Genomic DNA, 115,343 nt, shown 5'->3' with positions numbered 1-115,343 from the left:
CTCTCTTGCTCTATAGTCACCACCTTTAATGGTATCGTAGAATAATCTGTAGGTAGAGTCACCATCTCCCTGGTAATTCTTAGCTGCGTTGATCCCTCCCTGAGCTGCAATAGAGTGCGCTCTTCTTGGTGAATCCTGGTAGCAGAATGCTTTTACGTTGTATCCTTGCTCAGCTAAAGTAGCTGCAGCAGAACCTCCTGCCAAACCTGTACCTACAACAATAATATCAATCTTATCTCTGTTGTTTGGTGCAACAAGGTTCATATGATCTTTATGATTTTTCCACTTGTCTTTAAGAGGACCCGCTGGAATTCTTGAATCTAATTTACTCATACTAGTATATTGATATTATTGAGTTATATAATGAAAAACTGCTACAATGATAAATCCTGCCGGAATAAGGATAGAATACCATGTTCCGAAAGCCTTAATCACAGGCGTGTATTTTGGATGTCTTGCTCCAATAGATTGGAATGAAGACTGGAATCCATGAGCTAAGTGTAGCCCCAATAGTACAAAAGAGATCACATATAAAGCGACTCTCCAAAGGTCAGCAAACTTCTCATGAAGCTCTGGCCAAAAACGTTCTGAATCAGGAGCTATTCCATCTACATACTTATAAGTGATTTCATGTAACCAGAAATCATATAAGTGAAGCGCCAAGAAAGCCAACACAACTGCTCCGGAAATAATCATATTTCTGGACATCCATGAAGAATTTACAGCTGCATTATTTGATGCATACTTTACTGGACGCGCTTTATTATTCTTGATCTCCAATACAAATCCCATCGCAAAATGGAAAATTACTGCAAAGCCAAGAATAGGCTGCATTAAGAACTGCACAAAAGGATTATAGCCCATAAAGTCAGATGCTGTATTGAAAGCATCCCTGTTCAGGACTGATAACAAATTGGTTGTCAAATGCAGTATAAGAAAAATCAGCAAAAACATAGCTGATAATGCCATAGCGTATTTTCTACCTATCGTAGAACTCGTTAAACCTGCCATATAAGTTTAAATTTGAATTTCCCACAAAATTAAGAAATGTTAACAATATCGAAAAGTGAGAAATCTCACAATTAGACAGTTTGTAATCTTTCTAAATAAGAGCCCTACACGTTATAAATAAAGGAAAGTGAAAAAATCAAAAAACTTTATTTCATATCATAAACATGATCTCCAAAAACTATTTTTTTAGTTGAAAAAGGAATCTGCTTTATTTCAAATTGGTCTATTCTTCTGGAAGAACAATAAGGTTCAATGATATATTGTAAAACCTTTTCTCTGCCTACCCTATCAGGAATCCAAAAACAGACTTTATTTCCTTTCTTTATAGAGATTATTTTACTCTTACTAAAAGAGTGTAAAAGCACTTCTTCTTTCTGATTTCCAACAATATTGCATCCAATCCTTGTCATCAAAAACGCCAAAACAGCAATTACGAAATTCATTGAATTCTTAAAGTTTATTTTTAAAATCAATGCTCTTAAAAAATATATCGCTATTGATATGGATATTACTTCAATCAGATTCATCGGAATGCTTTTAAATAATACCATATCTGCTTCCGCAAACCAGTGAATAACCTTCAGAAGTATTTGTATAATTCCATCATACAATTTATCCATAAAACTGAAATTCAAGCCAAAGGCAATAAGAAAAGTCATCAGAAATGAAAACACAATAATCACTTCAGAAAAAGGGACAATAAAAACATTGGCAACAATCGAAACAAATGAAAATTGATGAAAGTAATAGAGGACCAACGGAAGTGTTGCCAATTGGGCTGACAAGGATATGGTAATGGTATTAAAAATCAGTTTTTTAAAATAATTATCTGCTCTTGGAAAATATTTTAACAGTGGTTGATTCAGCCAAAAGATTCCTAATACTGCTAAAAAACTAAGTTGAAATCCCACATCAAAAAGCTGCTGAGTATCAAGGATCAGAATAATAAATGCTGACAATGCTAATGAGTGCAGCAAATCCGGCTTTCTCTGCAATAAAACAAAAATAAAATATACGTTCAACATGATGCATGACCTCAGCACCGAGTTTCCAAATCCGATAAATAAAGCAAACAACCAAATAAACATCAAGCTTAAAACAATCGAATATTTATTGAATTTCAGAGGAATACAACGCACCATTACAAAATAAAAAAGTCCAAAAATAATCACAATATGAGTTCCGGAAATGGCTAACAAGTGAACCAGGCCAGATCTGTTGAAATCCTGCACAGTACCCATATCCATTTCTGTTCGGTCTGCCAGAATAATTCCTTTCAAAAATGCTTTGGTAGGTCCGGACATAACTGTTTTATCTATTTTCTTCAGAACATTGAACCTATATTGACGAATTTGCTCAGTAAAACTTAAATCATTCCGTTCTACAATAGAAAAATCTTTCGAAATATAAATTTGATAGTCAATATTCTTTCGCTTCAGATATTGTGCATAATTGAACTGAAAATCGTATTGGGGCTTCTGTGGTTTTGTAATATAAGCTTCAGTTTTATAATAATTCTTATAATCTAATTCATCATGACTTTTCGGAATATAAATAATTGAATTAAAGCTATTTTTCCCTAACTGAGCTATTCCTTCATACTTTTTATACTTTTCTGTTGAATTTAATTTCTGGGAAATTTTTAAAATAATAGTTTCATTTTTATTCACAGAAATATCGCCTTTTGGAGAAGAGGAATTAAAGAAATGAAGAAGTAAACCAATGCCAAAAAAAAGTATTCCAAGCAAAATAGCCCTGGTTTTATATAAAAAATAGGTATTGAAGAATATAGAAATTAAAATCCCCATATTAATGCTAGCCACGCCATAGATCAATCTTTTTCCCAATAAGAAATAGTCCTGAAAAAAAATTCCGAGGATAAAGCATACAGCTAAGATCAATAGAGGTTCTTTATTCAATTTCAATCAATTATATCTCCAAGATAGGAAATTGAATATTCGGTTGTTATCACTGTAATTACTAAATAAAACACCCTGTCATCCACAAAGAGATTAACAGGGCGCTTATTTTTTTGCTATGAAATTACGTTTACATAAAAAGTTTTACTTTTCTTTTAAAAACTTATCCGTTAAACGTTTTGTTTCTTTGATGTACATCCACGGATCTTTCCCATAGTTTTCGTAGATAAAATCTCCAGCTTTTTTAGGAATTGCAGGTTCTATCTGAGTTCCTTCATGCCATTCGTTAAATGAAGTAATTCCAATAAATTCAGGATTAATTTTAATGGCTGCATCAAACATCCTTTCATAATATTTTCCATCTTCTCTACTCTTAAAATTAGTTTCATTCCAAGGTCTGATTCTCGTATCTGAATAGCCTGGGCCTACGCATGGGATAAAAATAAGATGATGATCTTTTGCATACTGAGCCATATACTCCCAATTAGCAGTTGTGCTTCCAAAAACGAAACCTTCACTGGCAAAATAAGTGTAAAAACCATCAAAACCCGAAGTATCGAAAAAAACAGAATCATTTTTTTCCACCCATAGTCCAATGTAATAGCCATCCAGTTCTGTATTACGTATTGTTTTCTCTCCACTTTTGGAAAGCAGCTTCGACCATTCTTCAGGAGCTATTTTATAACTGTCATATACATAATACAAAGGTTTCCCATCTTTTTTGTAAAAGGCATGATGATGAGCATATGTTTTCACAAGATAAGAAAGCTGATCTCTAAGTTCTGTAACGGATTTATAGAACGGTTCTATATGAAAGGCTATTTTTAAATTGAAACGGTCTGCAATATCAAGATACTGCATTACACTTTTATCAGTAAAAGAATCTTTTCCCAGCCAACTTACCACTACAACACCTACACCAGCCTCTTTCATCATCTTCATGTGTTTTTCTATGACCGTTCTATCATTGGAACTGTAATTACCCAATGCCGGATAAAAATTGGCCCCAATATCATCCCCTCCTTTATAATTTCCGAGATTATTCCATTTAGGATTGCTCCAATGAGGAATAATTTCATGATTCCAATGCTGTAGGCTGCCGTCAGTTTTCTGGTTTCCATACCAGCCATAGTAGAATATCTGTGCTTTATCTCTCAATACAGCTTCTTTCTGAGCAAAACTTATTGAAAAAATTGTACAGGCAATTAATAATAGAAAACTCTTTAGATGTTTCATAGTAATGAATGAATTATATTTCCGGAGATTTGTCTCAGACTTTTAAAATCACCTCAGCAGCATGATCGCTGGCCCCCTTTCCTCCAAGCTTTTCTCGCAAAAGGCTATAATCATTCAGGACCTGTTCTCTTTTTCCTCCTTCTAAAATTTTATTGAGTTCACCTACCAGATTCTTAGTATTCAAATCACTTTGGATAAGTTCTTTCACCACTTCCCTATCCATGATAAGGTTTACTAATGAAATATAGTTGATATTTTTAACCAGTCTTTTGGCAATGGCATAAGAAACAGCACTTCCGCGATAACATACCACTTCAGGGATATTCAGCAGAGCCGTTTCTAGGGTAGCCGTTCCGGAAGTTACCAGAGCTGCTTTGGAGCATCTCAACAGATCATACGTTCTATTCGAAACAAAGTGTACATTATCATCCACATATTTCTCATAAAAGTCCTTGGGAAGGCTTGGGGCTCCCGCAATTACAAACTGATAGCCTTTAAAGTGCGGTCTTACGGAAAGCATAATTTCAAGCATTTTCTCAACCTCCTGTTTTCTGGAGCCCGGTAAAAGTGCAATAATTTCCTTTTCATTCAGTCCATTTTCTTTTTTAAAACCATCAATATTAATTTCCTTTAAATCAGAGATTGCATCCAGCAAAGGATGGCCTACAAAGTGTGAATGAACACCATGTTTTTTGTAAAAGTCTTCCTCAAACGGAAGAATGACCATCATTTCATCCACATATTTTTTGATAATCTCTACTCTGCCTTCTTTCCAGGCCCAGAGTTGCGGTGAAATATAGTAAACAACCTTAATGCCCAATTCTTTGGCAAATCTGGCTATTCTTAGATTAAAGCCGGGATAATCTACAAGAATTAAAACATCAGGTCTGTTGTTCAGAATATCTTCTTTGCAGAATTTAATATTATTTAAAATCGTTCTCAGATTCATGACTACTTCCAGAAATCCCATGAATGCTAAATCACGATAGTGTTTTACCAGTGTTCCGCCTTGAACTTTCATCAAGTCGCCACCCCAGAACCTGAATTCCGCATTCGGGTCCTTTTGTTTGAGGGATTTCATCAAATTGCTTCCATGAAGATCACCGGAAGCTTCTCCTGCAATAATGTAATATTTCATTTCTTTCGAAATCTTTATTTGTTTTAATAACCATCAGAAACAACCTATATTTTGAATCATGGGCGGCTTCTATGGTAGGAATAGAGAACAAATTAAAATGTATATTGATCTTAATTCGTAAATTTGTTCAAAGATAATGATAAAAATGTCAGAAGAATTTGAAATCCGAAATAAAGTTGCTGAAAGCGGCCTTGTGAATTTTGACCTTACCACTTTGCTTCCAAAAGGGGAAAGAAAGGGTATTGATCTTAAAGATTTTCTTTTCCAGGAAATGATCCTGAAAGAAAAAGATTTCCGTGAAAAAGTAGAAGCTATCAACGTTGAAGAATATAAAGATGCTTACATCTATATATACAATTCTGTAGATACTATTATTCCACTTTGGGCTTATTTCGTATTAACAGCCAAGCTTACCGATGTATCCAAAAAAATTGTGTTTGGAAACCGTGAGGACCTTGAAGTTATTCTGATGCACAATGCTATTCAAACTTATGATTTCGGGGATATGAGAGGCAAAAGAGTTCTTGTAAAAGGATGTTCAGATAAGGAAATTCCTGAAAACGCTTATATTGAGCTGGTAGAACAGCTAAAACCTATCGTAAAATCGCTGATGTTCGGAGAAGCATGTTCTAATGTCCCAATTATAAAGAACTAGGAATGAAGCAATATCTATCTGCAATAGCTCTATTCTTTATTTTTTCAGCCATTTATTATCTCGGGAGTTTTACTAAAATACCTTTTGCTGATTGTGTAGGTTTTGTTCTGTCAGTAGAAAAGGGTGAGTTTGAAACGGCAGCTACTGCTACCTCTCATTTTTTATATACCAATACAGGGATTTTAATTAAAAACCTAACCGGCCTTCATGCTATTGAGGCTAGCCGATTTCTTGTAGTAGTTTCTGGTGCAGCAACAGTTGCCTTCATATATCTGATTGTAAAAACCATTACGAAAACACAATGGGCAGCTATTACTGCTGCATTTGTGTTTGGCTTTAGTTTTTCTTTCTGGAGAAATGCTGAAATTGTGGAAGTATATACGTACAACTGTTTATGGGTAAGCCTTTTTTTCCTTTCGATGGTAAAAGCCTTTATTGAAAAGAAAAATATTCATATTATACTCAGTAGTTTATTCTTAGGAATTTCTCTATGGGTACATATTCAAAATATTTTATTGATTCCAGCACTTCTTCTTTTCCTGTTTTATTTCAGAAAGGAAAAGCACTACGCTTATTCTTCATTTATTCTTTTTGCATTGCTTTTTTCTTCTCTCTCTATCCTAAATATGTCTCAAGGATTACCATTTAAAGCCTTCTATTCTTCCGATCAGGGAACATGGGTTGAAGATTCATTACAACAAACCCCAACGCAACTGGTAAAAGATTTTTTCCAGTCATTTGTATACCTCATCTACAACTTCAATATTTTTATATTCTTTGGAATAGCAGGAATGGGCTTATTGTATAAGACCAACCGAAAAATGTTTACTGTTTTTTTTATAGCGGCACTATTAGTTTATGGGTTCTCAACATTCTATGTAGTTTCTGATAATTATGTATTTTTCCTTCCCTTCAATATTATTTTTGCACTCTCAATCGGATATGGACTTTCTTCTGTAAAATATACTTCCTTTAAAAAATTCTCATGGGTTTGCTTACTCATTCCTTTAGGATATGTTTTTGCATATCATACTGTTTTACTCACAGAAAAAGGTAAAGAAGCTGATGCATTCAAAAAATACAAGGGTGGAATGAACTACTATCTACTTCCATGGATGAATAACAATGTGGGAATTCTGGAATTTACAGTAGATAATAAAGTTGCTCCTGAACCAATCAATTGGATGACAGCAAGTGCCCAGCAATATATACAGCTATTAAAAAGCAAAGGCTACACTGAGGATGAGATCAGAAAACTTTAACAATAATTATGAATCCGAAATATTTTGTGAGGCATATTTTTTGATAACTTTGAATCAATTAATACTTTAATAAACACAAAAAATGAGCTTAATAGACCTACTTACAGGGAACACTAGCAACCAGGTTGCTGAACAGGCTGAAAACAAATTCGGAATCAACAGAAACCAGGTAATTGCTTTATTAGCAGTAGCTACACCTCTCATCATTTCTTATCTTAGAAATAAATCCCAGGATGCCAAAGAAGCTGAAGCATTGAACAGCGCTTTAGATAAAGACCATAACGGAAGTATCTTAAATGATCCTTCACAAGTTGAAGCCAGACAAGCTGAGGGCGGATCTATCCTTGACCATATTTTTGGCGGACAAAAGAGTACTGTAGAAAATCAGTTATCACAAAATACTGGAATTTCAATAGATAAGATAGGCCCCATTCTTGCAATGCTGGCACCCGTTGTTATGGGATACATTGGTCAACAAAAACAACAAAGCAATGTTGGAGCAGGAGGTTTAGGTGATCTTTTAGGAGGAATCTTAGGAAATGCTTCTAATCAGGCTCAAACTCAACAATCCAGCCCATTAAATGATATCTTGGGAAGTGTTTTGGGTAATGGACAAGCCCAATCATCAGGAAATCCTCTGAATGATATCTTAGGAAGTGTACTTGGCGGTGGTGGAAACCAACAGCAACAAGGTGGCGGACTAGGAAGTATTCTTGGAAATATTTTTGGAAAATAATTAATTTAATTTGTCATAGAAAAAGACCGGAGAAGTTTTCTTCGGTCTTTTTTATTGTCATTACTTTTTAGATTTTTCCTCTGGTGCTCCAAAAGGTTTCGATGCTTTTCTAGGTCTTCTTTTTCCATAGTTCCCGGAATGAATTTTCCCTTTTCTTGATTTTTTGTCTCCCTTTCCCATAGTAATAAGTATTTGTTGTTATTACGAATTTAGGAAATACACTATTAAAATACAAATACTTAAGTCATTAAAAATGGATAAGGAAAAAGGAAGGTGGAAACTGGAAGTTTATAAATACATATCCAATTAACGACTGGCAGAGCCCTACTACTATACTTTAATTGTCTTCCATTTTCCTTTTCTAAACAAAATAAAAGCAACAATAGTGATCAGAGTTTCTGCTGCAGGAATGGAGATAAATACTCCTTTCGGTCCCATTTCCAGATATTTGGAAAGAAAATAAGCTAAAGGAATCTGAAACAGCCAGAATCCAAAAAGGTTCACCCATGTTGGTGTCCAGGTGTCTCCTGCTCCGTTGAATGCATTAATCATCACCATTCCGATTCCATAGAAAACAAACCCTATACTCATGATGTGAAGTGCATTTTTTGCAAAGTTTTTGATCTCTGCCTCCTGAGTAAAGAAACTTACTAGAAAGTTACCGAAAAGAACAAATATTAAACTGACAATAAGCATAAAAATCACATTATACTTCACTGTTTTCATTACGGATTGTTCTGCTCTCAGCATTTCATTTGCCCCCATATTCTGTCCCACTAAAGTAGATGCAGCATTACTTAATCCCCAAGCTGGGAGTATGAAAAACATCATTAACCTCAACGCAGTTTGATACCCGGCTGAGGCATTTTCACCACCCGTAGTTGCCACCAGTTCTGCAAGAAAGATCCAGCTGCATGAGGCAATCACAAACTGAAAAATTCCGGGAGTGGCAATTTTTATGATAGATCTGATTAAACTATAATCTGGCTTAAAATAAGAAAGCTTAATACGAATTTGGGTATCTGCTACCAACAGATGATACAGCTGATAGATTACCCCAATACTTCGCCCAATTGTAGTTGCCAATGCTGCACCAGTAAGCCCCATTGCTGGGATCGGGCCTAAGCCTTTTATCAAAATAGGGCAGAGAATAATGTTGGCAATATTGGCAATCCATAAACTTTTCATTGCAATCATCGCATTTCCTGCTCCCCTAAAGATCCCATTGATCAAAAACAAAAGCATAATGATTGTGCCGCTTCCCATCATAATTCTTGTAAAGTCTTTTCCATAGGCTGCTGCTTCTGGTTTTGATCCCATCAGAATAAGAATCTCTTCTGCATACACTACTCCAAATAAACTTAAAACCAGAGTAATCCCAAATGAGACCAGCAATACCTGCGCAGCACTTCTGGAAGCCTGCTCTGGATTTTTCTCACCAATCCTTCTCGCCACCATTGCTGTTGCAGCCATACTCATTCCAATCGCAATGGAATACATCACAGAAAGTACAGACTCCGTAAGCCCAACAGTCTGAATCGCAAAACCGCTTTCTTTCAGATGTCCTACAAAATATAAATCTACCAATGCAAAGACAGATTCCATAGCCATTTCCAACATCATCGGAATGGCCAGAAGCACCACTGCACTTCTGATATTTATCTTCGTAAAATCGGTTTCCTCACCACTAAAGGCTTTTTTAAAAAAGTCAATATATTTAGTCATTGTTCAGGTTATAATTTATATATCCTCAAAAATACAAATCTGCTTTGTAGTATACCTTAGCAATTGGCAATAAAATTAATCAGAAGTTTTTTTATTTATAAAACCTGCAAAAATCTTATCTTTGCCAACGAAAAATTCAAGGTTCAAAACAGAGCCTTAAACATTGAACTTTAAACAAATAATTTATGTTTCGATCACACACCAACGGAGAGCTATCTCTGAAAAATCTGAATGAAGAAGTTACACTATCTGGATGGGTACAGACTATCCGTGATAAAGGATTTATGATTTGGGTAGATCTTCGAGATCGTTACGGAATTACCCAGCTGGTATTTGACCAGGAGCGTTCTTCTGCACAACTAATGGAAGAAGCTAAAAAATTAGGCCGTGAATTTGTTATTCAGGCTACCGGAAAAGTTATTGAGAGAGTAAGTAAGAATCCCAATATTCCTACAGGAGAAATTGAACTTTTAGTTGAAAAACTAACCATCCTGAATGATTCTCAGCTTCCTCCTTTCACTATTGAAGATGAAACGGACGGTGGAGAGGAATTAAGAATGAAATACCGTTATCTGGATATCAGAAGAAATCCGGTAAAAGATAAATTGATCTTCCGTCACAAAATGGCTCAGAAAGTAAGAAATTACTTATCTGATGAAGGTTTCATTGAAGTGGAAACTCCTGTTTTAATTAAATCTACTCCGGAAGGAGCAAGAGATTTCGTGGTTCCAAGCAGAATGAACCCGGGGCAGTTTTATGCATTACCACAGTCTCCACAAACCTTCAAGCAGCTTTTGATGGTAGGTGGAATGGATAAATATTTCCAGATCGTAAAATGTTTCCGTGATGAGGATTTAAGAGCAGACAGACAGCCGGAATTTACACAGATCGATTGTGAGATGGCTTTTGTAGAACAAGAAGACGTAATGAACGTTTTTGAAGGAATGACTAAAACTCTTATCAAAGATATTACAGGTCAGGAATTCGGAGATTTTCCAAGAATGACTTTCGCTGATGCAATGAAAAAGTACGGAAATGACAAACCGGACATCCGTTTCGGAATGGAATTCGTAGAACTTAATGAGCTTGTAAAAGGAAAAGACTTTAAAATATTTGATGAAGCAGAATTGGTTGTCGGAATCAATGTAGAAGGATGTGCAGACTATACAAGAAAGCAGATTGATGAGCTTGTGGATTGGGTAAAACGTCCACAGATCGGAGCTTCAGGGATGGTTTGGGCTAAATTCCAGAATGATGGTGTGAAAACCTCATCGGTAAATAAATTCTATAACGAAGAAGATTTAGCAAAGATCATTGAAAAATTCGGGGCTAAGGAAGGAGACTTAATGTTGATTCTTTCCGGAAACGAAAACAAAGTAAGAGCACAGCTTTCTGCATTGAGAATGGAGCTTGGAAACCGTTTAGGATTAAGAAAAGGAAATGTATTTGCACCACTTTGGGTTGTTGACTTCCCTCTATTGGAATGGGATGAAGACTCTGAAAGATTCCACGCTATGCACCACCCTTTCACTTCTCCAAAACCTGAAGATATTCACTTATTAGAAACAGATCCAGGTAAAGCAAGAGCTAACGCTTACGATATGGTTCTTAACGGAAACGAAATCGGAGGAGGATCTATCAGAATTTTTGACAGAGATCTTCAATCTAAAATGTTTGACCTGCTAGGATTCTCAAAAGAAGAAGCAGAAGCTCAGTTTGGATTCTTAATGAATGCATTCAAATTCGGAGCACCACCACACGGTGGATTAGCATTCGGGTTTGACCGTTTAGTTGCTATTTTGGATGGAAATGAAGTAATCAGGGATTATATTGCATTCCCTAAGAACAACTCCGGGCGTGATGTCATGATTGATGCACCGGCTTCCATTGCTGATGCACAACTCGATGAACTAGAGTTAAAATTAAATTTAAAAGCATAAATTGAAAGCGGGGTATTGGCCCCGCTTTTTTTATAATAAAAGCAACTGTGAATATGGATTTCAATAAATTAACTCCAGAATTACTTGTAAGCAATCTCGATCGGTCTAAATTATTTTATGTAATACAACTTGGATTTACAGTAGAGTTTGAAAGAAAAGAAGACCGGTTTATATTCATTTCACATGAGGGATCTCAATTGATGCTTGAGGAAGATCATCCTGATGCATGGATAACGGGTAGCCTTTCATTTCCAAGAGGGAGGGGAATTAATTTCCAAATTGAAGTAAGCGACTTGAATACTATTATCGCAAAAATCACAGAACACAATCTTTCTTACTTTAGAGAACCGAAAGAAGAATGGTACAGAATAAATGATCAGGAAGAAGGGGTAAGAGAATTACTAATTCAGGATCCTGACGGCTACCTCTTAAGATTTCAACAATATCTAGGCGAACGGGAATACAGAGATCATTCACAGTCATAAAAATAAAAAACGGGAAGTAAATATTTCCCGTTTTTCTATTCTCTATTTCATTTTCAAAATCTGCTCTCTCCCTGGACCGGTAGAAAGATATCCTATAGGAATTTCCAATTCTGTCTCCAAAAATACAAGAAAATCCTTTAGTTCTTTTGGAAGTTCAGAAGGGGCTTTAATTACTGAAAAATCAGCATCCCAGCCATCTAACCATTTGAATATTGGTTTTGCATTTTCAGGAAGTGTTCCGGCATTGGTTTCAATAGTTCCATCTTCCAGCTCATAGTGAGTACAAACTGCTACTGATTTTAATCCGCTTAGAACATCAGCTTTAGTGAGAACCAATTGTGTAACTCCATTAATCATCACAGCATATCGTAAAGCCGGAAGATCTAGCCAGCCCGTTCTTCTTGGGCGCCCTGTATTGGAACCAAACTCATTTCCCTTCGTTCTGATCTCCTCACCCATTTCATCAAAAAGTTCCGTAGGAAATATTCCGTTTCCTACTCTTGTACAGTACGCTTTCGCAATTCCGTAGATCTCACCAATCTTTTTAGGAGAAATTCCTAATCCGCTACAAGCCCCTGAGGCAGTGGTAGAAGAAGAAGTTACATAAGGATAGGTTCCGTGATCTATATCTAGTAATGCAGCCTGAGATCCTTCAGCTAAAATTGTTTTTCCCTCAGATAGTGCTTTATTCAGATGTAACTCAGTTTCTGTACAATTAAATTGCTTTAAAAATTCAACCGCTTCAAAAAACTCTTGACGAATTGAATCCAAAGATGGCAGTTCCATACCTCCATCAGCTAAAAATTTAAAGTCTCGGTCTAAAATATGATTTACACGTTCTTGAAAATCCGGTAAATACATATCCCCAATTCTTACGTTCTGTCTTAAGATCTTATTTGAGTATGCCTGAGCAATTCCATTCTTTGTTGTTCCTATGGTTGTATACGCCGGACTTTCTTCCATGAAAACATCCAGAAGCTTATAAGTAGGCAATACAAAATGAGCTTTCTTAGAAATAATCAGATTCTTTTCTGGCTCGAGAGTTTCATCAAACTTTTTTAGATTCAGAATCTCGTTTTTAAAACTTACCGGATCAAGAACAGTTCCTGTCCCGATAACATTCTGTACTCCCTGCATAAAAATCCCTGAAGGAATCATTTTAAGCGTGATTCTCTTCCCATTTCTTTCAATACTGTGTCCAGCATTCGAGCCACCGTTAAAACGGGCTGCAATATCATAATTTTCACTGATAAGATCAATAAACTTTCCCTTTCCTTCATCTCCCCACTGAAGTCCTAATACAATATCCATATCATTATTTTTCATGAGACAAAGCTATGGCAGTTTGAAAAAGAGGCCATTGCCATTTGACAAAAACGTGTTGGTATGAGTGTAGTAAAGAATTATTTACAAGTATGAGACGAGAGTTTTGTTCTAATATAAGCCGTATTGACTAGGTTTTGGCTAAAGCCAATGAAAGGTTTTTAAAATGACAGAACTGGCTAAAGCCCGTCCCTATTGAATATTTACAATTCTTAGATAATTTATTTTGTTGGAACCGCATTACTCATTACTCATTAACAGTCCTCCTAATCCTGCTCAATGACGAAGGAGTCACGCCAAGATAGGAAGCCAGCATAGACTGTGGAACTCTATTGGCAAGTCCAGGATAATGATTTAGAAAGTGGATATATCTGGATTTTGCATCCTGATTGAGCATAATGCTTGCCACTTTAAGCTTATTTTCAGCAACAAACCCATGAATTCTGGCAAATAAAACAGGCCAGATCGTAATTTTTTCCTCTAATATTTTAAAATGGCTGAGGTCAATAACAAGTAAAACAGCATCTGTAATGGCTTCTATATATTCATGGGCAGGAAGTTGATCTGTAAACCCCTGAAAATCTCCAATAAAACGACCTTCATAGATAAAATAACGGGTAAAATCATCTCCTTCTTTGTTATAATACAAAGAACGAAATACTCCTTTCTTCACAAATGCAATCTTTTGGCTTACTTTCCCAGCTTCTACAAAAATTTGACCTTTCTTCACAGAAATTTCCTGGATACCTTCTTCAATTAGAAGTTCATCCTGTGCATTCAGTAATCCAAATTTTTTGATGTAATTAAAAAGTTCTTCCATGTTATTTTATCCACAGATTGTGGAAAGATAAAGGTATAAAAGTAGAATGTAAAAACAATTGCCATTTGGTAAAAAACGCATTGGCTGCTCAATAATACTCCGAACAATATGAAAAACGATCAGTTTAAAAGTGCTCTAGGACAGGAAATTTATATATTTTTGCACAAAATTACAATCATGGAAGAAACATTAATTGTTCATATTAATTTTAGTGAGAATGTTGTCCGTAAACAATTATGGCATCATTTCTATCACTCATGGAAAAAGAAGTTACCTACTCTTTTCCGAAACTTCTTGTATGCTCTTTTTATCATCTTTGTCTTTGATAGTCTCATCGGCAAGAAAACCAGATATGATTTTTTCCAGTTTGCCTTAATTTTTTTAGGTCTTACCTGTATTATTTATCTTATCAACTTTTATTATCAGAAGATCAATTTTTCCAGTAAGCTGAATAAACATATTGATGAGCTAAAGGGATATCATCCTGTAACAGAATTGTACTTTGATGAGAAAAGTTTTCAGATCAATAATGAACAGTATGATATAAGAAGTCTTTGGAAAAAAATAACTTATGAAGTTTCCGGTACAAATATTTTAGTTCATATTGATTTAAACACCAGCTTCACCTATCTTATCAGCAAGGAAGAGACTAATCAATACACAGAAATCCTTAACTTTCTGAAAAATAAAGCAAAAGCAAAAAATAAATAAAAAAATCCTGCATTATTCTGAATGCAGGATTTTTTATGATTATTTAAAACTATTTTACACAATTATTTATTGTAAACATGTATATCTCTCTGAGGAAAAGGAATCCCGATTCCGGCCTCATCTAAGGCTTCTTTACAATCAATAATAAGATCTTCATTCATTTTCCAGAAGTTTTCCGTAGTAGCACTCACTCTCACTGATAAATTAATTGCGCTATCACCAAGTGCTGTTACCACTACCTGAGGTGCCGGCTCAGAAAGAGCATATTGATTTTTTTGAATTACTCTCATCAGAACTTCTTTCGTCTGTTTAAGGTCAGCATCATAAGCAACCCCGATATCCAATGCTGTTCTTCTTGTTCCTAACTGTGTAAAATTGGTAATGCTGTTATTGGAAACCACCCCGTTAGGAATAATGATTAATTGGTTTTGTGGAGTAATCAGTTTTGTATGGAAAATATCAATGGCCTGTACTGTTCCAGAAACTCCGGAATTCGTGGAAATAAAATCTCCTATCTTAAAGGGTTTCAGTAACAGAATAAGGATTCCACCCGCAAAGTTTGTCAAAGAACCCTGCAAAGCCAAACCTACAGCTAAACCTGCAGCACCAATCATGGCTACAAAGGCCGACGTCTGCACTCCTAGTTGAGTCACCACTACAATGAAAAGAAGAATATTAAGTCCCCAATTGATAATATTAAGAAGGAAGTGCTGTAAAGAAGCTTCCATATTACGTTTTCTGAAACCTTTCGCAACAAGTTTCTTAATCATTCTTATCATCCATGACCCGATCAGATAAATCAATAGTGCAGAAATAACTGCAGTAAAGATTCTCGGTGCCCATGAAATGGCTGAAGTTATTAAGGTATCCCAATGCTTTTGAATGTTGTTCAATTGTAAATCGTCCATTTTTTATACTACTTATTTTTATATACCATTACAGATACTCTTTCCTTTAGGGCAAAATCTTAAAATGAATCTGAACAGAAAACATTTTTTTTCAAAAAAAGAATCAACCTTAACTCTTTGGAAGTTAAAATCAATAATTATATGCATTACAATAGATTGACAGCAGAACAGATTTTTTCTGCTTACTCAATGATTATTTTAGAAATTGAATCTTGCCAGGAAGAATAATTCGAGGCTATTATTACAAAAAAAATACCGAAGTCTCTTTTCTGAAAATAAATCTTTTCTGAAAATAAATTTTGAACCGCAAAAATTAAAGAATTATGGCAATTTTGCTGCTAAGCTTTCTGGTAAAAGCCTCAGGATATGATAAATAATTTTCCATTTAAAATTAGGAACAATCGTAAAGGAGTTTCCAGCATTTACAATGTATTTTGCTACATAATCCGGCTCCATAATTAAGGACTCATTAAGTTCCAGCCCTTCATTAATCTTTGTTCGGATATACCCTATCACTAAAGCATTCACTTCTATTTTTCGGGAAGCAAGTTCCTGTCTTAATCCCGCCAAATATTGTGTAAATGCGGCCTTGGTACTTCCATACACAAAATTACTTTTTCTCCCTCTTACTCCGGATAATGAAGATAGTCCGATGATTCTTTCCAAATTTTTATTGCTTTCATCCATAGCAATAATATTCAAAATAGAAACTCCACCCATATAATTAACCTCCATCATTTGTTTTGCTCCTTTAAAATCACTCAAAGCCTTTTGATTATCCACAAGGAAACCTGCCGAATATACTACGATATGAGGCTTCACAGCAAGCTCATTATAAAACTGTTGATGAGAGTCAAAATCTGCAGCATCAAAATACAGTACTCTTACTTTATTCTGATCCAGGTTATTAGACACCATAAAATCTTCCAGTGATTTTGTATTTCTGGAGGCTGCCATTACAGAAAATCCTTTTTCAAGGTATTGAATAATGCATTGTTTTGCTACGTCTGAATTGGCTCCTAAAATGAGAACAGTTTTGCTTGTGTTTTGAATCATGAGGCAAAGATAATTTTTTATTGAATATTAATTTTACTGATGAGCACAAATGAATTTATACATTATTATGTTTTGATAATAAAAAACGTTTTCATTAGATTCTTCATTACGCCATGCTTCATTCAGAATGACAGCATTGATATTGAATACTCATTAATAAACACTCAAATCCAATTAACAATAAGTGTATTTAAAATAGAACTATAAAAAAGCTGCGGCGGGTGAACAAAGTTCACCCGCCGCAGCTAAATATTTTCAGACTGAATTAAATTATTTTTTTTCTTCAGTTTCTGTCTCTTTTTTATCCGCTGATTTATCAGCAGTTTTTGCTTTATCTCCGAAACGAGTTTCTGTCATTTCTCTGGAAACAGCTGCTTTTTCAAACTTCAGTTTTCCAGATAGTGTTTCAATAACAAAACCGTCATCCTGAACCTGAGCAATTCTTCCGTGAAGACCAGAAGTAAGGACTACTCTAGTTCCTACTTTAAGGGTTTCCTGAAAGCTTTTTTCCTGCTTTTGCTTCTTCATTTGAGGTCTGATCATCAGGAAATAAAAACCTACAAACATCACACCCATCATAATCAGCATCATAGATGAAGAACCTTGTGGCTGTGCCTGTAAAAAAAATGTCAACATATTTTTAAAATTATGGTTGAATGTTCGCAGTGAACGTTAATTTGATTGGAGACTTTTCTACGTTTGCAAAAACATCTGCATACTTCTGAACGTTTCCATCAAAGCTTGAAGAGTCAAAATGCAATGTAATTTTTCCTTTTTTACCAGGCATAATAGGCTCTTTTGTAAAATCAGGAGCAGTACATCCACATCCAGGCTTTACTTCAGAAATCACCAATGGATTTTTTCCTGTATTGGTAACTTCATAAACGTGCTCTACTTTGTCTCCTTTTTTAATTTTTCCAAAATCGAAGTTGCTTTCAGATAAAGCGATAGAAGTAGATGGTTCGTTAGAAACCGGTGCAGCAGGAGCTTCTCCTGTTACAGATGTAGCAGCAGAGTCAGCTGTTACTGGGGTTCCTGCAGCTGCAGAATCAGTAGCTACAGCTTCAGGGCTTTGAGTTTCTTTGTTTTCTTTTTTACATGAAACTAATCCAAAGCCTATAATTGACAAGGCGATAATTGATAACGTCTTTTTCATTTTATATTCTATTTTGATCTTTACAATATTTATCTAAAATACCATTAATGAAGATATTCGAACGGTCTGTAGCAAACACTTTTGCAATCTCAATATATTCATTAATAATTACTCTTGAAGGGGTGAAGGCGAAGTTATCAAGCTCTGAAATAGCAGTTGACAAAATCACTTTGTCCATCAGGGAAATTCTTTCAAGATCCCAGTTTTCCAATCTTTCTTCCAGCTTTTTCTCATTGTTTTCCCAGTTGTTAAGGGTATCTTTCAATAATTTAGCGGCGAAAGTCTTGTCTTCTTCATCTTTAATCATTTTGATTAAAGTTCTGCTTTCTTCATCTTCTCTTAGGAATCCGATTGTTTTCTGTACCATGGAATTGGCAATATGAATGTCATCATACCATGAAAGTTCTTTATCTCCAAGATAATCGTGGAAATCTTCATTTTCAGCAATATATCTTAAAAATAATTTTCCGATAAACTTCTGATCTTCTTCAAAAGAATATCCTTCTTCTTTCATGAAATCCTGATAACGTTTTCCAGCAGTAATTCTTTGGAAAGTCTTTACCAATAAATCATCATGCATATCCCATTTCAACTGCTTGTGCTGACCTGTGAAGAACAATCTTTCTGGATTTTCCTCTAGCTTAAGCAATACCTGGTTGTTGATGAATTTTTGGTTAGGATTGATGTCTGCATCGGTTTTAAGATACTTGTTCTTCCCGATTTCAATCTGATGTTCTGCTAAATCTTTAAGTCCTACTAAAAAATTAAGCTGATAGATATAGAGATAATAGATTTTCTCTATTCCAGAGAACATGTTTTTCTCTAAAACATCAAATTTTACAGGGTTCTGGTAGTATGAATACACCGCCTGTACTACTTTTTCACGAATTTGTCGTCTTCCTAACATTCAAAGAGCTTTTTAATGAGTGCAAAGATACAAAATTTAAAATTGATGGAATTCGTAGTCTGATGACATTTTTGTAATTTTGTAAAACTATATGAAAGCTCTAAAAACCTTAAACCCCTATTTTTGGAAACACAAAATACTTTTGTTTTGGGGGGTATTATTTATCATTGCCAGTAATTTTTTCAATATATATAAAGTTCAGTTTGTAGGAAAATCTGTGGATGAACTTACCAAAAGTGGAAACCTGGGTTTCAATCACCAGGTACTTATTTATGTTGGAATCATTGTAGGCTGTTCACTTTTAACCGGATTCTTCACTTTTATGATGCGACAGACGATTATTGTTGCCTCCAGAAGAATTGAGTATGAATTAAAGAATAGGATTTACAGACATTATCAGGATTTATCTTTAACAGACTATAAACAGACAACCATCGGAGACTTAATGAACAGATTAAGTGAAGATGTGGTGGCGGTAAGAATGTATCTTGGGCCAGGCGTAATGTATGTGGCCAACCTTATTGTTCTTGTCCTAATTACAGCTATTTATATGGTGAAAACGGATGCTTCCATGACTTTATGGACCTTGTTGCCACTTCCTATCCTATCTTTTGCTATTTATAAAGTAAGCTCAATCATCAATAAAAAGTCGAAAATTATGCAGAAAAGCCAGTCTGCGATTTCAACTTTTGTACAGGACAGTTTTTCGGGAATCCGTGTGGTAAAATTTTTCGCGAGAGAAAAATATATTGAAAAAAACTACGGAATTAAAGTAACCGATTACCAGAATAAAGCATTAGATCTAGCCAAAACAGAAGCTTATTTCTTTACCATTATCTTGTTTGTTATCGGCTTATTGAATGTTGCCGTTATCTGGATTGGAGGAACAAAATATATTGCTGGAGAACTAAGCATTGGGAAAATTGCTGATTTCTTTATGTATATCAATACTCTAATTTTCCCATTCTCTATGGTAGGTTGGGTAACTTCCGTGAATCAGAGAGCTGAAGCTTCTATGCAAAGGATTAATGAATTTATGGATAAAAAATCTGAGATTGTTAATACCAACTTTGAAACCTATCCTATTAAAGGAGATATAGAATTCAGAAATGTATCTTATGTGTATCCCAATACAGGTATCAGAGCACTGGATAATTTAAGCTTTACAATTAAAGCTGGAGAATCCCTTGCTATTATGGGGAAAACAGGAAGTGGAAAATCTACCATTGCCCTTCTTTTATGCAGGTTGATAGATCCTACGGAAGGAGAAATTCTGATTGATGGAAAAAATCTGAAAGAGCATAATCTAACGAACTACAGAAATTTCATCGGATATATTCCTCAGGAAAGCTATTTATTCTCGGATTCCATTGAAAACAACATTGGATTTGCCATAGATGACCCATCACACGAAAAAGTAATTGAGTATGCTCAGATTGCAGATGTTCACAAAAATATTGTGGAGTTTAAGGAGGAATATAAAACACTTGTTGGTGAACGTGGGGTGATGCTTTCGGGGGGACAAAAACAAAGAATTTGCATTGCCCGAGCTCTGATTAAGGACCCAAATATCATTATTTTTGACGATTCCCTGTCTGCTTTAGACACCGAAACAGAGCAGAATATCCTTGAAAATATTGATCAAAAAATTGGTAATGCAACATCCATAATTATCACACACAGAGAGTCTAGCGCTCAAAAAGCCCACCAGATTATCAACCTTACCGAAATTGCCAATTCTGTAACCGCATAGCTGTTTCATTCCTAATTGTTAAATAAATCATAAAAAAAATTTTGTGATTAAAAGAATTCTTTTATATTTGTTCTTAACAAGATTAAAAAATATCTAACAATGAGTGAATACAAGGAACGCCATGAAAATGAGATTTTCACTAAGGTGTTAAAAGCAGGGAGAAGAACTTATTTCTTTGATGTGCGCGAGACGAAAGCGGGAGATTACTATCTTACAATCACTGAGAGTAAGAAGAATTTCGGAGAGAATGGGGAAGCTACATTCGAGAAGCATAAAATTTACCTTTACAAGGAAGATTTTAAGAGTTTTCAGGAGATGTTTAATGAGTCCACAGATTTCATCATTAACGAAAAAGGTGAGGATGTAATTTCAGAAAAACATGACAAAGATTTCAAAAGCAGATCTTACACGATAGATTCTGACGACGAAGTTTAAAAAGAATATCTAAAAACACAAGCATCTGAAAAAGATGCTTTTTTTATGTCTTTAAGATTAGAAATTTTCATTCAGCTAACAATAATTATTTATTCACTCTATATATAAAAAACGGTACGCTTTTAAAGCATACCGTTTTCTTTTTAATTTATACATACTCCCGCTTTATCTGCGATAATATGGTTGGATCCTGTATCTCATGATCCTTAGCTAATAATAATACCTTAGATAATACTTCTGCTGATTTTGGATCATCATCTGCAAAAGGCAGGAATAGCCTTCCTCTGTGTTGGGAATGTACCGGAAGAATAGATAAATATTTTCCAGGGGTCTGATGAACCACCGCACTTCCTAAATGTACACTGTATTCTGCCATCTGACCTTTTACCAGCACATGTGAGCCTTCAATTTTCACATTATCCAACTTGAACAGACGAGCCGTTTCTTTCATTAATACTGTCCTCATTTCAATAGATGAATGGCTGGCTTCAGGATCTACATTTCCTACATGCGCAACAGAAACTACCAGATCCACATCCCGCATTACCTCGGAGAATAACCTTGGATTAATTTCCTCAAAAGGAATATTCTTGTAGTCCTTTAATGAATGAAATTCTATCGTTTCCAGGGTTGGGCTTTCTATATCTGCAGGCGAAAACCAATCTGCCATCGCATATAACTTCACCTGGAAGCCTTCTTTATGATAAACTTTCTGTAATCCTTCCTCATAATCTACCTTCCAGCCTCTTGTTTTAAGCAATGCCAATGTCTGTTTTGGCTGAATCTGATGTCCAGCATACCTACGGGAAATAGACTTTTCCTTTAATTCATCGGGTGTAGGAACATAGAGTTCTCTAAAAATCTGCTTAAACGGCTGGATTAGTTTTTCTTTAAAACAATAATGCTGATAATCGCTCCATACAGAATGTTCATGTAAGTCTACACAATGTACAATACGTAAAGTATTATCTTCATTCAGTTCCTGAATTTCTCCATGAGCATTCACAAGGCCTCCATCATGGTAAAAACCTATTTTATGATCGTTGGAAATAAACACCAGCTTTTCTAAATGCTTAACAATAACAGGATGTTCAAAAAGGATTTTCATTTCTTTTAAGAAAAATTCATCACCTCTTATCATGGCTTCTTCCAATCCTTTTCTGGAACGAACCCATTGTTCCCGCATAATTTTGCGGTTATTGGTTAATTCTACAATGGCTTTCTCCTTCTTAATTTTTGGTGGAATAGATTTTAGCTGTTTATCATCTCTAAAAACTACCAGTTCTGCTTTTCCGTTATCTTCTATAATTAAGCCCACAGTTACTCCATCAATGGTCACTTGGGTTTCTTTTGATAAAAGAGTTTGAATTTGCTTGGTCTCCATGGCCCAAGTAAGTCTTACCGGATCAGGATACCCAGCATTTCTTGCCAGATTCTCAAGGGCTACACGAATTGCCAGCGCTTCACTTGCTTGTTTCATAGAGCCAAACTCCCTGCTTTCTTTTTTAAACTGCTGAATGTACTCGTATCTGCTCAATACATCTTTCTCCGGATTGGCTTTGCTTAAAGGAACAAGCCCATACACACGCAGATAATCCTGGTCCCGCTTATCTTTTACTTTAGCCGTAACTTCTTTGATCTTTAAACTTCCGGACAAGGTATCGGAATACAATCTTGCTCTTCGGTGACCGTTCCCATCCGATATATATTTTGCAGATTCATATAACATTTCCCAACGGGCTTTCCCAAGTTCTTTATAGGCTTTTGTAAACCAATCTTTATCCACAGCCCCATCTTTAAACTCCTGGATATCTACAGATGAATATTTTGCCACCTCACTTTCCAGCTTGGCGTTCTGCTCTTCATAAGCCCCGGTTTTAGTATGCGCATGCATCCACCAAATTGCTGAATCCAGTCCTTTCCAACCTAAATAACCACTGATAAGTGATTGCCATTGCGGCGCATATACTGCTGCCTGAATTAAACGAAGCTCAGAAATTTTTTCCTTCTTCATGATTTCATTGAATACCTTCTGGGTATCACTTTCCAAAGGATAACAATCTGAAATCAATTTAGAGAAGAGCTTTTGTTTGGTCATATTTTCATTCCTGTAAGCATAAATATAGTTGGCATACAATCCTGATTTACCCAAACCTTTCAGAAGCTGAACCAAACGTTGTGTTCCAAATATAGTCTGAAACTCCTGTACAAAGTGAGAAACCGCAGTATTGGCATCACCCCGGATAAGCTCTACATCAAGGAATTTATCCTGTATTTCCTGAATCATAGGTTTCACAAAAGGGAATTCATCCAAAAGATTCTCACTACTATTGATTAGCTTACCTCTTGTAAGATCTCCAATTGCAGAATCTGCAGTAAGGATTCCTTCACAAAGTTCTTGTTGGGTAATAAGTTTCAATTCATAGGCTTTACAGAATAAATAAAAGTTAGGAACAGATTTGCTGATATTTTCTTTCAAGCCATTATACTGCATCCAGCGGTATAAATTCCATTGCTTGATATACTGTTCATTGGTAAGACCTTTTCCAGGAACCGTCCATAAGAAAGGCATAAAAAAATCAAGCTTCTGCCAGCCATTTCCCTGATCCTGATAATAATAGTCATTACTATCCTTTCCTTTATAACTGATAATACTTTCAGGAAGATTGGAAAAGAGTGTACTGGCTGCATCTATTGCAAAATCTACACGTTCTTCAAATACAAACTTATCTTTTAATGACTGAAGAATCATAATAATCGGATTTTCCCAGGCATATCTTCCTTTTAATGGATTTACTAAAAGATCTTTATAGTAAAAAACATAATTCTCCATGAACTCCCTGAAGACTTTCCTATCACAGTTTTCAGCCAATGTTAATAAATACAGATCTCTCGACTGTAAACCTGAATCCAGATACCATTGCTCCCAAACTTCATGCAGAGGATAGTTGGCTGCTAATTGCTCTTGGGAGAACCCTTCTGTATTTCTTTTGATTTGACGGAAAGTATTTCCCATCAACAAAGTCGTCACAGAACCATCCCATTCATCAGATTCATATTCATAATCTTTGTGCTTCAAGAATAGATCATTAAGCTTCTTTATTTCAGCTTTTATATCATCCATAGGTTTTGTAAACCCGTATTTATCATTTTTAGTAGCTTGTGCATATACTGAATCAGCTTCTACCTTAGGCAAAGCAAATTTTGATACGATATTAGGATCATAAAAACCATATCCGTTATCTTCAGAAAGAACTGTATTATCTCCAGATGGATTAATCTGATCTAATAAAACCTGTTCTCTTTCCGTTATTTTTGATCTTTCAGCATATTGTTTTATCCAGCTCGTAATCTGCGCAGAAACTCTTTTTTCCTTCTGCAACTGAAGCATCACATCCAATGAGGCTGCACGCTGTTCCAGGTCACCTTTATTCATTAATTCATCCACCAATGGAGTAACAACATTATCTTCCTGAGCAATAACAAGCTCTATAAGCTTTTTACGAAGTACACCTCCTTTTCTTTTAAAGAGATCAAAGAAGGTTATGATTTCTTCCTTGGTTAAAGGATCTTGTAATAATACATTGATACCAGAAGCTATCAATGCTTCTCCTCTGTCTTTTAAAATTTTAAAAGCAAACTCTTTTTGAAAAGCCGTTACTTTCAATTTCTTTTTCCCTACTGCATAGGACAGGGAATAACAGTAAAATTCGCGTAATAGATTTCTTGCTAACAATTCACGTAATGAAAGATCAAACTGATCAAAATAAGAAAGAACCATATCCAGTTTATGACTATCCTCTCCTACCAGATAAAACATAGAAGCATACAGATCACTTTTTTTGAAAGTAGCATTTAACCACGAGAATATTTTGCCTTCAAATTTTTTCTCTTTTATTTCTGTCTTCAGCGTTAGTTCGTGCAGCTTTTCAAAAAAGTCCGGATAATCTGGATTATTGATAAAGAATTTGGAATCTGTATTGTTACTTAACAGCATAGACATTGGATAGCCAGCAAAAGCTAACACCTCAATATTTCCATCTAAGACCGCTTTATAATACAATGGCATCTGAATATAAGGATCTGCCGTTTCTATAGCAAACTTAATCGCCAGACATTTCTTTTCTACATCACCTTTATCAAATAGTTGATGCAGATAAGGAACCGTTTTTTCAACATCCCATACTCCTTGTACCCAAAGAGCCATATACACTTCATTATTATTCTTGCTCTTCACCGCTTCCGGAATTTCCTCCGGATTCTTAAAGTAATGATCTGCTAATGACAGGATATTCTTTACTACAGATTCTTTTTCTGCCTCCCAACCTAAGCCTGTCCAGGTATCTATAGCTCTTACAACGGATGAGAAACGAGTGAGCTTTTGGTCAATAATCACATCAATCATGTACTCCAATGCGCCAACGCTTGTTTCATCCAAAGCCTCTAGTATGGTTTGACGTAAGCCTTCCTGTCTTTGTGCTGCCAGTAAAAGTTTTTCTACGAGTTCCCAGCATTTTTTCTGTTCGCTATTGAGTAAAGCTTTAATAATATTCAAGGAAATCTTTCCTTCAGGATGTTTATTGAAAATAATATCTTCAATCAATTGATAAATGGCAGTATTTCCTGTATCTATCGCAGCAGACCAAACATAAAAATGGCTTGCGTTATGAACGAATTCATTATCATAAATAATTTGTTCTTCTAAAGACAGATCAAAATTCTGATCGCCATTATAAGAATAAATACAAGGAAATATCATTAATGACCTGATGAAATTGATCTGATTGAGTAATATATAATCTTCACGATGTGGAGCACGGAATGAACGTCTGGAATAATTATTCTGATACATTTTGTATTGCATTTTATTCCATGCATATTTTACCAGTTCCGCATTTTCTCCAAAAAGATAAATTAATAAATTATAATAATCCTGATCTTCCCAGATATCAGGTTTGATAGATTCTTTGAGTTTTTCAGCTTCTTTTGATCCTAAATTTACTCTTTCAAAATAATTAGGTTTACCTTTCAGTAATCTGCCTAATTCTGCTACTTCTTTTGTAAGGATTGGCCTATCCGGAAAAAGTGAAGAAGGAACTCCCTGCTCCGAATGTTCCAACAGATCTTTCCGCTGCTTTTCATAAAAGTTTTTGATTAATTTTTTCGATTCTAATTTTTTTGTGATTTCCATGTATTTTATGTATTAGTAGGATTTGATTACCAGTAGCTTCCTGCAAGAAAGGTAAGCCTGATGAAGGTAAATGTATGTTGTAAATTCAAATCTATAGTTTGATTAAGACTTTCAAGCTGTTCGTTATTATAAAATACAGCGAACAATCCATCTTCAAATGCCTGAATAGCATTATCCTGAGCTTTTTGTACGTCTGCTTTTTTAAGATTATAGATACTTCCAAAACCTACCTTACCGGTATCTGTAAGAATATTCAGATAATTATCTGTTGGAATCTTGGTATAGTCTTCGTCTTCAAATTCAAATGACTTCGCATTAAATTCTTCTACCTGCTGCTGAACGATTAGCTTTAATAAATTTTCTAAAGAGATCATTGAATCTTCGTAAGCGATTTCAATGTTTTGTTCCGAAAGAACAGGATGCTTCCTGCCCAACTGTTTTACAGTGACTTTTATATTCATATTTGAACTTAGTGTGTTTAAATATAGTGAAATTTAATCCTGCTATTGTATCAAATTGAGATTTCATGACGAATATCAAGAAAAGCAGTGAAAATTTTTAATCTGATTTTTTTAGCTAAAGCCTTTTAAAGATTTATTATATTAAAAAAACGGGCAAAAGCCCGTTCCGATTGATATTATTATATATTTTATACTTCCATTGATAATGAATCATGGCTTCAGGAAGCTAAATAACTGACTTGAAAGGTCATCCTGACAAGGATCTGAATTTTTATTTTCTCTACTACTATTATTCACATTATTTACAACCTTTGCTGCAGAGAACATTACAATCCCTCCGTCTTTTCTAAGAGTAACCAATTCTTCATTCTTGGAGCTTGAATCAAACTTCCCCAAACACATAATATTGTCCTCAATCTGCGCAATAGAAAAGTTTTCAGCACCATCATTAGATAAACCATTTCCATTTAACTGAAAAACCCTATAGAACCCATCAAAATTCCTCTGAGCAACAATTTCTCCCACACCATCACCATCAAGATCTCCTACAGCTAGTCCCTTCCAATCTGAATCCGGACCCCATTCCGTAGATTTGGCAATTTCTGTCAATACACCATTATCATCTACATCATAAACATGTATACCATTATACAAAGAATCAGCAGCTCCAGCATCAACAAGCAATACAATCTCATCTTTTGCATCACTATCAAGATTACCGGATGCTATTGCTTTGATTTTAGAGTTCGCCGGCAAATTGAGGGGATTATGGTGAACTAATTGAGGGGTTGTTCCATTAAACTGGTAGACAAAAACTTCTTTATCAAAGTTCCTAACCGCAACAAAATCATCTTTACCTCCACTGATAAAATTTCCGGCGGTAATACCTGCCCATTTCGATTGAGCTCCATATCCTGTATATCTGGCCTGCTCGATAAGGTTGTTATTTTCAATTTTTAAAACATAAAAACCATTTTCATTAGCATCCGCATGATCATTTAATGCAATAATCTCACTTTTACTGTCTCCAAAAAAGTCACCTGCAGCCAGCCCTTTCCAATTATTGGAACCACTGTATATTTTATTGTTGGTAACCGGGCGAAAACCTTTATTATAAGGTTCCAAAGTTTCCATCAATCCATCAATATTTCTGATGACCACAAATTCCTCATCATTATCTCCATCAAAATTGCCCTTTGCAACACCTCTCCAATCAGAATTCCTGCCATATTTATGGTCGGTATTGACAGGTACAATTAAATTTTCAAAATTTGACATCAATGCCAATGTTATAGAAGATTCATCTACCGTTATACTGTCATAATAATGTTTAGCAGCCTGCAGATCAGCAACTGTTTGATATAATGTTTCATCATCATATTTTGATAAATAAAGCCACATATAAGCAGGATAGGTTCCGTATCTGGGACGAGTAGGTGGATTTGGCGGTACTATTTTATCATCCTTTATATCCCAGTTTTCAGCATTATAGTTAACTCCGTTTTTTATAACTAAAGGAGATATATAGATATCTTTTGTAAACGTTTTATAATATGCTTCCATATCGGAAGTGCTATAGACAGGTATCCCATTTTTTTTAATATCATACTTATGACATTCGTAAGGGAAACTTGCCGTCAGATTAGCATGGGATACATCTTCCCGTAAATCATCAAACTTCCAATAAGTCCAGATATTTGACCCAAGAAGAGGATTAAACTGTGTATTAGATTTTATAAAATTGGCAATTTGATTAAGCTGCGTCACATAAGTACTATCCTTTGTTGCTATAAACATATGTACTAGCACTCTTCCGGCAGAGCTTTGCATATTAAAGGGTAAAATGACATTCGGATATTTTAATTCATCGGGTGCATTTCGCTCCTTATAATAGCCCATACTATCACTAGAATTAGGAATAGGTTCTGTATGCCATTGATCTTTGTGATAAAAAAGTGTTTCTTTTATCCTTTGTATAAGATCATCAGCAATAGCATCATACTTCATTCCAGAATACCGACTACCTGTAACAATATCTGCTTTTAAACCTTGAAGTGTTGAGTCATTCTTAATTATTCCGGCAAATTTAGCCATAGGATACATGATATTAGTGCTATGAACCAAGTGGGAATAAGCTTTTCCTGAATCTGCCTTTTTATTATAATGATTATTTGACCAAGCAGGACCTAGGTTTCCCTGATGATCGTAGATTGGAGCCAGATTAATCTGATGTCTAAGATCATTCCTTCTACTGATAGTATTTCCCATACATCTTATTAGTGTTTCAGCATACGGCTTTTCTTTAGTTTTTTCATACATCAATACCAACGCTTCCATATGGGCAGGCACAGCCCATGCAAACTCAAGTTGGTCTGAACTGTCTGAACTACTTAACCATATATTAAACCCCTTAGCATCAAACATGCGTTTATAATAGGACTGGGAATTCGACTGAGAATAAAATTTCATTGCCAATAAGACAATAATGATTGTAAAAAGTTTTTTCATGATAATTAGTTTTTATTGTGTATTTGAAATAGTTTCAAATTTCTTTTACAAAGGTCTTTATTTTCCTCCTTTTACCAGTATTCCCCCTTTCAATTGCCGATTATGAAATGATTCCGATTTCAAAAAACTAAACAATTCAGCGGGTAATTCATTCTGGCAAGGATCTGTATTTTTCTTATCTGTGTTATTTCTACTATTTTTGCTTTCGGTAACCATTGTAGAAGAAAACATAACAATTCCTCCATCTTTTCTAAGGGTAACCAATTCTTCATTTTGAGTACCTGGGTTAAAATTCCCGAAACACATCACGTTACCTTCTACCTGTACAGCGGGAAATTTTTCAGTAGCAGGATCAGATAAATAATTTCCATATGATTTAAATACTTTATAGTCTCCATCGAAATTTCTGTGAGCAATAATTTCATCAACTCCTTCCCCATCAAGGTTTCCTACAGCCAATCCCTTCCAATCTGATGCAGAACCAAATCCTATCGATTTAGTAATCAAAGTTAGCACCCCATTATCATCCACATCATAAACGTATACTCCGTTTTGCATATGGTCATCAGCATCTACAAGTAATACGATTTCATCTTTGGTATCCTGATCCAGATTGCCAGCTGCCACTGCTTTAATTTTAGAATTTACTGGAAGGTTGAGTGTGTTACCATGAATCAATTGAGGGACTGCCCCATTAAATTTATACACCAAAACTTCATTATTATTATTCCTAACTGCAACAAAATCATCTTTACCACCACTGATAAAGTTTCCGGCAGCAACCCCTACCCATTTTGAATCTCCACCAAATCCTGTAAATTGTGTACTTTCAACAATCTGGTTATTTTCAATTTTATAAATATAAAACCCGTTTTTGTTAAAATCGGAATGATCACTCAATGCAATGATTTCACTTTTACCATCATCAAAAAAATCTCCTGCTGCCAGGCCTTTCCAATTGTAAATACCTCCACCGCACACCCTGCTGTTGGTAACAGAGGCAAATCCTTTATTGTCAGGCTTCATCGTTCCCATCATTCCGTCAAAATTCCTTAAAACAACAAATTGATCATTCTCTCCTCCATCAAAATTCCCCTTCGCCACTCCTCTCCAGTCAGAGTCCTTTCCATATCTATGTTCTGTATTGACCGGGACAATTAAATTCTCATTACTCGCTAAAAGCGCCAAGGCTAAAGAAGAGTCAGTGAGTACATGAGTATAATAATTTTCAGCTGCCTGTACATCTGCAATCATCTGGTATAAAGGGCTATCTTTTTTTGAAAGATACAACCACATATAGCTCACATAATCGTCATATGCTGAACCTGCTGTAGGACTCTCTTTAATATTCCAGATTATATCTTGCCCCAGTTTACCACTGATCTGTAATGGTGCTCTATAAATATCTTTGGTAAGAGTATTAGTATATGCTTCAATATCAGACACTCCATAGATAAGGCTCCCATTCTGTGAGATACCATATTTGTAACATTCATAAGGAAAGCTCATAGTAAGGCCACCGTGAGAAATATCTTCCTTTAAAACAGTAAAATTCCAATATGGCCATACATTAGAACCACGATTCGGATCAAGCTGAGTATTTAACTTTATAAAATTAGATAGTTGACGTACCTTGTTAAGATAAACAGTATCATTTGTAGCTCTATACATTTGTACAAAGACTCTTCCCACGGCACTTTGCATATTAAAGGGAGAAATTACTCCTGCATAATCTATTGGGGAAATATAGCCCTGGGCATCAACACTATCTCTTTCTTTATAATATCCTATATTACCTGGCCCTGTATGCCATTGGCCTTCATGATATTCAAGTGTTTCTTTCACCTTTTCTATAAGATCATAAGCAATAACACTATAAGTTTGGCCAGAATAGCGACCTGATGAGGGATATGTTAAACCTTGGAGCATTGGATTGTCTTTTACCATTGCTGCAAACTTGGCCATAGGGTATGTGATATTAGCACTGTGAACAACATGAGCATAAGGTCCACCTTGGTTTTTAATTTTATTATAATAACGGGTTGACCAAGCTGCTCCCGAAATATTTCTATAGTCAAATATTTGACTTATGCCATTTTGTGGCGGATTGAGCAGATCTCTAAGATCATCCCTTCTGTCAATGGTATTTCCTATACACCTTATTAGCGTGTTAGCATACATTGTATCTTTTGTTTTTTCATACATCAATGACAATGCTTCCATATGTGCAGGGACTCCCCAGGAAAACTCCTGCTGATCCGAGCTGGTTGAATTACCATTCCATTTAGCAAAGCCTTTGTTATCAAATACACGTTTGTAGTAGGATTGGGGATTCGACTGTGAATACGATTCTATTGCAAGCAATACAATAACAATCGTAAAAAGTTTTTTCATAATAATTAGTTTTTGATTCAAAGTAGTTTAAAAAGATTTGACCTCATGATTAGCCAACCAAATATAAAAGTTTTGATGACGATATCCAGAATCTGTTTAAAGAATTGTAAAAAAACCATTTTCTACCTATGACCTTAAGAATATAAGCGAAGCAAGGGAAAAAGTTATTATGAAAAAAGGGAAAAAAAAGAAATATTTTTTACTCAAACTGGTATAAAATAAAAAAGTACACTTTCAAAAAGTGTACTTTCTTTGGGTGAATGAGGGGTCTCGAACCCCCGACCTTCGGAACCACAATCCGACGCTCTAACCAACTGAGCTACAATCACCGTTTTCTGAGTGCAAATATAGGACAATTTCCTCAACTACCAAACAATTCCATCAAAATTTTTCAAAGAAATTAATCTTTCTGACGTAAAGCCCTCAGCATAAGTAACTCCCGACAATCGCCCTAAATCCTGAGCGCGGTAAGTTAAACTCTCAAAAAAGTCTTTTGTGGTAATTGGAGTCTCAGGTTCCTTAGAAGTTGGGTCATAAAACTGAGTTTTATACGCCATGCATGAAGCAATCTTCTTATCCAGGAATTCTGAAATGTCTATAACGAACTCCGGTTTGATATCTTTCCACTGGATATAGTGAAAAACATGCTTGGGCCTCCACACTTCCTGAGCTTCCCCATCTACAACGGTTTCAATTTTTCTCAGTCCGGACAAAAAGCACGCATCCGATACTAATTTCGCTCCTTTTGCATGGTCTGGATGTCTATCATCAATTGCATTAGCTAAGACGATTTCTGGCCTGTATTTGCGGATCATTTTTACAATCCTCATTTGATATTCTTCAGAATTTACCAAAAAGCCATCTTTCATTCCCAGATTCTCTCTTGCGGAGAGTCCAAGGATTTTTGCAGCATCTGCCGCTTCTGCTTTTCTTGTTTCATCTGTACCTCTTGTTCCGAGTTCTCCTCTGGTAAGATCTACCACAACACATTTTTTTCCTTCAGCAACCATTTTGGCAATTGTTCCTCCGCACCCCAACTCTACATCATCAGGATGGGCACCAAAAGCAAGTATATCTGTTTTCATAGTATCAAAGATAAGCTTTAAAATAAAAACTTCCCAAACATTACGAATGGGAAGTTTTAATATCTATAATTTAAATTTTAAATTACTTGTTGATTTCTGCGTTCAATTTTACAGCATCTTGATACGTTGGATCTAACTGTAAAGATTTAGCAACATAATCTTTTGCTTTTGCTGCATCAGAATCTTTACTCATATAAGCTACTGCAAAGTAAGCATAAGCAAGAGTCTGCTTGTTAGCTTCCTGTTCAGCAGGTTTTACAGTACTGATGAACTTTTCATAAGCTAATTTAGCAGCATCATTATTTCCTGCCTGTTGGTAAGAATACCCCTGGCTGTAATAAGCAGGTGCCCAATCAGGAAGAAGTGCTGACATTTTCTGCCATGTAAGGATTGCTCCGTTCCAGTTTTTAACATCCTGATAAGCTGTTGCTAATTTGAATAGGGCATCAGAATCCTGGTTGTTAGCTGCTACTTGTTTCTTCAATGCTTCGATAGCAGGGTTAGTAGGTCCTTTATCAGCTTCAGCCTGAGAAGCACCACCACCTCCAGCGATGTTTGCCAATTCTAAATCCCACTTCATTGTTTCGTCTTTTGCAGCTTTAGCAATAGCGATTTTTTGCTGAGATTCTGTTGTTAAAGCAGATTTTTTAGCAGCATCTTTTTCGTCTTTTGCTAATCCTGCAGCGATAAGCCCCTGTAAACCTTGGTCAGCAGGTAACACTCTTGATTTGTCAGCCTGAGAAACGAAAGTATCCATATTCTGCTTTGCATCTGCATAATTTCCATCTGCATAAGCTTGGTAAGCTCTTAATTTGAACTTAATTGGATCGTCAATTTTATCAAAAATCTTATCTAGTACCGCTTTAGAGTTTGCATAATCTTCGTTAGTGAAGTATAATTTTGCAATTTCTAATTGAGTATATGGATCTTCGTCAGCATATTTTGTATAGTTGATAAGGTCTTGTGTAGCCTTAGCATTTTGTTGGTATCTGATATCATATCCAGCCAATGCTTTGTATGCAGGTGCATAAGTAGGATCTACAGCGATTGCTTTATCTACGCTTTCTTTAGCTTTCTGCCATATCTGAGCAGCCATCCATAATGTAGCCATTCTTGTATAAACAGAAGCTTTATTTTTAGCTAATGGTAATGCTTTGTCATAAGCACTCATAGCATCACCTGGAGATCTTTTCAATCTGTAAGCATCTCCTAATGTATAATAGTAATGTGCAGGAACTCCTTTTTTCTCAGCTTTTTCAATTGCTTTAGTCAGGAATTGGATCGCAAGATCCGGAGAACTGTTTTTTTCAAATAAAGTTAAAGCTTCTGCTGCTCTAAATAATACTTCAGCATCTTTCTCTTTAGAATCGGTTACGATTTTTTGAATTTCAGCAACAGCACTTTTATCACCTTTTCCAAGCTTTACAGTAGCTAAACCAATTTTGTTAACAAAGCTTTTAGCATCTGCAGCTAATCCTTTGTTAAAATATTCAGTAGCTTTTGCATAATCTGGTTCTCCTTGCTTTAAGAAAGTATTTCCTAAATAGAAATAGTTTTCAGCTGTTGGCTCTTTAGCGATCATATCAGTGAAGTTCGTTTTTGCCTGAGCAAATTTATCACTGTCTATACTGTTAATACCATCCTGCAATGTCTGTGCAGAGGCAAAACCGGTAAAAAATACCACGGCTGCTCCAAAAGCAATCTTCTTTACATTCATATTCATTATATCTTTCATTTTATATTTTCTAATAATTGAGTTATATTCTACACAATTTTCAGACCAAAATATTCTATTTAAGGGTAAATTGTGAATTTAATAATTTTTAACGCATCTGCACCTCTCTTTTGTACAGGTTGTAAGGCTGTAAACCTTCTTTTTGAACAATTTTCTGTCCTAAATGGGTACATGAAAATCTAATAAATCCGTTGGCAATATTAAAATTACCCTCATTTTCCAGGAAATAAAGAACTCTTGTAAACGGATATTCCATAGAACGAAGTCCCTCAAAATCTGCAGTGTATGCTTTTCCTTTATTTACCACCGGAAGAACTTTAACCATTTCTCGCAGCTTCTCAGAAGTCTTATCATAAGGACGGCTAAAAGTATTAAGCCCAATAACCCCTATTTTATTAGGATACTTTCCTAATTCTTCAATAATCTTTTGATTTCCGGGGATAATGGAATATTTAAGATCTTTAGGCTGTTTTTTTAATTTCTCAGCTACAAAGTTCAGATTACTGGAGTTGGTTCCGTCGAAAATAAATTCTTTATTATCGGAAAGAAGTCCGCTATTGATCTCATCTATAGAAATACTTTCTTTTGGTGAGTCTTTTGGAACTACAAAAACTACGGCATCTGCTGCAAATTTAGCAGGAAGAAACTTCAGATCTGTTCTTTCTTCGTACGTTTTTATTTCTTCAGGATTAAGGTTTCTAGACATTACAATCACCTTCGCATTGCCATGCAAAAGCTCTAGAAAGCCTAAATCTTCTTTTTTTGTTTCTACTTTGATACGCGTTTCAGGATAATTAATCATATAACCATCCGCTAATGCTTCTGTAACGCTTTGAAAAGATTCATCTGTAAAAATCGTAAGATCACCTTTATTATAGGAAGGAGATTTCTCCTCTTTTTTGCAGCCTGTCATCATAATACCTATTACAAAAACAAGTGCAATTTTAAAACTATTCTTCATCTTTCGATTTTTTGATTTTAGAAACGGCTCTATAGATTCTGAATATACCATATATAACAAGCACTGCTCCTAAAGCATAAGCAATGGCAGGCTCCAAAATAGTAAAAAAGAATTTATAGATAATAACTACAATTCCTAAAACGATATAAAACAATCCCGTAACCAGGGATAACCAATTGAACATCATGTAACAAAAATACCAAAAAAAATAAAAAGAGAAGCATATGCTTCTCTTTTTATTTATATTCTGAATAAATAAGTCTAATTATTCAAAGTTCATAGTAAATGGTACGCTATAGTAAGATCTAACGCTTTCCCCGTTTCTCTTAGCAGGAGTCCACTTTTTAAGTTTCTTAACTACACGAATTGCTTCATTGTTGAAGTCGCTATTTGGAGATTTCTCTTCAATAGTAACTGCAGAAACAGTTCCATCTTTTTCTACAACGAACTTAAGCTTAGCTTTAAGGGTACCTTCACCTCCTTCCATTAATGAAGTATCGAAGTTTTCTCCTAAGAATTTTCTTAATGCACCCATACCTCCAGGATATTCTGCAGACTGGTCTACATCTTTGTAGATTTCATTAGGGTTATTCGCTTTCACTTCTACTGTACTAGCTTTAGTACCTGTAGATGGTGGTGGTGGCGGTGGTGTATAAGCCGGAGCTTTAACTCCCTCCTGATTATTCAAACCAGTTGTAGTTTCCAACTGCTTAGAAATTGGCGGTGGTGGAGTTTCAATCTTCGGAGCTTTTACTGGCTCAGGAACAACATTCTGAATCACCTCAATTTTAGGCTCCTCTTTTGGAGGTGGCGGTGGTGGAGGTGGTTCTTCTTCTTTAGGCTGCTCGATAATCGGTTCTTCTTCAAGAATATCTACTAAATCTGCCTTTACTTCTTGCTTAGGCGGAGCTGTAAGATTCTTGATCGTAAGATAGATGAACGGAGACAAAGCTGCCAAAAGGAATAAAGCTGTTCCGATAATAAATGACTTTGTTAAAAGTCTCGGATACTGATGTCTAAGATCATAGGCACCATATTCCTTGTTTCTATTTTCAAATACGATTTCGTCTAGCGTAAGATTCTGACCGTATACATTTTCATCTGCCATAGATTAGATATACAATTTTATGGTTAAATTACTTTGTAGCAGCCGGCGCAGCAGCACCACCTACTTTCTTATCATAAACAGCTTTTTCCCAAGCTTTCACATCGGTAACACCGTATTGCTCGCTCTTAGTAATTGCCATTTCGTCAAGAATGTCAACAAAGTTCTTATATACAGCATCGTCCGTTGGCTTAATGATCACGGTAAATTTCGTTTGATCTGCAGCTCTAGATTTTGCCTGCTGAATTATTTTTCTAATTCCATCTCTATCAAGAGTAGTTTCCATAAGAGTTTGGTCATTCAAAGATGTAGCATCTTGTTGGTGCCAGAAAACTCTATTGTTTTTCCCTAATAAGATAGAAATTGAGTTAGAAAGTTTAATTTCTGTTGGTGGAGGTTTAGGAGCATCTGGCTTTGGTTTAGCCGGAAGACCTAAGTCCATAACATTCGGTTTACTGAATGTAGTTGTGAACATAAAGAAGGTAATCAATAGGAAACCTAAGTCCACCATCGGAGTCATGTCGACTCTGGTACTCTGCTTCTTGGAACGAACCTTGCCGCCCTTGCCGCCTTTTTCTTGTACTTGTACTTCTGCCATTTCTAATGATATATTATGGTTTACCTTCTTGTGATGTAATCAACCAAAATTTAAGAAAATCAATATCTCTTAAACCCTCAAACAGGCCTTTAACTTTAGGGTATTGAGTTGTAACGTCACCTTTAATGGCTAACTTGTAGTCAGGGTTAACGCTTAAACTTTCTTTTACCCAGTCAATTAACTGCTTATTTGTACTGTCCATAGGAATACCTGTAGGACTCTTATAATTTTTCTGCTCATCTCCAGACATATCCAAATACCCTTTTAGTTGGTTCATTGGAACTCCAATTGCCTGAACTTTCTGGAATGCAGCTTTTTGGTTGTTGTCAAAAGTAATACCATACTTTTTTCCCATTTTATCCAAAAGAGCAACTCTTTCTGATGCGTTTTCTACTGGCTGGAAATAGAATTTTCCGTCCGGAGTAGCGTTGATAGTCATTAAACTAGCATCAGGAAGCAATTTTTCCGAAATTGAAGATGGCGGTTTGATCTGCTCCACGTCAGGTTTTTTAAACTGAGTGGTCAAGATAAAGAACGTAAGAAGTAGGAACGCAACGTCACACATTGCGGTCATGTCCGTCACTACTCCATGTCTTTTAGGTTTGACTCTCGCCATTATTATAAAATATTTTTAATTAAACTTCTTTTAATTGCTAATGCAAATATCTTGCAAATTCTTAGTTGAATTCAGCGAAAGACTGCTGGATGCTCATAGAGATCTCATCGATCTTATAAGTTAATCCATCAATTTTAGATGTAAAGAAGTTATAAAGGATAATAGCGATTGCTGAAGTACCAATACCTAACGCAGTGTTAATCAATGCTTCAGAGATACCTGTAGATAGAGCAGCAGCATCTGGAGTACCACCTCCTGAACCTAATGCAAAGAACGCCTTGATCATCCCGATTACCGTTCCTAGTAGTGCTACTAACGTTGCAACTGTACCTAAAGTAGAAAGGATCATCATGTTTTTCTCAAGCATTGGCATCTCAAGAGTTGTAGCTTCTTCGATAGCTTTGTTAAGCGCTACCATTTTCTGCTCCTTATTTAATGTGTTATCGTGAGATAGAGCTTTGTAAGTAGTAAGACCTTCTTTTACTACATTTCCAACAGAACCTTGTTGTCTGTCACACTCTTCGATAGCTTCGTCAATTTTGTTTTGGTTTAGTAAGCTTCTTACTTGTACTACGAAGTTGTCTAAGTTTCCTTTTCCAGCAGCTTTACCAAGAACGAAATATCTTTCAAAAGAGAAAACAATTACTGTAATCATGAAAGTAATCAAGATTGGTACAATAATCCCTCCTTTGTAGATAATACCTAAAAACGACTCTGGGTGAATGTCTTTTCCTTCAATACTTGAAAAAGCTACAGATCCACTTCCTAGTTTGTCTGCGTCTTTAAAGTTTCCTGGGCTACCAAGAACGAATAAATAAATACATACTCCTATAGCAAATAGAATAGGAATAATAACAGCTGGATTTAAACCTCCTGCCTTTCTAGCAACTACTTGCTCATCATTTTTTGAAACATTCATTTCCATATTTAACTAAATTATATTGTTTTAAAATTTTACAGGGTGTAAATTAAAGGCAAAATTAATTAAAATGCAAGAGTCTTAATTAAACATTTTGCTTTTTTTTGATAAAGAAAATTTAATACGATTTCGATATAATAATTATTCTTAAATATTTTATTTATTTTCCCCAAATTTAACATTTGAGTTAAAAAATCAAAAAAATAAAACACCCATTTTTTTTAATTTCCCAATGTTAATTTTTTTTTAAATTACGATATTCACAATACGGTGAGGGACTACAATGATTTTTTTAGGGGTTTTACCCTCCAAAATTTGTTGCATTTTCTCATTTGAAATCACCAAATCTTCTACCTCCTTAGCAGATAATTGTGCTGAAAGAGAAATTTTGAACTTCATTTTGCCATTTACGCTTACCGGATATTCAATTTCATCCTCAATCAGATAATCTTCGTTTAACGCTGGAAACTTCTCGAATTCGATAGATTCACCATTTCCTAATAAACTCCACAACTCTTCACAGATGTGCGGTGCATATGGAGAGATGATAACGGCTAATGGTTCTAAAATATTGCGTTTGTTACATTTTAATTTCTGAAGTTCGTTTACAGCAATCATAAATGATGATACTGAAGTATTGAAAGAGAAGTTTTCAATATCGTAAACAACTTTCTTTATTAAGGTATGTAAAACTTTATATTCTGCTTTTGTAGGTTCTTCTTCAGAAACTTCAAATACATCTCCGTTGAAATAAAGGTTCCAGAATTTTTTAAGGAAACCGTATACTCCACTTAGTCCTTGTGTATTCCAAGGCTTGGATTGCTCCAATGGTCCTAAGAACATTTCATATAGTCTTAATCCGTCTGCTCCATATTCTTCACAGATATCATCTGGGTTTACTACATTATATTTAGACTTGGACATTTTTTCTACTTCACGGTCTGTGATGTATTTTCCATCTTCTAAAATGAACTCTGCATCTGCATAATCTGGTCTCCATGCTTTAAATGCCTCAGTATCCAATTCATCAGATGTTCCTTTTAATAAGGATACATCAACGTGGATCTGCTGAGTTTGATATTCGCTAGCTAAATTTTTAGATACATATTTATTAGTTCCCTCAATTCTGTACACGAAAGCACTCATCCCCAAGATCATCCCCTGGTTGATTAATTTCTGGAAAGGCTCATCATGGTTGATATATCCTCTGTCTTTTAAGAACATATTCCAGAAACGGGAATATAATAAGTGACCGGTTGCGTGCTCGCTACCTCCTATATATAAGTCTACCTGTCCCCAATAATCAGAAAGATTCTTTGCAGAGAACTCTCCATCATTTTGTGGATCCATATATCTAAGGAAATACCATGAGCTTCCAGCCCAACCCGGCATTGTAGATAATTCTAATGGGAAAATAGTTTTGTCATCAATTAAATCTGTAGAAACCACTTTCTGGTTCGCCTCATCCCAAGCAAATGTTTTAGCGTTTCCTAATGGTGGATCTCCATCTTCAGTTGGTAAATATTTTTCAACTTCAGGAAGTTCCAATGGTAAAGCAGAAACTGGCAACGTGTATGGCATTCCATCCTTATAATATATAGGAACCGGTTCTCCCCAATAACGCTGTCTTGAGAAAATAGCATCACGCTGTCTATAGTTCGTAGTTCCGTGACCGATTCCTTTCGTTTCAATTTCTGAAATTATTTTTGACTTGGCATCGTTATAACTTAGTCCGTTTAAGAAATCTGAATTTACACAAACAGAGTCTTTAGAGTCAAAAGAGTTTTCTAGAACATCTTCTTCCGTTGCTACAACTTTTTTAATTTCTAAATTAAATTTCTTTGCAAATCTGTGGTCACGCTCATCATGTGCAGGAACAGCCATTACAGCTCCTGTTCCATAGCCCATCAATACATAGTCTGAAATATAGATTGGCATTTTTTCTCCGCTGAACGGATTGATGGCATAACTTCCTGTGAAAGCTCCGCTTACGTTTTTCACGTCAGACATTCTGTCTCTCTCGGTTTTCTTGGAAGTTTCTTCTATATAAGTATCTACCTCTACTTTTTGAGCAGCTGTAGTAATAGTATCTACTAAAGGATTTTCCGGTGCCAACACCATAAAGGTTGCTCCAAAAATGGTATCAGGTCTTGTAGTGAAAACTTCAACAACCTCATCATGACCTTCTACCTGGAACTGAACCTGCGCTCCCTGAGATTTCCCAATCCAGTATTCCTGCGAATCTTTCAAAGGTTGTGGCCAGTCTAATCTAGAAAGACCTTGTAATAATCTTTCAGAATATGCAGAGATTCTCATGCTCCACTGCATCATTTTCTTTTGGAATACAGGAAATCCTCCTCTTTCAGATTTACCGTCTTTTATTTCATCGTTCGCTAAAACTGTTCCTAATGCAGGACACCAGTTTACAGTAGTTTCTGCTCTGTAAGCAAGACGATAGTTTAATAAGATATCTTCTTTATCAATATCAGAAGCATTAGCCCATTCTTCAGCAGTGAAATTTAATTCATCGTTTTGATTGGCATTTAATCCGTCAGTCCCTTTTTCTTCAAAATGTTTGATTAGGGTGTCAATAGCTTCTGCTTTATCTGTATTTTTATTATACCAAGAATGATACAGTTCAATAAAGATCCACTGTGTCCATTTATAATAAGATGCATCAGAGGTTCTTACTTCTCTGCTCCAATCGAATGAGAATCCGATTTTTCTCAACTGTTCTTCGTATCTGTTGATATTCTGTTCTGTGGTGATAGCCGGATGCTGCCCTGTCTGAATTGCATATTGCTCAGCAGGAAGCCCGAAGCTGTCATAACCTACCGGGTGAAGTACGTTAAATCCCTGGTGTCTTTTATATCTCGCATAAATATCTGACGCAATATATCCCAATGGATGTCCTACGTGAAGTCCTGCTCCGGATGGGTACGGAAACATATCGAGTACATAAAATTTAGGTTTATCGGTATTATTGGAGGTTTTATAGGTTTGATTGTCCTCCCAGTATTTCTGCCACTTTTTTTCTATCTGCTTATGATCGTAAAACACTTTATATATATGTTATATGTTAGACTTTAATATTGAATTGTTTTTTTTGGAAACAAGATTCACAAAAATAATGATTTTAAAGGAAATAGAAATTTAATTTATGATGAATTGCAATTCCCTTGTAAACAGAAAGGTCCCACCCGAAGATGAGACCTTTATTTATTATATCTTGAAGTATACTATTAAGGTTTAGGGCTTACCCTTTTAAAAGTAATAGTTCTTGTTTTGTATATTGTAGGATCTTCGGTTTCTACTCTTATTGATAAATTGAGCGTAGTGGCATCCAGCGTAACAACTTTTGTGTTTTCTGGTGCTACTACTCCCTGATATTTCATCTGGAGAGCCTTACTGCTCTTATCATAAGAATAGGTAAAGTTTTTATCAGGTAAGATATTACAAGCCGTTCCTGTAATAGGATCCTCCACATCTATTCTTTTCCCGGTTATCTCTGTACTGAACCACCATCTGGATTGTTTCTGACAGTCTGTGTATGTAATCACATCTGAAATTGGTTGCTCACCTACCTCAACAGTAGTAACCACCTCTTTTTGCGGTTGCCAGAATCCAATAATCGGTTCTTCTATAACAATTTCGTTGCTATTATTACATCCGGTGGTTACCAATAATGATAAACCAAAAAATAGTAGTGCTAATTTCTTCATAGATCAATTTTTTCAAGGGCTAAAATTATAATTTTTTTGATTTATATTACTATTTTTTGTGAAAAATTATTTTATTGGCTTTTATTTATACATATTTTAAAACTGCAAGAGGTCATATTCCCTTTATTTAACAAATATTGAACATTCTAAAACACCTCTGTTTTATTAAAAAAGTTATTTTTGTAGGAAAGAAAAAAAATGCAAGATATAACGAAAAACAATTTTGACTTCATCCGTGTTCTCCTCGCTTTTATTGTCTTCGTGGGACATTTGGGTGCTCTAAGTGCTTCAGAAAAGCTTTCTTTTTTAAAACATAGCCCTGTTGAAGTTGCTGTTTTCTCGTTTTTCATTGTTAGTGGATTCCTAATTGCAAGAAGCTACGAAAGGTCTTCCAGCCTAAAAAGCTATGCAAAAAAAAGATTCAATAGGATTGTTCCCGCTTATTTACTTGTTGTATTTCTTTGTGCTACACTTCTGAGCTTAGTAAGCACCTTACCTATCTCTGAATATTTTGGGAATACTCAGGTTTATAAATATCTTTTCTGGAATTCAATATTTCTCAACTTTAAAGCTCCATGGCTTCCGGGCGTATTTGGAAACCAGGCTGTAAACGGAGCTTTATGGACTCTTAAGATCGAAATGTGTTTCTATATAGCAGTCCCATTGATGTTTTTACTGTTTGGAAAAAACAATAAATACCGGACCATTAGCCTTATCGTACTGTATTTTCTTTCACTGATTTATCTGAATTATTTCGAGATGAACGGAAAAGCAGCCCTTTCAAGACAGCTTCCGGGCTCATTATGTTATTTTATCGGTGGAATGCTTCTGTATTTTCACTTTGACAAGTTTATTCAATATAAAAATATTCTTTTCATTATTGCTATCGTTACGGTTTGGATTGATCTTATTTTTGAAATAAAACTATTCTCTCCTATAATGATTAGTATTATCGTTATGTATATTGCTTATTCCTTTAAGTTCCTGAATAATTTCGGAAAATACGGGGATTTCACCTACGGAATTTATATCTTCCACTTCCCTATCATCAGAGTATTTGCCACTTTGGGCCTTTTTTCCAATTATAACCCTTATATCATGAGTGTTGTATGTATGTTTGTAGTTATTGGAGTAGGAATCGCTTCATGGCACCTTTATGAAAAAAGATTTTTATAATTTTACATAATATTTTACCATTCGAATGAAAGACCTGGTCTCCATTATCACTCCCTGCTACAATTCTGCTGATTTTATAGAGGAAACGATACAGTCTGTTCTTAACCAAACCTATGAAAACTGGGAATGGCTGATTACTGATGATCTTTCTAAAGACAATACTGTTGAAATTATCAGAAAATACAATGATCCGAGAATCAAACTTCAGGTTCTGGAGAAAAATGGTGGTGCAGGAAACGCAAGAAACAATAGCCTTGAAAGGGCTCAGGGACGCTATATTGCCTTTCTGGATTCTGATGACTTCTGGTATCCTGAATACCTTGAGACCATGACAAATTATATGCAGGAACACCATGCAGAACTTGTATACTGCAATTATTCAAGGTGCGATGAGCAGCTTCAACCTATATTAAAAGATTTTCTTGCGGATAAAATCGTTACATTCTCTAATCTATTGAAGACCTGCCGACTGGCTCCGGTTTCTACGATGTATGATACTAAAAGAGTTGGAAAGTTCCTTTTCCCGGTAAAAAGTAAACGTGAAGATCACGTCATGTGGTTAAATCTCTTGAAAGTAATTCCGGAAGGGATGCCTATCAACAAGACAATGGCAAAATATAGGATGCGCGAGAACAGTGTTTCCAGAAAGAAAAAAAACATTATTAAAGATCAATATCTGGTATATAAAGATTTTATGGGATTTTCCACTTTAAAATCTTTGTATTATACAGCAAACTGGGCTGTTAACGGATTCATGAAATATTCAAAAATATTCAATTAATGGAGTATTCAAAAGAGTTTAAAGCAGCGTTGAGTGCTTTTTCAAGCACAGAGAAGGATAAACTAATTTTCAGACTCCTGAGAAAGGATAAATTATTATCTAAAAAATTATATTTCGAACTTATTGATCCGGAAACTACCGACGATAAGAGGAATGCCATGGAAGAAAATGTAGAGGAGAAAATCATTTTAGCCTCGAAATACATTGGTAATACTAAATATTTTCTGACCATTATCCGTAAAATCAGTGCAGAAGTCACTGAACATATCAAAATAACAACAGACAAATTCGGAGAAGTTTCACTGAATCTGCTTATGGTTGATAAGATCTTAGATTACAATAACGACCTCAGCAGACAAAGGTTTGATAATGTTTATAAACTTTACATTTATATCATCAATAAGCTATTCAAATCTCTAATCTTAATAAAAAAGCTGGATGAAGATTACTGGATGGAGTTTGACGACCTTTTAAGAACCATACAGCAAAAAATATCTGAAAACCATTATCTGCAAAAGTTATGTATTAATAATGGCCTTGACCTCAACTGGTTTGAGTCTGACAGCATTCCTGAGAACATAGAACAAACTATGAAGGAGATAAAAAGCCAGGGATTTTTAAGATAGGATCTTTTGAAGGATCATTTCTGTAGAATTAGGTTTCTCATCAACGAAATTCCTTGCGTTTTCAGACATTTCTGCGAGTTCTTCTTCATTATCTTCATTAGCTAGGAATAAAACGAATTCTGCAGCGGTATATTCGTCTGCAAAAGACCTTCCACCGTTCTTGTTGATAAGATCGTCTGCTTCAGGATTCTTTTTATAATGATTTCCAAAGATAACCGGAACTCCAAATGTGGCAGCTTCCAGAATATTATGAAGTCCAGCATCGTGAAACCCTCCTCCCACAACAGCTACATCAGCATAGGAATACAACTTTGACAACAACCCTATACTGTCTATAATTAAGATTTGAGAGTTAGAATGTAAGGATTGAGAATCTTTGATTTTGCTATACAGTAAAGCATCCGGAAACATATTTTTCAGATGCTCTACTCTCTTCAGATCATGAGGTGCAATGATTATTTTTACCGTATTATTTTTTCGGGAAATCATTTCTGCAATTTTCTCTTCTGCCTGCCAGGAACTTCCAAAAACAATGGCTTTACGACCACCTACAAAATCTATAATATGATCTACATGATTATCACGGTTTCGAAGTTGTTTCACTCTGTCAAACCTCGTATCTCCTGTTACAGAAGATTTCACTAAACCTACACTTTTAGCCAAAGCAAGCGAGAATTGAGTCTGATGAAAGAACCAATCTACATTCTCCTTAAGTTGCTTCACAAACCACTTTCCGTAAGAGGTAAAAAATGATTGCCTTTCGTAGAACAATGCAGAAATCACATAGATCTTTGCATTATTCTCTTTAAGTACAGTAAACAGATTATACCAATAATCATACTTAACCGTAAAAAATAGTTTAACATCAAACTGGGATATAAATTCTCTTACAACATCCTGTTTATCAAACGGCAGATAGCAAATCACATCTGCAATATGTTTCTTTTTAATTACATTTTCATATCCTGAAGGAGAAAAGAACGTTATCAGAATTTTATGATCTGAGAATTGACCTTTAAGCCTTTCCAATACAGGCAACCCTTGTTCATACTCTCCTAAACTGGCAGCATGCATCCAGATTACTTTATCTGTTTTTGAAAAAGCAGATTTCACTTTATCTAAAGATTGCTTTCTCCCATCAACGCCTTTTTTAGTTTTATCATTACATAATGAGAAAACTTTCATTCCAAAAATAAGAAGGCTGATAAATATGTTATAAAGTAAATTCAATTTTGATAGATCTAGTCGTTTGATTTTGTTCTACTATCCCGAAGTGATTTTATGAGCCCTACCCCAATTACAACAAACAATAATCCCAAAATAAAGAAAACAGCATCACTAAGCTCTGTCTGTTTTCCTTCCGCAACACGGATGCTTTCAACAATAATATCAAGAAATAGTATCATTACAGGAAGTTCCAGAGAAAACAGATATAATTTCAGAGTTCCTTCATTGCGAAAACTTTTAGGAACATTCAAAAGCGGTGAATTCGGATCTTTTATTCCAATAAAAAGAAGATGAATAAAAGCAGCAATGCATAGCAAAAACCATATTGTGGCTTTTCCTGATTCTCCATCTACATTCCCATGGACATCAAAATGCGTAGGAATAACTTCAGGTAACCCAGTATATTTGATTCCTGTAAAAACCCAGATTACAACTAGTAAAAGAGTATTCACAATTAATAATATACCGGAAGTTTTCATATTTTAAATAACGCTTTTAAGGACTCTCAGTTTATGAGTATGTTTGTTCATTTCCTCATTAAAGATTCCGGTAGAATCCAGCGTATCAATTCTCACCTTCCCTGAAGCATGAATAATCTTCTGATTTTCGAGCATAATCCCCACATGAATAATCTTCCCTTCAGCATTTTCAAAGAAGGCTAAATCTCCGGGATTTGTTTCTTCTATAAAAGTAAGGTCCTCTCCTACTTCTGCCTGTTGCGAAGCATCTCTTGGAATTTTAATTCCATGAACTTTGTAAACCAATTGAGTGAATCCTGAACAGTCTACTGCAAAAAAGCTTTTCCCCCCCCATAGATAAGGAACATTAAGGAATTCTTTAGCTGTAAGGGCAATACTTTCTCTCACATCATGACTTCTTCTTGAGGCTACCACAGGAAAATCTACTTCAGATCCTATAGATAATAAAGTTTTACCGTCTTTCATTAACACGGAAGAAAAATCTTCCGTAACCACAGTCACTTTTCTATTAGCCAATTCTTCATCTGTTACCGTTTTTAGCTGCTTGGTATCTATCCATCCTTCATAGCCATCATAGTGCATTTTTATTTTAGTCCAGTTTTTATTCACTTCTAAAATATCTACACTTTCTCCAAACAATATTTCCGTAACAATCTCTGCCTTGTCAGAACCTTCCGCTCTCACTGGTGCTACTGTTACGATACAAATTCCTTTATTCATTTTATTCATTTAGAAATTAGGAAAACTAAGAGATTTAGAAACTACATTATTGGTTCATTTCTAAATCTCTTACTCTTTTCTTTTAATTACTTCCTGCGAAGGAAGTTGACTCCATCCCGCAAAGGTAAAATAAGATTTTCAAAATCTTCGTCTTTTGCTGCCAAATCATTCAACTCCTGAATAGACTGTGTAGATTTCAGCTTTGGATTTTCTTCCAGTACTTTTCCATACCATAAAACATTATCAAACATCACTACTGATCCTGACTTGGTGTGAGGTTTTATCAGTCTGAAATATTCTGCGTAGTTCTCTTTATCGGCATCTACAAAAATCAAGTCAAAAAACTGATCTGTTTCTTTTAAAAATTCTTTGGCGTCCTGAAGCTTAAAATCAATCTGAGCTGCATATTCACTGGATTCAAAATATTTTTTTGGCAGATAAGCCAGATCTTCATTCACATCCAATGTAGTAATTTTACCATCTTTTGCCAATCCTGAAGCCAGGCACAAAGTAGCATAACCGGTAAATGTACCAATTTCAAGAATACTTTTAGGCTGCACCATTTGAGAGATGATCGTTAGCAATCTTCCTTGCTGATAGCCCGAAATCATATGAGGCTGGGTAGTTTTCTGATAAGTTTCTCTTCTCAGCTTTTTTAGAATTTCGGATTCTGAGGAAGCGTGGGCTTCCAGATATCTATCCATTTCAGGATTTTTTTCTTCAAAAAAACTCATACCATTTTAATTTAAACAAATTTACGGATTTTAAACTTCTTTTTAAACAAACCACCTCTGTTCAGTATAAGATACAAAAAAGGAGGAATTAATTCCTCCCTTTTCTTAGGTATATCTAACTTTTATGTAAAAAAATCATTATATGGCTATACAATATTGTCTTATCCCAGCACACACCCATCCTGGGCAACACTTTGTCTGTGGGCTAGTACAAAATATCTGTGGATTACACCCTCTAATAGCACCTTGTACAGTTTTCATTTCTCCTCTTGAAAGTTTTTTTGAATTTTTCATAATTATTTTGTTTAGTATTAATTTCCTACTCTTTAAGATTTTCGGACACCTCTATATTTATTTCCTTTTACAGGGACTTAAATATACGCATTCTTTTATTATTCAGATAATTATATGTAAAACAAATTATTTAAGAGAATTTAATAATCTAACATTCGGGAAAAATCCCATACAAAATACCGGGAAAATACGGATGTTTTTTCTGTAGTATTAATTCTAAGTTTGCAAAGAGAACGAAGGGGTAAAAACACTAGAAAACAAAATGATTGCAGAAGATCAACCACAAACTAACCATGAGAATCAAAAAAATGTTCCCCAAAAAGGGAATACACAATCTTCTGCAAAAAAAAACAAGACTGAAATATCCAATCATTTTTTACGACGAATTATTTCCCTTTTGAAAAAAGAAGAATTAATTTGATTAAAAAAAATCCCGAATTTCTTCGGGATTTTTTTTTGAAAGGTTTCAAAGTATGAAAGCCTGCCAACTTTATTTATATTCTTCTATAACTTGTTTCAATGCTGCGACCTGTTTGTTAATACTTTCTTTGTTTTGTAGATTGTTTTTTAAAGCTTCATTCTTTTTAAGCAATCCGGCCTCCAACATATTATAAATTGCTTTTTTAGTCTCAACATTTTTTACCATTTGAGATTTTGCCTGATTTAAAATCTTCACAATTCCTTCTGTAGCAGCAATATTATCAGTTTCCATAATCCTGTTGAATCCTTCTTCTGCAACCTTACCCAATTCTGGATTATTAGGTTTCACTAATGGATAAAAAGCCACAATGGGAACAATATACTGCATTTGGGAATCTATTTTATTTTCAACCACAATAGGAAGCATTTTAATAATCACATCCTTAGAAGCTTGTGAGAGATCTACCTTACTAATCAAAGTTTTGGTTTTTGAAGGATCTGTAGCCCAGATGGCAATTAATGAATTTACTTTAACTGCGTTGGACACTTCATTCATTCCTTTTTCGAATAGTGGTAGGTATTTTTTATTTTTGGTCTTTGCCAGAGCAGAGATAGCCGCAGCCTGCACCAATGTTCTTGGATCATGAGTGGCTAATTTCTCAACATCAGCTGCCAGGTTTTTATTTTGATTCGAATTGGTAAGATCTAATATCTCCAGTGCTTTGATTCTGACTCTGAAAAAAGGATCCTTTAATGCAGCAGATAATAGTTTAACCGACGCAGGATTGTTTACATCATCCTTAATTCCGGCCAATGCTTTATACCGGCTTAAAAATTCTTTGGAATGGGTAAATTGTATAAGATTTTGTTCCGGTGTTTTTTTATCTGTAATTTCAGAAAGTAATATTCCATCGGCATTGATATTAACCAGATCAGGCTTGCCCGAAGCATTAAAGCTGAAAGTATTTTTTGCCTGAGCTTTTACCCATACATTATACCGTTTTGGCTTTCCATTATCATACACATCAATTGCTAAAGGAAACTCAAAAGGAAGATCCTGTGTTTGGTTCACGATTATTTCTACTTGCTTTTTTGCAGGCTCAAAAGTGTATGAATAGTTCAACTTAGGGTTTCCGCTTCCATAATACCATTGATTAAAAAACCAATTCAAATCTTTTCCTGATACTTTTTCAAAAGATAATCTTAACTGCTGAGCCTCTGCATTTTTATATTCGTAGGTTTTTAAGAAATCACTTATTCCTGCAAAAAAAGCATCATCACCCAAATAATTCCTCAGCATATGAAGAATACCACCCCCTTTCTCATAAGATACCACATCAAAAGTATCTTCTGGAACATCATAGCTAAACCTTACAAGATCTTTTTTAAAATCCGAAGGGCTGTTGAAGTATTTATTGAGATTAGACATTAAATGATAATCTGCCTGATCTTTTCCATACTTGTATTCATTCCAGAGATATTGGGAATAATTTGCAAACGATTCGTTTATTGTAAGATTACTCCAGCTTTCTGCGGTTACCAAATCTCCAAACCAGTGGTGAAACAATTCATGAGCAATATATTCTTCCCATTTATTTTCATCAATCAACTGTCCCGGTTTCTGTAATACGGCTGTATTATGAAGAGTAGCTGTGGTATTTTCCATTGCAACGCTTGGATAATCCCTCCCGGAAATTTGTGAATATTTTGCCCATGGATAATCATAGTTTAATTTCTTTGAGAAAAACTCCATCATTTCAGGAGTATTTCCGTAGATCTGTCTGGCATAAGGTTCATATTCTTTTTCTACATAATAATCTATCGGAACATCTCTCCATTTATCTTTTACAACACTATATTCTCCCACTCCCATAAAGAAAAGGTAAACTGAATGCCTTTGATTCATCACCCAATGATCTGTTCTCATATTTCCGGACTCTTTCTGGGATTCTTTTAAAACTCCGTTAGAAAGGGTTAGGTATTTATCAGGGACGGTCATATAAATTTCCTGAGTGGTCTTTTGATTAGGCTTATCTATCGTAGGAAACCATACTGATGAAAATTCAGATTCACCATCTGTCCAGATCTGAGTAGGTTTATCAGGATCTTTCCCACTCGAATTGATGAAATACAATCCCTTAGCCGGGCTTCCCTGCGCTTCTACTACATTAGGTCTGGAAGTATATTTGATATAAACAGTATAATCCTGATTCCGGTTATAAATCTTATCGAGATTGATTGTAAGAACATTGTCACCGTAATGGTACTTTAATGGAGTTCTGTTCCCTCCTCTATCCATTGCCACCTCGTGAATCAGCATTCCTTTAGCATCTAATACCAATGAGTCTGACGGATAAAAATAAGGCGATGCCGTGAGCCATTCTTCTCCGTTCATTTGCTCATTCTGATAATCAAAATTTACTTTCAGCTTGGTATGCTTCAGTTCTGTGCTTTTTGTATGGGTTGCTTTATATACTTTTTCTTTTCCGGAGGTTTCTGTTTGTGCAAAAGCTGTTCCGGATAAAAAGAAGCCCAATAAGCTTACTGATAAAATAATTATTTTCATGTGATTATTATTTTTTATTGGTAATTCCTGATAAGCGGTGGCAAACAGCATTTTCAAAATCAACACATCTCATTGGTTTCCAAAGGCTATATCTAATTTATTTTAAATAAGTAGTCCTGCTTATTTAAAAGTTACATCCAAAATAAATAATTCATACCACAAAAAAAAGATCCCGAAAATCGGAATCTTTTTTAACTGTATCATTCAGTAATTATTTTTTGGGAGCAATATCCATTAGCTTCATGAACTCATCCAGCTTAGGCATAATGATAATTTCCGTTCTTCTGTTTTCAGATCTTCCGGAAACGCTCATATTAGTAGCTTTCGGGTTGTATTCAGAACGACCACCTGCTGTAATTCTTGCCGGGTCTACCCCAAACTGAGTTTGAAGTACCTTAGCAACAGAAGTACCTCTTAGTGCAGAAAGATCCCAGTTGTCTCTTGGCAGATTTACAGAATTTAATGAAGCATTATCTGTATTTCCTTCAATCAATACTGAATATTTATCATAATCATTGATTACTTTTGCTACTTTCCCTAACACTTCCTGAGCAGCGGGCAAGATATTATAATCTCCTGTTTTGTATAACATTTTATCTGAAAGGGAAATCATTACCACCCCTTTCAATACTTTCACCTGTACATCTTCATCCGATACATTATCTAAAGATCTCTTAAGTTTGTTAGACAAAGCAAGATTTAAACTATCGTTTTTAGCATTGCTAGAAATCAACTGCTTGATATATGTATTGGAAGCATTAATTTCTCCCACAAGTTTGTCAATGTTAGCAGAACTTTTTCCTGTATTGGAAAGACATGCATCCAATGATGACTTTAAAGCATCATGCTGACTTTTTAATAAATTATTTTCACCTGTCAATGCAGAGTTTTGAGATTTCAAATCCTGAATTTCTCTCTGTCTTTCTCCAATATTTTCAATACACTGCTTATAGTTTGTGCTTAAGGCATCATACTGCTTCTTGCTCACACAAGAAGTCATTCCCAGTGCCATTGCAGAAACTGCTACAATTTTTAAAATCTTCATAAATAATCTTTTTAGATCAATCAAAGTTAGGAAAATTCAATTGAATTATATGGATTATCTTTGTATAAAAGAAATTCTCAACACCTATGTTGAAAAAATCAAGCTTCAGAAAACAATTAGGAAATCTTATTCACCCATCTGAAAACCACAGCTATCTTTTAGCAGTGAGTGGAGGTGCTGACTCTATGGTTCTAGCCTCTCTATTCAAGGATTTGAGAGATGAAAAACAGCACTCAGAATGTTCATTTCAAGTGGCCCATATTAATTATAGGCTTCGTGGAGAAGATTCGGATAAGGATCAAAAAGTAGTACAGGATTTTTGTGAGAAAAATCATATAAAGTTCCACCTGTATGAAGTTTCGGAAAAAGATAAAAAACCGGAAAATTCTATTCAGCTTTGGGCAAGAGAACTTCGGTATGCTTTTTTTAAGGAAATTCAGGAAAAGGAAAAACTGGAGTTTCTGGTTACCGCTCATCACCTGAACGATCAGCTGGAAACATTTATCATTAATCTTTCCAAAGCTGCAGGAATTAATGGTTTGAGTGGAATCCCCGCTAATGACAATCATATTCTTCGCCCGCTTTTACAATTCTCTAAACAGGAAATTTATCAGTTTGCAGAAGAGAAGAGAATTGAGTTTCGTGAAGATCTTTCCAATAAAAAAAGTGATTATCTGAGAAATAAGATCAGAAATGAAATTGTCCCGAAATTACAGGAGACCAACGATCATTTCCTGGAAAACTTCAAAAAAAGTTCTTCATACCTGAACCAGACCAGAGATTTTGTTCAAAAGCAGGTTCAGGAGATAGAAAATAAGCTTACTGTATTTAACCAAGACCATAAAATCTTATCAAAGGAAAAGCTGGATCAGGAAAGCGATTTTGTAAAGTTTGAGATCTTAAAAAAATATGGGTTTAATCAGGAAGAGGAAATCCCTAAAATTTTTAAGGCAGAAAACAACAGTTCTTTTTTTTCAAAAGAATATCAGTTGATTGTCAACAGAGATGAATTAATCTTTATTGAAATAAACAAAAAAACTGAAAACACACACGAAATCACCCTGATTGATCGTTTTGATTTCTCAGAAAACCGGATTACCATCAACCTTAATGATTCTATTGAAGACATTGATGGAATCAATAAAAATATGGAATGGGATTTTGATGCTGAAAAAATTCAGTTTCCACTGTGTTTAAGAAAACAGCAGGATGGCGATGAGTTTTACCCGACCGGTTTTTCGGGGAAAAAGAAAGTTTCTAAATTTTTTAGGGACGAAAAATTATCTATTTTAGCGAGGCAAAAAATTTGGATATTGTCTGATGGTAAGAATTCCGTACTTGGAGTCATCCCTTTCAGACAGGATAGAAGATATGCAAAGGATGAGAAAACAGAACGTATTCTCAAAATTTTTAATGAAACGAAAAATGAAATTTAGAAATTGGTTTTTATTAATCCTACTCTTTTTAGCAACAGGAATTAATGCACAAATTAAAAATCCTGTAAAGTTTAAATTTACCATCAACGATCTGGGCAATAACCAGTATGAAGCGGTTTTGAATGCCACCATGGAAAAAGGATGGCATATTTACTCCAAAGACCTTCCTGAAGATACAGGAATTCCTACTGAGTATAAGGTTTCAGGAAAGAATATTGAACTTATCGGAAAGTTTACGGAAGTAGGCAAGAAACATGAGGAATTCTCTGAAGCTTTCGGGGGAACTATTGTTTTTTACTCCAATAGTGCTGGTTTCAAACAGAAATTTAAGCTAAAGGATCCTGCAAAACCGGCTGATGTAACGTCTGAAATCACTTATCAGACTTGTGATGACAGAGTTTGTCTGGCTCCGAACACTTTAGAGTTTAATCAAAAAGTGACTCCAAAAGGGGCTACAGAAACAACCACTACTGAAGAAACTACAGAGCCTGCAAAAGATTCTGTAAAAACCGTTGAAACAGTTACTGAAAATCCAACTAAAACGGAGGTTACCATTGCAGAAACCTCAACATTAGATCCTAAACAATTGAAAATTGAAACACTGGATTTCAAAAAACCATTAACAGATTGTGGAACAGCTTCTACAAAGGTAGATGAGAACTATTGGACTTATTTATTCTTAGGTTTCATTGGAGGGTTAATTGCCTTATTAACACCATGTGTCTTCCCGATGATTCCTTTAACAGTTTCATTCTTCACCAAAGGAAGTAAGGATAAAGCAAAAGGGAAAAGAGACGCTCTGATCTATGGATTCTTTATTCTTCTTATTTTCGTTTTATTGAGTATTCCTTTCCACATTATTGATGGAATTGCAGGAAATATCTTCAACGAGATCTCCACAAGTGTATGGCTGAACATTGCCTTCTTTATCATATTTATATTCTTTGCCGGAAGCTTCTTCGGGTATTATGATATTACGTTACCTAGCTCTATTGCCAATAAATCTTCAAAAGCTGAGGAAGCTGGTGGCATCATCGGTATTTTCTTTATGGCATTAACCCTGGTAATTGTTTCTTTCTCTTGTACAGGACCTATCTTAGGGAGTTTACTGGGAAGTGCCGTAACCGGTTCTTCGAATGTACCAATGCTACTAACTTTTGCTTTGGCGGGATTCGGTTTAGCGTGGGCTATCATTTTTGGACTATTGGCTTTATTCCCGCAAGCATTACAAAGTCTGCCAAAATCTGGAGGATGGATGAACACGGTAAAAGTGGTTTTAGGTTTCGTAGAATTAGCTTTAGCTTTAAAATTCTTATCAAAAGCAGACCTTGTTTCAAAAACATTCTTCTTAAAAAGAGAACTCTTCATTGCTATCTGGATCATTGTTGCTCTAGGTTTGGCTTTATATTTATTCGGATTAATCAAGTTTCCGCATGATGATAAAAAACCTAAAATTTCAATCACAAGAAAAATATTAGGGGTATTAGGATTCGGTTTTGTGATCTATCTGATCCAAGGGTTAATTCCATCTGAGCGTCCAAAACTTCAGTTATTAAGCGGAATTTTGCCTCCATTGAATGTAAGCTATTTCCACGATGAAAAAGATGGAATTCTAGGAATGCATCCGGAACATGATTTCTTTAAAGCGATTGAAGTTGCTAAAAAAGAAAACAAGCCGATCTTAATTGACTTCACGGGTTACGGTTGTGAAAACTGTAGAAAAATGGAAGAGTTTGTATGGAGCGAACCGGATATTTTACCTATCCTTCAGAATGATGTGGTCTTAGCTTCTCTGTATGTAGATGACAAAGAAGAGCTTCCTGAAGATCAAAAAACAAAGATTGATCTTGGGGAAGGACAAATCAAAAAGGTGAAAACAATTGGGGACAGATGGAGTTTATTCCAACAGGTTAACTTCAACAACAACTCTCAGCCTCACTACGTTTTAATTACTCCTGACGGGAAAGTTATTAACACTCCTGTTTCCGGATATATGCCGAAGGAAGATTTCAAGACGTTCCTGGAATGTGGAGTTAATTACTTCAAGAAAAGTAAATAAATAATTTATTAATATAAATGATAAACTCACACTTACATAGTGTGAGTTTTTTTATTTCCAGAATTCAAACAGATTATTCATTTTCAATATATCTAGCAATTGTTTTTAACATCATTTAAGTACAATCATTTATTAAAAATGAAAATTTATTACACATTTTAAATTTTAGGCATCAACTTTGTATCAACTTTTCAAAATCACGATCGGATTTTCAAAGTTTTCATCAAATACCGTTTAACAATTTAAAATATTAATTATGGCAGAAGTAATTGCGCAAGAAAAGCAAGGTGGCAAGCAAAAGAAAAAATTAATCCGAGTAGACATGACTCCCATGGTAGACCTGGGATTCCTGCTGATCACTTTCTTTATGTTCACCACCAATTTTACAAAACCCAACGTGATGGATCTGGGACTTCCCGCAAAAGACCCCGAAAACAAAATTATTGATAAAGTAATTGGAGACAAAAATCAGGTCACATTTATTCTGGGAAAAGATAATCGTGTTTTTTACCATCAAAGCAATGCAACAGATTTAAATATAAGCAACCTAAAAGAAACAGATTTTAGTGGAATAAAAGTTTCAAAAATCATTTCCGAAGCTTATAAGAATGCTCCTAAGCCGGAAAATTTCACAGTAATTATCAAACCTACTGATGAAGCCAATTACAAAAACTTTGTAGACATGCTGGACAACCTGGCGATTGCTAAAAAAGAACGTTATGGCGTAACAGATATCAAACCTTGGGAAACAAAGGTTTATAAAGAATTAACTCAATAAAAAAGAAAGAGCATTTTTAAAATGCTCTTTTTTGTTTACATTTGAATGGTTAACCCCTAAAATTTTGGAATCATGCTGAACTTTGAAAGAAAAGGAAATGGAAAAGAAACTTTAGTACTCCTCCACGGTTTTATGGAAAACCTCTCTATTTGGAGTGATATGGAGCCTCATCTTTCCAAAGATTTTTCCCTTTTAAAAATTGATCTTCCCGGACACGGACAATCTGAGGTCCTGGGAGAAATTCACACCATGGAACTCATGGCTGACGAAGTAAAAAAAGTGTTAGATGACCAGAATGTAGAGAAAATACATTTATTAGGACACTCTATGGGTGGATATACTTCCTTGGCTTTTGCAGAAAAGTATCCCGAATTCCTAAAAAGTTTAACTCTTTTCTTCTCCACTTATTTCGCAGACGATGAAGAAAAAAAACAACAGCGTATCAAAAGCTACAGGATTATTAAAGATGCTTTTGCCCATTATGCCAGAGCAGGAATCCCAAATCTATTCAATCCCAATGAAAGAGATATCCTGGAAGGGAAAATTGAAATAGCCCTGGAAACTGCACTTTCTACAAACAATATGGGAGCTCTTGCCTGTGTAAAAGGGATGGTGGAAAGAACAGATAAAAAACATATTATGCAAAATCTGGAAGCTAAAATTCTGGTTCTGGCGGGTAAACATGACAATGCTGTTAAAACAGATATTACGATCAAAAATCTTCCGGACAGAACGAATATCAAATCCTATGTATTGGATTGTGGCCATAACGGACACTGGGAAAAGCCTGGTATCTGTGCAGAAATCATTAACACCGAACTCCTTCACAATCTTCCTAAAAAATTAGTATTGTAAAACATGAGAATTGCTATCACTACCTTTATTCTGCTTTCATTTTTAAGCTGTAAAAAAGATACCCAACCAGCTAATGACCCTGCATCTACAGACACCGCTCAGATATCTCCTCCCAAAACTGACACTGCTGCAGCCATTCAGCCAAAGCAGGAAATATTCAACTTCGGAACGGAACTTTGTGATAATAAAGGTTATTTCGATAGTAATAAATATTCCAGAAAAGAGCTTGAGGACACTTATAAACTTTGGTTTGAATTGAGTGGATCTCTACTAGATACCCCTTTCGTCAATACTCTTAAAGACCTTAATGAAATAAGGGATAATAAAGACCAGATTCTTGCAAAACTGGATAAAGATTTTGCGCAAAAGAAAGCTCAGATTATGAATCTGAAAGTGATCAATACTCCCTATTGGCAAAGCATCAAACAAAAGAGTTATGAAGAACTTGTTCAATCTTATGAAATAGAGAAAATTCAAATCATAGCTTACTCTGATCCTTCAATACTTCTTAAAAATAACAGATGTTCTAACTTTTCCAAAGCATTAAACTCAACTGATGAACAGATGTTTGGAGAATGGAAGAAACTCAGAGAGGGTATGAGCAAAAACAATAGCGATCCACAGCGTATTATTAATCAATTCAATGAACAGCTTAACTCATCAGACAAAAGAGATTATGCCCTTATTGATCTGATTACTTTTGGATGGGGAAACTGTGCCAATGATAAAATACAGAGAGTTTCCCGTGATGAAAAAATGAATAATGAATTCAATGCACTTTTCATTAAGGTTGATTCTGAATGTGATGAACCATAAACATTGAGAAAAATCCTGTATATTAGTAAGGTATAATTTTCTCAATGGGAATATTCTCGTTCAAAAAAAAGACACCACCGAAACCTCCGGTTATCGGACTTACACTTTCAGGCGGAGGAATGCGTGGAATTGCACATATTGCTGTTTTAAAAGCACTGGAAGAATACCATCTTAAACCCCATATCATTTCAGGAACCAGTGCAGGTTCTATCATTGCAGCTTTTTATTCGTTTGGGAAAACTCCGGACGAAATGATGGAAATCGTAAAGCAAACTTCTTTTTTTTCACGGTCTGCCTTGAAATTATCAAAGAATGGAATTTTCAGCTCTAATTTTATTTTGAAACTCTTTAGAGACTATTTCCCTGAAGATAATTTTAATATCCTGAAAATCCCTGTTTATATTGCCACAACAGAAATGACTCACGGCATTGTTGATTTTTTCTCTGAAGGCGAGCTTTTCACACCACTTTTGGCTTCATCAAGTGTTCCTTTTATCCTCCCACCCGTAAGAATGGGAGATAAAATATATGTAGATGGTGGTGTTCTTGATAATCTTCCCATTGAACCCATTATAGATAAATGTGATTTCCTGATTGCCTCCCATGTGAATTCAATAAGCTATGATGAACTTAATAAGATGAGCCTGATGAAAGAATTTGACCGGATTCTCCATTTAGCCATTGCAAAATCAGTCTATTCTAAGGTGAAATACTGCAATATATTTTTAGATCCGCCAAAAATGACGAAATACAGTCTTTTCAACAAGAAATACATGGACGAAATGTTTCAGCAGGTATATGAATATACTTGTATGGAGCTGGAAGAAAAAGGATATAGTAAGGGTTGAGAGTTTAAGCGTGGAAGGGTTGGAGAGTATAATAAAATTGTTTTATAATCTCCTTCTTAAGCTATTTCTCTTTTCTTACAAATCTTCTTCGATTAGTCTTGCTTTGAAAATTTCAATAGTTCCTGGCAAAGAATCATTAGATTTACCCCCTGCAGCATTAATATGTCCGCCACCATTAAAATATTTTCTGGAGAATTGGTTTACATCCACATCATCTTTGCTTCTGAATGAAATCTTGATAAAATCTTCGTAAAGATCTTCCATAAAAAAGGCAGACATTTTCACTCCTGCAATACTTAACCCGTAATTTACGAAACCTTCCGTATCTCCTTTCTGGAAACCAAATTCTTTAAGCTCATTTCTGGTAAGACTTAAAATAGCCACACGGCCATCATTCACAACTTCTATTCTTCCTAAAACTAAAGCAAGCAAATGAAGACGCGAAACCGTATTGGTATCCCAGGTATTGGAAGTAATCATCGCAGGATCTGCTCCTTTTTCAATTAAGTTAGCAATAATTCTATGCGTTGTAGCACTGGTTGAACGAAAACGAAACCCTCCTGTATCAGTCATAATTCCCGTATACATACATTCTGCCATGTCCTGATTCACCAGTTTTTCATCATCCATTGCTTCAATGAAGTGATAAATCATCTGTGAAGTAGCAGGAATTACAGTATCTGAATACACAAAATCAAACGGCTCCGGTTGTTGGTGGTGATCAATAAGAATTTTCTTTCCCTGAGCCTTTACCAGCCAGTCACCTAATAATCCAATTCTTGAAGGAGAATTAAAATCGAGGCAGAAAATAACATCTGCAGCGGCAACCATATCAGCAGCCAGCTTTCTTTTATATTCTGCAATAATCACTTTTTTAGATTCCGGCATCCATTTCAGAAATTTCGGAAAATCATTAGGTACAATAACTTCTGCCTGAATTCCTTTTGCCCTTAAATAATGTTTCAATCCCAGGCTGGAACCAATAGCATCACCATCCGGATTATAGTGGGTAAGAATAACTATTTTGTTTTCAGGTGTTAGTAATGTATTGATCTCTAAAAGTTCTGCTGGTGTAAACATCTTGTGTTTATTTTCGTTAAAATTTAAGTTTTCAAAGATAGAGCTTTTATATAAATCATTTAAATATTATTTTTGCATCTGGAATTTGGTTTCTAATCAAGCTTTGTAAGTATTTGATTAAAAAACATTCCAAATATTTTCAAAAAAAGATTATTAAAGTTTGTATCTTATAAAAATTTCTATATCTTTGCAACCTGAAAATTAATAGATTAATTACGATTTAAACATATAGTAATGAGTAAAAGAACATTCCAGCCATCAGAAAGAAAAAAGAGAAACAAACACGGTTTCAGAGAAAGAATGTCTACGCCAAATGGAAGAAGAGTTTTGGCTGCGAGAAGAGCTAAAGGCAGAAAGAGTTTAACTGTAAGTGCTGCACGCGCTAAGAGATAATCTTTTTATTATCATATACAAAACATGCTTGGAAAGTTTCTTTTCAGGCATTTTTTGTTGTTAAAATTTATTAAAATTAGAGTCAAATAGACTTCTTTTTTCTATTTTTAAAGATTGAAAAATTTTTGTTAGAAATAGCCTTTAAAATTAAATTATGCCACATACAAATATCTCCGGAGACAATATTATAAGTTTACAGCATGCAAAAATTGCCCAAAAAAACTTTACTGTTCTTTCTGATGTAAATCTTAATATTAAAAAAGGTAGATTCTGCTACCTTATTGGAAAAACAGGTTCCGGAAAAAGCTCCCTTCTGAAAACGCTTTATGGACATATTCCATTGGCTTCAGGACATGGATCTGTGGTAGGATTTGAGCTGGCAAAACTAAAACCATCTGACATTCCTAACCTAAGAAGAAAATTAGGTATTGTATTCCAGGATTTCCAACTTCTTTCCGACAGAACTGTTGAAAAGAATTTGAAATTTGTTTTGGAAGCTACAGGATGGAATGATAAAGTAAAAATGGAAGACCGTATTAATGAGGTATTAGGAAGCGTGAACATGAAAAGCAAAAAGCACAAAATGCCACACGAACTTTCCGGAGGTGAACAGCAGCGTATCGCTATTGCAAGAGCCCTTCTTAATCACCCTGACCTTATTCTTGCGGATGAGCCAACAGGAAACCTTGACCCGGAAACTTCTAACGAAATCATGACCCTATTAAAGCAAGTTGCCCTTGAAAACGGAGCAGCTGTAGTAATGGCAACTCACGATTACCATATGATTCAAAACTTCCCTGGTGAAGCTATCAGATGTGAAGATGGAAAAGTTTCAGTATTGGATACTGCAGAACTATTTGAATAAATACAAAAGGATTTAGAAATTACAGAACTCCTTCTTCTTTTCTAAATTCCAGCCTCTTTAAAGACATGAAACTCCTTAGTGAGTTCAAGATATTGGTCCGAGTATTTTCTCGGACTTTTTTCTATAATAAATTCAGATTCCAGAAGATTTTTTTTCGTTAAAGAAAACTCCAAGACCAATCTTTTTGTTTTGGAATTTTCAATGCCTTTAACATTAATTCTTCTGTTCAGAAACAGATTATTTTCTTCAGCAATTAAAATAAAGACTTCTCCCGCCTCTACCGGAATAATTACTGAAAGAAGTCCGTGTTCAGATAAAAACCTAGTGGATTGAGCGATAAGCTGCCTGAAATTCAATTCTACCGTCTGACGGGCGATTTTATCTTTATCAGATCCTGATTCTTCAAAATAAGGCGGATTTGAAACAATCAGATCAAACCTGTCTTCCGTCTCAAAAGTTTTAAAATCCTGATGATTATTTTTCAATCTCTTATAGAAAGGAGCATTTTCAAAATTAAGTTTTGTAAGAGCAGCAGCATCTTCATTAATATCCAATCCTAAAAAATCTGCCTGCAGATTTCTTTGAGCTAACATCAATGAGATTAATCCCGTTCCTGTACCTACTTCCAAAACATGAGAAGCAGACTCAACATCCGCTAAGGCACCAAGCAAAACCCCGTCTGTTCCTACCCGGAAGACGTCTTTGGATTGCTGGATTTCAAACTGCTTAAATGTAAAAGGCTTCACTATAAATTGGTAGGCAATGTAATAATAAATGTAGACCCCTTCCCTACTTCAGATTTCACGGAGATCTCCCCTTTATAGTCTTCAATCATTTTTCTTACCATTGATAATCCAAGTCCCATTCCGCTGGTTTTGGAAGTGAAGTTAGGTTCAAAAATTCTCTCATACATACTTTCAGGAATCCCGACCCCGTTATCCTGAACAGAGACAATCACTCTTCGCTGATGTTGTTCTACATCTACATTGATAATTAATTTCCTTTCATCGCTCTCTGCCTGCTTGGCATTGGTCACAAGGTTGGTAATAATTCTGGACAGGTAAATTCTATCCATATTAATCATAATATTACTCTTGTTGGCATGCATAAAGATACTGTCATCATTGAATACACGAAGAATATCTTCTACTTCTGTATTCAGGTTGATGACTTCATTATTTTTTTCAGGAAGTTTGGCAAATTCAGAGAATGCAGAAGCTACAGTGGCAATCAAATCAATCTGATCCACCATCGTTTTACTCATCTGTTTTACTCTTTCTTTGATATTCGGATCTTCAGGATCAAATTTTCTTTCAAAATTCTGAATGGTAAGCTTCATAGGAGTAAGCGGGTTTTTCACTTCATGAGCAACCTGTTTCGCCATCTCCCTCCACGCTTCTTCTGAAGCTTTAAACCTTAGCCTTTCCTTTTGATCCTGAATCTGTAGAATCATTCTGTTATAGGCTCTTGCCAAGGCATTCAATTCATCGTTTTTATAATATCTGATAGGACGCATTTCATTTTCAAATAATGTAATACGTGTAATCATATCAGAGAACTTCGTGATCGTTTTCGCCAGACTGTTAGAAGTCACCCAGCTTATCCAGATACTGAACAGGATAAGAAATATATCTACCAAAAGAATATATTTTACATACTGATGTAATACTTCCAGATAGGCAGATTCGTTGTGATATAAAGGAATATAAACGACACCAATGGGTTCCAGTTCGTTATTTTTCAATAAAAGATATGAAGAGGTAAGTTTAGCATCTTTGGAAGCATCATATCTGGTCATATCAACTCTTGCATCCGTAGACAGGATTTTGTTGATAATTTCTATAGAAAGTGTTTTCTGATCTATCAAGCTTTCATCTTTATTAGAAAGCACATAATTTCCTTTCAGATCATAAATAACAATATCATGCTGGTTAATATCTGCGATCTCAAAGATCTTATTCCCTAAAACCTTCGGCAGATCTTTTGTTTCTACCAATGTACGGCTTACGGCATAATCCAGATATCTCATTACTGCATTGGTTTTCTCCTGCATATCTATATTACTCTGCTGCAGGGAATTATTTCTCAATACAAAATAAGGAACCAGTGATGTGGCCACAACACTTAAAAAGCATACCAATAAGAACCCGAAAAAAACACGGTTCCTTAAACTATATCCTTTATATTTATTTAACGACATCCTACTTTTTAATTAACCTAGCAATATACTTACCAATAATGTCAAATTCCAGGTTTACTTTATCACCAATTTTCAGGTGGTTCATATTGGTAAATTCCCATGTGTAAGGAATAATGGCTACCGAGAACTGAGCATCTTCACTTTTTGCTACGGTTAAACTGATTCCATTTACGGTAATAGAACCTTGAGGCACGGTTACAAAGTTTCCGTCAGCTTCATATTTCATCGTAATAAAATAGCTTCCATCTTTGTTTTCAATTCCTACTACCTCACCTGTTTTATCAACATGTCCCTGAACGATGTGACCATCCAGTCTTCCGTCCATTTTCATGCAACGCTCAAGATTCACAACACTTCCTACTTCCCATTTTCCAAGGTTGGTTTTTTCAAGTGTTTCGTTAATGGCTGTTACTACATATTGGTTCTCCTTAATTTCAACCACAGTAAGGCAACATCCGTTGTGAGCAAGACTTTGATCAATTTTAAGTTCGTTTGTAAAAGGGCATGTCAGGGTGAAATCTATGTTGCTTCCTTTCTCTTCAATCTTTTCAATAACACCAACTGCTTCAATAATTCCTGTGAACATATTATTTTTTGCTAAATTTGTAAATTATAATCTTCAAAGATAATCAAAATGAGCCCAAAAAACCATAAAGTACGAGTAGGAATTTCAATCGGTGATTTCAACGGCATCGGTCCGGAGATCATTATGAAGTCTCTGAAAGACAAAACCATTACAGATTTTTTCACACCTGTAATTTTTGGTTCGGGGAAATTATTCACTTATCAGAAAAACATTTTCAAGCTGAATCTTAATTTCAACTATGTAAATGAAGCTTCTCAGGCACAGGCTGGCAAGCTGAATATGGTAAATCTAACCAAGGAAAACGTGAATGTTGAGTTGGGAGTTCCTACTGAGGAATCTACCCAAATGGCTATTGATTCTTTGGAAGCAGCAACTGAAGCTTTAATGAAAGGAGACATTGATGTTCTAGTAACAGCTCCTATCAACAAGGATGAAATGGTAAAAATGGGCTTTAAGCATGCCGGACACACTGGGTATTTTGAAGAAAAATTCAGTAAAAAAGGACTGATGTTCCTGGTAACTGAAGATCTTAAAGTAGCCGTGTCTACCCATCACATTCCTATTGCAAAAGTTGCAGAGAATATTTCCAAAGAGAACATCAAAAAACAAATCAGGGTATTGAATCAGACACTTATTGAAGATTTCTGCATTCAGAAACCGAAGATTGCCGTATTGGGATTGAATCCACATGCGGGAGATGGAGGAGTTATCGGAACTGAAGAAATAGAAATCATCAGCCCGGCCATTCAGGAACTTTCAGATAATGGAATTCTGGCATTCGGCCCTTTCCCGGCAGATAGTTTCTTCCAACCGAACAAATACAGAAACTTTGATGGGGTTTTAGCCATGTATCACGATCAGGGATTAGCTCCGTTCAAGACACTAGCTTATGAAGAAGGTGTAAATTATACAGCAGGACTTCCTTTTATCAGAACTTCTCCAGATCATGGAGTTGCCTATGATATTGCGGGAAAAAATATTGCCGATGAACAGAGTTTTATGGAAGCTATCTTCACTGCTATTAAGGTTTTCAACAACAGAAGTGAATATAGTGAATTGATGAATACCCGTCTTCAGCCTAGAAAAATGGCTGTTGATAACGGAATTGACGAGGATCTACCTGAGGAAACTGAAGGATAAACCGTTAAAACAAATTTTAAATTAATTTGTTTTAGATTTTATTTGTTATTATAAAAAAAATGCATATTTTTGCACACTCATTTTATGGACAAGTTAAGAAACTATGACGTAAGCTTTTCCGGACTTAAAAACGGAAAACACGAGTTCAAGTTTGAGATAGATAATACGTTCTTTCAATTATTTGACACTGAACAGGAATTTACAAACCCTAGAATAGAAGTGTATGTCTTATTAGACAAACACACTACATTTCTGGAGTTTGAGATTAAGATAAAAGGTTTGGTTGAGTTGGTTTGTGATATTACAAATGAAGACTTCGACTATCCTATTGAGAATGAAATCAAGATTTTGGTGAATTTCGGGGAAGAATATGATGACAGCAATGAAGATGTTATTACGATTCCTACTGCAGAGCATGCTTTCAACGTAGCTCATTTGATCTACGAAAATGTAATGCTTTCTATCCCGATGAAAAAGATTTCACCAAATGTAAGTGATGAAGATATCAAAATTCTTGACCAGTTCAGTCCGAAAGATATTGAGGAAACTGAAGAGGAAGAACATGAAAGCGACCCTAGATGGGAGGCTTTAAGAAAATTAAGAGACAATAATTAAATAGAATAATTTAAATATGATGAGATGATGAATCTCATCGCTCATCAATTAAAAAAGTTATTAGAAAATGGCACATCCAAAGAGAAGACAGTCGTCTACAAGAAGAGATAAGAGAAGAACTCACTACAAAGCTGTAGTTCCTCAATTAGCTAAAGATGCAACAACAGGAGAGCTTCACCTATACCACAGAGCTCACTGGCATGAAGGAAAACTTTACTACAGAGGTAAAGTAGTATTGGAAAAAGAAGTAGCTGCTACTGAAGAAAACTAAGAGTCGCTTTTCATTGAAAAAGCCTCATTTTAATACAAAAACCGCCCAATTTTGATAAAATTTGGCGGTTTTTTGTTGTTTTTTGCGTTTTTTTGGTATCTTTGACATCAAATCAAATATCAAATTTATGGACATTAAAGACATACAGAATCTTATTAAGTTTGTATCTAAGGCTGAAGTTTCAGAAGTAAAATACAAGACTAAAGATTTCGAAATCACTATTAAAACTCCATTAGCTGGAAGCGATGCTGTTTATGCACAGCCTGCAGTATACCACACTGCTCCACAAGCGGTAGCTGCTCCGGCACCTGTTGCAACTCCGGCTGCTGCAGCTGTAGAAAAAGCTGATGCTGCATCTGATGATAGCAAATATGTAACAATCAAATCTCCAATGATTGGAACATTCTACAGAAAACCATCTCCGGATAAAGACGTATTCGTAAATGTAGGTGACGAAGTTTCTGTTGGTAAAGTTGTTTGCGTAATTGAAGCAATGAAGTTATTCAACCAGATTGAATCTGAAATCAGCGGAAAAATCGTTAAAATCTTAGTTGACGATGCTACTCCTGTAGAATATGACCAACCATTATTCCTAGTAGATCCATCTTAATTTAGAGGTTAGATGTTAGACATTAGATGTTAGATTAAATTCTACATTAAAATAACATTATCTAATTTTCAAATTATCTAATTTTCAAATTGAAGAAGATGTTCAAAAAAATATTAATAGCCAATCGTGGCGAAATTGCAATGCGTATTTTACGTACTTGTAAAGAAATGGGGATCAAAACCGTTGCAGTATACTCTACTGCAGATAAAGACAGTCTTCACGTAAGATTTGCTGATGAAGCTGTTTGTATTGGTCCTGCGATGAGCAAAGACTCATACCTTAAAATCCCTAACATTATTGCTGCTGCGGAAATTACAAACGCTGACGCAATTCACCCAGGTTATGGATTCCTATCTGAAAATGCTAACTTTTCAAGAATCTGCCAGAAGAACGGAATCAAGTTCATTGGAGCTTCTCCAGAGCAGATTGAAAAAATGGGAGACAAAGCCAATGCTAAGGCTACCATGAAAGCTGCCGGTGTACCTTGTGTACCAGGTTCTGACGGTTTGATTGAATCTTACGAGCATGCTGTAAAGGTTGCTGAAGAAACCGGATATCCTGTAATGATTAAAGCTACTGCCGGTGGTGGTGGTAAAGGGATGAGAGCTGTTTGGAAAGCGGAAGACCTTAAAGATCACTGGGAATCTGCCATTCAGGAAGCTGTAGCAGCCTTTGGAAACGGAGGTATGTACATGGAAAAACTGATTGAAGAGCCTAGACACATCGAAATTCAGGTTGCCGGTGACCAATTCGGTAAAGCTTGTCACCTTTCTGAAAGAGACTGTTCTGTACAGAGAAGAAATCAGAAATTAACGGAAGAAACTCCTTCTCCCTTTATGACTGACGAACTTCGTGAGAAAATGGGTGACGCTGCTGTAAAAGCTGCAGAATTCATTGGATACGAAGGTGTAGGAACTATCGAATTCCTTGTAGACAAACACAGAAATTTCTATTTCATGGAAATGAATACAAGAATCCAGGTAGAGCACCCTATTACTGAACAGGTAATTGATTATGACCTAATCAGAGAACAAATTCTTCTTGCTGCGGGAACTCCTATTTCAGGAATCAACTATTACCCTAAATTACATTCTATTGAGTGTAGAATTAACGCTGAAGATCCTTATGCAGACTTCAGACCGTCTCCGGGAAAAATCACAGGATTAAACATCCCTGGCGGACATGGAATCAGAGTAGACACTCACGTATATTCCGGATATTCAATCCCTTCTAACTATGACTCTATGATTGCTAAGCTTATCACTACGGCTCAAACCCGTGAGGAAGCGATTGCAAAAATGAGACGTGCTCTTGAGGAATTCTATATTGAAGGAGTAAAAACAACTATTCCATTCCACAGACAACTGATGGATAATGAAGATTATCTTGCAGGAAACTACACTACAAAATTCATGGAGGATTTTGTAATGGACAGAAAATATGATAATCACTAAGATTATTTTAAAATAAAAAAACTTTAAACTGCTTCAATATGAGGCAGTTTTTTATTTTTGTATACATTCCAAAAGATATGCTGAACAAAATTTTAAAATATATTCTGGTTGCATTCCTCTCCTGGTTTGTTATTCATTGCCTATATATCACTTATGATGGCCTTACAAACTCTAATCAGAAAGCAGATCTTGCGGTGGTCTTTGGGAATAAAGTAAACGAAGATGGAACTCTTTCTCCCCGACTGAAAGCAAGATTGGATAAAAGCATTGAACTGTATCAGAAAAAACAAGTCAAAGACATCCTGGTAAGTGGTGGTTTGGGTAAAGAGGGCTATTGGGAAGGTACAGAAATGAAAAAATATCTGATTAAAAATAAAATTCCTGCCTATAATATTCTTGTGGATAACTTTGGGGACAATACAGAGAAGACCGTTCTCAATACTATAAAAATAGCTGATAGCTTACATTATAAAAATATAATCTCTGTATCACAGTTTTATCATCAGGCCAGAATTAAAAAACTGTTCAGGGAATACCATTTTAAAAATATCGAAAGTTCAAGTCCTGCCTATTTTGAGTTAAGGGACTTCTATTCTGTTCTTAGAGAGTTTTTTGCCTATTATTTATAAGAAAAAAATGTTTGTACAAAATAAAAACAAACCATGAATAAGACATTAAAATGGATACTCATCGGAATTACTGGTGCAATTCTACTCTACTTTGCCATCAATTTTGTTGCCGTTTTTATACTTACTTATTTTAGCTCATCCAAAAGAATTGAAAATAATAGTGAAGAAAAAGTATTTGAAAAAATCAAAAGAGACTATCATATTGAAGAAATAGAGCGAGAGCCAAAATATGAAAGAGAAATTGAAGACCAAGACACTATCACTTATACTTTATATTTGTACAGTAAAGATTTCTGCGATATAAAACCCGATTCTTTAAAGAAAAACTCTTTGAAGATTGCTAAAGAAGTAAACCGGATCAATCTGGATTCAAAATTCTATCAATATCGTTTTGTATTCTGTTGTAAGCTTTATAATCCTAACGGAACAGCGATTCAATATGTAAGAAAAAATTTGGTTCCTTAAAAAATATATGATTTGCAGCTATATTTAACTTACTTTTTTAAAGATAGAATACCTACAACGGTTTATCCGTTAAGAAAACATTTCCGCTATAAGCTCATTTAGCCTCAAAATACACTTTAATTACAGCCTTTAGCACGACTCTACTTTTGTTTATTAATCTCATTAATATTATGTAAATTTGTAAAAAACCAACAATATGTCAACAGCAGAACAAACAAAAAACTCACAATATTTTATTGACCTCGAAGACAAACATGGAGCACACAATTATCACCCACTACCAGTAGTTCTGGACCGCGGAGAAGGTGTTTTCGTTTGGGATGTAGAGGGCAAAAGATATTATGATTTTCTTTCAGCATATTCTGCTGTAAACCAAGGACATTCTCATCCTAAAATTGTAGGAGCTTTAGTAGAGCAATCTCAAAAGTTAGCTTTAACTTCAAGAGCATTCTATAACTCTAAATTAGGAGAATACGAACAGAAAATCACTACTCTTTTCGGGTTTGATAAAGTATTACCAATGAACTCGGGAGCTGAAGCAGTAGAAACCGCTGTAAAATTGGCTAGAAAATGGAGTTATGAAGTAAAAGGAATTTCAGAAAACGCGGCAAAAATCATCGTTTGCGAAAATAACTTTCACGGAAGAACAACAACTATCGTTTCTTTCTCTAACGATCCGGATGCCAACCAAAACTATGGTCCATTCACACCTGGATTTATCAAAATTCCTTATAATGATATTGCAGCTTTAGAAGAAGTATTAAGCAGAGAAGCTGGAAATATTGCAGCATTCCTTGTAGAACCTATTCAGGGGGAAGCAGGCGTATATGTTCCGGATGAGAATTTCCTTAAAAATGCTTCCGAAATTTGTAAAAAGCACAACGTTCTTTTCATTGCAGATGAAGTACAGACAGGTATTGCAAGAACAGGAAAACTAATCGCTTGTCATCATGAAAATGTACAGCCGGATATTTTAATTCTAGGAAAAGCACTTTCAGGAGGAATGTATCCAGTATCTGCAGTATTGGCGAATGATGAAATCATGAATGTTATTAAGCCAGGACAGCATGGTTCTACATTTGGAGGAAATCCAATTGCCTGCGCAGTAGCTGTAGCAGCATTAGATGTTGTAGCTGATGAAAAATTATCTGAAAGAGCAGAAGAACTTGGTCAGCTTTTCAGAGCTGAAATCAATAAACTTATCGAAAAGACAGATCTTATTACCAAAGTAAGAGGAAAAGGACTGTTAAATGCTATACTAATCAATGATACTCCAGATAGTTCTACTGCATGGAATCTTTGTTTACAATTAAAAGAAAACGGATTACTTGCAAAACCAACACATGGTAACATCATCAGATTAGCACCACCATTGGTAATTACAGAAGAGCAATTATTGGATTGTGTAAAGATTATTGAAAAAACAATTTTAGCCTTCACAAAATAAACTTTGGTAGATATTATTATTCCAATATATAAACAGATACCTGATAGTGATGACCTTATTTCTCTCAATCAGGTATTTTGTATTTTAGGTAACTATAAAATCACTTTCATTCATCCTAGAAGTTTAGACATTAGTGCTTACAAAAAGTTCAGTGCCTCATTTATTGAATTTGATGATATTTATTTTAAAAACATCTATGGTTACAACCAGTTGATGATGAACTTGGACTTCTATCAAAAATTTTCGGAGAAGTACATACTAATTTATCAAACCGACTGTTTTGTATTTAAAGATCAACTTATTGAATGGTGTAAAAAGGATTTTGATTACATTGGTGCTCCCTGGCTAAGAACTTCAGAAAAAATTCCTTTTATTAAGCTACTTTTTGATAAGGGAATATCTAAATTCAAAACCATCATTAATTTCAGAAATAACGGAAGATGGCAAAAGGATAAATCACTTTTATACAATAATGTAGGAAACGGCGGATTTTCTCTTAGAAAAAGAGAAAAATTCGTGGAAATTTTAGAAAGAATTCCTAATGTTGCAGATATTTATCTAAAAAAAGAAAATTCAGGCCAATTTTATGCCGAAGATGTTTTTTTCAGTATCGAACCAGAAAGAAATGGCATAATTTTTTCAAAACCCAATTATAGGGAGGCTTGTCTTTTTTCAATAGAAAATAAACAACAGAAAGCACTGGATATCAATAATGGAGAAATCCCTTTTGGTTGCCATAGATGGAATAAAGAAAAGAATTTTTGGAGAGAAATCTTCAAAAAATATAACGTACAAATATAAATATGCTAGAAGACGAATTTAAAGGTAAATCTATTGTAATTGCTATACCAAACCATTTTGGTCTTCCACAGAGATTCAAGGAGAATCTGGAAGCAATTGGCTTGGATGTATTAGTAATTCCTGATAATATCAAAAATAAAATAGGTTTTACTAATACTTTAATTCATGGTTACAAAAAATTCATAGAGGGCACCAAAACATTTAAGAGAGAGAAGAAAGCAGAACTTAAATTAGCCACTCAAGTTGAATTTTTAAATAAGAAAAATATTGAAACTTTTGATTATGCTTTGGTTATTCGCCCAGATATGTTTAGCTCAGAATTAATAAACATAATAAAAGAAAGAAGCAAAATAATCACAGCATATCAATGGGATGGGCTAGACAGATTTCCCCTTGTTTACTCAAAAATAGATCTATTCGATAGATTCTTTGTATTTGATGTAAATGATCTTTCGAAAAATGAGAAGCTACTTCCTTTAACAAACTTTTATTTTGATGATATTCCTATTTCTAAAGACGATGTAGATGTCTATTTTGTAGGAACTTATATGAAAAACAGGATTGATATTTTATTAAAACTGGCAAATAAATGCGAACATCTAGGGCTTAAAACTTCAATTAATTTAAATATAAACTCTGTTGAAAAGGCTAAAAAATATAAAAAAGAGCCTATAAATATTATCACAAAACCCATGTCTTTTACAGAGAATATTATTAATGTATCTAAATCCAAAATAATTTTAGATTTTGCAAATGATATTCACTATGGGATATCCATGAGAACTTTTGAAACTATTGGATATAGGAAAAAGCTAATAACAAATAACAAATTAGTAAAGAAATATGATTTTTATAACCCCAATAATATTTTCGTTATTGAAGACGAAAAATTAGATGGATTGGAAAAGTTTCTTTCTATTCCTTATGAAGATCTTCCTGATGAAATTAATACTAAATACAGTTTTACCAATTGGATAAAATATGTTTTAGATATTCGGCCTCATATCCCAATAAATTTACAGAAATAATGCTTAAAATATCCGATAGCACAACTTTCTATATTGTATGTCCCGCAAATTATGCAAGTGGCGGACCTGAAGATCTTCATCAAATGGCTTTGGCCTTGAAGGAAACAGGCAAAAAAGTATTCATGCATTATTTGAATTATGATCAAGAAAAGTTTTCATCTCCAGTCCATAAAGAGTATGAACATTATGACATCCCTTACTGTGAAAAAATAGAGAATTCCGCTCTCAATGTCATGATCTTTCCAGAAACGTTTTCTATATTCATCTGGGAAAAAAATTATTCTAAGATTCAGAAAGTTATTTGGTGGCTTAGTGTCTCTAATTTCTTTGCTTCATTAAAAGCATGGGAGGAAAATTTTAAAGAAAACCCACCTAAGCTTAAACACAGATTATTAGGCAAAATTAAATTACCTACCATTAGGAATGTAAAGAAATCCAAAGTAAGTCACCTGGCTCATTCTTATTTTTCAGTAGATTTTTTACAAAAAAACGGCATCAAAACTATTGGGAAAATCTCAGGATATATGGAGGATATGTTTCTTACCGGAAAAGATTATACTTCTGAAAAAAAAGATATTGTAACGTATAATGCTGTAAAAAATAAGGACTTCTTAGAAAATATAAAAAAAATCACTCCAGAAATCCATTGGCTTCCGATGATTAATATGACTCTTGATGAAGTTGCCGATTGTATGAAATCTGCAAAAGTATATGTTGATTTTGGGCATCATCCGGGCCGAGAAAAAATGCCGAGAGAAGCATGCTTATTAGACTGCTGTCTCATTATTGGTAAAGAAGGTTCTGCTGCTTATAAAGAAGATGTACCCATTAAAGATGAATATCATTTCGAAAAAACCGAACAAAATATTCCTCTAATCGTAGAAAAAATAAAAGACTGTCTCGCTAATTATGATTCTAAAATAAAAGACTTTAGTAATTATAAATCTGAGCTTTTGGAAGAAAAAAAAGTGTTTTACGAAAAGATTAACCAAATTTTTGAAACAAAATGAAATACGATTATCTAATTGTAGGTGCAGGAATTTTTGGAAGTGTATTTGCGTACGAAGCTAAAAAAAGAAACAAAACCTGTCTTGTTATAGACAAAAGAAATCATAAAGGAGGAAATATCTATTGTGAAAATGTAAACGGGATCAATATCCATAAATATGGTGCCCATATCTTTCATACCAATGATAAAGAAATATGGGATTATGTAAACCAGTTTGCTGAATTCAATAACTATATTAATTCTCCTATTGCTTTTGCTAAAGGTAAGTTTTATAACCTTCCTTTTAATATGAATACATTTTATCAGCTTTGGGGAACAAAAACTCCGGCAGAAGCACAGATAAAAATTCAGGAACAAAAAAAAGCATTTGGAAAAGAAAACCCTCAAAATCTTGAAGAACAAGCTATTTCCTTAGTAGGAAAAGATATTTATGATACTCTTATAAAAGAATATACCGAAAAACAATGGGGAAGAAAAGCCTCTGAACTTCCTAGTTTTATCATAAGAAGGCTTCCAGTAAGATTTACTTTTGATAATAATTACTTCAATGATAAATATCAAGGAATTCCAATTGGGGGTTATAATGTGATTATTGATAATTTATTAAAAGATATAGAAGTAAAAACAGAGACAGATTTCTTTGAAAATCGCGAATATTTTGAAAGCATTGCTGATAAAGTTGTATTTACCGGTCAAATTGATGAATTTTTTGGATATCAATTTGGTACATTAGAATATCGATCATTAAAATTCGAACATGAAACTCTTGATATAGAAAATTATCAGGGAAATGCTGTGGTTAATTATAATGATGCAGAATACCCTTTCACAAGAATAATTGAACATAAACATTTTGAATTCGGGAAACAAGAACATACGGTTATTACCCGAGAGTTTCCTGATAAATGGGAAATTGGAAAAGAAGCCTACTACCCTATCAATGATGATGAAAATCAACAAAAATTTGACCAATATAAAGCGCTAGCTCAAAACACTAAAAATGTTATTTTTGGAGGCCGTCTTGCTGAATTCCGTTATTATGACATGCATCAAATTATTGGTTCCGCTTTGGTAAAAATTAAAAAAGAATTTAATGAAAACTAAGATCATCATTGCCACCCATAAGGAGAAGTCTTTAGTACATAATGATATTTTTTTACCCATTCAGGTAAATAGTGAAAAAAGCGGTTATACTATTGATCCTAACTATATTTTAGATAATACTCTTGAGAATATTTCTGAAAAGAATTATACTTATAACGAGCTTACAGCATTATACTGGGCTTGGAAAAATCTTGAGGATTTTGATATTTTCGGATTAATGCATTACAGAAGATATCTTGATATTCACTACAAAAAGAAATTGTTCAAGAAGGAACCTACTGATATTATTGATTCTGTAAAAAAAGACAGTATTAAACTAAAAAAGGTATTTGATACAACGCAAACTAAAAAGACTGTAGAAAAACTATTAAAAGATTTTGATATACTTCTTCCAAGACCTGCCGTTTGTAGCGTAAATGGAATAATTTCTCCAATAGCTACTGATTATAAACATAATCACATTCCTGCAGACTGGGATATCTGTATGGGTGTAATTAGAGAAAAATTTCCAGAATACAAGAACAGTATTGAACAATATCTTGAAAAAGGAAGCCTATTCTATATAGGGAATATGTTTGTTGCAAAGCGTAAAATCATGGAAGAATATTGCAGCTGGCTTTTTGCTGTACTCTTTGAAACAGAAAAAAGAATAACCTTTAGCGAAGATCCTTATCAACGTAGAGTTATTGGTTTTTTATCCGAAAGACTTTTCACTCTTTATATTCTTCATAATAAATTCAGACTAAAGCAATTGCCTATTTTATTTGTAGAATCCTAAACATAAAAAATGCTGCCTCATAAAATGGCAGCATTTTATTTTTATATCTACCCAATCATTCGCACAACTCACGATAACAGCCTCTAATATAAATTATCCCTTGAAAATTACAACCTGTAGGAAAGATTCATCATTTCATGTTTCACTTCAACCGGAATTCTCATCATACTTTAGTTTTTCATATGTAAAATCACAGTATCATCAACTTTAGCAGCTATTTGTTATTGATATCTTTTACAGTGATATAATACCATGATTTCTATACCTAAAATCCTTAAAAACCATTTAATTTTAAGTAAATTTGCAAAAATTTTAATTGAAATGGAGAAAGTAAGAGTACGTTTTGCTCCAAGTCCTACCGGACCTTTACATTTGGGAGGCGTAAGAACTGCATTATATGATTACCTTTTTGCAAAAAATCAAGGGGGAGAATTTGTATTGAGAATTGAAGATACAGATACCGCAAGATATGTAGAAGGAGCTGAGGAATACATTGAGGAAGCTTTAGAATGGTGTGGAATTATCCCGGATGAAAGTCCTAAGAAAGGAGGAAAATTTGCCCCTTACAGACAATCTGAAAGAAGAGATATCTATGACAGATACACAGAGCAGATCTTAAAAACAGATTATGCTTATATCGCTTTCGATACAGCAGAAGAACTGGATGCTGTTCGTGCACAATACGAAGCAAAAGGAGATGTTTTCTCTTATGATAATAAAACCAGAAACCATTTAAGAAACAGCCTTGCTCTTTCTGAAGAGGAAGTTCAGAAGTTATTGGATGAAAAAACACCTTATGTGGTAAGATTCAAAATGCCTGTAGACAGAGTATTGAATCTTGAAGACATCATCCGTGGAAAATCAGCGGTGAATACCAATACATTAGATGATAAAGTTCTGGTAAAAAATGACGGAATGCCAACTTACCACTTCGCCAACATTATTGATGACCACGAAATGGAAATCTCTCACGTGATTCGTGGTGAAGAATGGTTACCTTCTTTGGGACTACACACTTTATTATATGAAGCAATGGGCTGGGAAGCACCACAGTTTGCGCACCTTTCTTTAATTCTGAAACCAGAAGGAAAAGGAAAACTAAGCAAAAGAGATGGTGATAAATTCGGATTCCCAGTATTTCCACTTGATTTCAAAGATCCTGCAACAGGAATTGTTTCCAAAGGATACAGAGAAAACGGTTACCTTCCTGATGCATTCATCAATATGGTAGCTTTATTAGGATGGTCTCCAGCTGACGATAAAGAAATTCTTCCTGTAGATGAAATGATTAAGGAATTTGACCTTCACAAAGTTCACAAAGCAGGAGCAAGATTCAGCAAAGAGAAATCTGAATGGTTCAACCACCAGTATATTCAGATGAAATCGGATGAAGAGCTTCTTCAGATGCTTAAAAATTCAGATCTTGATCTTTCCGATGCTTCAGACGAAAAACTATTAAAAGTAATTCCTCTGATGAAAGAAAGAGCTACTTTCCCTAAAGACATTTACGAAAACGGAAAATTCTTCTTTGAAGCTCCAACATCTTACGATGAAAAAGCATCTAAAAAAGCTTGGAATGATGAAACATCTGCTATTTTAGGAGAATTGGCTACAATATTTGAATCTACAGACTTTGTTGCAGAGACATTAAAGCAAACTATGCATGATTTCGCGGAAAATAAAGGTTTGGGAATGGGTAAAGTAATGATGCCACTTCGTTTATCTTTAGTAGGAGAATTGAAAGGACCGGACGTTCCGGACATCCTGGAAATCATTGGAAAAGAGGAAAGTATCGCCAGAATAGGTAATGCTATAAACAATTTTAAATAAAATTACCATAATTTTTCATACATTTGAAAGATTTAATTTACTTCAAGAAATGGAATATTTAAGTTTCGAACTTCCTATCAAAGAATTGATGGACCAATACCAGACGTGTTCTTTAGTAGGAGAAGAAAGTGGTGTTGATGTAAAATTAGCATGCAGCCAGATTGAGGATAAGATTTTAGAAAAGAAAAAAGAAATCTATAGCAATCTTACACCTTGGCAAAGAGTACAACTGTCCCGTCACCCAGATCGTCCTTATACTTTGGACTATATTCATGGAATGGCAGACAAAGGCAGTTTCTTAGAACTTCACGGAGACAGAAATTTCGCTGATGACCCGGCAATGATTGGAGGATTGATTACCCTTGATGGTCAGAGAGTGATGATTATAGGGACTCAAAAAGGAAGAACTACAAAGGAAAGACAGCACAGAAGATTCGGGATGCCAAATCCTGAAGGATACAGAAAAGCTTTAAGACTAATGAAGCTTGCTGAGAAATTCAACATTCCTGTAGTAACTTTAGTGGATACACCGGGAGCTTATCCAGGATTAGAAGCTGAAGAAAGAGGACAAGGTGAAGCTATTGCAAGAAATATTTTTGAAATGGTTCAGCTTAAGACTCCGATCTTCACTTACATCATTGGAGAAGGAGCTAGTGGTGGAGCATTAGGAATAGGTGTAGGTAATAAAGTATATATGTTAGAAAATACATGGTATACAGTAATTGCCCCTGAAAGCTGCTCTTCTATCTTATGGAGAAACTGGGATCACAAGGAGGATGCAGCGAATGCATTAAACCTTACTCCAAAGGATGCTTTAAGAGAAAAGTTCATTGACGGAATTATTGAGGAACCACTTGGAGGTGCTCATTACGATCAGGAAACCACTTATTTGAACTTGAAAAATTCAATTTTACAAAATATCAAAGCTTTTTCCAAATTTACAGGACAGGAGCTTGAAACCCAGAGACAAGATAAATTCATTGCAATGGGTCAGTTTAAAGGATAAAAAATAAAAAAGGTTAAGAACATTTCTTAACCTTTTTTTATTTAGTTTTCTTCTTCGTTAATCAGCAACATTGAGAGCAATCTCTATATCCTGAGTAATTTTCTTTAGTGAAGAATATTTTGCATCACACACCATTGTAGTCAGCACATATTCTCCTTTATCTATTAAAATAAAATTTTCTCCTTTAGCGGGAACACTTAAATTATAATATTTTTTTCCACTTATTTTCACGATCAGATTACAGCTTGATCTGTTTTTAATATTGATATAAGCCTCATTTTTATTGATATCATTATTAAAAATGTGGGTAAGCATCGCTGCTGTTTTCTTATTTGCTTCACTAGGTTCAGACTTTACTGAAGCCCCTGCACTTTTTGCAGTTCCCGCCGAAGCATAGCTTGCCAGCCTTTCTTCTTTCAATGCGTTGATGGCATTATTTACCTTATCTGTACTTTTGGTATTATTTGCAGCAGATGCTTTATTAGCAGCTATTACTTTACCACTGTTCAGTTCATTATTTTTAACAATATTTTCAATTTTCTCTTTACTGATCGGCCTTATTGTAGGTTTTGCTTCAGGTGAATTATCTGCCATGATAATTTCCATCAACCTTTTTTTAAAGAAGTCATTTCGGGCGTGTCCCGGGTTTTGTTTAATGAAGCCTGCAATCACTCTTGTCTCTTTTGAGATTTCAGCTTCCTGCTCCGTGTAAATAATCACGGTTTCTTTTTCCACAACAGCCTTAGATTTTGTTTTTTTCTTTTTCTGAGAAAAACCAAGGGAAAAAATGCCTATAAAAAGGAGAAGGAAGATTTTTTTCATTAATCAAATCTTTAAAATAGTATTAAATATATTAATAACGTGAAAAGTCGTTTTTTAGTTTATCATTAAAATCATTATCTTTGCACTGCTTTAAAATTAAGCTAAAAATTAATACTAATCTTAAATAAAAAATAATAGATATTATGTCTTATACACCAGTTGCTGCAGACGTAGCTAAATTAAGAAACCAAACAGGTGCAGGTATGATGGACTGCAAAAAAGCTCTAGTTGAAGCTGAAGGAGACTTCGAAAAAGCGGTAGATATCCTTAGAAAAAAAGGACAAAAAGTTGCTGCTAACAGAGCAGACAGAGAATCTACTGAAGGAGCAGTAATCGCAAGAGTAAATGAAGATAACACTTTAGGTGCTATTATCTCTTTAAACTGTGAGACTGACTTCGTTGGTAAAAACGAAGCTTTCATCGAGCTAGCTTACGAATTAGCTGAAATGGCAATCTTCGCTGCTACTAAAGAAGAATTATTAGCTACAGATTTCCACGGAATGACTGTTGCTGAAAAATTAATTGAGCAGACAGGTGTTATCGGTGAAAAAATCGAAATTGGTACATTCGAAAGAATTGAAGGACCATTCCTAGGTGCTTACATCCACGCTGGAAACAAAATTGCTGCTATTACTTCTCTTTCTGCAAAAGTAGACGGAGCTGACGAAGTTGCTAAATCTGTTTCTATGCAAGCTGCTGCGATGAACCCAATCGCACTTGACGAAACTAAAGTTTCTCAAGAAACTATCGACAAAGAATTAGAGATCGAAAGACACAAACTTACTGAAGAAGGTAAGCCTGCAAACATTATCGACAATATCTTGAAAGGTAAAATGCAGAGATTCTACAAAGACAACACTTTGGTACACCAAGATTTCATTAAAGATTCTAGTATCTCAGTTGCTGATTATGTAAAATCTGTAAATGCAGATCTAAAAGTAACAGGATTTGTAAGAGTAAGCTTATAATCCAGCTTTTAAAAATATATAATCCCGGTGAATTTTTCATCGGGATTTTTTTATGGATTCCTTTTCGCAAATATGAACGTAAAATGAAGGGAATTTTAAATATTCAACAATTATACAACAAACCTTAAAAAGCAAGATTTTTTCCTATAAAATTGTGATTATTAATACTTAGATTTGCGGCCCTTATAGTAACGCATGAAAAAATTTCTACTCGCTTTTTGCACCTTTTTTTGTTTATTAGTTAATGCCCAATTGGATACAGAACACTGGTTTGCTCCTATGTCTGCAAGTAACCTTCTAGGTACTCCAAAAGGTTATCTTTACCTGTCTACTAATGAAACAGTACCTTTTAACGTACAGATCTTTAATAACAATAATGTAATAGCCACCGTACAGCTCAGCAAAGGAAATCCTGTAATACAGTCTATTACCAATAATATGATGATTGCCTCTGCAACATCCAGCCTGTTTAAACAAGTTTCAATGGGACTGCATGTTAAAGGTACTAAGAAGTTTTTTGCAAGCTATAGATTTGTAGTTAAGGACCAGGCGGAATTCATTACTTCAAAAGGACTAGCCGGCCTAGGAAAAACTTTCTTTGTAGGAGTAGCACCCAATACATCAGCCAAACCTTATGTAAATGCTACTATTGGTATTACTGCTACGGAAGATAATACGACTGTAACTTTATCCGGATATAATCAGAATGTTGTTTTTTCTGACTTAGTATCGGCACCATCAAGAACTTTTGTTATTAACAAAGGAAAATCATACATTATTGAAGCACAGAGCGATCTCAACCCTAATAACTTAAAAGGATTGGTAGGTGCAAAAATTGTTGCTGATAAGCCCATATCTGTAACCAATGGAAATTTTAACAGTATCTATACAACAAAGAACAGTACCAACGTTGATGTATTGATGGATCAGGCAGTTCCTATCGACAGATTGGGAAAAGATTTCGTAATGGTAAAAGGAAACGGACCAGCCAATTCAGGGATGGAAGCCGCCTTAGTAGTTGCTACAGTAAACAACACTAAACTAACAGTAAATGGAAATCCTCTTAATAGTCTTACCCTTAATGCGGGAGACCATTATATAGTACAAGGAACCAATTATACCAGTCAGGTAAACGGAAATTTTAATATGAGTATTTCCGCCAACAATAATGTATATGTATATCAGCTTCTTGCCGGAACTTCTACCGGAAATATTTACGCTACAGGAGGAATGAACTTCATCCCGCCATTAAGTTGTTTCTTACCTACAGAGATTAATGAAATTGCGGACATCAATGAAATAGGAAATGATTCCTTTAATGCAAGGCTTAATATCATTACCCAAACCGGAGCAATAGTAACTGTTAACGGAAATCCTATTACTGCCAACGGGCCTGCACCTGTAGATGGAAACCTGAATTGGGTTACCTACTCTATCCCAAATGTAACGGGTAACATTGTGGTCAATTCAACCAAACCTGTTACTGCAGGTATTGCAGCAGGAAACGGGGCTGTAGGATATGGAGGATATTTTGCTGGATTCTCTTCTATTCCGGTGATTACGAAAACAGGAGACTGCTATAATGGTATGCTTTTACAGGTAGAACCTGGTTATGATGTATATAAGTGGTACCGTGATGGTATTGAAATTCTTGGCGCTATCACCCATACCATTGATCCCAACTCTTACGGATCCGGAATCTATACTTGTGAAATAACCAAAAGCAGCTGTGAAACCAGACTTACTGCAGAATATGATTACACAAAATGTCCACCTATCACAACCACAACTTATGATATTGGTTCATGTAATACAAAAGTAATTAGCCCGGCATTCAGCAATTCAACTCAGCCTATAGTTCCGGCCAACACAAGTATTATTGTACAGCCTACTAATGGAGCTGTTTCCATTAATCCCACAACAGGACAAATCACTTATACTCCTAATGCGGGTATGATTACAGATTTCACAGACACTTTCAGTTATTATATCCAGGGAAATGGTAATCCGGCTGACTTTGAATATTTTAAAATTGTAGTGAATACTCATGTTTTGAAAGTAACCAATGATGTTATATATTCCTGTCCAGATACTAATGGAAATGGAACTTACAACTTAAAGACAGCCAGTATCACTCAGACTCCAGTATTTACAGTAAACTACTTTACCAATGCTAATTTAACGGGACCTATTGCCAATCCTCTGAATTATACAGGTCCTGCCGGAAATGTATATGCCAATGTAACCTCTTATGGATGTTCAAAAGTGGCCACTATTACTTTAAATACATTCCCTATGCCTGTTATTAACACTACTAATTTCAATGCTAATAGCTGCGGGAATGATGTTGATGGAAGTGTACATATCAACTTTGATAATGTTACGCCACAAATAGTTGCCAATTCAGCTATTTTTACGGTAAAATATTACCTTAATCAGGCCGACGCTACGGCAGGAAATAACAATACGCTTCCTACCAACTGGACCTATACAGCGAATACAACAGTATATGTAAGAGCAACAGGGAATACAGGAAGTTGTCCGCCGGTTTTTGGACAGATCAATTTTACCATAGGAAATAAAGTTCCTTTGATTACAAATAATGCTAACGCAGATGTTTGTGATAATGACATTAGCGGTTCAGAATCCGTGAACCTGAATGATTATAAGGGCTTGTTCACGGTTGATCCTGCTGTTATTTTATCATTCCATGCTTCCGCAGCCGATGCACAGGCCGGAACTAATCCAATCTCAGCATCACAGACTCTTAATTCTACAGGAGGCATTTTTCATATAAGATTCCAAAGTAATACAGCATGTGCTAATACCGGTATTTTAACACTTGTTTTAAAAACACCTAAAAAATCTGTCACACTTCAGGATCAGATTGTATGTTCCAATGAACAGATTATTTTGGATGCAGGGCCTGGCTTTTCATCGTACTTATGGAGCAATGGAGCAACCACCCCGAGCATTAGTGCTTCTACCGGAAGTTATTATGTAGATCTCGGATTCAACAGTTGTGTATATCGTCAACATGTAAAAGTAAACACTGCTGAGGCTCCTGTTATTTCAAAAATAGAAGTTTCAGGAACAACAGCAACAGTGTATGTAAAAGGTGGAACTCCTCCTTACAGGTATTCATTAAATGGTTTTGATTATCAGTCTTCCAATATTTTTACAGGATTATCTAGAGGTACTCATACTGTATATGTATTAGGTTCAGATGGGTGCCGCCACGTAACCAAAAATTTCCTGATTGTGAATCTTATCAATACCATTACTCCCAATGGAGATGGGATTAATGATATTCTGAACTATTCAGAATTAGGGATAAAACAAAATGTATCTATAGAAGTTTCTGACCGGTATGGAAATCCGGTCTATAAGTCTTCTGACAAAAATTATATCTGGGACGGAAAATCAAATGGAAGAAGTCTCCCTACAGGAACTTATTGGTATGTTATAAAATGGATTGAACCGGACACTCAATTACCAGTTTCATACTCAGGATGGCTTTTAATTAAAAATCGGGAATAATTTTTAACTTTTATTTACATTTTATTAAAAATATTTGAATTTTTATTTTAATTTTGTAGAAATCCTAATTCCATACACATGAAAAGATTTCTACTCAGTTTGGTATTAATTTTTTTTACAATTAATACTCTCTTTGCGCAAAGGGATACTGAACACTGGATAGCACCTTATTATACGAACCCCGTTGGAGGTTACGACAATAAGGTGTATTTATCTACTGACTCTACTACCCCTTTTGACGTACAAATAAAAAGTGCTGATGTCGTAATTGGTACCGTTACGATCTCTAAAGGCGACCCCAAAACATTTGATGTGGACAAATCCCTTATCTCTGCAGAAGGAACAACCGATGCTTTTGTTGTAGGTTCGAAAGGGCTTTATTTGAAAGCAGAAAGACCTTTCTATTGTAGTTTACGACTTGCCAATAGTTCACATGGTGAAATTATTACCAGTAAAGGTAGGGCGGGTATTGGTACTAAGTTCTATGTAGCGACCAGCCCCAATACAAGGACAGAAGCAAACTCAAGTTCCAGCACGGATAATTTTACAGCAGCGGTTCTTGCTACAGAAGACAATACCTCTGTTACCGTAAGCTGGAATACTCCCGGATTAAAATTCGTTAATGGAAACCTTTCTGTTCAAAGCTATTCGTTTGTTTTAAATAAAGGACAATCTTTTATTTTTGCAGGAAAAGTAGAGGATGCTTCTGCTAATAGCAAAGGCTTCATTGGTGCTAAGATTGTTTCCTCTAAACCAATAACTCTTACCAACGGTAGCTGTAATGGTAACTTTTCAACCCCAACACCTCTTAACAGTCCTAGTGCAGGTCTAGATGGTTCTGACCCTATTCTTGACCAGGCTGTACCTGTAGACAAATTAGGGAATACATTTGCAATGGTAAAGACCAGATCTACACAGCCAGACTCCAATATGGAAGGAGGCCTTATCATTGCCACAGAAGATAATACTCAAATATTCATCAACGGATCAGGCTCACCTGTTGCCACTCTAAATGAGGGGGGGTGGTATAGAATCAATGAGCCAAGCTATGCAACTCAGGCTGGTGGAGCTCATTCTAACATGTTTATTTCCACATCCAAGAATGTATACCTTTATCAATTTGTTGGAATTGATAATAGTGATGCAACTAACGGATTCAATTATATTCCACCATTGAACTGTTTCTTACCAAGAAAAATTGATGAAATTGGAAAAATCAATGAAATGCCAAGCATTAGTACTGGGAGTATTAAATTAAAACTTAATATATTAACTGAAGTTGGAGCAACTGTAATGGTAAATGGTGTTCCACCTACAGCAGCCGAGGGTCCATACCCTTTGACAGGAAATTCTCAATGGGTAACGTATTCAGTAGCGAACTTCCCTCCAAACCTTACTATTACTTCGAATAAGGCAGTAACCGCTGGGATTAACGGAGGATTCAGTTCAGCTGGATATGGAGGATATTTTGCAGGATTCTCATCCACTCCTTATATTACTAAAAAATCAGGAGAGTGTGTTCCCGACATTATTCTGCAAGTAGAAGAAGGTTATGATACTTATCAATGGGCTCTTAATGACGTTGCTATTTCTGGTGCAACTGCTTTTACCTATACGCCAACACAACCTGGTTATTATACTGTAAAAGTAACAATGGGAGCGTGTCAATCAATTGTAACAGCTCCTTATAAAGTAGTTAACTGTTTAAAGAAGACCACTAAAGAAGAACCTGCTTGTTCTACTAAGATCATTACTCCAACGTTCACTTCTTCAACACAGACTCCGGTGATCAGTACAATAAAGATTCTTACTCCTCCTACTAATGGAACGGCAGTAATAAATCCAGACGGTACAATTACTTATACCCCAAAACCTAATTTTGAAGGAACAGATAAGATTGTGTATACATTCTGCGGTGATTCTGCAGACTTTATGGACTGTGAAGAAGTTACTCTAAATCTAAAGGTTGTCCCTTTCATTGTGAAGGATGCCACTATTAAAGCTTGTTGGTATGATGTAGCACCTTATGCTTATTTTGACCTGACAAAAGCTAACGTTACAGATTACGGAAATGCAACCAAAAAATATTACCGTACATTAAAGGATCTTACAGCAGGAATTAATGAAATCCCAGCTACAACAGCAGCCAACTATCCTGCAACAGGAGGATTTGTATATGTAAAGATTACTACTGAGCAGGGATGTACTGCTACTGCTAAAATTGAACTTATTCCAATTCCTGTTAAAAAGTCCCCTATCCTTGTAGATAAATATATCTGTATTGATGATAAAACGGATCTGGAAGCAGGTAGCGGATATGATTCTTATCAATGGAGCACAGGAGCAACTAGTTCAGGAATCAGAGGGGTAGGTGTAGGTGAATACACTGTAATTCTTGAGAAAAACGGATGCTTCCTTACACAGGTAGTAAGAGTAAGAAAAGCACAGGATCCTGTTATTCAACAAATTGAAATCAACAACACTACTGCTACAGTAATTGTGGCAGGTGGTAAAGCTCCTTACAAATATTCTGTAGATGGAACTACTAACTGGCAAGATTCTAACTCTTTCACGGGCTTAAACAGAGGCCAGCACAGATTCTATGTAAAAGATGCTTACAACTGTACTCCTATCTCGGCAGAAGTTACAGTTCCTAATTTATTGAATGCAATCACTCCTAACGGAGATAACATCAATGATTATATCGATTATAGTGATCTTGCTTATAAAGACAACCTTAGCTTTGTTATCTATGACAGATACGGAAATATGATATTTACCGGAAATAAATTCAACAATTACAAGTGGGATGGAAGACATTTCGACAAAAAGCTTGTAACAGGTACATACTGGTATCACGTTTCCTGGAATGAATCTAACAAAGAAAAAACAGAAATAAAATATACTGGCTGGATTATGGTTAAAAACAGAGAATAATCATCCACATTTATAACTTTAAAAACCACGATTTTAAAATCGTGGTTTTTTTATTGTATTTTCAATAACTCAATGCTTTTTATTATTAAATTTGTGATAAATACCATCACTGAATGAAGAAAATTCTATCTTTTTTATTTATATTTTATATATTCACCTCTGCTTTTGCACAATTAGACAGAGAACATTGGTTTGCTCCAATGATAGACAGATCAGGAGCACCTTCTCCTCATCAGAAACTCTATTTGTCTACCAGCCGAACAACTCCGTTTCCTGTGAATATCTATAACAATAATGTTCTGATCGGAACAGTAAATATCAGTAAGAATAATCCGCAGAAATTTGATGTTTTAAGAAATTATATCATCACCACTCAACAGACAGATTTATTTACTCCTACTACTAAAGGATTATATCTTAAGGCAGAATTTCCATTTTATGCAAACTTAAGATTTTCGGTATTTAATCATGCAGAAATTATTACTTCTAAGGGAATTCCTTCAACAGGAAAAAGTTTCTTTGCAGCATCAGCACCTATCAGTGTAAGTAATGATATCCTGAATTTTATGACCAGTATTTTGGCAACACAGGACAATACGACTGTTACCATTACCGGATACAGCCCGCTTGTTCAATTCTCAAACGGGACTACTGGAGCAACCAATCCTACCATAAATATCACTTTAAACAAAGGACAATCCTATATTCTTGACGGTATTGGAAATAGTACCGGAAATTTTGACGGGTTTATAGGAGCTAAAATCACCTCAAATAAACCGATTAATGTCACCAATGGAAACTTCAACGGCCAATACGCGGGAAATTTCCCCACCAGTTCTGATATTTTAATGGATCAGGCTGTACCTGTTGACAGACTTGGAAGTGAATTTGCTCTCGTTAAAGGTAACGGAAGTATAGGAGCCAATATGGAGGGAGCCGTGGTTATTGCTACCCAGGATAATACCCAGATCTACGTAAATAATGAATTATTACCTATCGCTACATTGAATACCGGAAAATATTTTGTTATTCCTGATACTAAATATAGTCTTCAGGGCGGTGGTCATTACAATTTATATATCAAAACATCTAAGAATGCCTATGTTTACCAGATTTTAGCTGGAGATTCAAATACTGTGAGTGAAGTGGCTACCGGAGGTTTCAATTTCATTCCTGCTTTAAACTGTTATCTTCCCAAACAAATTAATGAGCTGGGTTTTATCAACGAAAATTTTGTTCATTCCAATATAAACCCATCCGGAGTTCTTAACATTCCTACAAAACTGAATCTTATTACAGAAAAAGGAGCGATAGTTACCGTAAATGGAGGTACTCCACCAGCCTCTACAGGACCTTACAATATGACAGGTACCAACAATTGGGTTACTTACGGAATTCCAAACATTACAGGAACAATAACAATAGTTTCCAGTAAAGCCATTACTGCAGGAATTACAGCAGGAAGTGATGCAGTAGGGTATGGAGGTTTCTTTGCAGGTTTTCCTACACAACCTGTCATTTTAAAATCCGGAGGACCTTGTATCCCCGGAATTGAACTTACTGTAGATCCCATCATTTATGATACCTACCAATGGTATAGAAACGGAATAGCAATTTCAGGGGCAACCAATTCCTCCATCACCCCTGCCCAATCCGGTTATTATACCTGCTCTGTAACAATGGGAAGCTGTGCTCCTTTGGTTACTGAACAGTTTAAAGTAACAAATTGTACAAAACTGACTGCTACAGATTATGATGTATGTGCTACCCAAATCATTACTCCAACTTTCAGCAGTTCATCACAAATTCCTGTACCCTCAACTGTAGCTATCACCACTCCACCAGCACTAGGTACAGCAGTGATAAATCCTACCACCGGAATTATCACCTATACTGTCAATACTCCCGGCACAGCAGGAAATGATACCTTTACCTATACTTTCTGTGGAAATGATCCTGACTTTCCTGATTGCGAAACGGTAACAGTAAAGATCAATATTAAAGCGATTATTCCTACCAATGCAGTATTATTTGCCTGTGATATAAATGGAAAAGGAACATTTAACCTTACAACGGCCAGTGTAACCACCAACAGCTCTGTTACTAAAACCTACTATCCGACTCTGGCAGATGCACAAACAGAAAACCCAGCAGCTTTAATTACCACTCCTGATGTTTATTCAGCAGCAAACGGCACCATCATTTATGTTGTACTCAAAAACACACTTGGGTGCAAAAGCATTGCTCAAATAACACTCTCTCTTTATAATAAGGCTGTAGTACCAGATAATTACAATGGTACATTCTGTGATGATAATTTTGATGGAACTGTAAACATCACTCTCTCTAACATTACACCCACTGTTCTTAACAACCCTAATTATTTCACAGTTAGATACTATGCCAATTTAGCAGATGCCAATGCAGGAAACACGATCACCCTTCCTAATAACTGGAGCTATACAACAACTACTACAATTTATATCAGGGTAGATTCTCCTGATGGATGTCCTCCTGTTATTAAGCCATTAAAATTCAGTATTGGAGATAAAATAAAGTTAGCAAGCCAATCTGTAACAGAAACTGTATGTGATGATGATCTGGATGGGATAAAAACGGTAAATCTTGCCCAGTTTATTCCTATGTTTATTTTAGATCCGAATGTTACTTTTACTTTTCATGGAAGCTTGGCTGATGCTCAGAATAATGTCAACCCATTAGCTGCAACAGTAAATATTACAACGCCACAAACATTTTACATCCGTTTTGAAAAAAATGGAACTTGCCCGGAAGTAGCTTCCATTAAAATCACCATTAAAATCCCTAAAACATCAGCCCTTCTTGCAGATCAAATAATTTGCCCTAAAACGACAACAAAACTGAATGCAGGGCCAGGATTTGATAAATACTTGTGGAGCACAGGAGCAACAACACCTTCCATTACTAATGTATCTGCCGGAAGTTATTGGGTGGAACTTACCTCTAACGGATGTACTTACAAACAGAATGTAAATGTTACTGAATACACAATACCAACCATCACTTCCATTGAAATTGATGGCACAACCGTGAAAATTGGTGTAAGTGGAGGTACTCCACCTTATGAGTACTCTTTGGATGGCGTTATATGGCAGAGTTCAAATATTTTCTATGAGGTGCCAAGAGGTGCCCATTATGTAGTGGTAAGAGACTCTAAAATGTGTGCAGAAGTGAAAAAGGAATTTGCCATTATTAACCTTATCAATACCATTACTCCTAATGGAGACGGCCTTAACGAAACGATAGATTATTCAGCCTTAATGTCTCATGATAATCTTGTATTCAGGATCTTTGACCGATATGGGGCGGAACTTTTCAGAGGAACTCGTGAGAACCGGTACATCTGGGACGGAAGAGTTGGAGGCAGATATACTCCTACAGCTACTTACTGGTACTTTATCAGTTGGACAGAATATGGGTCCACAGTTTCAATAAAGCATTCAAGCTGGCTACTGGTAAGACACAGATAAAACATATAAAAGGTTGAAAGGAAGTCCTATTTTTTCAACCTTTTATTATATATTTCGGATCGTAAATATATTTATAACATTCATTAACAATTCAATACTAAAGTTTAATATAACTTTAACCACTATTCCTTATCTAATTAAGCACAAATTGCTGTATTTCTATGTAATTTTGCCAATTATATGAAGAAACTGTTTACTCTGTTGCTACTGATTTTTCTGGCAAAAATCAATGCTCAAATATATTCCGGGGAGGTATTTCTAAGAGATAACTCCATCCTTTATCTTAATCAGGTATATGTTACCAATCTCAATACGCAGAGAACTGTACTTGCTGACTATAACGGTAATTTCAATGTGCCTGCCAATCCCGGAGATGTTATTCGTTTTACATCCATTGTTACAGAAAGAAAGGATATTAAGATGACTCCTCAGCTACTAGCGCAGAAAAATCTTGTAGAACTGAAAATAGCCTATTATGAGATTCAGGAAATTGTACTCAGTAGATTTAAACCTACAGGAAACCTCAGATATGATGTAAACTCTCTCAGAAAAGAAGATAAAGCACTGGCCATTAAAAAAGTCATCGGACTTCCTGAGCCTAAGGGAGATGGAACTCCTCCGGAACTTCCTGTTGCAGGATTAAGAGATGGCGGTCTTACTTTCAGCCTTGAAAGTATTTATGATATGCTTTCCGGCGAAAGAAAGAAAAAACAGCGTTTTCAGGCTTATGAAAGGATGAATAGCTCGGTTACTCAGGTGAAAAATTATTTAGGAAAAGATTATTTTGCGAAGTTTAAAATTCCGGAAAACCTAATTGATAACTTTTTACAATTTGTATATACTTCGGAAAATATTCAACCTTATATATTGGCAGGAAACTTTGAAGCTATAAAAATTCCTATTGAAAAATATATGCCTATCTATCAGAAGAGATTAAGGAACTCGCACCTTCAGGAAGTTGTAGCTCCGCAGCAAACTCAACAAGCTCTGCAAACCGAAAAATAACAATTAATAGATATAAATCCATGTAGCTTTACATGGATTTTTTTTGTGGCAAAAAGAATTATTCATTATCAATCATTCATTTTTTTTCAGAATACATTTAGTTTATATTTAAAAATATGCTTAATTTTATATCACGATCACGTGTTTAGAATAAAAACAATACTATTTCGTTATCCTACTAAAGACTAATTGACCTAAACACAAATTAAGAAAAAGTACCAAATTTCTAACTTAATATTATATTAATGAAAAAAATACTTTTACTTCTTGCCTCGGTCTTGTTTTTCAGCGTGTATGCCCAGAAGAAGGGAAAAGATTACAGCGAAATTCTGAAAAGCAATAATATATACGAAATCAATGCATTCTTAAGAGATGCTCATCCTGATGATCCCCGAAGATCTGTATTGAAGCCACGAGTTATGGAAATGATGAAGGAATACATCAAAAATGCCCATCCTGAAGATCAGAAAGTAAAAGACATGCAGGAAATGCTGGCTTTATTAAGAAGGCGCCCTTCCACCAAGATTACTTTTGATGAAATGAATGCCATTATCAAACAGAAACAGATCGCCAAATATAAAGCTGAACTTGCCGCCAAAAAATCAACAGAAACTTATACACCCAGCAACGCACAAAATACTTTTGTTGTTAACGCAGCAGCCAATGCAGCTATTCCCAATTCAGAAGCAGAAGAATTTAATATGCTGATGAATATATCTCCTATTGAGCATCAGAACAAAACCGTCAAAATCCTTAATTCTTTATTTGATAATGATCCCAATGCCAAAGAATGTATTGTTCTCATTCAGAATCAATCTGACTGTAATATTATTGTACGAATGGAAGGAGTAGGAAATACAAAGTACAGGCTTGCTGTTCCTGCTCATAAAGACAACTCCATTGTAGTGGAAAAAGGCCAGTATCTTTTCACAAGTTTAGTCTGCGGTGCACAGTATGCATCCCAAAAAACCATTCAAAAACCAATCATGGTTGCTTTGGGCAGTGCAACAGCAAAATAATCAAAACAATATAATAGTTTCGCCATAGGTCTTTTAGCTTTAAAAGACCTCAATTCTGTCTAAATTTTATTACTTTTGCAGTCATTTTATAAATGACTCATGGGCAAGAATAAATTAGCAAGATTTGCAGAAAATAAGATATTACCGAATGTAATTCAACCTACAAGAGAAGAGGCTTTAAAAGGCTTTGAACTTAAGGGAAAATGGAGAGAAAACTTCTTTAAAAACGACAACCCGATTGTTCTGGAGCTAGGCTGTGGAAAAGGAGAATATTCCGTAGGGCTGGCCAAAACATTTCCTGAAAAAAACTTTATTGGGGTTGATATTAAAGGCGCAAGATTCTGGTTTGGGGCAAAGGAAGCTGTAGAAAACAATATGAATAATGTTGCTTTTTTAAGAACACAGATTGAACTTGTAGAATATTTCTTTGCTGAAAATGAAGTAGATGAAATATGGATTACTTTCCCGGATCCACAAATCAAATATAAAAGAACAAAACACAGATTGACACACCCGGACTTTTTAGCCCGTTATAAAAAATTCCTGAAGCCAGGAGGAATTATCCACCTGAAAACGGACTCGGAGTTCCTTCACGGATATACATTAGGATATTTACAGGGAGCAGGACATGAAATCATTTCAGCTCACCATGATATCTACGGAGCACCGGAATATGACCCAAATACAGAACATTTGAGAGATATTCAAACGTATTATGAAGGGCTATTCTCAGCAAAAGGAAAAACAATAACCTATATAAAATTCCGAATCAACTGATGAAATAAACAAACACTATTGATGAAAAAAAAAATTTTGACGATTTTATTTTTCACTTTCCTTACTCCCGGCTTTACATACGCTCAGAAAGCTAGTAAAGACATCTTAAAAAGCACAAATATCAAGGAAATTGAAGAATATCTTAAGACCGCACACCCTGACGATCCTAAAAAGAGTGTGCTAAAGCCTAAGCTCATTGCTTTAAAAAACTCTGAGTGGACGAAAGGAGCACGTACTGCCAAACCCATGGAGGCAAGACCTGTTATTGCAGATATCCCCAAAAACGCTATGAAAGATCCCAACTCTAATGAAGCGGAAGAATTTAAGCGCTTGCTTGCCGAAACATCTGCAGAGCATAAGGAGAAAACCGCACAGCTCTTAAATACAATGCTTAATGAGGATCTTACCAAAAAAGAATCTATTCTTTTATTTAAAAACAATTCAGACTGTAATATTGTTCTCAGGATAGAAGGAAAAGAGTACTATAATCTTGCTGTTCCCGCTCACGGAGAAAACTTCATTATCGTTAATAAAGGCCCTTATACGCTGAACAGTAATGTCTGTGACATGAAGTACTTCTCTCAGAAAGATATAAAAAGAAGTATCTTTGTAACGATAGATAATCCGGGCCAGCCTGGAACTCAACAAATCGCTGAGATAAAGGCTTCACCTGAGAAACCATTAAAAAAAAGAAAAGTAAAAAAATAAACGGGTATGAAAAAGTTATTAGTTCTTAGCGGGATTTCAATGATCCTTACCAGCTGTAGTGTTAATTATGGTGGTTATCCCATTAGAAATCCTTATCCTACCAATTCTGGTGGTGGCAATGCTGCTAATACAGAGAGAGAATATAATGAACTGATAAAGACCCATAAGCCTGAAACTGCTGAAGTTCTTAGCGACCTTCTTAATAATGATGATCCAGGTAATCCAAGAACATCTATCTCAATAAATAATAATTCTGCGTGTAATATGGTAGTAACAATAAGTGGGAACAATTTCTTTAAAAAGATTCCTATAGCTGCTGGAAAAACAGGATATACAATGGTCTTTAAAAATCAGAATTATAACTTATCCGGTATGGTTTGTAATTCACGATACCAATCTAATAAATTTATAACAACCTCCTATTCTATAACACTTAGAAACTAAAATAACCCCACAACTATCTGTGGGGCTTCTTTTTTATAAAGCTTTGAAAGCAATTGATTTCGGTAGTTTTTTTAAAATCTTTCTATCACTCCAAATCAAGAAGATCAATACAATTATTTTTTTATGTTAAATCTCCAATAAGAGAATTGTTAGTATATTTGAATTCTAAATTAAAATCATGAAAAATTTAAAGAAAATTTCAAAGCAGACATTAAAAAGTATTAATGGAGGAATCGATGTATGTCCAAAAGGCATGAACGTAGTTTATTGTCCTGACAATCCAGTTCCACAGTGCTTTTTTTACCATAATACATTAGATTGTAGATCTTAGATAAAAAATCCCTCAGATTGAGGGATTTTTTTTGTTCACTAGAATATTACCAAACAACTATTTAAATTCATTATTGGGGTTTCTACGCAAGTATAAAATACCTCATTAATCTGCGCTATCAGCGAGATCTGCAAAAATCCTATATTAAAAACAAAAAAAACGCTGGATCGAAATCCAGCGTTTTTCCTATATTAAAGAAAATCTTTAATTATTCTACATCGAAATCAGCATCTGTATCAGCAGACACTTTTTCTCCTTCTTCTTTAGATTTTTCTTTATCAGCTTTTCTTTGAGACTGACCTTCTTTGATAGAATCAGAAACAATGCTCAAGATCATATCGATAGATTTAGAAGCATCATCGTTTCCTGGGATAACGAAGTCAACTTTTCTAGGGTCAGAGTTTGTATCAACGATACCGAAAACTGGAATACCAAGTTTCTTAGCTTCAGTTACCGCGATGTGTTCTCTTAAGATATCAACTACAAAGATTGCAGAAGGAAGTCTAACCATGTCAGAGATAGAACCTAAGTTTTTCTCTAAGTTAGCTCTTTGTCTGTCAACTTGTAATCTTTCTTTTTTAGATAAAGTTTCGAACGTACCGTCTTTTTTCATTTTGTCGATAGAGTTCATCTTCTTTACCGCCTTTCTGATAGTAACGAAGTTCGTTAACATACCTCCAGGCCATCTTTCTGTAATATAAGGCATATTAAGTTCAGAAGCGTGTTTTGCAACTACTTCTTTCGCTTGCTTCTTAGTAGCTACGAAAAGAACTTTTTTACCTGCAGAAGTTAATTTTTCTAAAGCGCTGCACGCCTCATCTAATTTAACTGCTGTTTTATGTAAGTCTACAATGTGAATACCGTTCTTCTCCATAAAAATGTATGGAGCCATATTTGGATTCCACTTTCTAGTCATGTGACCGAAGTGTACGCCAGCCTCTAAAAGGTCTTTTACATTTGCTTTTGCCATGTTTTCTGTTTTTGTTAGTTTACTTTCCGTCTTTTAAACAATCAACAACTTCTTTAGATGGGAGAAGCGTTTGGATGCTAAACGTAACGGGCAATTTTTTTGTTTAGATAATAAATAGATTTCAGATATGAGATAACAGATTGAAAAAAATTCTGAAATCCGGTATCTTGAATCTGAAGTCTGAAATTAACGTTTTGAGAATTGGAATCTCTTTCTTGCTTTTTTCTGACCTGGCTTCTTTCTTTCCACCATTCTTGCGTCTCTTGTAAGTAAACCAGCTGGCTTTAATGCTAATCTGAACTCAGCGTTGATTTCGCATAAAGCTCTTGAAATACCTAATCTGATAGCCTCTGCCTGACCTGTATTACCACCACCGAATACGTTTACGGTAACGTCATACTGACCAACAGTCTCAGAAAGGATGAACGGTTGGTTTAATTTATAAACCATCACGTCTGTAGAGAAATAAGTTGCAGCATCTTTACCGTTTACTGTAATAACACCAGAACCTGGTCTTACATAAACTCTTGCTACAGAAGTTTTTCTTCTTCCGATTTTGTGAACTATAGACATAATTAATTATTTAAATTCGTTAACATTAATTGTTTTAGGCTGTTGAGCTTCATGTTTGTGCTCAGTTCCTTCATATAAATAAAGGTTCTTAAGGATAGCAGCACCTAATCTGTTTTTAGGTAACATACCTTTTACAGATTTCTCTAATACCTTTAAAGAATCTTTCTTTTGAAGTTCAGCCGCAGTCATAGACTTCTGTCCACCAGGATAACCTGTATGCCAGATATAAGTCTTATCAGCCCACTTGTTTCCGGAAAGCGTAATTTTCCCAGCATTCAAAACGATTACGTTATCACCACAATCTACGTGAGGTGTAAAATTCGTTTTGTGCTTACCTCTCAAAATCTTTGCAACCGTAGAAGCTAGTCTTCCTAACGGCTGTCCTTCAGCGTCTACCACAACCCATTCTTTATTAGCAGTAGCTTTGTTCGCTGAAACAGTTTTGTAACTTAATGTATTCACACGTTTTAGTTAAAGATTAAACATAATTTACCCCTAAAAGGGTGTGCAAAGGTACAAATTATTTTCGTAACCCAAAAACATATTTCATTTAATCTATAAAATATCGGAGGATCAACTCTATAGCAATACATTTTAACACTAATTATATTTTTGGCATAAAACTTGTAAAATGTTGTGGCGATGAAAAAAAACGTTTAGAAGGTTCTAAAAGCACAGAGATGATAAAGCAAGAGTTTCTTCCCTCAACTCTTTCTTTATTGCCTTTATTCTAAAATTTCTGTAAAAACTCATTCTCCCTTATTTTTAAACAGATCTCTTTATTATGGACTACTCTATTATATAAAGTCACTTTCTACTCATTAAAAAGACTTTACTATATAGTACGCTCCTTTTCTTTTAAGAATCATTATTCCTCAATTTTAATTTTTCTTTAAGGATTTCTTCAAAAGCTTATTGATATCATTATTTATTTCCCGAAATATTTATCTTTGTCGCACAAACAAGTACCATGAGCCACGGAAAGATCCGAGAAGACAAAACCTGCCTGAATTGCGGGTACCAAGTAGAAGAAAGATTCTGTCCTCATTGCGGACAGGAAAATACTGAACGCAGACAGCCTTTCTATTTCCTCTTCACCCATTTCGTTGAAGACTTCACCCATTATGACGGCCAGTTCTGGGGAACCGTAAAAAATCTATTATTCAAACCGGGTAGACTCACAAACACTTATCTTGAAGGGAAGAGACAAAAATTTGTTCCCCCTGTGAAACTCTATATTTTTGTCAGCTTTATAACATTCTTCCTATTTGCTCTATTTCCTCCTTTCAAAATCAATTATGGACATACAGAAAAAAAGGAGCACGATGTTACGAAGACTAGTACAACCAAGAACCAGACTGTACAGAACATAGTGAATGGGATTGAAGCAGAAAAGCTAGAAGTAAAAGATTCTGCAAAAATAGCAGAGCTCAATCAAGCACAGACTTATATACAAGATTCATTGAAGAAAGGCAGTTTTCAAGAAGGCCTTATAAGCACATTGGATACTGACAATAAAATAGCCGATGATTCAGGTTTTTTAGGATACAAAACTCAGGAAGAATATGATAAAGGAACTGCCAATAAAAAAGACATTTTCAGTTTTATCAATGATCCTTTTGCTCATAAATTCTTCAGCTTAAAAGAAGAAGGGGTTAAAAAAGGGGATATTTTGAGAAATTTGATAGAAACATCTTTTCACAATCTGCCCAAAGCCTTATTCATTTATCTCCCAATTTTTGCATTCTTTTTATGGATATTCCACAGCAAAAGAAAATGGTGGTATTTTGACCACGGTATTTTTACTTTGCATTATTTTTCATTTTTACTTGTAAGCATTTTGATATTAGCTCTGCTCATTAAAGCTGCAGGCTCATTAGCAGAATATACCTTTTTTCCTTCTTTAATATCACTGATTATATTTGCAGTTTCGATATATGGATTGATTTATTTTTTCATTGCACATCGTCGGGTATACAAATCACATGGCGTTGTCAGTATTATAATAGGTGCAATTATATTCTTTCTTAATCTGATTGCATTCACATTCTTAGTAACGGGACTGGCATTGGTAAGTTTTCTGATGCTTCACTAAAAATAAATAAGGCTGTCAGATCTGACAGCCTTATTTATTTATTTTCTTAACGACTTAGTCGCCCTAAAACTTGCGATTACATAATAGGCTACAAACACCATTGAAAACTTCAGAATGGATGGAATGGCCAGTTCCAGTTTAAAAATTAAAGTTCCTATCAGCACCAGAATAGCCATTACCACAAAGGATAATCCTAACTTTTTAGGCAATGTAAAATCCGGAGTATCCAGATAATAAGCAATCCCCCAGGCAGCACCAAAAGCAATGGCATAATAAAATTCCAGACCAATATTATCTGAACTTAAAAAGAAATAATTGATAAGGAAGCTTACTGCGGTTCCCAACGCGAAATATATCAAAGCTTTTTGCATGTCTGTAAAATATGGTGCAAAAATAGAGATTTTAATTTGAGTAATTAAGGATATGTCAATTTCTAAACGAAATCTGTAAGTCATTTTTGATTCTGCAACTACCGAACCTTTCGTCTTTCAAATTATTAAACCTAAAAAAGGAATCATTTTATTAAATAACGCTATTCAAACGCATGATAATCAGTATTATAAAATCAAACACAAGGTTGTTTTTTTATTGTTATATTTGAAAACTTAGAAACTTTCTAGAATTTTTATGGAAACCCAAAAATATACTCCAACCAACAAGGTAAGAATCGTAACAGCTGCGTCATTATTTGACGGGCATGATGCTGCGATCAATATTATGCGTCGTGTCATTCAGGGAACTGGATGTGAAGTGATTCACTTAGGACATGACAAATCAGCTGAGGAAGTTGTAAACACAGCGATCCAGGAAGATGCCAATGCTATTGCATTAACTTCATACCAGGGAGGTCACAATGAATATTTCAAATATATCTACGACCTTTTAAGAGAAAAAAATTCACCACAGATCAAGATTTTTGGTGGCGGTGGCGGTGTAATCCTGCCTGAAGAAATTGCAGATATCATGTCTTACGGAATTGACAGAATTTATTCTCCCGATGACGGCCGCGAACTTGGATTACAGGGAATGATTGACGATTTAGTGAAAAGATCAGATTTCGCAACAGGAAAAGAGGTTACAGCAAGTGATTTAGATTCAATCAGCTTTGAAAATTCTACAAGCATTGCTAAAATCATTTCTGCTGTTGAAAACTTCTCAGAAGAAAAGCCTGAACTGGTACAAGCTATTGACGAAAAATCAAAAGATTTAAATATCCCAATTATCGGTATCACGGGTACAGGTGGAGCCGGAAAATCTTCTTTGACAGACGAATTGGTAAGACGTTTTCTACGTTCAAATCCAGGTAAAAAAATTGCTATCATTTCGATTGACCCTTCGAAAAAGAAAACCGGAGGAGCACTTTTGGGAGACAGAATTCGTATGAATGCGATTAATGATCCAAGAGTTTATATGCGTTCGATGGCGACAAGAGAAAATAACGTTTCCGTTTCTCCGTTCATTCATTCCGCTTTAAATGTATTGAAATTGGCTTATCCTGATGTGATTATTCTGGAAACTTCGGGTATTGGTCAATCAGGTTCGGAAGTATCAGATTTCGCAGACGTTTCCATGTATGTGATGACTCCTGAATATGGAGCTTCTACACAGTTGGAAAAAATAGACATGTTGGATTATGCGGATTTGGTTGCTTTAAACAAGTCTGATAAACGTGGTGCATTAGATGCACTTCAGGCTGTAAGAAAACAATTCCAGAGAAACCATTTATTGTGGGAAAGCCCATTAGATGATATGCCGGTGTATGCTACAAAAGCATCTCAGTTTAACGACCACGGAACAACTGAATTATACAACCGATTGGTTGAAAAAGTAAATGAAAAATATACTGACTTAAACTTGCGAGGTTTTGTGGAGCAGGAAATTACAGACGAAGTAACGATCATTCCTCCAAAAAGAGTACGTTACCTTTCTGAAATTGTTGAAAACAACAGACAATACGACGCCAACGTTGAAAAACAGGCTGAATTAGCAAGAAAAATGTATCACATTGAAGGCGTAAAAAGTTTCCTTTCAAATGAAACGTTAGATGCTGAATATCAGAAAGCAGAAAAAGATCTTCAACAGGAGAATATTGATTTCTTAAAAAATTGGGATGATACGAAACAGGCTTTTAAAGCTGAGTTCTATTCCTATTTCGTTCGTGGAAAAGAAATTAAGGTTGAAACTTCAACCGAATCTTTATCTCATTTAAAAATTCCAAAAATATCATTGCCAAAATATACTGATTGGGGTGATTTGATTAAATGGAAAGGCCAGGAAAACCTTCCGGGAGGATTTCCATACACGGCAGGAATTTATCCTTTCAAAAGAACTGGAGAAGATCCAACCAGAATGTTTGCCGGAGAAGGCGGACCGGAAAGAACCAACAGAAGATTCCACTATGTTTCGGCAGAAATGGATGCAAAACGTTTATCAACAGCTTTTGACTCTGTAACTTTATACGGACAAGACCCTGCTCTTCCACCAGATATTTATGGTAAGATTGGAAATGCGGGAGTTTCTATTGCGACGTTGGATGATGCTAAAAAATTGTATTCCGGATTTGATTTGGTGAATGCAATGACTTCAGTTTCTATGACGATCAATGGCCCTGCGCCAATGCTATTGGCTTTCTTCATGAATGCTGCCATCGATCAGAACGTTGAAAAATATATTGCTGAACACAAGCTTGAAGCTAATGTTGAGAAAGCTTTAAAAGCAAAATTCGATGATAAAGGGTTGGAAAGACCAAAATATAACGGGGAATTACCTCCTTCCAATAATGGTTTAGGGTTAAAATTATTAGGTTTAACAGGAGATGAAGTGATTCCTGCTGAAGCTTATGCTGAAATTAAGGCTAAAACTATTGCAACTGTTCGTGGAACTGTTCAGGCAGATATTTTAAAAGAAGATCAAGCTCAAAATACCTGTATTTTCTCTACTGAATTTGCCTTAAGATTAATGGGGGACGTTCAGGAATATTTCATCACAGAAAAAGTAAGAAACTTCTATTCGGTTTCTATTTCAGGATATCACATTGCTGAAGCTGGAGCAAATCCGGTTTCTCAGTTGGCATTTACACTGGCTAATGGTTTCACTTATGTGGAATACTATCTGTCAAGAGGAATGAATATCAATGATTTTGCTCCTAACTTATCTTTCTTCTTCTCTAACGGAATTGACCCTGAGTATTCAGTGATCGGACGTGTAGCAAGAAGAATTTGGGCAAAAGCTATGAAACTGAAATATGGGGCAGACGAAAGAAGCCAGATGTTGAAATACCACATCCAGACTTCAGGACGTTCGCTTCACGCTCAGGAAATTGATTTCAACGATATCAGAACAACACTTCAGGCACTTTATGCCATCTATGATAACTGTAATTCTCTTCACACCAATGCTTATGATGAAGCGATTACAACACCTACAGAACAGTCTGTAAGAAGAGCAATGGCGATTCAGTTGATTATCAACAAAGAATTAGGATTGGCTAAAAATGAAAACCCACTTCAGGGATCTTTCATTATTGAAGAGCTAACAGATCTTGTTGAAGAAGCTGTTTATGCAGAATTTGACAGAATTACAGAAAGAGGTGGTGTTCTTGGTGCTATGGAAACCATGTATCAACGTTCAAAAATCCAAGAAGAATCTATGCATTATGAATGGTTGAAACATACCGGAGAGTACCCAATCATCGGAGTAAATACTTTCTTAGGAAAAGATGGTTCACCAACGGTTCGCCCAGGAGAAGTTATCCGTTCAACTGAGGAAGAAAAGCAGGTTCAGATCGAAACCCTTCATAATTTCCAAAAATCTAATGAAGACAAGTCAGAAGCTGCCTTAAAAACATTACAACATGCAGCCATCAATCAGCAGAATTTATTTAATGTAATGATGGATGCGGTAAAATACTGTTCTCTGGGACAAATCACTAATGCTTTATTTGAAGTGGGTGGTAAGTACAGAAGAAATATGTAAGACGAGTTACATCTTGATATAACAAAACCTAACAGGATTCAGAATCCTGTTAGGTTTTTTATTTATATTCGCCGCAAAAAATAAAATATGAGAATCTCACTTGCCCTTTTGCTCTGTCTTATTTTTAGTTTCACAAATGCTCAAAAGAAAAAAGGTTGTGAAAGTTCTGAAAAAACTAAATACGATGAAGACTTAAGAAAGAAATGGGAGCATGATGCCTATCAACCCATTTCAAAAGAAGAGGCATTAAAACCAATTTTCAAGCATGTTCAGATTGATTATGTGGACCAGCCTGCCCAAATGAAAGATCTTATAGACTCCGTAGCTATACAAACAGAAAAAATAATGGCAGCCAAAAAGATTGATCCAGAGGATTTTGAAAAGAAATCTGATATTAGAGATTCCTTAGATAGTATTGAGGCCCATAAAATGATCGGAAATATTTCAAAGCCATTCGTTATTAAGAGTGAGAGAAAAGGAAAAAAGTGGGCCATCCTTTTTGTAGATTTTAAATATGATGAAATATTTGCCTTTGGTGCCGGATACTGGATTTCTCTTTCCGAAGATGGAGGTAAAACATGGAAAAAATATTATACAGGATTAACAGAACACAGAAATTACTATTTCAAGAAAAATTCTAAGCAACCTCTTTGGCATGATGAAAACCATCTTCAGATTGAAGCTGATATTGTCAGAATGCTTGAGCCACGAGCACATCCTTCTCCGCCTCAATATGAGGCAGTAAAAGATAATGCTCTCATCATTTTAGATATCAACGAAATTGAAAAAGATTCTGATGGAGATGGATTAACTGATATTGAAGAACGAAATCTCTTCCTAAACCCTTTTTCAAAAGATACTGATAGTGACGGAATTACTGATTCAGAAGATAATAATCCCAGATTTGCAAGTGCTACTAATGATTTTGTAAAACTTTATGAGGGAGTTATACTTGGTGAGAATGTTAAGTCTGCTGGTAAATATCCTAATGAAGATTATTTTATAGATCTAATAAACTCTCTGAAAAAAAATGAAGATTCAGAAGCCTCTGATAAATTCTATTTACGGGAAACTATCCAATTGCTTGTGACTGACGATATCAATCTTCAGAAGATAAATCCAAAAAAATCTAAAATTATTATTTTGACCTCAAAGGAATTTGAAGAATATCAAAAACAGTATCACTCTGAACTGAAAGAATTGAATTACTCTCCTTTATTTAAGTGTGACAAAAAACCTAATGTCTTTTTACTTAAATCCAGCTCAACATTTACAGGGAAAACAGAAAAAATAATTCGAACTAAAAAAGGCTGGAAAATAATCACAGTTACCAGTTGGATTTCATAACCAGCACCTCTATCAAAAAAGACTTAAAATCAGCGATTTAATAAAAATATAATAATTCAAACCTCAAGGAATTTCTTTGAGGTTTTTTTGTATTTTTAATCTAACAAAACTAACACTCATGAAAAAGGAATTTCAAATTAAAGAGCCCTGCTCTGTTGCCCGGGAGAATATGCAGGAGATTCCCGGTGGAAGTTTTTGTGATCATTGTTCAAAGAAGGTGTATGACCTTGCGGATAAAACGGATGATGAGATTACAATATTATTACAAACTAATTCATCTGTTTGTGGAAGGATTCAGGCCGATCGGTTATCTATTCCGGGAGAAAAAACAGAAACTCCATACAACTTTTTTCAACTTCCTTTTAGAGCAATAGCCAGTGGAATTTTTCTTTCTATTTTATTTACCTCGAACCTCAACGCACAAAAAAAGAAGATTGATACTTTGGGCGTCGCAGAGATTCAGGGAATGATTTGGGTATCTCCTAAATCAGAGGATGAAAACTATGATTATCCTGAGCCCGTAATAATGAGAAAACTGGAAGTGAAGCCTTCAGGAGATTCAGGAAACCTCATCCAATATCAATCTATTGTTATTCTTACCCCATATAAAAGATTCAAATCCGAGCAGGCTTTTAAAAATTCTATCAATATTCCGGCTGACAATATCAGAATGAGCAATATATTCGTTTTTGAAGGAACACCCGTTCAGAATGGAGAATTAAATACTAATAAATATTTTCTTTTTGTGAATAAACGTCACATTAAAGAGGATAATACACTGAATTTAAATTTAGATCAGGCGAAGGGATTACCTTTTAATCCTAAAAATAAGGACTTCATTTATTTTCTGGATGGGGAAGAAATTACGATAAAAGAGTTTGAACAATACCAGAAAGAAAATAAGATTGATTCCTATTTTCTACCGGAAATTTATGCAGAAGAACTATTCGGAACAGAGTACTATTTTGAAAATGGAGCAATTGTATCCTATCGGAGATAAGCTCCCACTTTAGCCACCAACCACAAGAAACAATCATTATGAAAAATTATTTGAAAAGACTTTTGTTTTTATCTGCTCTCTGCTTTACAGTAATGATATTGGCACAAAAGCAACCTGAACAATTCACTATAAGCCTTCCTACAAAAAAACTGGATAAGAGTTATTACAAAACCATTAAAGTGTTTGACCGCAGAATTGATACCACTTCATTAGGAACTGTTCGAAAAGGGCTTTTAAATAATCCTGTTAATTTGGTTGCTTCCAAACCTCTTTCCGACCAATTTCAAGAGGTTTTAAACAATCTTAATGGGGAAAATGCAGAAAATGGAACTTTAGTTTTATACCTCAGACAATTGTCCTTTGCTGAAATGGCTGTTCATGGCTATTGTTATTTTCAGGCATTTTTATTCTCAAAAAATGAAGATGGCACTTATTCTTTATTAGACCAGGCCAATCAGGTTATAGACCATAAAGCCAAGTCTGATGTTACCAAAGAAATGCTGCAGCAAGGAAGTGAACTCCTCGTTGATTTTATCGCAGTAAATGCATCTAAAAAACCACAATCTAACCAACATTACACATATGAACAAATTAAAGACTTTGAGAGAGTTGCTAAGGAATCTATCAGTATCTTCCACTCTTCTGAACTGAAAGACGGGGTTTACAATAATTATCAATCCTTAAAAAATCAACAGCCTAACAAAGAACTTTCTCGAGTAAAATTTTATGGTAATGCTCCAAAAATTGTAAGAATTTATGAAACGGTAAATGGTGAAGAAAAGGAAATCAAAAAAGATGATATCTACGCTATTATTTACAAAGGTGAACTTTATCTCTATCTTTCCATAGAAAATCTATTTACAAAGGCTGAAAAAAAAGACAATGACTATTATATTGTTGGAAAAATAAAAGCTAATCCTAATTCTCCCAATCTGATGGTTGCTCCTGCTTTACCTTATGGTGGTGGTATTGGAGTCGGAGTTTCATTCACCAGCAACCCTCTTACTCTTTTTGAAATGAAAATTGATTACTTCAATGGTGATTTTATTCCCATCAGAGAAGTTCAGAGTAAAAGGTAGATTAAGCAGAAAGTTGAAAGTTTCTTTTAGTCATATAGCTACTAACATTCTCTTAAAAAACAAAAACCGCAGATGATTCTGCGGTTTTACTTTATATGGAACTGAAAACTATTTCTTGTTGAAATCTCCTGCAAAAACAGAAGTCAGTTTATCTTCACTGATATATTTTTTAAGGACATCGTTTACCTGTCCTACTTTTAAAGCAGAAACTTTCGCTTCCAGTGTATCATAGTCTTCCAAAGGAATACCATACTGAAGCTGAGAATTCACAAGTCCCATCAGTGTACTCTCATTTCCTAAGCTGGTTTTTCTTGAAGTTAACCACGAGGTTAGGTTAGATTTAAATTCTTCCTCAGTAAATCCTTCTTTTACAGCTTTATTTACTTCTTCTTTTAGGGCTTTGTTTACAGCATCTTTTTTCGTTGGGTTAAAGAATGCATACCAACCCCAAGATGCTACATTATTATCTGCCGGCACTCCCATATATGAACCTGCACCGTAGCTTATTCCTTCTTTTTCACGAAGTCTCATCGGAATTCTTGCCGTCATGAATCCTCCGCTGCCCAACATTTCATTAGCAATCAGCAATGCCGGATAATCAGGACTCTGTCTATCCATAGAAAAGCTAATCTTACCTACAGCGGCTCCATTTTCTTTATCCGGAGTTAAATAGATTTTATCTTCTTTTTTAGTCGCAAAAAATTCAGGCTTAATTTGTTCATAGTTCGATTTGGAGTTCCATTTCCCGAATGTATTTTCCATTAATGAAGATGCAGTTTTAGAATCCAGATCACCAATCATTGTGCCTACTCCATTATTACTTCCTATAATTTTATTGTAAAAATCTACAAGTTCTTGTCTTTTGATTGTTTTGTTAGCCTCAATCTGTTCTTTGAAAGATGGAGTATAATAAATACTTTCTTTAGGATAATTTTCAGTGACTTTTCCAATCTCAGTAAATGCCAATGCCTGTGGATCATTTAAAGAACCTTCCAGATACGTATTATATTCATTAACGGTCTTTGCTAATTCTGCTTCAGGGAAGTTAGATTCTGTAAGGATTTCCTTCATCAGATCCATCACTTTAGGCAAATGCTCTTTGTATGTATTTACGTTGGCAGTTAAGGTTTGTCCTTTGAATGAGAAATTGATGGAAGATTTCCACTGATCCAGCATATCCTGAATCTGCTCCTTCGTATGAGATTTAGTTCCGGTTTTCATCACCTGAGCCATTAATGCTCCTATCTGAGATTTTCCGCTTAAGTCTTTAGCATTACTTACAGGAAAACGGAAGCTTCCCATTACTTTTCCACCTTTAATTTCTTTCTTGATAACGCCATACTTCATCCCGTTGCTTAATTTTCCTTCAGAAAGATTAGCTTTTAGGTTTTTAACGCTTGCTTCGAAAGGTGCTACTTCTTTTTCTAAAGCTTTCCCTTTATAATCTTTTGTTAAACCAGCAATCTGGTCATCAGAATATTCAAGGTTTTTAACTCTTTTTTCATCTTTAGCAGGTACAAATACACCTACCGTTCTGTTATTCGTTTTAAAATATTTATCAGCAACCCCTTGGATATCGGCCAAGGTTAGTTTTTCAACATTATCACGATACAACATTCCTAATTTATAGCTTCCGGCACCTACAATCTCAGTAAGGCCAATTGCAAAATTGATGGTATTGTTTTTTGTATTCTCAATCTGCTTTAAAATTTTAGCCTTAGCTCTTGCAACGTCCTGCTCTGTATACTTAATGGTTGCAACTTTATCCAGCTCTGTTCTAAACTCACTTTCTACAGCTTTTACATCTTTATCCGCAGGAACTTCCAGACCAAAATACATAAATGCCGCATCTCTTACCGTTGGCTGATAAGAATAAACAGAAGCCGCTTTATGAGAATCAATCATTGCTTTATATAAGTATCCTGAAGGATCTGCTGTTAAAATTTCTGATAACGCATCTAATGCTGCATAATCTTTATCTGCATAAGGTGCCGTATGGTATAATGCGCCCACAATTTTGCTGTCTCCTGATCGCTTTAGCTCTACAAAACGTTCTCCATCCTGAGCCGGCTCAACAGTATAAGTCTGATCTAAAACTCTTGAAGGTCTTGGAATAACAGCAAAGGATTGGGAAATATAATTTAAAGCCTGCTTTTCATCAAATTTACCTGCTACAACTAGAGTGGCATTATCCGGTTGATAATGTTTTTCATAGAATTTTCTAAGGGTAGGTGCCTTTACTCTTTCAATATCTTCCTTGCTTCCGATGGTACTGTTTCCGTAGTTATGCCATAAATAAGCAGTGGATACAATACGCTCCATTAACACTGATCCCGGGTTATTTTCGCCAATTTCAAATTCATTTCTTACTACAGAAAATTCTTTATCAAGATCAGTTTGAAGAATAGTAGCATTCACCATTCTGTCTGCTTCCATTTCTAAAGCCCACTTCAGGTTTTCATCACTGGAAGGGAAAATCTCATAATAATTTGTTCTGTCGTACCAGGTAGTACCATTGGCATCTCCTCCTTTATCTGACAATTGTTTTTTAATGTCTCCTAATTTCTTAGTGCTTTTAAATAACATATGTTCCAGTAAGTGAGCCATACCTTTTTCTCCATACCCTTCGTGCTTGGAACCTACATTGTAAATAATGTTTACCACCATATTACTTTGTGAAGCATCCGGAATTAAAAGAACTTTCATTCCATTACTCAAGGTGTATTCTTTTACTCCCTCTGTGTTGCTTACAAATTTTGGTGCTTCGGCTTTTTGCGAAAATAAAGGCGTTGCGATTCCTGTGAAAAATAGGACGGCTGTCCCAACCAATAGATTTTTCATGTGTTTTATTTTAAATCTGTTTAATTTTGAGTGTTTTCAAGTCTATTATACTAATTAGACACTTTAATTCATCGGAATGTTACAAATTTTGTCATAAAATTGCAGTATTAACAGAAACTTAGAATAATGAAGCCGAAAGTCTTATTCAACTGGAGCAGCGGGAAAGATTCTGCATTGGCTCTTTATAAAATAGTACAAGAAAATCAATATGAAATAAAAACTTTATTAACCAGTATCAATAAAGAGTTTCAAAGGATTTCTATGCATGGGGTTCATGTTCTTTTATTGGAACAACAGGCTTCTCTTATTGGTATTCCGCTTACAAAAATGGAACTTCCCAAAGAACCATCTATGGAAGAATATCAGGAACTCATGAATAGTACAATGACTGAAATACAGTCACAAGGTATTACCCATTCTATTTTTGGGGATATTTTTCTTGAAGACCTCCGCCAATACAGAGAAAAACAATTAAATACCATCGGTATGCAAGGTGTATTTCCTCTTTGGAAACAAAATACCTCTGACCTTATTCAGGAGTTTTTAAAGCTGGGATTTAAAACAATTGTAACCTGTGTAAATGGAACTTATCTGGACAAAAGCTTTGCAGGAAGAATCATTGACCAACAATTTCTTGATGATCTCCCTGAAAATGTAGATCCTTGTGGAGAAAATGGGGAATTCCATACGTTTACTTTTGATGGACCTATTTTTAAAAGGCCGGTTCAGTTTGAAATTGGAGAAACGGTGAAAAAAACGTATCCCAAGCCAAAATCTAATCCGGATGACCAGGAGGAAGACTATGTTTTCTGGTTCTGTGATCTGATTCCAAAATAATATACAAATTATATTTTTTAGCCACGAATAACATAAGTCCTACAAACTTAGAAACATAGAATATGATACAAAAATGGATTATTCGTGCATTCGTGGACTTTATTTTATTTTAATTGCGTAATAATGGTATTCATGGTCTCAAAGATTAGCTGAACATCTGTTTCATTGGTTTTCCAGTTAACAAAAGCAGCCCTGATCCCTTTATGCTGATTATAGAAAGTAGGTGTCATGAAAACTTTCCCTGTACTATTCAGCATTTCAAGGAATTTCCCTACCTCGTCTTGTTTTGCATCATCTTTCAGGGTGAAACATACTGTATTGAGACGCACGGGAGCTAAGAGTTTAAAATCATTACTATTTTCAATAAGCCTTCCAAAATTTCTAGCTAATGAAACATTATTTTCCACAATATCCTTATAGCCTTCTTTTCCGTAAGCCATTAAAGAAAACCAGGCTGGAAGAGCTTTTAACCGTCTTGAATTCTCAGGAAGGAAATTTAAATAACTAAAGTCTTCCAAAGGATCTCCCAAATAGGGAGCATTGGAGTTCTGAAAGGTTTCTACCTGCAAAATTTTGTATTGTTCCTTTACTAAGAATAAGGCACTTTCATAAGGAACATTCAGCCATTTATGACAGTCTATGGTAATACTGTCTGCATGTTCCCAACCTGCAACAAGGTGTTTGTAGTGCTCTGAGCAAGCAGCAAAACCACCAAATGCAGCATCAATATGCCACCAGAAATTATATGTTTCTTTTAATTTTTTGATCTCCATAAAATCATCGAAATCAACAGTATTTACAGTTCCGCCGCTAGAGATCAGTATAAATGGTTCATTATTAAGCTGTAGAATATGTTCTTCCAAATCTTTAATAGAAATGGCTTCACGATCATTTCCATCCGTTTTAATCCTGATAATATTATTGCTGCCCATTCCTAAAAGAGACAGTGACTTTATAGAGGATGAATGAGGAGTTGCCGTCAGAACTTTAAATACTTCAGACACCCCCTCTTTTGCAATATCCCGTCCTTTTTCTTTTCCTAACCATTGACGGGCCACTGCCAAACAGGTAAAATTAGACATCGTTGCTCCGGTTACGAAACCACCCAGAAAACTATCCGGAAGCTCTAAAAGTTCCAGAAGAAGCTTAATAGTCTCAAACTCTACATTGGCAGAAATATCTCCCTGTCCTTTTCCAGACTTGGGATTCTGATCATAGATCGTCGTAAGCCAATCTCCAGCAATGGATGCCGGTGTAGAGCCTCCGGTTACAAATCCCAGATATCTTGGGCCGGAAGAACCTACCATAATAGGTTCAAATCTTTCGTTGAATAGCTTGATGACATCCTCAGTTCCGAAACCATATTCTGGCATACTTACCGGTTCCGATTCAAAAGGATTATTGATGGATGTAGGTCTGTCTGCAAGAGAATTCAGGTATTCTGAACCCTGTTTTTTTATAATATCTAATAGATGGCTTATGTTTACTGCATCATTTTTCAGATGTTCTTTCATGATGGTGGGATTAAGTATAATCTATTCAAATGTATTGAATAGTCTTCAAAGAACTATTAAATATAGATTAAATACCTCAATTTTCCTTTCTTAGCACGTATTTTGCATCCTACAACGCTCTTAAAAATTTCAGTATATTTAAGAGTATCAATTTTAATTTCAAAAAATAAACACCCGTGATCAAAAATTTAATGTTCCTTATTTCTTTTTGTTTTTTAGTATTGTCGTGCAAAACAGAGACCTCACAACCTCCCGTTGATAAAAAAGCAATTATCGACTCCACTATCACCGCTTTTCAGAAAACGCTTTTAAAACAGCAGATTGATTCTACATTCAAAAAATATCATTTCAATGGAAGCATTGCGGTTTTTAAAGATTCACTTCCTCTTTACAGAAGAGAAAACGGATACTCGGATTTTAAGAGAAAAACTAAAATAGACAGCAGTACTATTTTCGCCATTGGATCTGTTAGTAAGCAATTCACAGCCGTTATGGTTTTGCTTCAGATGGAACAGGGAAAATTAAATGTTACAGATAAAGTTTCTAAGTATTTAAAGGAGTTTCAGATTAAGGAATATGAAAACATTACGATTCATCAGCTTCTGAACCACACTTCAGGACTGAATATGATGGGTGGAAAACTGATGTTTAAAAGTGGATCAGATTTCTTCTACTCCAACGACGGTTTTAATGCATTAGGAAAAATTGTAGAAACAGTATCCGGAAAGTCATACCACGAAAATGCTTTAGAACTATTCAAAAAGGCAGGTATGAATCAGTCTTCAACCGGAGATGTTTTTAAAGGAAACAATTTCGCCTCCGCTTATTTGGGAAATGCAGGCAAGTTCGAGGAAGTTCCCAATATGCCTAAAAGATTAGGTGGAAAAGAAATAGGTACTCCTGCCGGTGGAGTTCTTTCTACAGTTCAGGATCTTCATACTTGGAACAATGCGTTGTATGGCGGAAAAATTCTGAAACCTGAAACGCTTAAACTCTTTATGGCAAAAAGTGCAGAAAGAAGACATGCGATCTTTGGAAAAATGGGCTATGCCTACGGAATCATGTTGAACATCGGCAAGCCCAATTCTTATTTTCACAGTGGGTATGTAAAAGGTTCTCCTTCTCTGAATATCTATTATCCTGAAACGAAGACTTCTGTTATTATTCTTTCTAATATTGCAGATGAAGAAAAAGGAAAAGGCTTAGTCTTCAAACCGCATATTGAAGTGAAGAAGATTACAGACCATCTTGAAAACACCCTTAATCAGCTTAGATCAGAACCCTAGTTTTTCGTGCTCTATAATACAAAATCTGAAGTTTAACAGCCATAGCATATAAAAAGAAAAGCTTTAGCATTCCACTTCCCTCTACTGCCAGATTATCATAAAAAAGATAAACAGAAGTAAAAAGAACAATGCCTGCAAGAGCATTCTTTATGATCAAAGGATGGAAACTGAGCTGTACGTAATGGTACAGTTTCATTTTTCTGAAAATAATATTATAGGCTAAAAGTGAAATCAAGGCTCCTATCAGTACAATTTCAGCATACATAAATACCTCTGATCCTGTTACTATAAATTTGGAAAGAAGCAATGTGAAAACAGCAGCATACAGCATAATATTCCTGAATCTTTTCTGAAGTGTTTCTTTTTCAAGCCTTGTAATCTTATGGAATGAAAACAGATCTGCTTTTACAATTTCCAGCTCCTGTTTCCAGCTTAATTTTGTATTCTGGAAAGCTTCATCAAAGTTTGATTTCTGCTCTTCCATGAGAGAAGATATTTGTTGTATAAAGTGGTCTTTAATCTCGATAAATAATTTCGGATTTAATTTTTTTGATAAAAGATATTGCTGTATTTCTTTTTCCTGAATAAGTGTAATCATATAAAAATAGGTTATTAGTTTTTAGTATTTTTTGAGTTAATGTGTTTACTAGCCATTAGCATGAAGGGTAAGAATATTTTGCATTCTCAACAGATTTTTTTTATGCTCATAAAAATTGAACAGCGTAAATATGATGCCAGTCTGCAATAAGAAAGGAATTAATAAAGTAATTGTTACCATAAGATTATCTGCATGATTCTGTTCTCTGAAAAACTGATACGCATAATGTCCGTTCTTCATCAATAATTGTAACATAGATAGCGTGCATAAAAGCATGAGTCCCATATTCTGCTGATACATGGTATATAAGCATTTCCCTTTATACTTAAAATCAGGTTTCATGTATTTTCTGATTTTAAAATTGAGAATCCATACAACTCCCAATGCTAATAAAAACATACCATTTAATCCTTTAAAAAGGAGACTGTAGATATTCACATTGTTTGCAAGATAAATCAACAATATATTGATTCCGGAAAAGAGAAGTCCTGCTAAAAATGATTTCTTCAACAGATTGTTATATTTTTCGCGGATTACTTTCTTTGCGATCAATGGAATCGGCTCCCGGAAAAACATCCAGTAACTGGTTGTTGTAAATTCATCTTTCCAGGATTTTTTTACTTTGGAAAAAGCCTCTTCAAAACTAAGATTTTCCTCCAGTTCCAAATCCATGATCTGGCTTATCATATGATCCTTAATTTCTATCTGGATATCCAGTGAAAGATTCTTGGAAACAAGATAATCTGTAATCTTACTTTCCTGCACTGTATTCATCATATGCTAAAAATAGATTGAAGATTGATCAGATAACTTTTCATCTCACTCTCTTGCTCAGCCTGCTGTTTCTTTCCTTTTTCAGTGAGCAGGTAGTATTTACGATCTCTTCCGTTTATTTTCTGAATTTCCGAAGTAATCATTCCGTCCCCCTCCAATTTATGAAGTAAAGGATAAAGTGCCCCTTCTGTCATTTCAAGTTCTCCCTCAGTTAGCTCTTTGGCCCTTTGGGTAATTTGGTAGCCATACATTTTCATTTCTTTTGAAAGCAGCTTCAAAATAATATTCTGTAAGGTTCCCTTATAAAGACTATTTTTTTTCATGGTGTTGTTTTAATACATTGCAAATCTATGCATAATTTTCTTATGTATCAAAATTTATTTTAAAATTTTTTAATTTGCCTTATGAAAAAGATGTACTTCATTGCAATCTATCCGTCTGAAGAAATCATTAAGGAGATAAAGGATTTTAAAAGAGATATGGCTATTTCTTATCATAACTCTAAGGCGTTAAAAAATGATGCTCATATCACCCTTTTCCCTCCTTTTTCCAGAGAACTGGAATTAGAAGAAGACATTCACATCGCTTTTCAAAAAATTGACACGAATCTTCCACCATTTGAAATTGAATTGAATGGTTTTGGGAGTTTTCCCAATCCCAAAAATCCGGTGATCTTTGTGCATCCTGAAGATAATATCCACTTAACAGATCTTTACCACAGGGTAAAGCAGCAATTCTCCTTTGCAAAATATTCTTTCACTCCTCATATGACTGTAGGCTACAGAGATTTGAGTTGGGAAAATTATCTCAAAGCCTGGGAAAAATATCATCACAAGGAATATAAAACGAGGTTTTTAGTTGATAAAATCTTATTGTTGCGTCATGATGGAAAATGGGTTCCTATCGCAGAGAAAAGCCTTACAGAAACAATATAAGATCTTCCCTATTTTATTCTATAACTCCTACAGGCATCTATAATCTATTTGTCTATCATCTCTTCGTCTCTATCCATTATTATTTTATAAAGTCTTATCTTTGATCCAATGATTGCAGAGAAGATAATTTTAGGTATTGATCCCGGAACCGCTATTATGGGATTTGGTCTTATTTCCGTTAAAAAAGGTAAAATGGAAATGGTTTCTATTCATGAATTAATTCTGAAAAAATACCCTAACCATGAGACCAAACTAAAATATATTTTTGAAAAAACTTTAGCGCTTATTGATGAATATCATCCTGATGAAGTAGCTCTTGAAGCTCCTTTCTTTGGGAAAAACGTACAAAGTATGCTGAAATTGGGACGTGCACAGGGCGTAGCTATGGCGGCCAGTCTTTACAGAAATATTCCTATCACAGAGTATTCTCCTAAGAAAATTAAAATGGCGATTACAGGAAATGGTAATGCCAGCAAAGAACAGGTAGCAGGAATGCTTCAGAATCTCCTTAATTTAAAGGAATTCCCTACCAAATATTTAGATGCATCCGATGGCCTCGCTGTTGCAGTATGCCATCATTTTAACTCTGGAACGATTACCGATACGAAGTCATATTCCGGATGGGATAGTTTTTTGAAGCAGAATCCGGATAGGTTGAAATAGAGATTTTGATGGGAGAACCATAGAATTACTTAATCTAATATGAATGGGATTTTCTTTGTTTTTAAAACACCATGAAATATTTTAATATTTTTTTTTTTCAAAGAGTTTATCTGTTGTTCTGGTAAGTATTTTTTTATCTCAGTACTGTCAAAAT

103 protein-coding genes and 1 tRNA gene (2 of these 104 cut by a window edge) are annotated in these 115,343 nt (G+C 35.1%); 53 read left to right on the top strand and 51 right to left on the bottom strand.

The genetic code is table 11. The features are described 5' to 3' along the window. From BLS98_RS18075 to lpxB, 5 genes are all read right to left on the bottom strand, one after another. On the bottom strand, positions 1 to 333 hold the 5' portion of the coding sequence (locus BLS98_RS18075) for a fumarate reductase/succinate dehydrogenase flavoprotein subunit (protein ID WP_089738086.1). It extends 1,680 nt beyond the left edge of the window; the window shows 333 of its 2,013 coding nt (coding positions 1-333); its start codon is at positions 331 to 333; its stop codon lies beyond the left edge, outside the window. Between the two features lie 15 nt (positions 334 to 348). After that, positions 349 to 1,011: a succinate dehydrogenase cytochrome b subunit gene (locus BLS98_RS18070; protein ID WP_089738084.1), complete on the bottom strand. Its 663-nt coding sequence runs from the start codon at positions 1,009 to 1,011 to the stop codon at positions 349 to 351. A 146-nt stretch (positions 1,012 to 1,157) separates the two neighbouring features. Next, positions 1,158 to 2,912, bottom strand: a complete 1,755-nt coding sequence (locus BLS98_RS18065; protein ID WP_228436038.1) for a ComEC/Rec2 family competence protein — start codon at positions 2,910 to 2,912, stop codon at positions 1,158 to 1,160. Between the two features lie 162 nt (positions 2,913 to 3,074). Continuing rightward, positions 3,075 to 4,166, bottom strand: coding sequence for a glycoside hydrolase family 99 protein (locus BLS98_RS18060; RefSeq protein ID WP_089738081.1), 1,092 nt, complete (start codon positions 4,164 to 4,166; stop codon positions 3,075 to 3,077). A 34-nt stretch (positions 4,167 to 4,200) separates the two neighbouring features. Further along, positions 4,201 to 5,304 (bottom strand): lipid-A-disaccharide synthase, encoded by a 1,104-nt coding sequence (gene lpxB / locus BLS98_RS18055; protein WP_089738079.1) that lies wholly within the window; start codon positions 5,302 to 5,304, stop codon positions 4,201 to 4,203. A gap of 145 nt (positions 5,305 to 5,449) precedes the next feature. Between lpxB and BLS98_RS18050 the strand changes: the two genes are divergently transcribed. The 3 genes from BLS98_RS18050 to BLS98_RS18040 all read left to right on the top strand — a co-directional run bounded on the left by BLS98_RS18050 (position 5,450) and on the right by BLS98_RS18040 (position 7,957). Beyond that, positions 5,450 to 5,959 carry a DUF2480 family protein gene (locus tag BLS98_RS18050; RefSeq protein ID WP_089738078.1) on the top strand — a complete coding sequence of 170 codons (510 nt, stop codon included), beginning with the start codon at positions 5,450 to 5,452 and terminating at the stop codon, positions 5,957 to 5,959. 2 nt (positions 5,960 to 5,961) lie between these two features. Continuing rightward, a complete protein-coding gene (locus BLS98_RS18045; protein WP_089738076.1) occupies positions 5,962 to 7,221 on the top strand; it encodes a protein O-mannosyl-transferase family in 1,260 nt (419 codons plus the stop codon). An 82-nt stretch (positions 7,222 to 7,303) separates the two neighbouring features. Beyond that, a complete protein-coding gene (locus BLS98_RS18040; protein ID WP_089738074.1) occupies positions 7,304 to 7,957 on the top strand; it encodes a DUF937 domain-containing protein in 654 nt (217 codons plus the stop codon). 60 nt (positions 7,958 to 8,017) lie between these two features. Here BLS98_RS18040 and BLS98_RS18035 read toward each other — a convergent pair whose 3' ends face one another. Both BLS98_RS18035 and BLS98_RS18030 read right to left on the bottom strand, forming a co-directional pair. Then, complete coding sequence (locus tag BLS98_RS18035; RefSeq protein ID WP_089738072.1) at positions 8,018 to 8,137, bottom strand: 30S ribosomal protein THX; 120 nt, start codon at positions 8,135 to 8,137, stop codon at positions 8,018 to 8,020. A gap of 150 nt (positions 8,138 to 8,287) precedes the next feature. Then, complete coding sequence (locus BLS98_RS18030) at positions 8,288 to 9,682, bottom strand: MATE family efflux transporter (protein WP_089738069.1); 1,395 nt, start codon at positions 9,680 to 9,682, stop codon at positions 8,288 to 8,290. A gap of 185 nt (positions 9,683 to 9,867) precedes the next feature. Between BLS98_RS18030 and aspS the strand changes: the two genes are divergently transcribed. Both aspS and BLS98_RS18020 read left to right on the top strand, forming a co-directional pair. After that, positions 9,868 to 11,622: an aspartate--tRNA ligase gene (gene aspS / locus BLS98_RS18025; RefSeq protein ID WP_089738066.1), complete on the top strand. Its 1,755-nt coding sequence runs from the start codon at positions 9,868 to 9,870 to the stop codon at positions 11,620 to 11,622. Positions 11,623 to 11,675: 53 nt separating this feature from the next. Further along, the gene (locus tag BLS98_RS18020; RefSeq protein ID WP_089738064.1) at positions 11,676 to 12,107 is read left to right on the top strand and encodes a bleomycin resistance protein; all 432 of its coding nucleotides are present in this window, start codon (positions 11,676 to 11,678) and stop codon (positions 12,105 to 12,107) included. A 42-nt stretch (positions 12,108 to 12,149) separates the two neighbouring features. On the opposite strand, the gene BLS98_RS18015 is transcribed toward BLS98_RS18020, so the two are convergent. After that, the gene (locus BLS98_RS18015; RefSeq protein ID WP_089738517.1) at positions 12,150 to 13,418 is read right to left on the bottom strand and encodes an adenylosuccinate synthase; all 1,269 of its coding nucleotides are present in this window, start codon (positions 13,416 to 13,418) and stop codon (positions 12,150 to 12,152) included. 259 nt (positions 13,419 to 13,677) lie between these two features. Further along, positions 13,678 to 14,250, bottom strand: coding sequence for a Crp/Fnr family transcriptional regulator (locus BLS98_RS18010; protein WP_089738062.1), 573 nt, complete (start codon positions 14,248 to 14,250; stop codon positions 13,678 to 13,680). Between the two features lie 177 nt (positions 14,251 to 14,427). On the opposite strand from BLS98_RS18010, the gene BLS98_RS18005 reads away from it, so the two are divergent. Beyond that, on the top strand, positions 14,428 to 14,961 hold the full coding sequence (locus BLS98_RS18005) for a hypothetical protein (RefSeq protein WP_139166150.1): 534 nt from the start codon (positions 14,428 to 14,430) through the stop codon (positions 14,959 to 14,961). A gap of 62 nt (positions 14,962 to 15,023) precedes the next feature. On the opposite strand, the gene BLS98_RS18000 is transcribed toward BLS98_RS18005, so the two are convergent. The 5 genes from BLS98_RS18000 to BLS98_RS17980 all read right to left on the bottom strand — a co-directional run bounded on the left by BLS98_RS18000 (position 15,024) and on the right by BLS98_RS17980 (position 18,988). Continuing rightward, entirely contained in the window at positions 15,024 to 15,869 is an 846-nt protein-coding gene (locus BLS98_RS18000) for a mechanosensitive ion channel family protein (protein WP_089738058.1), read from the bottom strand. 321 nt (positions 15,870 to 16,190) lie between these two features. Beyond that, positions 16,191 to 16,925 carry an SDR family NAD(P)-dependent oxidoreductase gene (locus BLS98_RS17995; protein ID WP_089738056.1) on the bottom strand — a complete coding sequence of 245 codons (735 nt, stop codon included), beginning with the start codon at positions 16,923 to 16,925 and terminating at the stop codon, positions 16,191 to 16,193. 270 nt (positions 16,926 to 17,195) lie between these two features. Then, the gene (gene yajC / locus BLS98_RS17990; protein ID WP_089738054.1) at positions 17,196 to 17,561 is read right to left on the bottom strand and encodes a preprotein translocase subunit YajC; all 366 of its coding nucleotides are present in this window, start codon (positions 17,559 to 17,561) and stop codon (positions 17,196 to 17,198) included. A gap of 10 nt (positions 17,562 to 17,571) precedes the next feature. Continuing rightward, positions 17,572 to 18,081, bottom strand: a complete 510-nt coding sequence (locus BLS98_RS17985; protein ID WP_089738051.1) for a DUF1573 domain-containing protein — start codon at positions 18,079 to 18,081, stop codon at positions 17,572 to 17,574. A 1-nt stretch (position 18,082) separates the two neighbouring features. Further along, complete coding sequence (locus BLS98_RS17980; RefSeq protein ID WP_089738048.1) at positions 18,083 to 18,988, bottom strand: transcription antitermination protein NusB; 906 nt, start codon at positions 18,986 to 18,988, stop codon at positions 18,083 to 18,085. A 91-nt stretch (positions 18,989 to 19,079) separates the two neighbouring features. Here BLS98_RS17980 and BLS98_RS17975 point away from each other — a divergent pair, with 91 nt between their 5' ends. Continuing rightward, positions 19,080 to 20,741 carry an ABC transporter ATP-binding protein gene (locus BLS98_RS17975; protein WP_089738046.1) on the top strand — a complete coding sequence of 554 codons (1,662 nt, stop codon included), beginning with the start codon at positions 19,080 to 19,082 and terminating at the stop codon, positions 20,739 to 20,741. A gap of 99 nt (positions 20,742 to 20,840) precedes the next feature. After that, a complete protein-coding gene (locus tag BLS98_RS17970) occupies positions 20,841 to 21,176 on the top strand; it encodes a DUF3276 family protein (RefSeq protein WP_002976288.1) in 336 nt (111 codons plus the stop codon). Between the two features lie 148 nt (positions 21,177 to 21,324). On the opposite strand, the gene BLS98_RS17965 is transcribed toward BLS98_RS17970, so the two are convergent. From BLS98_RS17965 to BLS98_RS17895, 15 genes are all read right to left on the bottom strand, one after another. Continuing rightward, complete coding sequence (locus tag BLS98_RS17965) at positions 21,325 to 26,367, bottom strand: DUF4132 domain-containing protein (RefSeq protein ID WP_089738044.1); 5,043 nt, start codon at positions 26,365 to 26,367, stop codon at positions 21,325 to 21,327. Between the two features lie 26 nt (positions 26,368 to 26,393). After that, the gene (locus tag BLS98_RS17960) at positions 26,394 to 26,828 is read right to left on the bottom strand and encodes a hypothetical protein (protein ID WP_089738042.1); all 435 of its coding nucleotides are present in this window, start codon (positions 26,826 to 26,828) and stop codon (positions 26,394 to 26,396) included. A gap of 210 nt (positions 26,829 to 27,038) precedes the next feature. Beyond that, positions 27,039 to 29,336 carry an FG-GAP repeat domain-containing protein gene (locus BLS98_RS17955; RefSeq protein WP_089738040.1) on the bottom strand — a complete coding sequence of 766 codons (2,298 nt, stop codon included), beginning with the start codon at positions 29,334 to 29,336 and terminating at the stop codon, positions 27,039 to 27,041. 57 nt (positions 29,337 to 29,393) lie between these two features. Further along, positions 29,394 to 31,730: a VCBS repeat-containing protein gene (locus tag BLS98_RS17950; RefSeq protein ID WP_089738038.1), complete on the bottom strand. Its 2,337-nt coding sequence runs from the start codon at positions 31,728 to 31,730 to the stop codon at positions 29,394 to 29,396. 254 nt (positions 31,731 to 31,984) lie between these two features. Then, a tRNA-His gene (locus BLS98_RS17945) sits at positions 31,985 to 32,060 on the bottom strand. 35 nt (positions 32,061 to 32,095) lie between these two features. After that, a complete protein-coding gene (gene bshB1 / locus BLS98_RS17940; RefSeq protein WP_089738036.1) occupies positions 32,096 to 32,815 on the bottom strand; it encodes a bacillithiol biosynthesis deacetylase BshB1 in 720 nt (239 codons plus the stop codon). Between the two features lie 82 nt (positions 32,816 to 32,897). Beyond that, positions 32,898 to 34,550, bottom strand: a complete 1,653-nt coding sequence (locus tag BLS98_RS17935) for a tetratricopeptide repeat protein (RefSeq protein ID WP_089738034.1) — start codon at positions 34,548 to 34,550, stop codon at positions 32,898 to 32,900. Between the two features lie 88 nt (positions 34,551 to 34,638). After that, entirely contained in the window at positions 34,639 to 35,511 is an 873-nt protein-coding gene (locus BLS98_RS17930; RefSeq protein ID WP_089738032.1) for a PstS family phosphate ABC transporter substrate-binding protein, read from the bottom strand. Then, positions 35,501 to 35,698 carry a DUF308 domain-containing protein gene (locus BLS98_RS17925; RefSeq protein WP_181575119.1) on the bottom strand — a complete coding sequence of 66 codons (198 nt, stop codon included), beginning with the start codon at positions 35,696 to 35,698 and terminating at the stop codon, positions 35,501 to 35,503. The genes BLS98_RS17930 and BLS98_RS17925 overlap by 11 nt, the downstream gene beginning before the upstream one ends. A gap of 78 nt (positions 35,699 to 35,776) precedes the next feature. Continuing rightward, complete coding sequence (locus BLS98_RS17920) at positions 35,777 to 36,619, bottom strand: energy transducer TonB (protein WP_089738030.1); 843 nt, start codon at positions 36,617 to 36,619, stop codon at positions 35,777 to 35,779. Between the two features lie 28 nt (positions 36,620 to 36,647). Next, positions 36,648 to 37,214, bottom strand: coding sequence for an ExbD/TolR family protein (locus BLS98_RS17915; RefSeq protein WP_089738028.1), 567 nt, complete (start codon positions 37,212 to 37,214; stop codon positions 36,648 to 36,650). A 13-nt stretch (positions 37,215 to 37,227) separates the two neighbouring features. Next, positions 37,228 to 37,830, bottom strand: a complete 603-nt coding sequence (locus BLS98_RS17910) for an ExbD/TolR family protein (RefSeq protein ID WP_089738026.1) — start codon at positions 37,828 to 37,830, stop codon at positions 37,228 to 37,230. A 61-nt stretch (positions 37,831 to 37,891) separates the two neighbouring features. Continuing rightward, positions 37,892 to 38,755: a MotA/TolQ/ExbB proton channel family protein gene (locus BLS98_RS17905; protein ID WP_089738024.1), complete on the bottom strand. Its 864-nt coding sequence runs from the start codon at positions 38,753 to 38,755 to the stop codon at positions 37,892 to 37,894. Positions 38,756 to 38,995: 240 nt separating this feature from the next. Next, positions 38,996 to 41,809: a leucine--tRNA ligase gene (gene leuS / locus BLS98_RS17900; protein WP_089738023.1), complete on the bottom strand. Its 2,814-nt coding sequence runs from the start codon at positions 41,807 to 41,809 to the stop codon at positions 38,996 to 38,998. Between the two features lie 182 nt (positions 41,810 to 41,991). Then, positions 41,992 to 42,471, bottom strand: a complete 480-nt coding sequence (locus BLS98_RS17895) for a lipocalin-like domain-containing protein (protein ID WP_089738020.1) — start codon at positions 42,469 to 42,471, stop codon at positions 41,992 to 41,994. Positions 42,472 to 42,669: 198 nt separating this feature from the next. On the opposite strand from BLS98_RS17895, the gene BLS98_RS17890 reads away from it, so the two are divergent. Genes BLS98_RS17890 through BLS98_RS17880 form a run of 3 tightly spaced genes read left to right on the top strand, consistent with a single transcriptional unit; the run spans position 42,670 to position 45,054 of the window. Then, complete coding sequence (locus BLS98_RS17890; RefSeq protein WP_089738017.1) at positions 42,670 to 43,647, top strand: acyltransferase family protein; 978 nt, start codon at positions 42,670 to 42,672, stop codon at positions 43,645 to 43,647. 25 nt (positions 43,648 to 43,672) lie between these two features. Next, positions 43,673 to 44,428 (top strand): glycosyltransferase family 2 protein, encoded by a 756-nt coding sequence (locus BLS98_RS17885; RefSeq protein WP_089738015.1) that lies wholly within the window; start codon positions 43,673 to 43,675, stop codon positions 44,426 to 44,428. Continuing rightward, positions 44,428 to 45,054, top strand: coding sequence for a deoxyuridine 5'-triphosphate nucleotidohydrolase (locus tag BLS98_RS17880; RefSeq protein ID WP_089738014.1), 627 nt, complete (start codon positions 44,428 to 44,430; stop codon positions 45,052 to 45,054). Before BLS98_RS17885 ends, BLS98_RS17880 begins: the two co-directional genes overlap by 1 nt. Here the strand turns inward: BLS98_RS17880 and BLS98_RS17875 are convergent. From BLS98_RS17875 to BLS98_RS17845, 7 genes are all read right to left on the bottom strand, one after another. Further along, positions 45,046 to 46,284 (bottom strand): 3-deoxy-D-manno-octulosonic acid transferase, encoded by a 1,239-nt coding sequence (locus BLS98_RS17875; RefSeq protein ID WP_089738012.1) that lies wholly within the window; start codon positions 46,282 to 46,284, stop codon positions 45,046 to 45,048. The two genes, BLS98_RS17880 and BLS98_RS17875, sit on opposite strands and share 9 nt — an antisense overlap. A gap of 11 nt (positions 46,285 to 46,295) precedes the next feature. Further along, positions 46,296 to 46,760 carry a DUF1648 domain-containing protein gene (locus BLS98_RS17870; RefSeq protein ID WP_089738010.1) on the bottom strand — a complete coding sequence of 155 codons (465 nt, stop codon included), beginning with the start codon at positions 46,758 to 46,760 and terminating at the stop codon, positions 46,296 to 46,298. Positions 46,761 to 46,763: 3 nt separating this feature from the next. Beyond that, positions 46,764 to 47,480, bottom strand: a complete 717-nt coding sequence (locus BLS98_RS17865) for a C40 family peptidase (RefSeq protein ID WP_089738514.1) — start codon at positions 47,478 to 47,480, stop codon at positions 46,764 to 46,766. Between the two features lie 86 nt (positions 47,481 to 47,566). Continuing rightward, positions 47,567 to 48,214: an O-methyltransferase gene (locus BLS98_RS17860; RefSeq protein ID WP_089738008.1), complete on the bottom strand. Its 648-nt coding sequence runs from the start codon at positions 48,212 to 48,214 to the stop codon at positions 47,567 to 47,569. 138 nt (positions 48,215 to 48,352) lie between these two features. Further along, positions 48,353 to 48,508 carry a CCPGW family putative bacteriocin gene (locus tag BLS98_RS23825; RefSeq protein WP_449384771.1) on the bottom strand — a complete coding sequence of 52 codons (156 nt, stop codon included), beginning with the start codon at positions 48,506 to 48,508 and terminating at the stop codon, positions 48,353 to 48,355. Positions 48,509 to 48,998: 490 nt separating this feature from the next. Further along, positions 48,999 to 51,494 (bottom strand): M1 family metallopeptidase, encoded by a 2,496-nt coding sequence (locus tag BLS98_RS17850; RefSeq protein WP_089738513.1) that lies wholly within the window; start codon positions 51,492 to 51,494, stop codon positions 48,999 to 49,001. Between the two features lie 211 nt (positions 51,495 to 51,705). Then, on the bottom strand, positions 51,706 to 52,539 hold the full coding sequence (locus tag BLS98_RS17845) for an OmpA family protein (protein WP_089738003.1): 834 nt from the start codon (positions 52,537 to 52,539) through the stop codon (positions 51,706 to 51,708). Positions 52,540 to 52,625: 86 nt separating this feature from the next. Between BLS98_RS17845 and tilS the strand changes: the two genes are divergently transcribed. The 6 genes from tilS (at position 52,626) to BLS98_RS17815 (ending at position 59,331) form a co-directional block, all read left to right on the top strand. After that, complete coding sequence (gene tilS / locus BLS98_RS17840; RefSeq protein ID WP_089738001.1) at positions 52,626 to 53,975, top strand: tRNA lysidine(34) synthetase TilS; 1,350 nt, start codon at positions 52,626 to 52,628, stop codon at positions 53,973 to 53,975. After that, positions 53,965 to 56,034, top strand: a complete 2,070-nt coding sequence (locus tag BLS98_RS17835; RefSeq protein ID WP_089737999.1) for a protein-disulfide reductase DsbD family protein — start codon at positions 53,965 to 53,967, stop codon at positions 56,032 to 56,034. Before tilS ends, BLS98_RS17835 begins: the two co-directional genes overlap by 11 nt. 256 nt (positions 56,035 to 56,290) lie before the next feature. Further along, on the top strand, positions 56,291 to 56,812 hold the full coding sequence (locus tag BLS98_RS17830) for a biopolymer transporter ExbD (RefSeq protein ID WP_089737997.1): 522 nt from the start codon (positions 56,291 to 56,293) through the stop codon (positions 56,810 to 56,812). 72 nt (positions 56,813 to 56,884) lie between these two features. Next, a complete protein-coding gene (locus BLS98_RS17825; RefSeq protein ID WP_089737996.1) occupies positions 56,885 to 57,667 on the top strand; it encodes an alpha/beta fold hydrolase in 783 nt (260 codons plus the stop codon). A 3-nt stretch (positions 57,668 to 57,670) separates the two neighbouring features. Continuing rightward, a complete protein-coding gene (locus BLS98_RS17820) occupies positions 57,671 to 58,483 on the top strand; it encodes a hypothetical protein (RefSeq protein WP_089737994.1) in 813 nt (270 codons plus the stop codon). 44 nt (positions 58,484 to 58,527) lie between these two features. Continuing rightward, positions 58,528 to 59,331 (top strand): patatin-like phospholipase family protein, encoded by an 804-nt coding sequence (locus BLS98_RS17815; RefSeq protein ID WP_089737993.1) that lies wholly within the window; start codon positions 58,528 to 58,530, stop codon positions 59,329 to 59,331. 75 nt (positions 59,332 to 59,406) lie between these two features. Here BLS98_RS17815 and BLS98_RS17810 read toward each other — a convergent pair whose 3' ends face one another. Then, on the bottom strand, positions 59,407 to 60,411 hold the full coding sequence (locus tag BLS98_RS17810) for a DHH family phosphoesterase (protein WP_089737991.1): 1,005 nt from the start codon (positions 60,409 to 60,411) through the stop codon (positions 59,407 to 59,409). Between the two features lie 234 nt (positions 60,412 to 60,645). On the opposite strand from BLS98_RS17810, the gene rpmH reads away from it, so the two are divergent. Together rpmH and BLS98_RS17800 are read left to right on the top strand one after the other, a co-directional pair. After that, positions 60,646 to 60,804, top strand: coding sequence for a 50S ribosomal protein L34 (gene rpmH, locus BLS98_RS17805; RefSeq protein ID WP_034701860.1), 159 nt, complete (start codon positions 60,646 to 60,648; stop codon positions 60,802 to 60,804). A 154-nt stretch (positions 60,805 to 60,958) separates the two neighbouring features. Then, the gene (locus BLS98_RS17800; RefSeq protein ID WP_089737989.1) at positions 60,959 to 61,669 is read left to right on the top strand and encodes a cell division ATP-binding protein FtsE; all 711 of its coding nucleotides are present in this window, start codon (positions 60,959 to 60,961) and stop codon (positions 61,667 to 61,669) included. A 41-nt stretch (positions 61,670 to 61,710) separates the two neighbouring features. Here BLS98_RS17800 and BLS98_RS17795 read toward each other — a convergent pair whose 3' ends face one another. Genes BLS98_RS17795 through BLS98_RS17785 form a run of 3 tightly spaced genes read right to left on the bottom strand, consistent with a single transcriptional unit; the run spans position 61,711 to position 64,455 of the window. Then, positions 61,711 to 62,415: a tRNA1(Val) (adenine(37)-N6)-methyltransferase gene (locus BLS98_RS17795; protein WP_089737987.1), complete on the bottom strand. Its 705-nt coding sequence runs from the start codon at positions 62,413 to 62,415 to the stop codon at positions 61,711 to 61,713. Next, positions 62,415 to 63,869 (bottom strand): sensor histidine kinase, encoded by a 1,455-nt coding sequence (locus BLS98_RS17790; RefSeq protein WP_089737984.1) that lies wholly within the window; start codon positions 63,867 to 63,869, stop codon positions 62,415 to 62,417. The genes BLS98_RS17795 and BLS98_RS17790 overlap by 1 nt, the downstream gene beginning before the upstream one ends. Position 63,870: 1 nt before the next feature. After that, entirely contained in the window at positions 63,871 to 64,455 is a 585-nt protein-coding gene (locus BLS98_RS17785; RefSeq protein ID WP_089737982.1) for a riboflavin synthase, read from the bottom strand. A gap of 48 nt (positions 64,456 to 64,503) precedes the next feature. Here BLS98_RS17785 and pdxA point away from each other — a divergent pair, with 48 nt between their 5' ends. From pdxA to BLS98_RS17710, 15 genes are all read left to right on the top strand, one after another. Then, positions 64,504 to 65,595, top strand: a complete 1,092-nt coding sequence (gene pdxA / locus BLS98_RS17780; RefSeq protein WP_089737980.1) for a 4-hydroxythreonine-4-phosphate dehydrogenase PdxA — start codon at positions 64,504 to 64,506, stop codon at positions 65,593 to 65,595. Between the two features lie 84 nt (positions 65,596 to 65,679). Beyond that, positions 65,680 to 66,210 carry a YceD family protein gene (locus BLS98_RS17775; RefSeq protein ID WP_089737979.1) on the top strand — a complete coding sequence of 177 codons (531 nt, stop codon included), beginning with the start codon at positions 65,680 to 65,682 and terminating at the stop codon, positions 66,208 to 66,210. Positions 66,211 to 66,277: 67 nt separating this feature from the next. Next, positions 66,278 to 66,481, top strand: a complete 204-nt coding sequence (rpmF, locus tag BLS98_RS17770; protein ID WP_002976251.1) for a 50S ribosomal protein L32 — start codon at positions 66,278 to 66,280, stop codon at positions 66,479 to 66,481. Positions 66,482 to 66,608: 127 nt separating this feature from the next. Next, a complete protein-coding gene (accB, locus tag BLS98_RS17765; RefSeq protein WP_089737977.1) occupies positions 66,609 to 67,091 on the top strand; it encodes an acetyl-CoA carboxylase biotin carboxyl carrier protein in 483 nt (160 codons plus the stop codon). Between the two features lie 98 nt (positions 67,092 to 67,189). Further along, a complete protein-coding gene (gene accC / locus BLS98_RS17760) occupies positions 67,190 to 68,545 on the top strand; it encodes an acetyl-CoA carboxylase biotin carboxylase subunit (RefSeq protein ID WP_047385963.1) in 1,356 nt (451 codons plus the stop codon). Between the two features lie 38 nt (positions 68,546 to 68,583). Further along, on the top strand, positions 68,584 to 69,174 hold the full coding sequence (locus tag BLS98_RS17755; protein ID WP_228425397.1) for a YdcF family protein: 591 nt from the start codon (positions 68,584 to 68,586) through the stop codon (positions 69,172 to 69,174). Between the two features lie 33 nt (positions 69,175 to 69,207). Continuing rightward, the gene (locus tag BLS98_RS17750; protein WP_089737975.1) at positions 69,208 to 69,639 is read left to right on the top strand and encodes a hypothetical protein; all 432 of its coding nucleotides are present in this window, start codon (positions 69,208 to 69,210) and stop codon (positions 69,637 to 69,639) included. A 196-nt stretch (positions 69,640 to 69,835) separates the two neighbouring features. Further along, positions 69,836 to 71,086 carry an ornithine--oxo-acid transaminase gene (gene rocD, locus BLS98_RS17745; RefSeq protein ID WP_089737974.1) on the top strand — a complete coding sequence of 417 codons (1,251 nt, stop codon included), beginning with the start codon at positions 69,836 to 69,838 and terminating at the stop codon, positions 71,084 to 71,086. A gap of 3 nt (positions 71,087 to 71,089) precedes the next feature. Then, a complete protein-coding gene (locus BLS98_RS17740; RefSeq protein ID WP_089737972.1) occupies positions 71,090 to 71,887 on the top strand; it encodes a DUF5672 family protein in 798 nt (265 codons plus the stop codon). A 2-nt stretch (positions 71,888 to 71,889) separates the two neighbouring features. Beyond that, entirely contained in the window at positions 71,890 to 72,915 is a 1,026-nt protein-coding gene (locus tag BLS98_RS17735) for a WaaS/CpsH family glycosyltransferase (RefSeq protein ID WP_089737970.1), read from the top strand. Further along, positions 72,915 to 73,925 (top strand): hypothetical protein, encoded by a 1,011-nt coding sequence (locus tag BLS98_RS17730; RefSeq protein WP_089737968.1) that lies wholly within the window; start codon positions 72,915 to 72,917, stop codon positions 73,923 to 73,925. Before BLS98_RS17735 ends, BLS98_RS17730 begins: the two co-directional genes overlap by 1 nt. Then, positions 73,922 to 75,028: a UDP-galactopyranose mutase gene (gene glf, locus BLS98_RS17725; RefSeq protein WP_089737966.1), complete on the top strand. Its 1,107-nt coding sequence runs from the start codon at positions 73,922 to 73,924 to the stop codon at positions 75,026 to 75,028. The genes BLS98_RS17730 and glf overlap by 4 nt, the downstream gene beginning before the upstream one ends. Next, positions 75,018 to 75,806, top strand: a complete 789-nt coding sequence (locus tag BLS98_RS17720) for a DUF4422 domain-containing protein (protein WP_089737964.1) — start codon at positions 75,018 to 75,020, stop codon at positions 75,804 to 75,806. Before glf ends, BLS98_RS17720 begins: the two co-directional genes overlap by 11 nt. Before the next feature lie 321 nt (positions 75,807 to 76,127). Then, positions 76,128 to 77,636: a glutamate--tRNA ligase gene (gene gltX / locus BLS98_RS17715; RefSeq protein WP_089738508.1), complete on the top strand. Its 1,509-nt coding sequence runs from the start codon at positions 76,128 to 76,130 to the stop codon at positions 77,634 to 77,636. Positions 77,637 to 77,685: 49 nt separating this feature from the next. Continuing rightward, a complete protein-coding gene (locus BLS98_RS17710; RefSeq protein WP_089737962.1) occupies positions 77,686 to 78,642 on the top strand; it encodes an acetyl-CoA carboxylase carboxyltransferase subunit alpha in 957 nt (318 codons plus the stop codon). A 57-nt stretch (positions 78,643 to 78,699) separates the two neighbouring features. On the opposite strand, the gene BLS98_RS17705 is transcribed toward BLS98_RS17710, so the two are convergent. Continuing rightward, a complete protein-coding gene (locus BLS98_RS17705) occupies positions 78,700 to 79,464 on the bottom strand; it encodes a DUF6759 domain-containing protein (protein WP_089737960.1) in 765 nt (254 codons plus the stop codon). Positions 79,465 to 79,607: 143 nt separating this feature from the next. Here BLS98_RS17705 and tsf point away from each other — a divergent pair, with 143 nt between their 5' ends. From tsf to BLS98_RS23820, 10 genes are all read left to right on the top strand, one after another. Beyond that, complete coding sequence (gene tsf, locus BLS98_RS17700) at positions 79,608 to 80,432, top strand: translation elongation factor Ts (protein ID WP_089737958.1); 825 nt, start codon at positions 79,608 to 79,610, stop codon at positions 80,430 to 80,432. Positions 80,433 to 80,684: 252 nt separating this feature from the next. Further along, positions 80,685 to 83,972, top strand: coding sequence for a T9SS type B sorting domain-containing protein (locus BLS98_RS17695; protein ID WP_167356251.1), 3,288 nt, complete (start codon positions 80,685 to 80,687; stop codon positions 83,970 to 83,972). Positions 83,973 to 84,050: 78 nt separating this feature from the next. Then, a complete protein-coding gene (locus BLS98_RS17690) occupies positions 84,051 to 86,909 on the top strand; it encodes a T9SS type B sorting domain-containing protein (RefSeq protein ID WP_089737954.1) in 2,859 nt (952 codons plus the stop codon). A gap of 113 nt (positions 86,910 to 87,022) precedes the next feature. Further along, on the top strand, positions 87,023 to 90,418 hold the full coding sequence (locus tag BLS98_RS17685; RefSeq protein WP_228425399.1) for a T9SS type B sorting domain-containing protein: 3,396 nt from the start codon (positions 87,023 to 87,025) through the stop codon (positions 90,416 to 90,418). Between the two features lie 180 nt (positions 90,419 to 90,598). Next, positions 90,599 to 91,423, top strand: a complete 825-nt coding sequence (locus BLS98_RS17680) for a hypothetical protein (RefSeq protein ID WP_089737953.1) — start codon at positions 90,599 to 90,601, stop codon at positions 91,421 to 91,423. Between the two features lie 245 nt (positions 91,424 to 91,668). After that, positions 91,669 to 92,442 (top strand): DUF6759 domain-containing protein, encoded by a 774-nt coding sequence (locus BLS98_RS17675; protein WP_089737951.1) that lies wholly within the window; start codon positions 91,669 to 91,671, stop codon positions 92,440 to 92,442. A gap of 99 nt (positions 92,443 to 92,541) precedes the next feature. Further along, positions 92,542 to 93,219 carry a tRNA (guanosine(46)-N7)-methyltransferase TrmB gene (trmB, locus tag BLS98_RS17670; protein ID WP_089737949.1) on the top strand — a complete coding sequence of 226 codons (678 nt, stop codon included), beginning with the start codon at positions 92,542 to 92,544 and terminating at the stop codon, positions 93,217 to 93,219. Positions 93,220 to 93,240: 21 nt separating this feature from the next. Continuing rightward, positions 93,241 to 93,927: a DUF6759 domain-containing protein gene (locus BLS98_RS17665; RefSeq protein WP_228425401.1), complete on the top strand. Its 687-nt coding sequence runs from the start codon at positions 93,241 to 93,243 to the stop codon at positions 93,925 to 93,927. A 6-nt stretch (positions 93,928 to 93,933) separates the two neighbouring features. Beyond that, positions 93,934 to 94,371, top strand: a complete 438-nt coding sequence (locus tag BLS98_RS17660) for a DUF6759 domain-containing protein (protein ID WP_089737946.1) — start codon at positions 93,934 to 93,936, stop codon at positions 94,369 to 94,371. Between the two features lie 178 nt (positions 94,372 to 94,549). After that, positions 94,550 to 94,702 (top strand): bacteriocin-like protein, encoded by a 153-nt coding sequence (locus tag BLS98_RS23820; protein WP_111994848.1) that lies wholly within the window; start codon positions 94,550 to 94,552, stop codon positions 94,700 to 94,702. A gap of 208 nt (positions 94,703 to 94,910) precedes the next feature. Here BLS98_RS23820 and rpsB read toward each other — a convergent pair whose 3' ends face one another. From rpsB to rplM, 3 genes are all read right to left on the bottom strand, one after another. After that, positions 94,911 to 95,672 (bottom strand): 30S ribosomal protein S2, encoded by a 762-nt coding sequence (gene rpsB, locus BLS98_RS17655; protein ID WP_089737944.1) that lies wholly within the window; start codon positions 95,670 to 95,672, stop codon positions 94,911 to 94,913. 186 nt (positions 95,673 to 95,858) lie between these two features. Then, on the bottom strand, positions 95,859 to 96,245 hold the full coding sequence (gene rpsI, locus BLS98_RS17650) for a 30S ribosomal protein S9 (RefSeq protein WP_045501218.1): 387 nt from the start codon (positions 96,243 to 96,245) through the stop codon (positions 95,859 to 95,861). 6 nt (positions 96,246 to 96,251) lie between these two features. Further along, positions 96,252 to 96,707 (bottom strand): 50S ribosomal protein L13, encoded by a 456-nt coding sequence (rplM, locus tag BLS98_RS17645; protein WP_027375420.1) that lies wholly within the window; start codon positions 96,705 to 96,707, stop codon positions 96,252 to 96,254. A gap of 508 nt (positions 96,708 to 97,215) precedes the next feature. Here rplM and BLS98_RS17640 point away from each other — a divergent pair. Further along, complete coding sequence (locus BLS98_RS17640) at positions 97,216 to 98,340, top strand: DUF3667 domain-containing protein (RefSeq protein ID WP_089737942.1); 1,125 nt, start codon at positions 97,216 to 97,218, stop codon at positions 98,338 to 98,340. Between the two features lie 38 nt (positions 98,341 to 98,378). Here the strand turns inward: BLS98_RS17640 and BLS98_RS17635 are convergent, their stop codons facing one another. Continuing rightward, positions 98,379 to 98,795, bottom strand: coding sequence for a hypothetical protein (locus BLS98_RS17635; RefSeq protein WP_317040649.1), 417 nt, complete (start codon positions 98,793 to 98,795; stop codon positions 98,379 to 98,381). A gap of 172 nt (positions 98,796 to 98,967) precedes the next feature. Here BLS98_RS17635 and BLS98_RS17630 point away from each other — a divergent pair, with 172 nt between their 5' ends. From BLS98_RS17630 to BLS98_RS17615, 4 genes are all read left to right on the top strand, one after another. Then, the gene (locus tag BLS98_RS17630) at positions 98,968 to 102,315 is read left to right on the top strand and encodes a methylmalonyl-CoA mutase family protein (RefSeq protein ID WP_089737941.1); all 3,348 of its coding nucleotides are present in this window, start codon (positions 98,968 to 98,970) and stop codon (positions 102,313 to 102,315) included. An 87-nt stretch (positions 102,316 to 102,402) separates the two neighbouring features. Next, entirely contained in the window at positions 102,403 to 103,662 is a 1,260-nt protein-coding gene (locus BLS98_RS17625; protein ID WP_089737939.1) for a hypothetical protein, read from the top strand. Positions 103,663 to 103,780: 118 nt separating this feature from the next. Next, a complete protein-coding gene (locus BLS98_RS17620; protein WP_089737938.1) occupies positions 103,781 to 104,662 on the top strand; it encodes a hypothetical protein in 882 nt (293 codons plus the stop codon). A gap of 38 nt (positions 104,663 to 104,700) precedes the next feature. Then, a complete protein-coding gene (locus tag BLS98_RS17615; protein WP_139166149.1) occupies positions 104,701 to 105,741 on the top strand; it encodes a hypothetical protein in 1,041 nt (346 codons plus the stop codon). 108 nt (positions 105,742 to 105,849) lie between these two features. On the opposite strand, the gene BLS98_RS17610 is transcribed toward BLS98_RS17615, so the two are convergent. Continuing rightward, positions 105,850 to 108,582 (bottom strand): M16 family metallopeptidase, encoded by a 2,733-nt coding sequence (locus tag BLS98_RS17610; RefSeq protein ID WP_089737935.1) that lies wholly within the window; start codon positions 108,580 to 108,582, stop codon positions 105,850 to 105,852. A gap of 126 nt (positions 108,583 to 108,708) precedes the next feature. On the opposite strand from BLS98_RS17610, the gene BLS98_RS17605 reads away from it, so the two are divergent. After that, positions 108,709 to 109,419 carry a Dph6-related ATP pyrophosphatase gene (locus BLS98_RS17605; protein ID WP_089737933.1) on the top strand — a complete coding sequence of 237 codons (711 nt, stop codon included), beginning with the start codon at positions 108,709 to 108,711 and terminating at the stop codon, positions 109,417 to 109,419. 104 nt (positions 109,420 to 109,523) lie between these two features. On the opposite strand, the gene BLS98_RS17600 is transcribed toward BLS98_RS17605, so the two are convergent. Beyond that, entirely contained in the window at positions 109,524 to 110,933 is a 1,410-nt protein-coding gene (locus BLS98_RS17600) for a pyridoxal phosphate-dependent decarboxylase family protein (RefSeq protein WP_089737931.1), read from the bottom strand. Positions 110,934 to 111,109: 176 nt separating this feature from the next. On the opposite strand from BLS98_RS17600, the gene BLS98_RS17595 reads away from it, so the two are divergent. Further along, entirely contained in the window at positions 111,110 to 112,219 is a 1,110-nt protein-coding gene (locus tag BLS98_RS17595) for a serine hydrolase domain-containing protein (protein ID WP_089737928.1), read from the top strand. Here the strand turns inward: BLS98_RS17595 and BLS98_RS17590 are convergent. From BLS98_RS17590 to BLS98_RS17580, 3 genes are read right to left on the bottom strand one after another with little or no spacing between them, the layout of a single operon-like run. Then, positions 112,203 to 112,817 (bottom strand): hypothetical protein, encoded by a 615-nt coding sequence (locus BLS98_RS17590; protein WP_089737926.1) that lies wholly within the window; start codon positions 112,815 to 112,817, stop codon positions 112,203 to 112,205. The genes BLS98_RS17595 and BLS98_RS17590 overlap by 17 nt on opposite strands. 48 nt (positions 112,818 to 112,865) lie before the next feature. Then, a complete protein-coding gene (locus tag BLS98_RS17585) occupies positions 112,866 to 113,594 on the bottom strand; it encodes a hypothetical protein (RefSeq protein ID WP_089737925.1) in 729 nt (242 codons plus the stop codon). Beyond that, entirely contained in the window at positions 113,591 to 113,914 is a 324-nt protein-coding gene (locus tag BLS98_RS17580; RefSeq protein ID WP_089737923.1) for a PadR family transcriptional regulator, read from the bottom strand. Before BLS98_RS17580 ends, BLS98_RS17585 begins: the two co-directional genes overlap by 4 nt. Before the next feature lie 81 nt (positions 113,915 to 113,995). Here BLS98_RS17580 and BLS98_RS17575 point away from each other — a divergent pair, with 81 nt between their 5' ends. Both BLS98_RS17575 and ruvC read left to right on the top strand, forming a co-directional pair. Next, on the top strand, positions 113,996 to 114,526 hold the full coding sequence (locus BLS98_RS17575) for a 2'-5' RNA ligase family protein (RefSeq protein WP_089737921.1): 531 nt from the start codon (positions 113,996 to 113,998) through the stop codon (positions 114,524 to 114,526). A 108-nt stretch (positions 114,527 to 114,634) separates the two neighbouring features. Then, positions 114,635 to 115,189 (top strand): crossover junction endodeoxyribonuclease RuvC, encoded by a 555-nt coding sequence (gene ruvC / locus BLS98_RS17570; RefSeq protein ID WP_045501230.1) that lies wholly within the window; start codon positions 114,635 to 114,637, stop codon positions 115,187 to 115,189. 29 nt (positions 115,190 to 115,218) lie between these two features. On the opposite strand, the gene BLS98_RS17565 is transcribed toward ruvC, so the two are convergent. After that, a protein-coding gene (locus BLS98_RS17565) for a hypothetical protein (RefSeq protein WP_139166148.1) crosses the window boundary here: on the bottom strand, positions 115,219 to 115,343 show its 3' portion. 532 nt of this gene lie beyond the right edge of the window; only the last 125 of its 657 coding nucleotides appear in the window; its start codon lies off the right edge, out of view; it ends in the stop codon at positions 115,219 to 115,221.

This window comes from Chryseobacterium jejuense (assembly GCF_900100075.1).
GTDB classification, from domain to species: Bacteria; Bacteroidota; Bacteroidia; order Flavobacteriales; family Weeksellaceae; genus Chryseobacterium; species Chryseobacterium jejuense.
Note: the sequence above shows the minus strand (reverse complement) of the source record. Positions and strands in the feature narration are given on the sequence as shown.

Bases quoted from the DNA above. Each gene is read 5' to 3' on its own strand.
- BLS98_RS17785 (WP_089737982.1), bottom strand. From the start codon at position 64,455: ATGTTCACAGGAATTATTGAAGCAGTTGGTGTTATTGAAAAGATTGAA.
- BLS98_RS18015 (WP_089738517.1), bottom strand. From the start codon at position 13,418: ATGGATATTGTATTAGGACTTCAGTGGGGAGATGAAGGAAAGGGAAAG.
- BLS98_RS18000 (WP_089738058.1), bottom strand. From the start codon at position 15,869: ATGGACGATTTACAATTGAACAACATTCAAAAGCATTGGGATACCTTA.
- BLS98_RS17615 (WP_139166149.1), top strand. From the start codon at position 104,701: ATGAAAAATTATTTGAAAAGACTTTTGTTTTTATCTGCTCTCTGCTTT.
- BLS98_RS18060 (WP_089738081.1), bottom strand. From the start codon at position 4,166: ATGAAACATCTAAAGAGTTTTCTATTATTAATTGCCTGTACAATTTTT.
- accC (WP_047385963.1), top strand. From the start codon at position 67,190: ATGTTCAAAAAAATATTAATAGCCAATCGTGGCGAAATTGCAATGCGT.
- BLS98_RS17865 (WP_089738514.1), bottom strand. From the start codon at position 47,480: ATGAATAAAGGAATTTGTATCGTAACAGTAGCACCAGTGAGAGCGGAA.
- BLS98_RS18040 (WP_089738074.1), top strand. From the start codon at position 7,304: ATGAGCTTAATAGACCTACTTACAGGGAACACTAGCAACCAGGTTGCT.
- BLS98_RS17690 (WP_089737954.1), top strand. From the start codon at position 84,051: ATGAAAAGATTTCTACTCAGTTTGGTATTAATTTTTTTTACAATTAAT.
- BLS98_RS17820 (WP_089737994.1), top strand. From the start codon at position 57,671: ATGAGAATTGCTATCACTACCTTTATTCTGCTTTCATTTTTAAGCTGT.
- BLS98_RS17920 (WP_089738030.1), bottom strand. From the start codon at position 36,619: ATGGCAGATGAAAATGTATACGGTCAGAATCTTACGCTAGACGAAATC.
- rpsI (WP_045501218.1), bottom strand. From the start codon at position 96,245: ATGTCTATAGTTCACAAAATCGGAAGAAGAAAAACTTCTGTAGCAAGA.
- BLS98_RS17955 (WP_089738040.1), bottom strand. From the start codon at position 29,336: ATGAAAAAACTTTTTACAATCATTATTGTCTTATTGGCAATGAAATTT.
- rpmH (WP_034701860.1), top strand. From the start codon at position 60,646: ATGAGTAAAAGAACATTCCAGCCATCAGAAAGAAAAAAGAGAAACAAA.
- BLS98_RS17870 (WP_089738010.1), bottom strand. From the start codon at position 46,760: ATGAAAACTTCCGGTATATTATTAATTGTGAATACTCTTTTACTAGTT.
- BLS98_RS17705 (WP_089737960.1), bottom strand. From the start codon at position 79,464: ATGAAAAAAATCTTCCTTCTCCTTTTTATAGGCATTTTTTCCCTTGGT.
- BLS98_RS17975 (WP_089738046.1), top strand. From the start codon at position 19,080: ATGAAAGCTCTAAAAACCTTAAACCCCTATTTTTGGAAACACAAAATA.
- BLS98_RS17610 (WP_089737935.1), bottom strand. From the start codon at position 108,582: ATGAAAAATCTATTGGTTGGGACAGCCGTCCTATTTTTCACAGGAATC.
- BLS98_RS17830 (WP_089737997.1), top strand. From the start codon at position 56,291: ATGGCAGAAGTAATTGCGCAAGAAAAGCAAGGTGGCAAGCAAAAGAAA.
- BLS98_RS17810 (WP_089737991.1), bottom strand. From the start codon at position 60,411: ATGTTTACACCAGCAGAACTTTTAGAGATCAATACATTACTAACACCT.
- pdxA (WP_089737980.1), top strand. From the start codon at position 64,504: ATGAGCCCAAAAAACCATAAAGTACGAGTAGGAATTTCAATCGGTGAT.
- BLS98_RS17665 (WP_228425401.1), top strand. From the start codon at position 93,241: ATGAAAAAAAAAATTTTGACGATTTTATTTTTCACTTTCCTTACTCCC.
- BLS98_RS17620 (WP_089737938.1), top strand. From the start codon at position 103,781: ATGAAAAAGGAATTTCAAATTAAAGAGCCCTGCTCTGTTGCCCGGGAG.
- BLS98_RS17925 (WP_181575119.1), bottom strand. From the start codon at position 35,698: ATGATGTTCAATTGGTTATCCCTGGTTACGGGATTGTTTTATATCGTT.
- BLS98_RS17685 (WP_228425399.1), top strand. From the start codon at position 87,023: ATGAAGAAAATTCTATCTTTTTTATTTATATTTTATATATTCACCTCT.
- yajC (WP_089738054.1), bottom strand. From the start codon at position 17,561: ATGTTGACATTTTTTTTACAGGCACAGCCACAAGGTTCTTCATCTATG.
- BLS98_RS17970 (WP_002976288.1), top strand. From the start codon at position 20,841: ATGAGTGAATACAAGGAACGCCATGAAAATGAGATTTTCACTAAGGTG.
- BLS98_RS18070 (WP_089738084.1), bottom strand. From the start codon at position 1,011: ATGGCAGGTTTAACGAGTTCTACGATAGGTAGAAAATACGCTATGGCA.
- tilS (WP_089738001.1), top strand. From the start codon at position 52,626: ATGTTGAAAAAATCAAGCTTCAGAAAACAATTAGGAAATCTTATTCAC.
- BLS98_RS17800 (WP_089737989.1), top strand. From the start codon at position 60,959: ATGCCACATACAAATATCTCCGGAGACAATATTATAAGTTTACAGCAT.
- BLS98_RS17730 (WP_089737968.1), top strand. From the start codon at position 72,915: ATGCTTAAAATATCCGATAGCACAACTTTCTATATTGTATGTCCCGCA.
- BLS98_RS17790 (WP_089737984.1), bottom strand. From the start codon at position 63,869: ATGTCGTTAAATAAATATAAAGGATATAGTTTAAGGAACCGTGTTTTT.
- BLS98_RS17680 (WP_089737953.1), top strand. From the start codon at position 90,599: ATGAAGAAACTGTTTACTCTGTTGCTACTGATTTTTCTGGCAAAAATC.
- BLS98_RS17660 (WP_089737946.1), top strand. From the start codon at position 93,934: ATGAAAAAGTTATTAGTTCTTAGCGGGATTTCAATGATCCTTACCAGC.
- BLS98_RS17580 (WP_089737923.1), bottom strand. From the start codon at position 113,914: ATGAAAAAAAATAGTCTTTATAAGGGAACCTTACAGAATATTATTTTG.
- BLS98_RS17605 (WP_089737933.1), top strand. From the start codon at position 108,709: ATGAAGCCGAAAGTCTTATTCAACTGGAGCAGCGGGAAAGATTCTGCA.
- BLS98_RS17590 (WP_089737926.1), bottom strand. From the start codon at position 112,817: ATGATTACACTTATTCAGGAAAAAGAAATACAGCAATATCTTTTATCA.
- BLS98_RS18010 (WP_089738062.1), bottom strand. From the start codon at position 14,250: ATGGAAGAACTTTTTAATTACATCAAAAAATTTGGATTACTGAATGCA.
- BLS98_RS17735 (WP_089737970.1), top strand. From the start codon at position 71,890: ATGCTAGAAGACGAATTTAAAGGTAAATCTATTGTAATTGCTATACCA.
- BLS98_RS17585 (WP_089737925.1), bottom strand. From the start codon at position 113,594: ATGATGAATACAGTGCAGGAAAGTAAGATTACAGATTATCTTGTTTCC.
- bshB1 (WP_089738036.1), bottom strand. From the start codon at position 32,815: ATGAAAACAGATATACTTGCTTTTGGTGCCCATCCTGATGATGTAGAG.
- BLS98_RS17720 (WP_089737964.1), top strand. From the start codon at position 75,018: ATGAAAACTAAGATCATCATTGCCACCCATAAGGAGAAGTCTTTAGTA.
- BLS98_RS17640 (WP_089737942.1), top strand. From the start codon at position 97,216: ATGAGCCACGGAAAGATCCGAGAAGACAAAACCTGCCTGAATTGCGGG.
- BLS98_RS23820 (WP_111994848.1), top strand. From the start codon at position 94,550: ATGAAAAATTTAAAGAAAATTTCAAAGCAGACATTAAAAAGTATTAAT.
- BLS98_RS17835 (WP_089737999.1), top strand. From the start codon at position 53,965: ATGAAATTTAGAAATTGGTTTTTATTAATCCTACTCTTTTTAGCAACA.
- BLS98_RS17935 (WP_089738034.1), bottom strand. From the start codon at position 34,550: ATGAAAGATATAATGAATATGAATGTAAAGAAGATTGCTTTTGGAGCA.
- BLS98_RS17775 (WP_089737979.1), top strand. From the start codon at position 65,680: ATGGACAAGTTAAGAAACTATGACGTAAGCTTTTCCGGACTTAAAAAC.
- rpsB (WP_089737944.1), bottom strand. From the start codon at position 95,672: ATGGCAAAAGCAAATGTAAAAGACCTTTTAGAGGCTGGCGTACACTTC.
- BLS98_RS17910 (WP_089738026.1), bottom strand. From the start codon at position 37,830: ATGGCGAGAGTCAAACCTAAAAGACATGGAGTAGTGACGGACATGACC.
- BLS98_RS17675 (WP_089737951.1), top strand. From the start codon at position 91,669: ATGAAAAAAATACTTTTACTTCTTGCCTCGGTCTTGTTTTTCAGCGTG.
- BLS98_RS17575 (WP_089737921.1), top strand. From the start codon at position 113,996: ATGAAAAAGATGTACTTCATTGCAATCTATCCGTCTGAAGAAATCATT.
- BLS98_RS17850 (WP_089738513.1), bottom strand. From the start codon at position 51,494: ATGAAAATAATTATTTTATCAGTAAGCTTATTGGGCTTCTTTTTATCC.
- BLS98_RS17600 (WP_089737931.1), bottom strand. From the start codon at position 110,933: ATGAAAGAACATCTGAAAAATGATGCAGTAAACATAAGCCATCTATTA.
- BLS98_RS17915 (WP_089738028.1), bottom strand. From the start codon at position 37,214: ATGGCAGAAGTACAAGTACAAGAAAAAGGCGGCAAGGGCGGCAAGGTT.
- BLS98_RS17885 (WP_089738015.1), top strand. From the start codon at position 43,673: ATGAAAGACCTGGTCTCCATTATCACTCCCTGCTACAATTCTGCTGAT.
- BLS98_RS17710 (WP_089737962.1), top strand. From the start codon at position 77,686: ATGGAATATTTAAGTTTCGAACTTCCTATCAAAGAATTGATGGACCAA.
- tsf (WP_089737958.1), top strand. From the start codon at position 79,608: ATGTCTTATACACCAGTTGCTGCAGACGTAGCTAAATTAAGAAACCAA.
- BLS98_RS17880 (WP_089738014.1), top strand. From the start codon at position 44,428: ATGGAGTATTCAAAAGAGTTTAAAGCAGCGTTGAGTGCTTTTTCAAGC.
- BLS98_RS17995 (WP_089738056.1), bottom strand. From the start codon at position 16,925: ATGATTCAAAACACAAGCAAAACTGTTCTCATTTTAGGAGCCAATTCA.
- BLS98_RS17625 (WP_089737939.1), top strand. From the start codon at position 102,403: ATGAGAATCTCACTTGCCCTTTTGCTCTGTCTTATTTTTAGTTTCACA.
- BLS98_RS17845 (WP_089738003.1), bottom strand. From the start codon at position 52,539: ATGAAGATTTTAAAAATTGTAGCAGTTTCTGCAATGGCACTGGGAATG.
- BLS98_RS17960 (WP_089738042.1), bottom strand. From the start codon at position 26,828: ATGAATATAAAAGTCACTGTAAAACAGTTGGGCAGGAAGCATCCTGTT.
- BLS98_RS17985 (WP_089738051.1), bottom strand. From the start codon at position 18,081: ATGAAAAAGACGTTATCAATTATCGCCTTGTCAATTATAGGCTTTGGA.
- BLS98_RS17750 (WP_089737975.1), top strand. From the start codon at position 69,208: ATGAATAAGACATTAAAATGGATACTCATCGGAATTACTGGTGCAATT.
- BLS98_RS18005 (WP_139166150.1), top strand. From the start codon at position 14,428: ATGGAAGAAACATTAATTGTTCATATTAATTTTAGTGAGAATGTTGTC.
- ruvC (WP_045501230.1), top strand. From the start codon at position 114,635: ATGATTGCAGAGAAGATAATTTTAGGTATTGATCCCGGAACCGCTATT.
- trmB (WP_089737949.1), top strand. From the start codon at position 92,542: ATGGGCAAGAATAAATTAGCAAGATTTGCAGAAAATAAGATATTACCG.
- BLS98_RS17965 (WP_089738044.1), bottom strand. From the start codon at position 26,367: ATGGAAATCACAAAAAAATTAGAATCGAAAAAATTAATCAAAAACTTT.
- BLS98_RS17815 (WP_089737993.1), top strand. From the start codon at position 58,528: ATGGGAATATTCTCGTTCAAAAAAAAGACACCACCGAAACCTCCGGTT.
- aspS (WP_089738066.1), top strand. From the start codon at position 9,868: ATGTTTCGATCACACACCAACGGAGAGCTATCTCTGAAAAATCTGAAT.
- lpxB (WP_089738079.1), bottom strand. From the start codon at position 5,304: ATGAAATATTACATTATTGCAGGAGAAGCTTCCGGTGATCTTCATGGA.
- BLS98_RS18050 (WP_089738078.1), top strand. From the start codon at position 5,450: ATGTCAGAAGAATTTGAAATCCGAAATAAAGTTGCTGAAAGCGGCCTT.
- rpmF (WP_002976251.1), top strand. From the start codon at position 66,278: ATGGCACATCCAAAGAGAAGACAGTCGTCTACAAGAAGAGATAAGAGA.
- BLS98_RS17895 (WP_089738020.1), bottom strand. From the start codon at position 42,471: ATGAAGAAATTAGCACTACTATTTTTTGGTTTATCATTATTGGTAACC.
- BLS98_RS17980 (WP_089738048.1), bottom strand. From the start codon at position 18,988: ATGTTAGGAAGACGACAAATTCGTGAAAAAGTAGTACAGGCGGTGTAT.
- accB (WP_089737977.1), top strand. From the start codon at position 66,609: ATGGACATTAAAGACATACAGAATCTTATTAAGTTTGTATCTAAGGCT.
- BLS98_RS17755 (WP_228425397.1), top strand. From the start codon at position 68,584: ATGAGGCAGTTTTTTATTTTTGTATACATTCCAAAAGATATGCTGAAC.
- BLS98_RS18020 (WP_089738064.1), top strand. From the start codon at position 11,676: ATGGATTTCAATAAATTAACTCCAGAATTACTTGTAAGCAATCTCGAT.
- glf (WP_089737966.1), top strand. From the start codon at position 73,922: ATGAAATACGATTATCTAATTGTAGGTGCAGGAATTTTTGGAAGTGTA.
- BLS98_RS18045 (WP_089738076.1), top strand. From the start codon at position 5,962: ATGAAGCAATATCTATCTGCAATAGCTCTATTCTTTATTTTTTCAGCC.
- BLS98_RS17825 (WP_089737996.1), top strand. From the start codon at position 56,885: ATGCTGAACTTTGAAAGAAAAGGAAATGGAAAAGAAACTTTAGTACTC.
- BLS98_RS17890 (WP_089738017.1), top strand. From the start codon at position 42,670: ATGCAAGATATAACGAAAAACAATTTTGACTTCATCCGTGTTCTCCTC.
- BLS98_RS17630 (WP_089737941.1), top strand. From the start codon at position 98,968: ATGGAAACCCAAAAATATACTCCAACCAACAAGGTAAGAATCGTAACA.
- gltX (WP_089738508.1), top strand. From the start codon at position 76,128: ATGGAGAAAGTAAGAGTACGTTTTGCTCCAAGTCCTACCGGACCTTTA.
- BLS98_RS17905 (WP_089738024.1), bottom strand. From the start codon at position 38,755: ATGGAAATGAATGTTTCAAAAAATGATGAGCAAGTAGTTGCTAGAAAG.
- BLS98_RS17930 (WP_089738032.1), bottom strand. From the start codon at position 35,511: ATGAAGAATAGTTTTAAAATTGCACTTGTTTTTGTAATAGGTATTATG.
- BLS98_RS18030 (WP_089738069.1), bottom strand. From the start codon at position 9,682: ATGACTAAATATATTGACTTTTTTAAAAAAGCCTTTAGTGGTGAGGAA.
- BLS98_RS17860 (WP_089738008.1), bottom strand. From the start codon at position 48,214: ATGAGTTTTTTTGAAGAAAAAAATCCTGAAATGGATAGATATCTGGAA.
- BLS98_RS17950 (WP_089738038.1), bottom strand. From the start codon at position 31,730: ATGAAAAAACTTTTTACGATTGTTATTGTATTGCTTGCAATAGAATCG.
- BLS98_RS18035 (WP_089738072.1), bottom strand. From the start codon at position 8,137: ATGGGAAAGGGAGACAAAAAATCAAGAAAAGGGAAAATTCATTCCGGG.
- rocD (WP_089737974.1), top strand. From the start codon at position 69,836: ATGTCAACAGCAGAACAAACAAAAAACTCACAATATTTTATTGACCTC.
- BLS98_RS17635 (WP_317040649.1), bottom strand. From the start codon at position 98,795: ATGACTTACAGATTTCGTTTAGAAATTGACATATCCTTAATTACTCAA.
- BLS98_RS23825 (WP_449384771.1), bottom strand. From the start codon at position 48,508: ATGAAAAATTCAAAAAAACTTTCAAGAGGAGAAATGAAAACTGTACAA.